Source organism: Variovorax saccharolyticus, from assembly GCF_030316765.1.
GTDB classification, from domain to species: Bacteria; Pseudomonadota; Gammaproteobacteria; order Burkholderiales; family Burkholderiaceae_C; genus Variovorax; species Variovorax saccharolyticus.
The window spans coordinates 220,418-331,911 of sequence record NZ_JASZYT010000004.1; the positions used below are offsets into that span (position 1 = coordinate 220,418).

General features: G+C 68.2%; 113 protein-coding genes, 1 tRNA gene and 1 pseudogene (2 of these 115 running past the window's edge). 65 read left to right on the forward strand and 50 right to left on the reverse strand.

Translation table 11 applies throughout. The annotated features are described in order from the left end of the window. The 4 genes in view from QTI45_RS14860 to QTI45_RS14875 are tightly spaced (at most 5 nt apart) and all read right to left on the reverse strand, a layout consistent with a single transcriptional unit that may run on beyond the window. A protein-coding gene (locus QTI45_RS14860) for an ABC transporter permease (protein ID WP_286654908.1) crosses the window boundary here: on the reverse strand, positions 1-60 show its 5' end (the start). Its footprint begins 1,071 nt before the window's first position; only the first 60 of its 1,131 coding nucleotides appear in the window; the start codon lies at positions 58-60; the stop codon falls past the left edge of the window. Between the two features lie 5 nt (positions 61-65). Beyond that, complete coding sequence (locus tag QTI45_RS14865) at positions 66-1,193, reverse strand: ABC transporter permease (protein WP_286654909.1); 1,128 nt, start codon at positions 1,191-1,193, stop codon at positions 66-68. Continuing rightward, positions 1,190-2,950 carry an ATP-binding cassette domain-containing protein gene (locus QTI45_RS14870; RefSeq protein ID WP_286654910.1) on the reverse strand — a complete coding sequence of 587 codons (1,761 nt, stop codon included), beginning with the start codon at positions 2,948-2,950 and terminating at the stop codon, positions 1,190-1,192. The genes QTI45_RS14865 and QTI45_RS14870 overlap by 4 nt, the downstream gene beginning before the upstream one ends. Further along, positions 2,950-3,975 (reverse strand): HlyD family secretion protein, encoded by a 1,026-nt coding sequence (locus tag QTI45_RS14875; RefSeq protein WP_286654911.1) that lies wholly within the window; start codon positions 3,973-3,975, stop codon positions 2,950-2,952. The genes QTI45_RS14870 and QTI45_RS14875 overlap by 1 nt, the downstream gene beginning before the upstream one ends. A 310-nt stretch (positions 3,976-4,285) precedes the next feature. On the opposite strand from QTI45_RS14875, the gene QTI45_RS14880 reads away from it, so the two are divergent. Together QTI45_RS14880 and QTI45_RS14885 are read left to right on the forward strand one after the other, a co-directional pair. Further along, positions 4,286-4,852, forward strand: coding sequence for a hypothetical protein (locus QTI45_RS14880; protein ID WP_286370785.1), 567 nt, complete (start codon positions 4,286-4,288; stop codon positions 4,850-4,852). Between the two features lie 82 nt (positions 4,853-4,934). Continuing rightward, a complete protein-coding gene (locus QTI45_RS14885; protein ID WP_286370784.1) occupies positions 4,935-5,615 on the forward strand; it encodes a GntR family transcriptional regulator in 681 nt (226 codons plus the stop codon). Between the two features lie 94 nt (positions 5,616-5,709). On the opposite strand, the gene QTI45_RS14890 is transcribed toward QTI45_RS14885, so the two are convergent. From QTI45_RS14890 to QTI45_RS14915, 6 genes are read right to left on the reverse strand one after another with little or no spacing between them, the layout of a single operon-like run. Further along, positions 5,710-6,624 carry an ornithine cyclodeaminase family protein gene (locus QTI45_RS14890; protein ID WP_286654912.1) on the reverse strand — a complete coding sequence of 305 codons (915 nt, stop codon included), beginning with the start codon at positions 6,622-6,624 and terminating at the stop codon, positions 5,710-5,712. A gap of 18 nt (positions 6,625-6,642) precedes the next feature. Beyond that, positions 6,643-7,392, reverse strand: a complete 750-nt coding sequence (locus QTI45_RS14895) for a sulfite exporter TauE/SafE family protein (RefSeq protein ID WP_286654913.1) — start codon at positions 7,390-7,392, stop codon at positions 6,643-6,645. Further along, entirely contained in the window at positions 7,389-7,688 is a 300-nt protein-coding gene (locus QTI45_RS14900) for a 2Fe-2S iron-sulfur cluster-binding protein (protein ID WP_286370781.1), read from the reverse strand. Before QTI45_RS14900 ends, QTI45_RS14895 begins: the two co-directional genes overlap by 4 nt. A 37-nt stretch (positions 7,689-7,725) precedes the next feature. Further along, positions 7,726-8,019, reverse strand: a complete 294-nt coding sequence (locus QTI45_RS14905) for a ferredoxin (protein WP_286370780.1) — start codon at positions 8,017-8,019, stop codon at positions 7,726-7,728. A gap of 13 nt (positions 8,020-8,032) precedes the next feature. After that, on the reverse strand, positions 8,033-8,338 hold the full coding sequence (locus QTI45_RS14910) for a 2Fe-2S iron-sulfur cluster-binding protein (protein ID WP_286370779.1): 306 nt from the start codon (positions 8,336-8,338) through the stop codon (positions 8,033-8,035). Positions 8,339-8,370: 32 nt separating this feature from the next. Further along, positions 8,371-9,111 (reverse strand): iron-containing redox enzyme family protein, encoded by a 741-nt coding sequence (locus QTI45_RS14915; protein ID WP_286654914.1) that lies wholly within the window; start codon positions 9,109-9,111, stop codon positions 8,371-8,373. Between the two features lie 169 nt (positions 9,112-9,280). Here QTI45_RS14915 and QTI45_RS14920 point away from each other — a divergent pair, with 169 nt between their 5' ends. From QTI45_RS14920 to QTI45_RS14935, 4 genes are read left to right on the forward strand one after another with little or no spacing between them, the layout of a single operon-like run. Beyond that, the gene (locus QTI45_RS14920) at positions 9,281-10,741 is read left to right on the forward strand and encodes an aldehyde dehydrogenase family protein (protein ID WP_286654915.1); all 1,461 of its coding nucleotides are present in this window, start codon (positions 9,281-9,283) and stop codon (positions 10,739-10,741) included. 31 nt (positions 10,742-10,772) lie between these two features. Further along, positions 10,773-11,252, forward strand: a complete 480-nt coding sequence (locus QTI45_RS14925; RefSeq protein WP_286654916.1) for a GlcG/HbpS family heme-binding protein — start codon at positions 10,773-10,775, stop codon at positions 11,250-11,252. A 32-nt stretch (positions 11,253-11,284) separates the two neighbouring features. After that, a complete protein-coding gene (locus QTI45_RS14930; protein ID WP_286654917.1) occupies positions 11,285-12,292 on the forward strand; it encodes a 2Fe-2S iron-sulfur cluster-binding protein in 1,008 nt (335 codons plus the stop codon). 23 nt (positions 12,293-12,315) lie between these two features. Then, the gene (locus QTI45_RS14935) at positions 12,316-13,095 is read left to right on the forward strand and encodes an SDR family oxidoreductase (RefSeq protein WP_286654918.1); all 780 of its coding nucleotides are present in this window, start codon (positions 12,316-12,318) and stop codon (positions 13,093-13,095) included. 122 nt (positions 13,096-13,217) lie between these two features. On the opposite strand, the gene QTI45_RS14940 is transcribed toward QTI45_RS14935, so the two are convergent. The 4 genes from QTI45_RS14940 to QTI45_RS14955 are packed head-to-tail and all read right to left on the reverse strand — an operon-like array spanning position 13,218 to position 16,627. Beyond that, complete coding sequence (locus QTI45_RS14940; protein ID WP_286654919.1) at positions 13,218-13,889, reverse strand: cysteine hydrolase family protein; 672 nt, start codon at positions 13,887-13,889, stop codon at positions 13,218-13,220. A gap of 22 nt (positions 13,890-13,911) precedes the next feature. After that, entirely contained in the window at positions 13,912-14,778 is an 867-nt protein-coding gene (locus tag QTI45_RS14945; RefSeq protein WP_286654920.1) for an ABC transporter permease, read from the reverse strand. A gap of 14 nt (positions 14,779-14,792) precedes the next feature. Beyond that, positions 14,793-15,599: an ABC transporter ATP-binding protein gene (locus QTI45_RS14950; RefSeq protein WP_444813157.1), complete on the reverse strand. Its 807-nt coding sequence runs from the start codon at positions 15,597-15,599 to the stop codon at positions 14,793-14,795. Beyond that, complete coding sequence (locus QTI45_RS14955) at positions 15,596-16,627, reverse strand: ABC transporter substrate-binding protein (protein WP_286654921.1); 1,032 nt, start codon at positions 16,625-16,627, stop codon at positions 15,596-15,598. Before QTI45_RS14955 ends, QTI45_RS14950 begins: the two co-directional genes overlap by 4 nt. Positions 16,628-16,919: 292 nt before the next feature. Between QTI45_RS14955 and QTI45_RS14960 the strand changes: the two genes are divergently transcribed. Continuing rightward, positions 16,920-18,455, forward strand: a complete 1,536-nt coding sequence (locus QTI45_RS14960; protein ID WP_286654922.1) for a hypothetical protein — start codon at positions 16,920-16,922, stop codon at positions 18,453-18,455. Between the two features lie 43 nt (positions 18,456-18,498). Here the strand turns inward: QTI45_RS14960 and QTI45_RS14965 are convergent, their stop codons facing one another. Next, positions 18,499-19,197 (reverse strand): phosphatase PAP2 family protein, encoded by a 699-nt coding sequence (locus QTI45_RS14965; RefSeq protein WP_286654923.1) that lies wholly within the window; start codon positions 19,195-19,197, stop codon positions 18,499-18,501. 168 nt (positions 19,198-19,365) lie between these two features. Here QTI45_RS14965 and QTI45_RS14970 point away from each other — a divergent pair, with 168 nt between their 5' ends. Genes QTI45_RS14970 through QTI45_RS15015 form a run of 10 tightly spaced genes read left to right on the forward strand, consistent with a single transcriptional unit; the run spans position 19,366 to position 29,958 of the window. Further along, positions 19,366-19,974 (forward strand): hypothetical protein, encoded by a 609-nt coding sequence (locus QTI45_RS14970; protein ID WP_286654924.1) that lies wholly within the window; start codon positions 19,366-19,368, stop codon positions 19,972-19,974. 57 nt (positions 19,975-20,031) lie between these two features. Then, the gene (locus tag QTI45_RS14975) at positions 20,032-20,739 is read left to right on the forward strand and encodes a hypothetical protein (protein ID WP_286370766.1); all 708 of its coding nucleotides are present in this window, start codon (positions 20,032-20,034) and stop codon (positions 20,737-20,739) included. Positions 20,740-20,742: 3 nt separating this feature from the next. After that, entirely contained in the window at positions 20,743-22,077 is a 1,335-nt protein-coding gene (locus QTI45_RS14980; RefSeq protein WP_286370765.1) for a hypothetical protein, read from the forward strand. Positions 22,078-22,087: 10 nt separating this feature from the next. Continuing rightward, positions 22,088-24,271 (forward strand): hypothetical protein, encoded by a 2,184-nt coding sequence (locus QTI45_RS14985; RefSeq protein WP_286654925.1) that lies wholly within the window; start codon positions 22,088-22,090, stop codon positions 24,269-24,271. Positions 24,272-24,292: 21 nt separating this feature from the next. Then, a complete protein-coding gene (locus tag QTI45_RS14990) occupies positions 24,293-25,399 on the forward strand; it encodes a PLP-dependent aminotransferase family protein (RefSeq protein ID WP_286654926.1) in 1,107 nt (368 codons plus the stop codon). Between the two features lie 9 nt (positions 25,400-25,408). Next, positions 25,409-26,329, forward strand: a complete 921-nt coding sequence (locus QTI45_RS14995) for a GIY-YIG nuclease family protein (protein WP_286654927.1) — start codon at positions 25,409-25,411, stop codon at positions 26,327-26,329. A gap of 41 nt (positions 26,330-26,370) precedes the next feature. Next, positions 26,371-27,087, forward strand: coding sequence for a hypothetical protein (locus QTI45_RS15000; RefSeq protein WP_286654928.1), 717 nt, complete (start codon positions 26,371-26,373; stop codon positions 27,085-27,087). A gap of 22 nt (positions 27,088-27,109) precedes the next feature. After that, positions 27,110-27,841 (forward strand): M15 family metallopeptidase, encoded by a 732-nt coding sequence (locus QTI45_RS15005; RefSeq protein WP_286654929.1) that lies wholly within the window; start codon positions 27,110-27,112, stop codon positions 27,839-27,841. A 24-nt stretch (positions 27,842-27,865) separates the two neighbouring features. After that, the gene (locus tag QTI45_RS15010) at positions 27,866-29,170 is read left to right on the forward strand and encodes an OmpA family protein (RefSeq protein WP_286654930.1); all 1,305 of its coding nucleotides are present in this window, start codon (positions 27,866-27,868) and stop codon (positions 29,168-29,170) included. A gap of 11 nt (positions 29,171-29,181) precedes the next feature. Next, a complete protein-coding gene (locus QTI45_RS15015; RefSeq protein ID WP_286654931.1) occupies positions 29,182-29,958 on the forward strand; it encodes an amidohydrolase family protein in 777 nt (258 codons plus the stop codon). Here the strand turns inward: QTI45_RS15015 and QTI45_RS15020 are convergent. Then, the gene (locus tag QTI45_RS15020; protein ID WP_286654932.1) at positions 29,906-31,282 is read right to left on the reverse strand and encodes a sigma-54-dependent transcriptional regulator; all 1,377 of its coding nucleotides are present in this window, start codon (positions 31,280-31,282) and stop codon (positions 29,906-29,908) included. The two genes, QTI45_RS15015 and QTI45_RS15020, sit on opposite strands and share 53 nt — an antisense overlap. 483 nt (positions 31,283-31,765) lie before the next feature. Here QTI45_RS15020 and QTI45_RS15025 point away from each other — a divergent pair, with 483 nt between their 5' ends. After that, positions 31,766-32,188, forward strand: coding sequence for an FHA domain-containing protein (locus tag QTI45_RS15025; protein ID WP_286370755.1), 423 nt, complete (start codon positions 31,766-31,768; stop codon positions 32,186-32,188). A 7-nt stretch (positions 32,189-32,195) separates the two neighbouring features. Here the strand turns inward: QTI45_RS15025 and rraA are convergent, their stop codons facing one another. The 13 genes from rraA to QTI45_RS15090 all read right to left on the reverse strand — a co-directional run bounded on the left by rraA (position 32,196) and on the right by QTI45_RS15090 (position 46,044). Then, positions 32,196-32,678, reverse strand: a complete 483-nt coding sequence (gene rraA, locus QTI45_RS15030; protein WP_286654933.1) for a ribonuclease E activity regulator RraA — start codon at positions 32,676-32,678, stop codon at positions 32,196-32,198. Between the two features lie 9 nt (positions 32,679-32,687). Then, on the reverse strand, positions 32,688-33,656 hold the full coding sequence (locus QTI45_RS15035) for a tripartite tricarboxylate transporter substrate binding protein (RefSeq protein ID WP_286370752.1): 969 nt from the start codon (positions 33,654-33,656) through the stop codon (positions 32,688-32,690). Positions 33,657-33,682: 26 nt separating this feature from the next. Next, positions 33,683-35,671, reverse strand: coding sequence for an aconitase family protein (locus QTI45_RS15040; protein ID WP_286654934.1), 1,989 nt, complete (start codon positions 35,669-35,671; stop codon positions 33,683-33,685). 79 nt (positions 35,672-35,750) lie between these two features. Further along, positions 35,751-36,635: a LysR family transcriptional regulator gene (locus QTI45_RS15045; RefSeq protein ID WP_286654935.1), complete on the reverse strand. Its 885-nt coding sequence runs from the start codon at positions 36,633-36,635 to the stop codon at positions 35,751-35,753. 19 nt (positions 36,636-36,654) lie between these two features. Continuing rightward, a complete protein-coding gene (locus tag QTI45_RS15050) occupies positions 36,655-38,199 on the reverse strand; it encodes a phospholipase D family protein (RefSeq protein WP_286654936.1) in 1,545 nt (514 codons plus the stop codon). A gap of 79 nt (positions 38,200-38,278) precedes the next feature. Then, positions 38,279-39,202: an SMP-30/gluconolactonase/LRE family protein gene (locus QTI45_RS15055; protein ID WP_286654937.1), complete on the reverse strand. Its 924-nt coding sequence runs from the start codon at positions 39,200-39,202 to the stop codon at positions 38,279-38,281. Between the two features lie 18 nt (positions 39,203-39,220). After that, positions 39,221-40,165 (reverse strand): amidohydrolase family protein, encoded by a 945-nt coding sequence (locus tag QTI45_RS15060; RefSeq protein WP_286654938.1) that lies wholly within the window; start codon positions 40,163-40,165, stop codon positions 39,221-39,223. A 5-nt stretch (positions 40,166-40,170) separates the two neighbouring features. Next, positions 40,171-41,088, reverse strand: a complete 918-nt coding sequence (locus QTI45_RS15065) for a tripartite tricarboxylate transporter substrate binding protein (RefSeq protein WP_286655134.1) — start codon at positions 41,086-41,088, stop codon at positions 40,171-40,173. A 151-nt stretch (positions 41,089-41,239) separates the two neighbouring features. After that, positions 41,240-42,259, reverse strand: coding sequence for an MBL fold metallo-hydrolase (locus tag QTI45_RS15070; RefSeq protein ID WP_286654939.1), 1,020 nt, complete (start codon positions 42,257-42,259; stop codon positions 41,240-41,242). Positions 42,260-42,291: 32 nt separating this feature from the next. Then, positions 42,292-43,206: an NAD(P)-dependent oxidoreductase gene (locus tag QTI45_RS15075; RefSeq protein WP_286654940.1), complete on the reverse strand. Its 915-nt coding sequence runs from the start codon at positions 43,204-43,206 to the stop codon at positions 42,292-42,294. Next, a complete protein-coding gene (locus tag QTI45_RS15080; protein ID WP_286654941.1) occupies positions 43,203-43,895 on the reverse strand; it encodes an RraA family protein in 693 nt (230 codons plus the stop codon). The genes QTI45_RS15075 and QTI45_RS15080 overlap by 4 nt, the downstream gene beginning before the upstream one ends. A gap of 113 nt (positions 43,896-44,008) precedes the next feature. Continuing rightward, a complete protein-coding gene (locus QTI45_RS15085; protein WP_286654942.1) occupies positions 44,009-45,010 on the reverse strand; it encodes a Bug family tripartite tricarboxylate transporter substrate binding protein in 1,002 nt (333 codons plus the stop codon). A 134-nt stretch (positions 45,011-45,144) separates the two neighbouring features. Continuing rightward, positions 45,145-46,044 (reverse strand): LysR family transcriptional regulator, encoded by a 900-nt coding sequence (locus QTI45_RS15090; RefSeq protein ID WP_286370742.1) that lies wholly within the window; start codon positions 46,042-46,044, stop codon positions 45,145-45,147. A 297-nt stretch (positions 46,045-46,341) separates the two neighbouring features. Here QTI45_RS15090 and QTI45_RS15095 point away from each other — a divergent pair, with 297 nt between their 5' ends. After that, on the forward strand, positions 46,342-47,619 hold the full coding sequence (locus QTI45_RS15095) for a porin (RefSeq protein ID WP_286654943.1): 1,278 nt from the start codon (positions 46,342-46,344) through the stop codon (positions 47,617-47,619). 181 nt (positions 47,620-47,800) lie between these two features. Then, on the forward strand, positions 47,801-48,187 hold the full coding sequence (locus QTI45_RS15100) for a LysR family transcriptional regulator (protein WP_286654944.1): 387 nt from the start codon (positions 47,801-47,803) through the stop codon (positions 48,185-48,187). 3 nt (positions 48,188-48,190) lie between these two features. On the opposite strand, the gene QTI45_RS15105 is transcribed toward QTI45_RS15100, so the two are convergent. Further along, positions 48,191-49,234, reverse strand: a complete 1,044-nt coding sequence (locus QTI45_RS15105) for an AraC family transcriptional regulator (protein WP_286370739.1) — start codon at positions 49,232-49,234, stop codon at positions 48,191-48,193. A gap of 170 nt (positions 49,235-49,404) precedes the next feature. Between QTI45_RS15105 and QTI45_RS15110 the strand changes: the two genes are divergently transcribed. Next, on the forward strand, positions 49,405-50,133 hold the full coding sequence (locus QTI45_RS15110) for a TetR/AcrR family transcriptional regulator (protein ID WP_286654945.1): 729 nt from the start codon (positions 49,405-49,407) through the stop codon (positions 50,131-50,133). A gap of 25 nt (positions 50,134-50,158) precedes the next feature. On the opposite strand, the gene QTI45_RS15115 is transcribed toward QTI45_RS15110, so the two are convergent. Further along, positions 50,159-51,109, reverse strand: a complete 951-nt coding sequence (locus QTI45_RS15115) for a LysR family transcriptional regulator (RefSeq protein WP_286654946.1) — start codon at positions 51,107-51,109, stop codon at positions 50,159-50,161. 82 nt (positions 51,110-51,191) lie between these two features. Between QTI45_RS15115 and QTI45_RS15120 the strand changes: the two genes are divergently transcribed. Beyond that, entirely contained in the window at positions 51,192-52,718 is a 1,527-nt protein-coding gene (locus QTI45_RS15120; RefSeq protein ID WP_286654947.1) for a CoA-acylating methylmalonate-semialdehyde dehydrogenase, read from the forward strand. Between the two features lie 18 nt (positions 52,719-52,736). On the opposite strand, the gene QTI45_RS15125 is transcribed toward QTI45_RS15120, so the two are convergent. From QTI45_RS15125 to QTI45_RS15135, 3 genes are read right to left on the reverse strand one after another with little or no spacing between them, the layout of a single operon-like run. Beyond that, a complete protein-coding gene (locus tag QTI45_RS15125; protein WP_286654948.1) occupies positions 52,737-53,540 on the reverse strand; it encodes an ABC transporter permease in 804 nt (267 codons plus the stop codon). Continuing rightward, positions 53,541-54,377, reverse strand: coding sequence for an ABC transporter permease (locus QTI45_RS15130; protein ID WP_286654949.1), 837 nt, complete (start codon positions 54,375-54,377; stop codon positions 53,541-53,543). After that, positions 54,374-55,231, reverse strand: a complete 858-nt coding sequence (locus QTI45_RS15135) for an ABC transporter ATP-binding protein (protein WP_286654950.1) — start codon at positions 55,229-55,231, stop codon at positions 54,374-54,376. Before QTI45_RS15135 ends, QTI45_RS15130 begins: the two co-directional genes overlap by 4 nt. Positions 55,232-55,393: 162 nt before the next feature. On the opposite strand from QTI45_RS15135, the gene QTI45_RS15140 reads away from it, so the two are divergent. The 5 genes from QTI45_RS15140 to QTI45_RS15160 all read left to right on the forward strand — a co-directional run bounded on the left by QTI45_RS15140 (position 55,394) and on the right by QTI45_RS15160 (position 60,563). Continuing rightward, the gene (locus tag QTI45_RS15140) at positions 55,394-56,311 is read left to right on the forward strand and encodes a LysR family transcriptional regulator (protein ID WP_286654951.1); all 918 of its coding nucleotides are present in this window, start codon (positions 55,394-55,396) and stop codon (positions 56,309-56,311) included. Positions 56,312-56,496: 185 nt separating this feature from the next. After that, positions 56,497-57,537 carry a Bug family tripartite tricarboxylate transporter substrate binding protein gene (locus QTI45_RS15145; protein WP_444813156.1) on the forward strand — a complete coding sequence of 347 codons (1,041 nt, stop codon included), beginning with the start codon at positions 56,497-56,499 and terminating at the stop codon, positions 57,535-57,537. Between the two features lie 108 nt (positions 57,538-57,645). Further along, complete coding sequence (locus tag QTI45_RS15150) at positions 57,646-58,167, forward strand: tripartite tricarboxylate transporter TctB family protein (RefSeq protein WP_286654952.1); 522 nt, start codon at positions 57,646-57,648, stop codon at positions 58,165-58,167. A 17-nt stretch (positions 58,168-58,184) separates the two neighbouring features. Next, positions 58,185-59,714, forward strand: coding sequence for a tripartite tricarboxylate transporter permease (locus QTI45_RS15155; protein WP_286370728.1), 1,530 nt, complete (start codon positions 58,185-58,187; stop codon positions 59,712-59,714). A gap of 12 nt (positions 59,715-59,726) precedes the next feature. Next, a complete protein-coding gene (locus QTI45_RS15160; RefSeq protein WP_286654953.1) occupies positions 59,727-60,563 on the forward strand; it encodes a cytidylate kinase family protein in 837 nt (278 codons plus the stop codon). 22 nt (positions 60,564-60,585) lie between these two features. Here QTI45_RS15160 and QTI45_RS15165 read toward each other — a convergent pair whose 3' ends face one another. Next, positions 60,586-61,194, reverse strand: coding sequence for a Crp/Fnr family transcriptional regulator (locus tag QTI45_RS15165; RefSeq protein ID WP_286654954.1), 609 nt, complete (start codon positions 61,192-61,194; stop codon positions 60,586-60,588). A 185-nt stretch (positions 61,195-61,379) separates the two neighbouring features. On the opposite strand from QTI45_RS15165, the gene oxc reads away from it, so the two are divergent. The 10 genes from oxc to QTI45_RS15215 all read left to right on the forward strand — a co-directional run bounded on the left by oxc (position 61,380) and on the right by QTI45_RS15215 (position 71,484). Continuing rightward, the gene (gene oxc / locus QTI45_RS15170) at positions 61,380-63,113 is read left to right on the forward strand and encodes an oxalyl-CoA decarboxylase (protein ID WP_286654955.1); all 1,734 of its coding nucleotides are present in this window, start codon (positions 61,380-61,382) and stop codon (positions 63,111-63,113) included. Between the two features lie 27 nt (positions 63,114-63,140). After that, on the forward strand, positions 63,141-64,397 hold the full coding sequence (gene frc, locus QTI45_RS15175; RefSeq protein ID WP_286370724.1) for a formyl-CoA transferase: 1,257 nt from the start codon (positions 63,141-63,143) through the stop codon (positions 64,395-64,397). Positions 64,398-64,512: 115 nt separating this feature from the next. After that, positions 64,513-64,950 carry a PAS domain-containing protein gene (locus QTI45_RS15180; RefSeq protein ID WP_286370723.1) on the forward strand — a complete coding sequence of 146 codons (438 nt, stop codon included), beginning with the start codon at positions 64,513-64,515 and terminating at the stop codon, positions 64,948-64,950. 34 nt (positions 64,951-64,984) lie between these two features. After that, positions 64,985-66,232, forward strand: a complete 1,248-nt coding sequence (gene frc, locus QTI45_RS15185) for a formyl-CoA transferase (RefSeq protein ID WP_286370722.1) — start codon at positions 64,985-64,987, stop codon at positions 66,230-66,232. 108 nt (positions 66,233-66,340) lie between these two features. Beyond that, on the forward strand, positions 66,341-66,703 hold the full coding sequence (locus QTI45_RS15190; protein WP_286654956.1) for a hypothetical protein: 363 nt from the start codon (positions 66,341-66,343) through the stop codon (positions 66,701-66,703). A 40-nt stretch (positions 66,704-66,743) separates the two neighbouring features. Further along, positions 66,744-67,838, forward strand: coding sequence for an ATP-grasp domain-containing protein (locus QTI45_RS15195; protein ID WP_286654957.1), 1,095 nt, complete (start codon positions 66,744-66,746; stop codon positions 67,836-67,838). A gap of 1 nt (position 67,839) precedes the next feature. Beyond that, complete coding sequence (gene sucD, locus QTI45_RS15200; RefSeq protein ID WP_286370719.1) at positions 67,840-68,700, forward strand: succinate--CoA ligase subunit alpha; 861 nt, start codon at positions 67,840-67,842, stop codon at positions 68,698-68,700. 7 nt (positions 68,701-68,707) lie between these two features. Next, the gene (locus QTI45_RS15205) at positions 68,708-69,475 is read left to right on the forward strand and encodes a fumarylacetoacetate hydrolase family protein (protein WP_286654958.1); all 768 of its coding nucleotides are present in this window, start codon (positions 68,708-68,710) and stop codon (positions 69,473-69,475) included. Between the two features lie 32 nt (positions 69,476-69,507). Continuing rightward, positions 69,508-70,518, forward strand: a complete 1,011-nt coding sequence (locus QTI45_RS15210; protein WP_286654959.1) for a 2-dehydropantoate 2-reductase — start codon at positions 69,508-69,510, stop codon at positions 70,516-70,518. Further along, entirely contained in the window at positions 70,519-71,484 is a 966-nt protein-coding gene (locus QTI45_RS15215) for a LysR family transcriptional regulator (protein ID WP_286370716.1), read from the forward strand. It abuts the gene before it with no gap. Here the strand turns inward: QTI45_RS15215 and QTI45_RS15220 are convergent. After that, positions 71,481-71,945 (reverse strand): hypothetical protein, encoded by a 465-nt coding sequence (locus QTI45_RS15220; RefSeq protein ID WP_286655143.1) that lies wholly within the window; start codon positions 71,943-71,945, stop codon positions 71,481-71,483. The two genes, QTI45_RS15215 and QTI45_RS15220, sit on opposite strands and share 4 nt — an antisense overlap. Here QTI45_RS15220 and QTI45_RS15225 point away from each other — a divergent pair. Then, positions 71,898-72,731 carry a LysR family transcriptional regulator gene (locus tag QTI45_RS15225; protein ID WP_286655135.1) on the forward strand — a complete coding sequence of 278 codons (834 nt, stop codon included), beginning with the start codon at positions 71,898-71,900 and terminating at the stop codon, positions 72,729-72,731. The two genes, QTI45_RS15220 and QTI45_RS15225, sit on opposite strands and share 48 nt — an antisense overlap. 1 nt (position 72,732) lies before the next feature. Here the strand turns inward: QTI45_RS15225 and QTI45_RS15230 are convergent, their stop codons facing one another. The 3 genes from QTI45_RS15230 to QTI45_RS15240 form a co-directional block, all read right to left on the reverse strand. Continuing rightward, complete coding sequence (locus QTI45_RS15230) at positions 72,733-73,032, reverse strand: hypothetical protein (protein WP_286370714.1); 300 nt, start codon at positions 73,030-73,032, stop codon at positions 72,733-72,735. Between the two features lie 114 nt (positions 73,033-73,146). After that, positions 73,147-73,479, reverse strand: a complete 333-nt coding sequence (locus QTI45_RS15235; RefSeq protein ID WP_286654960.1) for an SMR family transporter — start codon at positions 73,477-73,479, stop codon at positions 73,147-73,149. Continuing rightward, positions 73,480-74,013 (reverse strand): TetR/AcrR family transcriptional regulator, encoded by a 534-nt coding sequence (locus QTI45_RS15240; protein ID WP_286654961.1) that lies wholly within the window; start codon positions 74,011-74,013, stop codon positions 73,480-73,482. A gap of 103 nt (positions 74,014-74,116) precedes the next feature. Between QTI45_RS15240 and QTI45_RS15245 the strand changes: the two genes are divergently transcribed. Next, positions 74,117-74,515, forward strand: coding sequence for a hypothetical protein (locus QTI45_RS15245; protein WP_286654962.1), 399 nt, complete (start codon positions 74,117-74,119; stop codon positions 74,513-74,515). On the opposite strand, the gene QTI45_RS15250 is transcribed toward QTI45_RS15245, so the two are convergent. The 4 genes from QTI45_RS15250 to QTI45_RS15265 all read right to left on the reverse strand — a co-directional run bounded on the left by QTI45_RS15250 (position 74,457) and on the right by QTI45_RS15265 (position 79,815). Then, positions 74,457-76,013 (reverse strand): AMP-binding protein, encoded by a 1,557-nt coding sequence (locus QTI45_RS15250; protein ID WP_286654963.1) that lies wholly within the window; start codon positions 76,011-76,013, stop codon positions 74,457-74,459. The two genes, QTI45_RS15245 and QTI45_RS15250, sit on opposite strands and share 59 nt — an antisense overlap. Before the next feature lie 306 nt (positions 76,014-76,319). Continuing rightward, positions 76,320-77,309, reverse strand: a complete 990-nt coding sequence (locus QTI45_RS15255) for a hypothetical protein (RefSeq protein ID WP_286654964.1) — start codon at positions 77,307-77,309, stop codon at positions 76,320-76,322. Further along, the gene (locus tag QTI45_RS15260) at positions 77,306-78,487 is read right to left on the reverse strand and encodes an alpha/beta hydrolase family protein (RefSeq protein WP_286654965.1); all 1,182 of its coding nucleotides are present in this window, start codon (positions 78,485-78,487) and stop codon (positions 77,306-77,308) included. The genes QTI45_RS15255 and QTI45_RS15260 overlap by 4 nt, the downstream gene beginning before the upstream one ends. Positions 78,488-78,567: 80 nt before the next feature. Next, positions 78,568-79,815, reverse strand: a complete 1,248-nt coding sequence (locus QTI45_RS15265; RefSeq protein ID WP_286654966.1) for an Acg family FMN-binding oxidoreductase — start codon at positions 79,813-79,815, stop codon at positions 78,568-78,570. Between the two features lie 2 nt (positions 79,816-79,817). On the opposite strand from QTI45_RS15265, the gene QTI45_RS15270 reads away from it, so the two are divergent. Together QTI45_RS15270 and QTI45_RS15275 are read left to right on the forward strand one after the other, a co-directional pair. Then, positions 79,818-80,720 (forward strand): LysR family transcriptional regulator, encoded by a 903-nt coding sequence (locus QTI45_RS15270; RefSeq protein WP_286654967.1) that lies wholly within the window; start codon positions 79,818-79,820, stop codon positions 80,718-80,720. A gap of 89 nt (positions 80,721-80,809) precedes the next feature. Then, positions 80,810-81,274 (forward strand): hypothetical protein, encoded by a 465-nt coding sequence (locus tag QTI45_RS15275; protein ID WP_286654968.1) that lies wholly within the window; start codon positions 80,810-80,812, stop codon positions 81,272-81,274. On the opposite strand, the gene QTI45_RS15280 is transcribed toward QTI45_RS15275, so the two are convergent. After that, positions 81,271-82,209 (reverse strand): LysR family transcriptional regulator, encoded by a 939-nt coding sequence (locus tag QTI45_RS15280; RefSeq protein ID WP_286654969.1) that lies wholly within the window; start codon positions 82,207-82,209, stop codon positions 81,271-81,273. The genes QTI45_RS15275 and QTI45_RS15280 overlap by 4 nt on opposite strands. Before the next feature lie 121 nt (positions 82,210-82,330). Between QTI45_RS15280 and QTI45_RS15285 the strand changes: the two genes are divergently transcribed. The 10 genes and pseudogenes from QTI45_RS15285 to QTI45_RS35355 all read left to right on the forward strand — a co-directional run. Further along, positions 82,331-83,401, forward strand: coding sequence for an Ldh family oxidoreductase (locus QTI45_RS15285; protein ID WP_286654970.1), 1,071 nt, complete (start codon positions 82,331-82,333; stop codon positions 83,399-83,401). After that, entirely contained in the window at positions 83,398-84,771 is a 1,374-nt protein-coding gene (locus QTI45_RS15290; RefSeq protein ID WP_286654971.1) for an NAD-dependent succinate-semialdehyde dehydrogenase, read from the forward strand. The genes QTI45_RS15285 and QTI45_RS15290 overlap by 4 nt, the downstream gene beginning before the upstream one ends. Before the next feature lie 17 nt (positions 84,772-84,788). Continuing rightward, positions 84,789-85,196 (forward strand): cupin domain-containing protein, encoded by a 408-nt coding sequence (locus QTI45_RS15295; RefSeq protein ID WP_286654972.1) that lies wholly within the window; start codon positions 84,789-84,791, stop codon positions 85,194-85,196. A gap of 39 nt (positions 85,197-85,235) precedes the next feature. Continuing rightward, positions 85,236-85,775, forward strand: a complete 540-nt coding sequence (locus QTI45_RS15300; protein WP_286654973.1) for a VOC family protein — start codon at positions 85,236-85,238, stop codon at positions 85,773-85,775. 26 nt (positions 85,776-85,801) lie between these two features. After that, entirely contained in the window at positions 85,802-86,782 is a 981-nt protein-coding gene (locus QTI45_RS15305) for a quinone oxidoreductase family protein (RefSeq protein WP_286654974.1), read from the forward strand. Positions 86,783-86,798: 16 nt separating this feature from the next. Next, complete coding sequence (locus QTI45_RS15310; protein ID WP_286374103.1) at positions 86,799-87,101, forward strand: DUF1330 domain-containing protein; 303 nt, start codon at positions 86,799-86,801, stop codon at positions 87,099-87,101. A gap of 104 nt (positions 87,102-87,205) precedes the next feature. Continuing rightward, positions 87,206-88,201 (forward strand): Bug family tripartite tricarboxylate transporter substrate binding protein, encoded by a 996-nt coding sequence (locus QTI45_RS15315; RefSeq protein WP_286374102.1) that lies wholly within the window; start codon positions 87,206-87,208, stop codon positions 88,199-88,201. Positions 88,202-88,264: 63 nt separating this feature from the next. After that, a complete protein-coding gene (locus tag QTI45_RS15320; RefSeq protein WP_286654975.1) occupies positions 88,265-88,960 on the forward strand; it encodes a fumarylacetoacetate hydrolase family protein in 696 nt (231 codons plus the stop codon). A gap of 41 nt (positions 88,961-89,001) precedes the next feature. Beyond that, positions 89,002-89,976: a Bug family tripartite tricarboxylate transporter substrate binding protein gene (locus tag QTI45_RS15325; protein WP_286654976.1), complete on the forward strand. Its 975-nt coding sequence runs from the start codon at positions 89,002-89,004 to the stop codon at positions 89,974-89,976. Positions 89,977-90,222: 246 nt separating this feature from the next. After that, a pseudogene (locus tag QTI45_RS35355) lies at positions 90,223-90,324 on the forward strand (thioredoxin domain-containing protein); the annotation flags it as partial. A gap of 410 nt (positions 90,325-90,734) precedes the next feature. On the opposite strand, the gene QTI45_RS15330 reads toward QTI45_RS35355, so the two are convergent. After that, positions 90,735-90,905, reverse strand: coding sequence for a hypothetical protein (locus QTI45_RS15330; protein ID WP_286654977.1), 171 nt, complete (start codon positions 90,903-90,905; stop codon positions 90,735-90,737). Between QTI45_RS15330 and QTI45_RS15335 the strand changes: the two genes are divergently transcribed. Next, positions 90,888-91,727, forward strand: coding sequence for a fumarylacetoacetate hydrolase family protein (locus tag QTI45_RS15335; RefSeq protein WP_286654978.1), 840 nt, complete (start codon positions 90,888-90,890; stop codon positions 91,725-91,727). The two genes, QTI45_RS15330 and QTI45_RS15335, sit on opposite strands and share 18 nt — an antisense overlap. Positions 91,728-91,815: 88 nt before the next feature. Here the strand turns inward: QTI45_RS15335 and pdxR are convergent, their stop codons facing one another. Further along, positions 91,816-93,258 carry a MocR-like pyridoxine biosynthesis transcription factor PdxR gene (gene pdxR / locus QTI45_RS15340; RefSeq protein ID WP_286654979.1) on the reverse strand — a complete coding sequence of 481 codons (1,443 nt, stop codon included), beginning with the start codon at positions 93,256-93,258 and terminating at the stop codon, positions 91,816-91,818. Between the two features lie 207 nt (positions 93,259-93,465). On the opposite strand from pdxR, the gene QTI45_RS15345 reads away from it, so the two are divergent. From QTI45_RS15345 to QTI45_RS15355, 3 genes are all read left to right on the forward strand, one after another. Further along, a complete protein-coding gene (locus QTI45_RS15345) occupies positions 93,466-93,915 on the forward strand; it encodes a VOC family protein (protein ID WP_286654980.1) in 450 nt (149 codons plus the stop codon). Positions 93,916-94,020: 105 nt separating this feature from the next. Further along, positions 94,021-94,105: transfer RNA gene (locus QTI45_RS15350), tRNA-Leu, on the forward strand. A gap of 112 nt (positions 94,106-94,217) precedes the next feature. Then, complete coding sequence (locus tag QTI45_RS15355) at positions 94,218-95,450, forward strand: alpha/beta fold hydrolase (protein ID WP_286654981.1); 1,233 nt, start codon at positions 94,218-94,220, stop codon at positions 95,448-95,450. Positions 95,451-95,666: 216 nt separating this feature from the next. Here the strand turns inward: QTI45_RS15355 and QTI45_RS15360 are convergent, their stop codons facing one another. The 3 genes from QTI45_RS15360 to QTI45_RS15370 form a co-directional block, all read right to left on the reverse strand. Next, entirely contained in the window at positions 95,667-96,998 is a 1,332-nt protein-coding gene (locus tag QTI45_RS15360) for an MFS transporter (RefSeq protein WP_286654982.1), read from the reverse strand. Between the two features lie 63 nt (positions 96,999-97,061). Further along, entirely contained in the window at positions 97,062-98,159 is a 1,098-nt protein-coding gene (locus tag QTI45_RS15365; protein ID WP_444813159.1) for a M14 family metallopeptidase, read from the reverse strand. A 107-nt stretch (positions 98,160-98,266) separates the two neighbouring features. Further along, positions 98,267-99,049: a gamma-glutamyl-gamma-aminobutyrate hydrolase family protein gene (locus QTI45_RS15370; RefSeq protein ID WP_286370680.1), complete on the reverse strand. Its 783-nt coding sequence runs from the start codon at positions 99,047-99,049 to the stop codon at positions 98,267-98,269. A gap of 146 nt (positions 99,050-99,195) precedes the next feature. On the opposite strand from QTI45_RS15370, the gene QTI45_RS15375 reads away from it, so the two are divergent. The 8 genes from QTI45_RS15375 to dctA all read left to right on the forward strand — a co-directional run bounded on the left by QTI45_RS15375 (position 99,196) and on the right by dctA (position 107,944). Next, positions 99,196-100,137 carry a LysR family transcriptional regulator gene (locus QTI45_RS15375; RefSeq protein ID WP_286370679.1) on the forward strand — a complete coding sequence of 314 codons (942 nt, stop codon included), beginning with the start codon at positions 99,196-99,198 and terminating at the stop codon, positions 100,135-100,137. Positions 100,138-100,332: 195 nt separating this feature from the next. After that, positions 100,333-101,583 carry an NAD(P)-binding domain-containing protein gene (locus QTI45_RS15380; protein ID WP_286654984.1) on the forward strand — a complete coding sequence of 417 codons (1,251 nt, stop codon included), beginning with the start codon at positions 100,333-100,335 and terminating at the stop codon, positions 101,581-101,583. A 149-nt stretch (positions 101,584-101,732) separates the two neighbouring features. Further along, entirely contained in the window at positions 101,733-101,978 is a 246-nt protein-coding gene (locus QTI45_RS15385; RefSeq protein WP_286370677.1) for a hypothetical protein, read from the forward strand. Positions 101,979-102,207: 229 nt separating this feature from the next. Continuing rightward, positions 102,208-103,068 (forward strand): HTD2 family dehydratase, encoded by an 861-nt coding sequence (locus QTI45_RS15390; protein ID WP_286655136.1) that lies wholly within the window; start codon positions 102,208-102,210, stop codon positions 103,066-103,068. Positions 103,069-103,096: 28 nt separating this feature from the next. Then, a complete protein-coding gene (locus QTI45_RS15395; RefSeq protein WP_286654985.1) occupies positions 103,097-104,287 on the forward strand; it encodes a CaiB/BaiF CoA transferase family protein in 1,191 nt (396 codons plus the stop codon). An 11-nt stretch (positions 104,288-104,298) separates the two neighbouring features. Further along, positions 104,299-105,129, forward strand: a complete 831-nt coding sequence (locus QTI45_RS15400; protein WP_286654986.1) for an HpcH/HpaI aldolase/citrate lyase family protein — start codon at positions 104,299-104,301, stop codon at positions 105,127-105,129. Positions 105,130-105,175: 46 nt separating this feature from the next. Next, a complete protein-coding gene (locus tag QTI45_RS15405) occupies positions 105,176-106,522 on the forward strand; it encodes a class-II fumarase/aspartase family protein (RefSeq protein ID WP_286370673.1) in 1,347 nt (448 codons plus the stop codon). Between the two features lie 87 nt (positions 106,523-106,609). Continuing rightward, complete coding sequence (gene dctA / locus QTI45_RS15410) at positions 106,610-107,944, forward strand: C4-dicarboxylate transporter DctA (RefSeq protein ID WP_286654987.1); 1,335 nt, start codon at positions 106,610-106,612, stop codon at positions 107,942-107,944. 39 nt (positions 107,945-107,983) lie between these two features. Here dctA and QTI45_RS15415 read toward each other — a convergent pair whose 3' ends face one another. Then, entirely contained in the window at positions 107,984-108,913 is a 930-nt protein-coding gene (locus QTI45_RS15415; protein ID WP_286370671.1) for a LysR family transcriptional regulator, read from the reverse strand. Between the two features lie 157 nt (positions 108,914-109,070). Here QTI45_RS15415 and QTI45_RS15420 point away from each other — a divergent pair, with 157 nt between their 5' ends. Together QTI45_RS15420 and QTI45_RS15425 are read left to right on the forward strand one after the other, a co-directional pair. Beyond that, the gene (locus QTI45_RS15420) at positions 109,071-110,042 is read left to right on the forward strand and encodes a Bug family tripartite tricarboxylate transporter substrate binding protein (RefSeq protein ID WP_444813280.1); all 972 of its coding nucleotides are present in this window, start codon (positions 109,071-109,073) and stop codon (positions 110,040-110,042) included. A gap of 1 nt (position 110,043) precedes the next feature. Beyond that, a protein-coding gene (locus tag QTI45_RS15425; protein ID WP_286654988.1) for a 4-oxalomesaconate tautomerase crosses the window boundary here: on the forward strand, positions 110,044-111,494 show its 5' portion. It continues 574 nt past the right edge of the window; the window shows 1,451 of its 2,025 coding nt (coding positions 1-1,451); the start codon lies at positions 110,044-110,046; its stop codon lies beyond the right edge, outside the window.

Below are 111,494 nucleotides of genomic sequence, written 5' to 3' on the forward strand. Positions count from 1 at the left end.
CAGTTCCTTGCGGCACAGGTGGGCGACGCGCCGCACGAAGTCGATGAATGAACCGTTCATGGTCTTCAATCCAGTTTCTTGCGCGTGACGAAGCGGGCGACGCCGAGCAGCACCACGGCATAGAGCGCCAGGATCGCGCAGTTCCTGAGGATCAGCGACCACACGTTGCCGGCCAGGAACAGGGTGCGGATCAGCTCCATGAAGTAGGTCGCTGGCAGCGCGTGGCCCACGATGCGGATGACGGTCGGCACGTTGCGCAGGTCGAACAGGAAGCCCGACAGCATCAGCGACGGCAGGAAGCTCGAGATCAGCGCCACCTGGCTGGCGAGAAACTGGTTGCGCGTCACCGAGGAGATGACCAGGCCCACGCCCACCGCGACCAGCAGGTAGAGCATCGCGCTCGCGACGATGGCGATGAACGAGCCGTGCATCGGCACCTCGAACAGGAAGCGCGCGGCCGCCAGGCACAGCAGCAGCCCGAGCATGCCGATGCCGAAGTAGGGAATGATCTTCGCCAGCAGGATCTCCACCGGCCGCACCGGCGTGACGAACAGGGCCTCCAGCGTGCCGCGCTCCCATTCGCGCGCCATCACGAGTGCCGTGAGGAAAGCGCCGACCAGCGTCATGATGAGCACGATCAGCCCCGGCACGAGGTACCAGGTGCTGGTGTTGGCGCTGTTGAACCACAGCCGCTGCTCGATGCTGACCGAGCCCACGCCGGTCGCCGCTGCAGCGCCGCGGTCGGCCAGCCGGACCGCGTTCTGCGCCAACGCGCCGCTGGCGTAGCGCAGCACGATGCCCGCCTTGTTGGCGTCGGCGCCGTGCACGATCACCTGGATCACGGCGTCGCCGGACGCGAGCCGGCGCGAGAAGTCGCCGGGCACGCGCACGATGCCGTCGACCCTGCGCTGGTGCATCAGCGCCTCGGCCTCGCGCATCGAGGTCAGCATCACCGGCGAGATGTAGGGCGTGAGCTGCAGGCCCGAGACCGCCTGCACGGCGGTGGGCGAAGTGTCTTCGAGCACCACGGCCATCGGCGCATTCCTGACGTCGAGCGAGAGCCCGTAGCCGAAGATCAGGATCAGGATGATCGGCAGCAGGATGCCGATGGCGATGCTGCTCGGGTCGCGCACCAGCTGCCGCGTCTCCTTGCGCGTGAGCGCGACCAGCCGTTGCCGGAAGCGGCTGGTCATGGGGCACCCTTCGCGGCATCGCGGGCCTGGGTCACGATGCCGATGAAGGCCTCCTCCATGCTGAGCCGGCCGTCCGGCGCGCTGCCGGCCTGCACGCGCACCTGCTGCGGCGTGCCGATGGCCAGCAGGCGGCCGGCGTCCTGGATCACGATGCGGTCGCAGTACTCGGCCTCTTCCATGAAGTGCGTGGTGATGATCACCGTCACGCCGGCCTCGGCCAGCGCCGTGATGCGGCGCCAGAACTCGCGCCGCGCGAGCGGGTCGGTGCCGCTGGTGGGCTCGTCGAGAAACAGGATCTCGGGCTCGTGCAGCAGGCCGGTCGCCATCGCCAGGCGCTGCTTGAAGCCGCCGGGCAGCTGGCCGCTGGTCGCATGCGCCTGGCCGAGCAGGTCGAACTGCTGCAGCACCGTCTGCATGCGTTCGCGCAGCCGCTGCCCGCGCAGGCCGTAGGCGCCGCCGAAGAACTGCAGGTTCTCGGTGACCGTGAGGTTGCCGTAGAGCGCGAACTTCTGCGAGACGTAGCCGATCCGCCCGCGGGCCTGGGCCCGCGCGGTGCGCAGGTTCATGCCGGCCACCTGCAGGAAGCCGCTGCTGGCCGGAAGCAGCCCGCACAGCATGCGGAAGGTGGTGGTCTTGCCCGCGCCGTTGGGGCCGAGCAGGCCGAAGATCTCGCCGCGCCGGACATCGAAGCTGGTGCTCGCGACCGCGGTGAAATCGCCGAACCTGCGCACCAGGTCCTTGACCTCGATGACGACTTCCTTCGCGTCGACGGCTGCGGGCGGCGCCTGCGCGGGCGCCGCGGCCGCCGACATCTGCCGCGCGCGCAGCAGCACCATGAAGCCGTCTTCCAGGCGTGCGGGCACCGGTTCCGCCGCCGCGCCATCGAGCAGGGCGTCCAGGGCTGCGGCATCGGCGTCGGGCCGGCGGATGAAGCGCACCTCTCCGCCTTGCGGCACGGCATCGATGATCGACGCGGAGGCATCGAGGAGACGCGCCTGCAGCGTGCGCGGCGCGGTGCCGGCGCGCGCCGTGGCGACGAAGCACAGGCCCTTGGCGTTGTCGCGCAGCTGCGCCGGCTCGCCCTGCGCGATCAGCTGGCCGCCGTGCATCACGAAGACCTGCGCGCAGCGCTCGGCTTCGTCGAGGTAGGCGGTGCTGACGATCACGCTCAGCCGTTCTTCGTCGACCAGCTGCTGCACGATCTCCCACAGCTCGCGCCGCGACAGCGGATCGACGCCCACCGTCGGCTCGTCGAGCAGCAGAAGCTCGGGCGAGCGCACCAGCGTGCAGGCCAGCCCCAGCTTCTGCTTCATGCCGCCCGACAGCTTGCCGGCCGGCCGTGCCGTGAAGCGGCCGAGGTCGGTCATGGCCATCAGCCGCGCATAGCGCTGGCGCCGGGTTTCCGGGTCGACGCCATGCAGGTCGGCGTAGAGGTCGAGGTTCTCCTGCACGCTGAGGTCCTCGTAGAGGCCGAAGCGCTGCGGCATGTAGCTGATGCGGTCCTGCACCGCCTGCGGGTCTTTCGCGACATCGATGCCGAGCACCTCGAGCCGGCCCTGGTCGGCGCGCATCAGACCGGCCGCGAGCCGCAGCAGCGTGGTCTTGCCGGACCCGTCCGGGCCGACCAGCGCCGCCAGCGTGCCTGCGGGAATCTCGAGCGAGACGTCGTCGAGGGCCCGCGTGGCTTCGGCGGCGCCCTTCACGGCGAAGCGCTTGTGCAGGCCCTGCCCGGCCAGGGCGGGCGCCGCGGAGGCCATCAGCGAGCGCTCCCGGCGATGCGGGCGTCGCCGTCGAGCGCCAGCCGCACCGTCACCGGCATGCCCAGCCGCAGGCGGTCCGCAGGGTCGTCGGCCAGCACGCGGATCTCGTACACCAGGCTGCTGCGCAGCTGCTCGGTCTGCACGGTCTTGGGCGTGAATTCGGCCACCGAGGAGATGTAGCCGACCTTGCCCGCGAGCGGCTCGCCGGGGTGGCTGTCGGTCGACAGCGTGGCCGCCATGCCGGGCCGGATGCGTCCGAGGTCGGACTCGGTGACGTAGGCCCGCACCCACTTGGGGTCGGTGATCGCGAGCGTGAACACCGGGCGCTGCGGCGAGGCCATGTCGCCGGGCTCGAGCAGGCGCGCCCGCACCACCGCATCGATCGGCGCCACGAGGCGGGCTTCCTGCAGCTGGTGCCGCAGAACCGCCAGCGCCGCGGTGGCGACGTCGAGCTGCGCCTGCGCCTGGGCGATGTCTTCCTTGCGCGGGCCGGCGACCACGAGCTGCTGCGCCTTGCGCGTGTTCTCCAGCTGGGCCTCGGCCACCTTGCGGCGCGCCTGCGCAGCGTCCAGGTCCTGCTGGCTCACGGCACGGCCGGCAGTGGTCTGGCGGATTCCCTGCAGCCGCTCGAGCTGCTGGCGGGCCAGTTCGGCATCGGCCTGCGCGGCCGCGACCTGGGCCCGCGACTGCGCCACCTCCTCGGGCCGGCTGCCGGCCTTGAGCCGCTGCAGCGCCTGCGCCTGGCCGGCGATCTGGGCTTCGGCCTGGGCCGCCTGCAGCTCGAGGCTGCGGGTGTCGAGCTGGCCCAGCACCTGGCCGGCCTTCACGCGGTCGCCTTCCTGGACCTCGAGCCGGGCGATGCGCTCGCTGCCGTTGAAGGCCAGCGACACCTGGCGCAGGTCGACATTGCCGTAGAGCACCAGCTGGCTCGCATCGGCGGGCTGGCGGTGCAGGTACCAGGCGGCGAAGGCGGCGGCCGCGACCAGCACGAGGGCGCCGGCAATGAGGGGCTTCTTGTTCATGGTTGCTCTCGCGCGCCGGAGAAAGGCGCAGGGTCCTGTTCGGGTGAGTGCCGCTATCGTATCAAATTCAAATTCAAATTCAAACTCTAATTTCAAGGATGACCGGAACGACCACCAGGGCTTGGGAGCTGCCGCCGGGGAGAGTCGCCCCGATTGCCGGCGGATTGCGTGAACTATGTCGATTTGGGCCGGATAAGTTCGGCGGCCCGCCCGGGGCCGGTCTGCTGGCGCTCTTAAAGTCGGAATGAAAGGCAACAGCGTGCGGAACGCGCCGGGGAATGGGCCTCGGCCGAGCCCGGCGAAGTCCTTCATGACATTCAAGAAACTCCGGATCACCGGGCCCGGGGCTGCTCCCTACCAGCTCGGTGAGCCCATGCTCGTCCACGACGCCAACGTTCTGCTCGGGACGCTGGACCCCGTGCCGGTCTCCAGCGACGGCACGGAGATCCACATCGAGCATTTCGAGCCGACGCGGGTCGTGCGCGAGGAGCAGCGGCACCTCGGTCGCCTGGTGTTCCTGGAGATCTGCGCCTTCATCTCGGAGAACTTCCACCAGGTGCAGGCGATCAGCTTCGCCTTCACCCGCGAGGTGAGCGTGCTGGGCGGCGGGGTCCAGCAGGCCGCGGCGCGGGTGGAAACCATGGACCGCATCGGCGCGGTCAACCTCCAGATCCGGCCCAAGGCGGACGCGCTGCCCGGGCAGTTCGTGGTCTCCGGGCTGTGGGTCTACAGCGAATCGAGCATGGCCGCGCTGCGGGTGGTGCTCGAGGAGCAGCGGGCGCTCTATCGCGCGCGGCCGATCGCCATCGGCGTGGCCGACCGGCCCGGCGTGCGGGCGGCGCTGCGCCGGCTGATCTCGCGGCGAAGGGACGGCTAGCGACCGCCCGGCGCGCCGCATGCGCGCCGTGGCGCTCCAGCGGGCACAATATGGATTTCGTATACCGCGTACCGCTGGAGCAATGGAAGCACTGAACACCGATGGCAAACTGGGCGAGCGCCATGCGCCGCTGACGAAGCTTGTCCTGACGGCGCTGCGCGAGCGCATCCTGAGCGGCGAACTGGCACCGGGGGAGCGGCTCGTCGAGGGCCGCCTTTCCGAAGAGCTGGGCGTGTCGCGCATGCCGGTGCGCGAGGCGCTGCGCGCCCTGGCCTCCGAGGGCATCGTCGCGATCGAACCGCGGCGCGGCGCGACCGTCACCACCTTCACCAAGGAGCAGATCAAGGAGATGGTGGAGGTGCGCGCGACGCTGGAGGCGCTCAACGCCAAGCTGGCGGCGCGGCGCCATGACCCGGTGCAGATCGCCAAGCTCGAGCGCATCCTGGCGGAAGGATCGCAGCTCACCAGCGACGACGACCTGGCGCGCATCTCGGCGCTGAACCTCGAGTTCCATGAAGCCCTGGGCAACGTCGCCGCCAACTCGGTGCTGCAGGACATCATGCGTTCGCTGCGCGAGCGCACCGCGCTGTTCTTCACGGTGAACAACCGCGAGCGCATGCACGCGAACTGGCAGGAGCACGCCGCCATCCTGCGCGCGGTGGTGGCCGGCGACGCCGAACTGGCGTCGCTGCTGGCCGCGCGCCATGTCTACAGCGCGGCCGAGCTGCCGGTCTCGCTGCCTCCGGCGCTGCCGAAGGACTGAGCCCCCACGCTCGTCACTTCGTGTACTCGCTGCCCCCCGAGGGGGTGCAGCCCGCCTTGGGGCGGCCCGGCGGCGGACTGAGCCGGGCGCCCGCTCAGCGTTGGCCGAGGCGGCGCCAGGCGAGTCCGGCCAGCGCCACGTCCTCCAGGCCGACGCCGACCGACTTGTAGATCGTGATGTCGTCGCCGGCTTGGCGACCGGCCACCCGGCCGCCCACGAGTTCCGCCAGTTCGACGATCTTCTCCTCGGGCAGCACGCCGGCCCCGGCCTGCACCAGTTCGCCGGCCTCGCGCAGCGACTGCGGCCGCCATTCGACCGCCACCAGTGCCGCGCGCGACAGCGCCGCATCGTCGAGTTCGCGGGTGTGGGGCAGGCTCGATCCGATGGCCGCGACGAAGCAGCCCGGCGGCAGGCGTTCGCCCGCGAACAGCGGCGTGGTCGCGCGCGACGCCGTGACGACCAGGTCGGCGCCATCGAGGGCCTCGTCGGGCCCGCACAGCCGCACCGGCACGCCGCTCTCGGCGGCCAGGCTTTCGGCCAGGCCGGCGCTGGGGCGGGGCGTGCAGACGCGGATGCACCCGAGGCCGAAAGCCGCCGCCAATTGCACGGCATGGGCCCGGCCCTGGGTGCCGGCGCCGAACAGCGCCAGGGTCCGCGACTCCGGACGCGCCAGGTGGCGGGCCGCGATCACCGAGCAGGCGGCGGTGCGCAGCCGGGTGATCGCGCCGGCGTCGAACGAGGCCAGCGGCCGGCCGTCCTCGGCCGAGAACAGCAGGATGACGAAGGAGAACTTGCCTTCGATCGTGGTGTAGACCTTGGCGCCGGCCACGCCCTGGCCCGGAATGACCGCGCCCAGCGTCGAGAGCTTGACGCCGCCTGCTTCGGTGCGCACGCGCTCCTGCATGGCGGCCGTGCCCGCGCCGAAGCGCAGGAAGGCGTCGCGCAGCACCTGCTGCGCATCGGCCGGCGAGACCAGTGCCTCGACCATCGAATCGGTGATGTGTTGCATGGGGAATCCGCGTCCGGGTCAGAAGGCGATGGCTTCGCGCAACAGCAGCGCGATGGCGCCGAAAGCCGACAGGGCCAGCAGCAGGCCGCGCACCGCTGCGCGCGACACGCGGCGGTTGAGCGGCCCCGAGATCGCGAAGCCGGCGATCATCAGCGGCAGCAGCCAGGCGCTGAGCCACATCTCGTGCCGCCCGAAGCGGCCGATGCTCGCGAGCATCACCAGCGAAAAGGCGGCACCGGCGAAGAACACGCAGCCCAGCGTGGCGCGCAGCCGCGGCGGCGGCAGGTACTGCATCACCAGCGCGAACGGCGGCGCACCCGCGGAGGTGATCGTGCCCATGAGCCCCGAGGCGATGCCGGCGCCGACCATGTTGCCGCGCGAGGCGTCGATGCGGCGGCCGCTCAGGCTCAAGACGACGCCGGCCAGGATGAACAGCGCGAACATCACGGTCAGCAGTTCGGCGGGCAGGAGCAGCAGGCAGACCGCCGCGCCCAGCGTGCCGACGACGCGACCGACCAGCGCCATCCCCGCGGCACCCCAGTCGACCTGATCGAACTCGCGCAACGCCGACATCAGCGCCAGCGGCCCGCCGAGCGCGAGCAGCGGGCCCGGCGCCAGCTCCGGGTAGAACAGGGCGGCGATCGGCGCCGAGAACATCGCGAAGCCGACGCCGCCGATGCCCTGCAGGCAGGCACCCACAAGCACCATCGCGGCCATGCCGGCGTAGTGGCCCAGGCTCATGCCCTCGGGCAGCAGGGAAGCGATCATTTGCGGATGTCGCGCGGCTGCCAGGAGACGGCGACATCGCCGGTCACGAAGGTCTGGCAGGCCATGCGCCAACCTTGCTTCATCTCGTCCTCGGAAAGGTGCCTGCGCTCCTTCGCCTTGATGGCATCGGTGTGGTGCAGGCCGGACTCGATGCGGCACTTGCAGGTGCCGCACAGGCCGCCGCCGCACTTGAACGGGATGCCGCCCTGTTCGCGCAGCGAGATGCGCAGCAGATTGCCGCCTTCGGGCGCGGTCACGACCTTGGCGTTGTTGCTGATGAATGTGATCTGGATCATGGAGGGAAAGGAGGCAGCGCGGGGGAAGGGCGTGGATTCAGGTCGGCACCAGACGCACGTCGGCATCGTCCTCGTGCACCAGCTGCCGCAAGGCGGCGCGCGCCAGCTCGACGGTCTCGAACTTCTCGAAGAACTTGACCGGCACGTGGTTCACGACCTCGGGCGGCGTCTCGTCGATCACGGCGACGCGGCAGTCCGATGCCACCTCCGCGATCACGAAGCGCGCCTTGCAGCGGCCGAAGAACAGGTAGTCGCAGGACTCGATGCGGCGCAGCCCCTCGACGAGCTCGGTGCGGAACTGGCCTGGCCTGCTGGTCAGTATCAGGTACATGGTCGGTGGGGCCTCAGGCCGCGAGGGCGTCTTCCTGCGCCAGCTCGATGTCTTGCTGGACCCAGAGCTGGCAGGCCAGGCGCCAGCCGGCGTCGAGCCGCTCGCCGAGCTGCTTCTTCTCCTTCCAGTTCGGCGGCGGCAGGTGTTCGGCGCCGGCCAGCACGCGGCAGGCGCACTTCGAGCACTTGCCCATGCCGCACTCGTAGCGCAGGTGCGGATAGGGAAACTGCTTGATGCCGGCGCGCACCACCAAGTTGGTGTTGTCCTTGACCTCGTCGCGATAGATCTGGCCGCCTTTGTGGAAGGTGATGATGGGCATGCGCGCGGCGGATGGGTGGGATCGGGGGTGGCTCAGGCGGCTTCGAGTACGGGCTGCGCGGCGTTCTCGGGCGCTTCGACCGCCACGTAGTCGTGGTAGAGCGCCGTGGTGTAGAGCAGCCGCATCTGGGCGCCGATCTCGCAGATCTTCAGGCAGCGCTGCTGCAGTTCGACCGTGGTCGCATGCTCGAGCACGATCTGGTAGCCGCGCTCGCCATGGATCTCGTCCGAGACGATGTGCAGGTCGAAGAACTCCACCTCCTCGTCCGTGAAGCCGTACTTCTCGCGCAAGGTGGGCGTCTGCTTGCGATAGATCGACGGCACCTGGGATTCGAGCCCCACCACCAGACCGGCGACCGCCACGATCGGGTCTTCGCGCATCGCGACCGCATAGCACCAGCTTTGCAGCCCGCGGGTGGTCGGCGACATGTTGTCGGGGTCGGTCACGCGTTCGCGCGTGGTGCCGCAGGCCTCGGCGAAGCGGATCAGCAGGTCAGTGTGGCGATCGCCGCCGATCTCCTCCTCGTACATGTTGGCCAGCAGGAAATCCTTGGCTTCGGTGTAGCGGTCGGGCATGCGGGCATAGAGATAACCCAGGTAGTCGGCGAAGGGACCGACGTAGTGGTAGTGGTTCTCGGCCCAGCGCGCGAGGTGCGCGCGGCTCAGGGTGCCGCCGGCCCAGGCCAGGCTGAAGGGCGAGGTGTTGGCGCTCTTGCCCTTGATGGCGTTTTCGAGGGCGGTTCGGAATTCGTCGCGGTTCATGAGGGCAGGCATGGTGAGGCTCCGGGTCGAGGTTGGCGGGAATGAAGGATTGGATGCGTTTAGGGATACTGTATACCAATATAACGCGATTCGCAACTGCACCCTGCAGTGAAGAGATGAATCTTGCAACTCGTGTTGGTATACAGTATTCTCACTTCATCCATTCCACCCCTGTTCCGACATGACCCAAGCTTCACCGCCCGCCTTCCAGAACCACATCGACGGCGCCTGGGTGTCCAGTTGCACCGACCGCACCTTCGACAACATCGATCCGGCCGATGAGCGAGAGGTGGTGGGCCGCTTCCAGGCTTCGTCCGCCGCCGACGCCAGGGCCGCGGTGGCAGCGGCGGCGGCGGCCTTCGACGGCTGGAAGAAGACGCCCGTATCCCGGCGCGCCGCCATCCTCAATGCCGCCGCGCAGTACCTGGAGACCCATGCCGGCGCATTCGCGGAAGAACTGACGCGCGAGGAGGGCAAGCCGCTGGCCCTGGCCCGGGACGAGTTCCTGCGCTCGGCCCAGACGCTGCGCTTCTATGCGGCGGAAGGCCAGTCCTTCGCGGGCGAGACCTACCCGCAGGACGACCCGGACATGGTGGTCTACAGCCAGCGCGAACCGCTCGGCGTGGTGACGGTCATCAGCCCCTGGAACTTCCCGGTGTCGATTCCGGCCCGCAAGATCGCGCCGGCGCTGGTCACCGGCAACACGGTGGTGTTCAAGCCCTCGTCGGACGCGCCGCTGTCGGGCCTGCGGCTGGCCGAGGCCTTCATCCAGGCCGGCCTGCCCAAGGGCGTGCTGAACTTCATCACCGGACGCGCCTCGGAGGTCGGGCCGGTGATCACCGAATCGCCCGCGGTGCGCGCCATTTCCTTCACCGGCTCGACGGCCGCGGGCGAGCAGATCCACCGCGCCGCCGCGATGACCACGCGCACGCAGATGGAACTCGGCGGCAAGAACCCGTTGATCGTGATGGCCGATGCCGACCTCGACCGCGCAGTCGACCTGGTCATCAAGGGCGGCCTGTCGCTGAGCGGCCAGGCATGCACCGGCACCAGCCGGGTGCTGGTGATGAAAGGCGTGAAGGCGGACTTCACCGGCAAGCTGGTCGCCAGGGTGCGAAGCCTGAAGATCGGCAGCGGCATGACGCCGGGCATGGACATCGGCCCCCTGGCCACCCGCAAGCAACTGGAGATTGTGCTCGGCTACATCGAGATCGGCAAGTCGGAGGCCACGCTGCTGTGCGGCGGCGAGCGGCTCGGCGGCGGCGAGTTCGCCCACGGCTTCTACGTGACGCCGGCCATCTTCACCGACGTGACGCAGCAGATGCGCATCGCGCGCGAGGAGATCTTCGGGCCGGTGATCGCGCTGATCGAGGTCGACGGCTACGAGGACGCGATCGCCAAGGCCAACGACACCGAGTACGGACTGTCGGCCGCCATCGCCACCACCAGCCCGGTGCATGCGCACCGCTTCGCGCAGGACATCCAGTCGGGCACCGTGAAGATCAACCGCACCACCACCGGCAACCTGATCAACGCGCCTTTCGGCGGCCTGAAGCGCTCGAGCACCTCGACCTTCCGCGAGTCGGGCCGCACCGGCCTCGAGTTCTACACGCAGATCAAGACCGTCTACCGCGGCTGCTGATCCATCTTTTTCCCTTTCGCAGAGACACCTCATGAAAACCGCACTCAAGCTCGAACTCGAAGAAGCCCGACTGATGATCGCCGCCGCCATCCGCAAGGCGGGCGAAATCGGCGTGCTCGAAACCATCTGCATCGTCGACGACGGCGGCTATCCGATCGCCATGGACCGGATGGACGGCGCCCGCATCACGGGCCCGCAGATCGCCTGGAACAAGGCCTTCACGGCCGCCGGCCACAAGCGCTCGACCCATCTCTTCAACACCGCGCCGAACGGCCCCGCGCTGCCGGGCAACGAGGCCTTCGGCATCCAGTGGAGCTTCGAGGGCCGCTTCGCGGTGTTCGTCGGCGGCTTCCCGATCGTGGTCGACGGCAACGTGATCGGCGGCGTCGGACTCTCGGGCGGCAATGGCGAGCAGGACACGCAATGCGGCGTCGCTGCGTTGCAGGCCCTGCACGAGTTCCTCGAAGCCAGCGGGCACGCCGTGCTGGTCGCGGCCGACATCAAGAAGTAGGGCGGCAGCGCCGGACCCACCAAGGACCAAGCATGGCCTTCCGAATCCAGGTGATCGATTCCGCGCAGAGCTTCGAGGCGGAGCCCGGCGAATCGGTGCTCGACGCCGCGCTGCGCCACGACCTGCGGCTGCCGCACGAATGCCGCTTCGGCGGCTGCGCGACCTGCCGCATCAAGCTCGTCGAAGGCGCGGTGCGCTATGACGAATTCCCGCCCGGACTTACGCCCGAGGAGGCCGAGGAGGGCTATGCGCTGGCCTGCCAGGCTCGGCCCGCCAGCGACCTCGTGATCAGTGCCGCGCGGCGGCTGCCGCCGTGCTCCGAGCCGGCACGGCACCTGGCCACGGTGCTGGCGGTGCAGCCGCTCTGCGACGACGTGCTGCACCTGTCGCTCGAAGTGCCGCCCGAGGCCGAGTTGCTGTACCGCCCCGGCCAGTACATCAACATCCTGCTGCCCGATGGCGGCCATCGCAGCTTCTCGATGGCGTCGCGGCCGCATCCGCAGGCGCTCGACTTCCACATCCGGCGCATTCCCGAAGGCCGCTTCACCAGCGGCCACGCCGCGCGGCTGCGGCCCGGCGACCGGCTATCGGTCGATTTGCCGCACGGCAACTTCTGCTTTCACGCGGAAGACTACCGGCCGCTGCTGATGGTGGCCACCGGCACCGGGCTGGCGCCGATCAAGAGCATCCTCGAATCGCTGATGGACGACGAAGACTGTCCGCCCGTGAGCCTCTACTGGGGCATGCGTACCGAAGCGGATCTGTACCTGCAGGACGAGATCCGGTCCTGGGCCGATCGCTTCGACGACTTCCGCTATGTGCCCGTGCTGTCGCGCGCCGATGCCGGCTGGAGCGGGCGCCGCGGCCACGTGCAGCAGGCGGTGCTGGAGGATTTCGAGGATCTGTCGGAGCACGCGATCTACCTGTGCGGCTCGCCGGCGATGATCGGCGATGCGAAGCGGGCCTTTCTGGCGCGCAACGCCAGCATCGACCACCTGTACAGCGACAGCTTCACCTTTCAATCCACCGCCGCGGCCTGAGCCGCGGCAGCGAAGGAATCACGATGGATCTCGGCATCTCGCAGCGCAAGGCGCTGGTCTTCGGCGGCAGCCGCGGCATGGGGCGCGCCTGCGCGCGGCAGCTCGCTCTGGAAGGCGTGCAGGTGGTGATCGCGGCGCGCACCGAGGCCACGCTGCGCGAGGCGGCGGCCGCGCTGTCGGCCGAGACCGGCAGGCCGCTGGGCTTCGTGGTCGCCGACATCACGACCGCTGCGGGGCGCGATGCCGCGCTGGCGGCCTGTCCGTCGCCCGACATCCTGGTCAACAACGCCGACGGCCGGCCGCCCGGGGATTTTCGCGACTGGTCCACGGCCGACTGGCATGCCGCGCTCGACGCCATGATGCTGGGTCCGATCGAGATGATCCGCCGCACGGTCGACCCGATGATCGAGCGCGGTTTCGGCCGCATCGTCAACATCGTCTCGCGCAGCGTGAAGACGCCGCAGGCCGAGCTGGGCCTGTCGAACGGCGCCCGCTCGGGGCTGGTCGGCTTCGTCGCCGGCCTCGCGCGCCAGACCGTGCGCCACGGCGTGACCATCAACAACATCCTGCCGGGCGTGTTCGCCACCGATGCGCAGCGCCATCACGTCGAGGCGCTCGTGAAGCGCGAGGGCCGCAGCTTCGAACAGCTGTGGGAGGAGCGCGGCCGCGACAACCCCGCCGGCCGCTTCGGCCGCGCCGAGGAGGTCGGCGCGCTGTGCGGATTCATCTGCTCCGCGCAGGCCGGCTACATCACCGGCCAGAGCTTGCTGATCGACGGTGGGGCGTATCCGGGGACTTACTGAGACCTTGCGGGACAGACCAAGAAACTGCGAAGCAGTTTTTGCTCTGTCCTCAACTGATCAGTAGGAACGGACCAACAAACCGCAAGCAGTTCCCGCCCTGTCCCCATCTGACCAGGCGCCCCTCACCCCACCCGCAGCCGCGCGCCAACCTCCTCCACACTCAGCACATCCCCAAAGAACAGCATCCAGTTGTGCAGCGAGTGCAGATGCTCCTCGGGCGTGACGGCCGAGAGCGCGTCCTCGACCATCACGGTGGCGTAGTTCATCATCATCGCGTCGCGCGCGGTCGACTCGCAGCAGACGTTGGTGACCGTGCCGCCGATCAGCACGGTCTCGATGCCGCGCGCCTTCAGCACTTCGTCGAGCGACGACGATCCGGGCACCAGCGCGCTGTAGCAGCGCTTGACCACGCGCGGGTCCTCGGGCCGGGCATCGAGGCCGGGCGCCAGCTTGAAGCCGGGGTGCGAGGGGTCCAGTTCGACCAGGCGGCGGGCGCTGCGCTCGGGCGTCAGCATGTAGGCGTGGTGGTGCGACCAGAAGCGGTCGGCGCCGTCGGAGCTTGTCTGCACCCAGACCACGGTGCCGCCGGCCTCGCGCAGTGCCGCGGCGAGCTCATTGACCTTGCCGAAGGTGTCGCGCGCCGGTGCGCATTCGCCCATGTAGCCGGCCTGCGTGTAGTAGTTCTGCAGGTCGACCACGACGAAGGCGGTGCGGCTCGCGTCGAAGCGGGGGTAGGGATGCAGGGTGCCTTGCCGCGCAAGCACGCGATCGACGATCCAGGCGGGGAATTCCATTCGTGTTCCTGATCTCCGGCGCTCAGCCGTAGCGGCGGGCGAGTGCGCTCTCGACGCGCGCGATCACCAGATACATCAGCGCCGACATCAGTGCCAGCACCACGATCGCGGTCATCACGATGTTGAGCTTGAAGATCTGGCTGCCGTTGACGATCAGGAAGCCCAGGCCTTCGCTGGCCGACTGGAACTCGCCGACGATCACGCCGACCAGCGACAGCCCGATGTTCATCTTGAGCGCCGCGATCAGGGTCGGCACGCTGCCGGGCAGCACCACCATGCGCAGCACCTGCCAGCGGCTCGCGCCCAGCGTGGTCGCCAGCTTGATCTTGTTCGGATCGGTGGCCTGGAAGCCGTCGTAGGCCACCATGATGGTGACGAAGATCGCGATCGCGACCGCCATGCCGTAGACCGAGTATTCGGAACCGAGCCAGATGTAGAAGATCGGCACGAAGGCGATCTTCGGCATCGCGTTGGCGACCACCAGGAAGGGGTCGAGCACCTTGTTCGCGAAGCGCGACCACCACAGGCCGGCCGCGATCGCGATCCCGAAGACCATGCTGAGCACGAATCCGACCAGGGTCGCCTTGAAGGTGGCCCAGGTATGCATCAGCAGGTTGCCGTTCTGCAGCAGGTCGACGAAGGTCGGCCACAGCGCGCTCGGGTAGCTCGTGAGCATCGGGTTGACCAACTTGGTCTTCGCCAGGAACTCCCAGAGGCCGAAGAAGGCCACCAGCAGCAGCAGCCGGCTGGCCAGCACCAGCGTCTTCTCGCGGCGCTGGCGGGCCAGCCACCTGGCGTAGGCGGCGCTGGGGTTCTTGTTGTCGGCTGTCGACGCGGGCTGCGCGGGCACGGCTGCGGCGGGTATCGTCATCGAGGGGACTGCGTTCATTTGTGCGCTCACGATCATCCTTCGACGTGCACGTCCAGCTCGTCCCAGAGCGTGCTGAAGTAGGTGTTGAATTCGGGCAGTGCGCGGGCCTCGAAGGGCGTCGGGCGCTTGCCATGGCTGGGGAAGCTCATCAGGTGCTCCGACTTGATGCGGCCCGGGCGGCGCGACAGCACCACCACGCGGTCGGTCATCGCGATGGCCTCGCCGATGTCGTGCGTCACCAGCACCACCGACTTGCCTTCGCTGCGCAGCACCTCGACCACCTCGTCGGCGATCGCAAGACGGGTCTGCGAGTCGAGTGCGGAAAAGGGTTCGTCGAGCAGCACGACGTCGGGATTGGTGACCAGTGTGCGGGCCAGCGCCACGCGCTGGCGCATGCCGCCCGACAGCTGGCGCGGATAGTGGTGCAGGAAGTCCCCCATGCCGCACTTGTGCAGCAGGTGGATGGCGCGCTCGCGGGCCTCGCGCATGTTGCGCTTCTGGATCTGGGCCCCGAGCAGCGCGTTGTCCAGGATGCTGCGCCACTCGTAGAGGTAGTCCTGCTGCAGCATGTAGCCGATGCTCGGCGACGGGCCGGTGACGGACTTGCCGTCGACGGTCACGCTGCCGGCCGAGGGCTCGAGGATGCCGGCGATGATCGACAGCAGCGTGCTCTTGCCGCAGCCCGACTGGCCGATGATGCTGACGAACTCGCCGGGCGCGACCGCCAGCGAGATGTTGTCGAGCGCCTGGGTCTCGCCCTGCAGCGTGAAGTAGCGCAGCGAGACCTGGCGCACGTCGATGCGCGGCCGCCCGGCCGCCGGAGTGCTCGCGGTCATCATTTCGCCTTGGCCGCGAAGTCGGTGACCACGACCTGCTCGTACTTCACGCGCTTGCCGCTGTCGAGCACGCCGCTGGCCGTGAGCATGTCCTGCAGCTGCTCGATGGCCGCCTTCTCGACCAGCGGCGTGGTCTTCCAGAGCTTGTAGCCGCGGTAGCGCTCGATGGCCTTGACCAGCTCGGGCTGCGACATGCCGGGGAAGAACTCGGCGACCTGCTTGGCGAGGTCGGCGGCCGGCGCGGTCTGCACATGCTGCTGGGCCCTTGCCACGGCCCGGGTCCAGGCCTGCAGCACCTCGGGGTTCTTCTGCATGAAGACGTCGGTGGTGGTGAACACCGTGTAGTCGACCGGGCCGACCTCGCTGCCGATCGATGCCATCACGTGGCCGTTGCCGTCCTTCTCGAGGTTGCCGGCTTCGGGTTCCAGGAAGATCGCATAGTCGTTCTGGCCCGCCATCCAGGCGCCGGTGCGTGCAGCGGGGCCGATGTTGTTGACCAGTTTCAGGTCCTTCTTCGGATCGAGGCCGTGCTTGCGCAGGGCAGCTTCGAGGAAGACGTCGGGGTTCGAACCGGGCCGGAAGGCCATCACCGACTTGCCCTTGAGCTGGTTCCAGTCGAAGGCGCCGCTGACCGGCTTGCGGCCCATCAGCAGGAAGCCGTCGGTCGCAGTAAGGCCGGCGAAGATCTTCGGCTTGGCCGGCGACTCGCTGTTGGCGACATAGATCGAGGCCTCGGGGCCGATCAGCACGATGTCGGCGCTGCCGGACAGCAGTGCCGCCATGCCCTTGTCGGTGCCCTGCGAGGTCTTCATCCCGACGTCGAGGCCGGCGTCCTTGAAGTAGCCCTGGTTCAGGGCGACGTACATCGGCACGTACAGCACCGAACGGATGACTTCTTCGTAGCGCACCTTGGTCAGCGGCTTGGCCGGCTGAGCGGCGGCCTGACCGGCAAGGGACACGAGGCCCGCCGCCATGGCGAGCGCCGGTGCGAGTCGGGCGAGGGCCGGCAGACGGCGCGAAAACAAGGACATGTTGAGCTCCGGTGTGAAGGAATTAATACAGTATGCAAAACCTGGGCCAGAAAGCAATCCTGCATTGCAGCAATGCCGGAGCCCTGGCCGACCTGCCGGGCGATGCCCAGATTGGCGCCTCGCTCTCCCGAGAATGCTCGTTTTCGGAGCGCCATCGCACCATGCGGGCGCGTGCGAATCGGTCTTAGAGCGTTTACCCGCATGGCCTGAACTTTGCATCGTTGGAATACTGTATACCGAAATCGCATCACATCTTCTACAGAACAACCCCAACTCCACGAGAGGTTCCAGAATGGATTCCGTCCCTGTCACCGCCGCCCACTGGGTCTACCTGCTGGGCGTAGGCGCCATCGTCCTGACGATGATCTTCCGCGCCAATGTCGTCGTGCCTTCGATCATCGCCACCTTCTGCGTCGCGCTGGCCTGGACGCACAGTCCGGTGGCCGCCCTGGGCAGCATCTTCAATGCGAGCTTCGTGGCTGCCAAGGAGCTGTTCAACATCTTCCTCGTCATCGCGCTGATGACGGCGCTGCTCAATGCCCTGAAGGCACTGCAGTCCGACATCCGGATGGTCGAGCCCTTCCGGGCAGTCATGAAGAACGGGCACGTGGCCTATCTCGTGCTGGCCGGCATCACCTACCTGATCTCGCTGTTCTTCTGGCCGACGCCAGCGATTCCGCTGGTCTCGGCGGTGCTGCTGCCGGCGGCGATCGCGGCCGGGCTGCCGCCGCTCGCCGGCGCCGTGGCGATCGCGATCGCCGGCCAGGGCATGGCCCTGTCGTCGGACTACGTGATCGGCGTTGCGCCCGGCATCAGCGCGCGGGCCGCGGGCGCGTCGGTGGCGGTCGTGGCCGATCGCGCGCTCGTGCTGTCGCTGATCACGGGTCTGATCGCGCTGGTGGTCGCCTACCTGTCGCTGCGGCACCGGATCCTGCCGGCGAGCAATAGCCTCCTGGTCGAATGGCAGGCGCAATCCGGCAATGGCCGGAGTGCCGCGCTGGCGGCCGCCGGGACCTTCGACAAGGCCGAGATCGCCCGCGGCACCAGCCGCGACGCGCCCTTTCTGAGCGAGGCGCAGATCGAGCACACGCTGGCGGCGCCGAGCGCGCGGCGCATCGTGTGGTCCAAGGTCTTCGCCATCGTCACGCCGCTGGCCTTCATGGCCGTCATCGCGACCATGGTGCTGCCCAAGGCCATGCCCTCCCTGCCCGAACTCAAGGGCGGCGCCGCGGCCACGCTGGTGGGCGGGATGGCGGCGATGCTGATGATCCTGGCGACGCTGGCCGCGGAAGGCCCGCGCAAGATGCTCGACGCCAGCGCCGAGCACATCACCGACGGCTTCGTCTTCGCCTTCAAGGCCATGGGTTCGGTGCTGCCGATCGCCGGCTTCTTCTTCATCGGCGCCGGCGAGACCGCGGGCCCGATCCTCGGCATGGCGGCGGACGCCAAGCCGCCGCACCTGCTGTTCGAGCTGATCCAGAGCGCCCAGCACCTGATCCCGCCCAGTCACACCTTCGTCGCCTTCGGGGTGCTGCTGGTCGGAATGATCACCGGCATCGACGGCTCCGGCTTCGCGGGACTGCCGCTCACCGGTACCTTGTCCGGGGCGTTGGCGCCGGCGGCCGGCATGGACCCGGCGACCCTGGCCGCGATCGGCCAGATGGGCGCCGTGTGGACCGGCGGCGGCACGCTGATCGCATGGTCGTCCCTGATTGCGGTGGCCGGCTTCGCGCGGGTGCCGGTGCTGGCCGCGGTGCGAGCCTTGCTGTTTCCGGTCCTCACCGGCCTGGTCGTGTCCACTCTCTGCGCCGTGATGCTGTGGCCCTGACCGGCGCCGCTGGCGCGCAGGCCGTGCGGACCCCTTGCCCGCGTCAGCGCCGCCGCAGCAGCCAGAAGGACACCATCGACCAGCCCAGCGCCCAGGCCGTGCCGAGCGCCCAGCCGCCGAGCACGTCGCTGGCCCAGTGGACCCCGAGCGCGACCCGGCTGAGTCCCACCAGCACGGCCGCGGCGGCCGCAATCGCCAGGATGTAGAGGCGCTCCGCCAGCCGGGTCCGCGTGCTGGCCGAGATCACGCCGAGCGTCAGGAAGACCGCGGCCGACATGCTTGCGTGGCCGCTCGGGAAGCTCAGGCCGTAGGCCGTGTAGTCGGCCAGCGCGACGTCCGGGCGCAGCCGGCCGAAGGCCGGCTTCAGCAGGCTGACCAGCAGGGCGCCGCTGAGCGAGGCCATCACCACGACCAGCGCGTGGGTGCGCGCCGACACCAGCAGCAGGTAGCCGGCGGTGGCGACCGTGAAGAAGGTCAGCACCGTGGTGCTGCCGAGGCCGCTCAGGTCGCGCATCACGTGCGCGAACAGCGGGTGGGCATCGCGGAAATCCTTGGCCGCGCGCAGCAGGGCCATGTCGATGGCGTGGGTCTCGCCTTCGATGACCTCGCTGGCCACCAGCACGAAGGCGAACAGCAGCAGGAGGACCGCGAGGCCGCCGGCCAGCGGCAGCGCGAGACTGCGCAGCGTGTCGACGCGCGCAGGCGACAGCTTGAGCGGATTGAGCGGGAATGACCGGGGCATGCGCGATCTTGACACGGCGCGCGAAGCGGATTTCGCCCCGCGCGCGGCCGGCGCGGCCGAAGGCGAAGCGCGCTTCGCCCGGACCGCCGCCGGACCCCCTGAAAACGGCACTTTCCGGCTGGCACGGCCTATGCGGAAGCAAGTCCAGTTCTGCCAGAAAGGCCGACCATGAACCGGATGCTGCTGGGCTACAGCCCCGACTTCGATCTCTTCGAGGACACCGACGCCGCCGGACCCGCGACGGGCCGCGCGAGCCGCAAGGCCGTGGTGTTCGACACCGAGTCCGCGGGCCTCGCCGCGGAGCTGCTCAACGCCGCCGACGGGCCGCACCTGGCGGCGACGCTCCGGCGCCTGGTGCGTGTCCATGCGGCGCCCGGCGCGGTCGGGCCGGCCGCCGCCGAACTGGTGGCGCTGCTGCGCGGCGCGGCCCGGCAGGCGCTGCCGCTGGTGACCGCCGCGACCGCCCGGCAGGCCGGCACGACCTACAAGCGCATGGGCCGCTTCTTCGGCATCGAGCTCGAAGGACTGACGCCCGAGGACCAGGAATTCGAGCTGGCCCGCCGCTTCGCGCAGCTGGTCCGCGAAGCTGCGCGGCAGCTCGCCAGGGCCCCCGCCGGGCTGCCGCCGGCCGCCGCCGCGCGCTGGGCCGCCGGGCGCGCCGCGCGCCGCCTCGCGCCGGGCTGGACCCAGGTCCGCGACGCCGCCGGTGCGGCCACTTCCACATCCGCCGGCCGCTGGGTCCGCCACGGCGCGGGCGTGACCGTGCTGAACCCCTGATCCGCAGGGATCACCGCCGAGGCTCGCGCCTCTTTCGCTTCATCCAAGGAGACCGCCATGCATGACATTGATCGCACCCAGCTCGAGTACAACCCCGAGTCCAGCTACGAATCCGGCGCCTACGAGTTCGGCCAGCAGGAATGGTCGGGCGAGAGCTACGGCGAAAGCTACGGCGAGAGTTTCGAGAGCTACGGCGAGACCGTGCTCAACGAGGCGGAGGAGACCGAGCTGGCGAGCGAGCTGCTCGAGGTCACGAACGAGGCCGAACTCGACCGCTTCCTCGGCAACCTGCTCGGGCGCGCCGCGCGCGCGGTCGGCTCGGCGGTGCGTTCGCCGATCGGGCAGGCGGTGGGCGGCGTGCTCAAGGGCGTGGCCAAGAAGGCGCTGCCGCTGGCCGGCGGCGCGGTCGGCGCGTATCTGGGCGGACCGCTGGGCGCCAAGATCGGCAGCGGCCTGGCTTCAGCGGCGGGCAGCGCGCTGGGCCTGGAGGCCGAGTCGCTCGAGCAGGAAGACCGCGAGTTCGAGGGTGCCAAGCAATTCGTGCGGCTGGCCGCCGACACCGTGAAGCAGGCGGCCTCGGCGCCAGCGGGCGCGGACCCGCGCGCGGTGGCGCAGAGCGCCGCGATCTCGGCGGCCCAGAAGCTGGCGCCCGGCCTGCTCAACGCAGCCCGCGGTGCCGCCGGCGGATCGTCCGCGGGCTCGGGCGGCGGGCGCAGCGGCCGCTGGATGCGGCGCGGCAACAAGATCGTGCTCTACGGGGTGTGAGCGATGACCATCAGCCCCTTCGCCGCATGGATGCTCGCCCAGGAGGCGCGCGCCCTGCTCACGCGCCTGGCCCGGGTCAAGCCCTTCGCGCTGCTCGAACCGATGCTGCCGGCCGCCGCGCTGCAGCCCGGCGCGCAGGCCGCGACCGAGCGCTACCTGGTCGCCGGCCGGCGCGAGATGCGCGCGATGGTGCTGGGCTTCCTGGCCTGGCTGCACGGCGCGCAGGCGCAGCAGGCGAGCGCGGCCGAGGCGCAGCGCCGCTTCACGATCCTGCGGCTCAAGTTCAATGCCGTGCTGACGCAGTTCGATCTCTTCAACGACGTCATCTCGCAGCGCAGCGAGCACGACACCGGCGTCTGGCTCTGCGGCCTCGACATCGTCGCCGCCGACGCGCTGGCCCTGCCGGGCTACTACGAGGTGCCGCCGCTCATGTGCTACCTGGACCGCGGCGTCGGCGCCGCGATCCGGCGCGCCCGCACCCGCCTGCCGGGCGGCGGCGAGAGTCCGGTGGCGGTGATCCGCGTGCCGCGCGAGCGCATGGTGGGCAGCGGCATCGCCTCGTCGCTGATCCACGAGGTCGGCCACCAGGCCTCGGCGCTGCTCGACCTCGCGAATTCGCTGCGGCCGCTGCTGCAGGGCATGCAGCGCGGCGGCGGCAACGCCTGGCGGCTGTTCGAGCGCTGGATCGGCGAGATCCTCAGCGACTTCTGGTCCTGCGCCCGGCTGGGCATCGCGGCCACGATGGGGCTGATGGGCGTCGTGAGCCTGCCGCGCGCCTTCATGTTCCGGCTCAACCTGGACGATCCGCATCCGGTGCCGTGGATCCGCGTGCGGCTGTCCTGCGCGATGGGGCAGGCGATGTACCCGCATCCCCAGTGGGCCCGGCTGGCCGCGCTGTGGGATGCGTACTACCCGCTCGACGGCCTGGACAGCGGCACCCGCCGCCTGTTCGACGAACTGCTGGCGGCGATGCCGGGCTTCGTCGGCCTGCTGGTCGACCACCGGCCGCGCAGCCTGCGCGGGCGTTCGCTGAAAGAGGCGCTGGGCGTGGCCGATCGCCAGCCGGCGCAGCTCGCGGCGACCTTCAGGACCTGGCGCGGCGCGCCGGCGGCACTCTATCGCGCGCCGCCGACGCTGGTGTTCGCGGTGCTGGGCCAGGCCCGCGCCAACGGGCAGATCACGCCCGAAGAAGAAAGCCACCTGTTCGCGAAGCTGCTGACGCACTGGGCGTTGCGCGGCGCGCTGCGGGGTGCCACGACCTGCGCCGGCGCCACAGCGGACGCCGCAAGGATGTTTGCCGTGCATTCACGGCAGGAACCCGGCCTGACGGTTGTTTAAGGAGACTCACATGGCTACCCAATCCCCTGCCGCCGGCGAACTGCGGCCCGGAAGCGTCCGCTTCCATGTTCAAGACGAGGGCCGGCCGGTGTCCGGCGCCAGCGTCAGCCTCTATCGGCTGCTGCCCGACGAGCCCGAGCCTGGCGGCACCCCGGGCACGCCTGGCACCACGACCACCACGGGCCGGCGCCGCGGCGGCTCGCCGCCGCCGCCGTCCACTTCCTGGTCCGAGCAGTACATCGCCACCCAGACCACCGGTGTCGACGGCCGCGGCGCCTTCCACCGGCAGCCGCCGGGCCGCTATGTGCTGCGCTGCCACAACCAGCTGCCGGTGGAGCCGGTCTACCTCGACGTCGAGCCGGGCTGCGACCAGGAGGCCTGCATCGAACTCGGACTGCACATCAGCGCCACCACCACGCTGCTGCGCGACGACTGCCCGCCGAACAGCCTGGGGATGGGCCTCGGCCGCGAAGGCGACGTGATCGAGTTCCGCATCGACTACACCAACTCGTCCACCCGGCTGCTGCAGGTGCAGCATCCCCCGCGTGCGCGGGTCGACCCGGGCAACCCGCTGGTCTCGCACTGGACCATTCCCACCGCGGGCCTGCAGGAGCTGCGCTATGCGGTCTACGCACCGCTGATCGCCGACCCGGACCTGGGCGGCCCGATCCCCGGCGGCGACGCGCGCATCGGCGGGATCAGCACCATCGATGCCGGCGAGCGGCCGACGCAGGCGGTCAGCGGCGATCTCGGCGTGGCGCTGCTGCGCACCGGCACCGCGTCGACCGCCGACCTGTCGTTCTGGCAGGGCATCCTGAACAGCACCGAGCAGATGTCCTTCAACAGCTACCTGCGCTTCATGAACATGCTGTTCTGCGGCGACGACGACCTCACGGACCTGCCCGATTTCGAGCGCGAGCGCTTTGGCCAGAAGCGCGCGCTGCGCGAGCAGCTTCGCTTCCGCCGGCTGCTGCCCTTCACCGATTCGGACGCCTACCGCGCGGTGAAGGCCGCGACCGAGGCCTTCGTGATGGTGAACTGCGGCGTGCTGGCGCCGCGCCGGCCCTTCGACGAGGCGCGCGACCAGGCCTACCTGAAGCGGCGCGACCTGCCGTTGCCGATCGGGCCGCTGGAGGATGTCTTCACCGAGGACTACCTGGTGCAGATCCTCGGCGGCCAGCCGGGCGACAAGACCCTGCCCTACCTGGCCGTGATCCGTTCGAAGCTGCCCGACATCGCGATCAAGCTGAATCCGCTCGACGTCGATCCCGAGCGCCTGGGCCAGTGCACCGGCATCCTGCAGGACAAGCTGGCCAACCCCTGCATGCTGGAGCTGATCTGGTCCTACTGGCACGAGGAGGGGATGCTGGTGCAGACCATGAACAGCATCGCGCGCCGTTTCCAGAACGTGCGCTCGGGCGAGCGCGACCCGCTCGCCAACCTCGAGATCGACCCGCTGCGCCCGCTCAACAACGTGCTGTGGGGCTACGTGCAGGACGAGCAGCACCGCCTGAGCATCGTGCGCCGCAACTACGAATACGACCACCACTACGGGCTGCGGCTCGAGGGCAAGGCGGTGCAGCGCATGCAGGCGGCCGACAGCCGCTCGCGCTTCCTCGAGGCCTTCCACAACCTGCTGCGCTATTGCACCAGCTTCTTCAAGCAGGACGACGACACGACGGTCAAGGCCGACGCCTTCCCGGTGCTCAATGCGCTGAAGGAGGTGCACCTGATCCTGTCGCAGGGCGCGCACAACCAGTTCGGCGACCTGCCGTCGACCGCCCGCATCGAGATGCTGATGCAGCAATGGATGCTGGCGCGGCCGGAGTTCCGGGAGTTCCTGCCGACCCGCATCATGACCGCCTACCCCGAGCCCTGGATGGACCGCGTCGATGCGATGAAGAAGGTGCAGGGCTGGACCGACACCAGCGTGCTGCACTTCCGCAACCTGGCGATCTTCGGCGAGCAGGTCCTGCTGTCGATCCGCTGGGGCCACTGGAGCGATGTGCAGGACCCGCTGCAGGCCTTCAACTGGGCGCGCTTCTTCCGGCCCCAGATCCAGGGCTACAGCCACGCCTACCGTTCGGTCACCGGGGTCGAGCTGGCGCTGGAGTCGCCCGATGCGAAGGTCGACGCGACCCTGCCCTCGGTGCTGCTGCAGCGGCGGCTGGCGACGCAGCAGCGCGCCGCCTGAGGCGCCCGCCGGAGCCATGCCATGGCCGACTTCACGAGCGCGCTCTACCTCGGGCTGCGGCATGCGAGCGCCGGGCTGCCGCCCTGGGCCGCGCTGACGCGGGGCCAGCCGGCGGCGCTCGCGGAGCCCGCGGGTGCCGAGGCCGCCGCCGCGGCGCTGGCCCGGCTGCAGGGGCTGGCCGCGGCGACGCTGCTGCCGTCGACGCTGCACCTGTTCTGGGACCTGCTGCGGCAGCTGGCGCGCGAGACCCGATCGGCGCTGCTGCTCGACGCCGGCGCCTATCCGATCCTGCACTGGAGCGCCGAAGGTGCGGCCGCTGCCGGGGCCGTGGTGCGCCGCTTCCCGCATCACGACAGCGCGGCGCTGGAGCAGCTGGCCCGCGGCGCGCTGCGCGAGGGCCTGCGGCCGGTGGTGGTCTGCGACGGCTTCTGTCCGGGCTGCAACCGGCCGGCACCGCTGGCGGCCTATGCGCGCATCGCGGGCGAGGGCGGCGGCACGCTGGTGCTCGACGACACGCAGGCGCTCGGCATCCTGGGCCGCGCGCCCACGGCGGACTGTCCCTTCGGCCATGGCGGCGGCGGATCGCCGGGCTGGCAGGGCGTGGCCGGCGCGCACATCGCGGTCGGCGCTTCGTTGGCCAAGGGCTTCGGCGCGCCGCTGGCGGCCCTGTCGGGCAGCCAGGCGCTGGTCGAGCGCTTCCTGGGCGGCAGCGAGACCCGGCTGCACTGCAGCCCGCCGTCGAGCGCCGCGCTGGCTGCCGCGCGCCAGGCCCTGGCGCTCGGCGCGCGCTTCGGTGAGCTCTGGCGGGCCCGGCTGCTGCGGCTGGTGCTGCGCCTGCGCGAGACGATGGCGCAGGCCGGGCTGGAGGCGGTCGGCCGGCTGCCGTTCCCGGTGCAGTCCTTCGTCTCGCGCCAGGGCCCGGAGCTGGCGCCGCTGCTGTGGCGCCGGCTGCACGCCGGGGGCGTGCGCGCCCTGCTGACCCGCGGCTGCCAGGGGCTGGCGCCGCGCCTGACCTTCATCGTCACCGCCCGGCACCGCCAGCCGCAGATCGACCGCATCGCGCAACTGCTGGCCCGTGCCGGCCATGCCGCGGCGCCCTTCGCATCGCTGACCCACGCCATCCATTGAGGAGCCGTCATGGACCACCCCGCCATCTTTGCCGAGCAGCCTTTCACCGGCATGCTCGCGGCCGGACCATCGCAGGAAGCCTTCGAGATCCTCGACGAAGCCTTCGCCGGCGAAGTCGGCCGCAGCCGCATGCAGCCTCGGCGCGCTTCCCCGCGCCGCGCCGCGCCGCGCCGGCCGCCGAGGCCCGCGCCCCGCGCGTCGTCGCAGCGCCGGCCGCCACCGCAGCGCCCGCCGCCGCGTCCCCGTCCGCGGCCGCCGTCGGCCTGGCCGCCGGTCGCCGGCGGCGGCTACCCGCTGCCCTTCGTGGCCGAGCCCTTCGGCATGCAGCCGGGCTCCGACACCTGGCGCTGCGTCCAGGCCTGCCTGCAGCGGGGGCCGGAGGGCGCTGTGCCTCCGGCTCCGGCGGCGGCCGCGCCCGAGGGCCTGCCGCCGGATGCGCCGCCCGAGGCTCCGGCCGCTCCGACGGATGCAGCGGCGGATGCAGCGGCCGATGCGGCCCCGGACACGCCGGCCGACGCGCCGGCCGAGGAGTTCGAGTTCCAGCCGCTCGGCCGCGGCGGCCGGCCGTGGGGCGACGCGTCCGAAGGCGAGCTGGCGCCCGGAACGATGAGCCTGGCGGCGGCGATCGCCGATCCGCGCTCGGCCGGCGCCGGCATCTACACGATCTACAAGAACGGCGAGCGGCTCTACGTCGGCCGTGCCAACGCGTTGCGGCGCCGGCTGCAGCAGCACCTGTGGTGCCTCACGCACCTGAAGCTCGGCGTCGGCCGCTTCAGCGTCAAGCTGACGCCGATGCGCGGCGCCACGCCGGCCCAGCTGGGCCGCGTCGAGGCCGCGGTCATCGACCGCTTCGGGCGCCGCTCGCTGGGCGGCCAGCTGGCCAATGTCAAGTCGCGCGAGTTCGAGCAGGCTTTCGAAGCCTGGTCCTGAGGCCGCTCGCGCAGCCATGAACCGAACCCAAGGAGACCACCATGCACACCCCTTCCTGCCCCTGCCACAACTGCCAGTCGCGCCGCCGGCGCGGCCTTGCGGCCCCGGCGCCGCTCAGCGAATCCGAGGAGGTCGAGCTCGCGATGGAGCTGCTCGGCGTCACGAACGAAGCCGAGTGGGAGCAGTTCCTCGGCAAGCTCTTCAAGGGCATCGGCCGCGGCCTCAAGAAAGTCGGCTCCTTCGTCGGCAGCAAGGTGCTCAAGCCGCTCGGCGGTGCCCTCAAGGGCCTGGCGAAGAAGGCCCTGCCGCTGGTCGGCGGCGCGCTCGGCTCCTTCATTCCGATCCCGGGGGTCGGCACCGCGATCGGCAGCGCGCTCGGCAGCGCGGTCAGCAAGGCGCTCGAGATGGAATTCGGCGAGCTGGAGAGCGAGGAGGCCGAGTTCGAGATCGCGCGGCGCTTCGTGCGGGTGGCCGCCAGCGCGGCGCAGCAGGCCGGCGCCGCGGCACCCGGCACCCCGCCCGAAGCGGCGGTGCGTGAAGCGCTGCTCGCCGCCGCCCGGGCCCACGTGCCGGCCTTCGCTGCCAACGAGGCCGAGCTCATGGGCGAGGCGGAGGCGGAGTCCGGCGACGAAGCCGGGTACGAGGCCGAGGCCCAGGGGGAGGGCCAGTTCGAATTCGAAGCCGAAGCCGGCGTTGCCCGCCCGCTGTCCGGACGCTGGCAGCGCCAGGGCCGCCACATCGTGCTGCTCGGCACCTGAGACCGCGGGACCGGAGACCGCCATGTACCGCCCGTTCACGATGCCCGCCGGTCGATCGGCCGAGTTCGAGGAGGAGTTCAGCTTCGTCGGCTTTCCGAAGCCGGCGATGGATGCGCTGCAGGCTCGCAACGAATCGCTGGCGATCCAGCGCGCCGCCAGCGCCGGTTTTCGCGACGAGAACACCTTGACCGACCTGGTGTTCTTCGCCCGCCATCCCGAGCGCAACGGGGCGCCGCTGCGCAGCGGCGAAGCCGGCCTCGCAGCGCTGGGCGCCGAATGGGTGGCGATCCGCGACCGCCTGGTGCGCGCCACGCCGCGGCCCTCGGCACCGGCCGCGCCGGCGCCGCCGCAGCCGGGCGCTCCCGACATCGTCGAGGTGCGCGGCATCCGGGTGGCGCGCCAGATCGCGGCCCAGGTCGACGCCCTGCTGGCGGCCGCCCAGGCCGACGGCGTGCCGCTCGCCGGCAGCGGCTACCGCTCGCCGGCCGAGCAGATCGCGGTGCGCCGGAAGAACTGCGGCCCCAGCGCCTACGACATCTACGACAAGTCGCCGAGCCAATGCACGCCGCCCACCGCCAGGCCGGGCAGCTCGATGCACGAGCGCGGGCTGGCGATCGACTTCAAGTACGGGACCCAGATGGCCGGCCAGTTCAAGGACACGCCGGGCTTCGGCTGGCTGCAGCGCAACGCGGCGCGTTTCGGCTTGAAGAACTACGCGAAGGAACCGTGGCACTGGTCCACGACCGGCACCTGAGCAACGGGTGCGAGGAGACACACCATGAACGACGAAGCCATGTTCGAGATGCTCGCACCCGCGGGCGAGGCGGAATTCGAGTTCGCGTTCGAGTTCGAGTCCGGGAAGTCGGCGAAGAAGAAGCCGGCACCGCCGGTGGTGCTGCCGGCGCTGACGATCCGCGACCGGCCCTTCGTGGTGCTCGACCGCTTCGTCTTCGACGGCCCGGCCGTGCCCGCGGGCCACGACGCGGTCATCGACCGCATCGCGCGGCTGATCGTCGCGAGCCGGGTGTCGGGCGATCCGATCGAGACCGTGCGGCTGGTCGGCCACACCGACCCGGCCGGCAAGGCGCCCTACAACCTCGGCCTCGCCGAACGCCGCGCGAAGGCGGTCGAGACCAAGCTGCGCGTGGCCCTCGCGGCGCTCGGCCCGGTGCCCGCGGGCAAGCTCGACATCCTGCCGCAGACGCTCGGCGAGACCCGGCCCGTGGCGTCCAACGCGACGGCCGACGGCCGGGCCATGAACCGGCGCGTCGAGGTCTTCCTCGGTACCGGCTGCAATGCCTTCTTCGCCCAGTACGACCTGCGTTTCCTGCCGGGCGATCCGAAGTTCGGGATCCCGGCCTACCCGAACCTCAACGCGACGCAGAAGGCGCAGCGCAGCGCCGACGTCGGCGCGCTGGTGCCCGAGCTGCTGGCACGCCGCAACCTGCGCGCCAGCGAGGCCCTGGCCGGGCGCGTGCCGCCGGCCAGGGCGCTGCCTGCGGGAGCGCTGCGCAACAGCGCCCTGCGCCTGTCGGCGGGGCAACTGGCGCTGTTCCGCGAGTACTTCGAGGACGGCCGCGGCGGCATCGAGTTCGGCGCCTTCCAGACCTGCTTCGAGCGCTTCGCCAACGGCCAGCTGCGCAGCCCGATCGCGGCCGACCGCAGTGCCGGCGTCGGCGAGCCGAACGGCGACTTCTTCTTCCTGTTCGCGGAGTTCGCCTTCCTGTGCATCGACTCGGCCATCGAACCGGCGCTGTGGACCCGCGCCCTGCGCACCTTCGTCAAGGCGCAGGAGATCTTCATGCATGTCTATCGGCCGAATCCGGTGTCGCCGCCGCCCGCGGTCGGCGCGGCCGTGCCGGCCTGCGGGCGGGATCCCCAGGGCAGGCCGCGGGCGCGGCGCCGGCTCGACAGCTTCCGCAACGGCAATTTCAAGGCCACCGGCGGCTCGCCCACGGTCGGCGCCGGCCAGTCCTCGCCGACGCGCCGCCGGGCGCTGGGCGCCAGGTACGCGGTCAAGGACCTGGCGGCGCTGCGGCGCGAGGCGCAGGCCAACCTGCAGCGTGCGCAGTGCATGCCCTGAGTGCCGCGTCCATGGTCCGCATCGACTGCCACTGCCATGCCGGCCAGGGCGACGGACTGACCGGCCCCTGGGACACCGACGCGCCGCTCGACGCCTACCTGCGGCGCGCGGCCCGCGCCGGCATCGCGCGCAGCGTGCTGCTGCCGGCCTTCCATTCGGACTATGCGCAGGCCAACCTCGCGCTGTCGCGGATCGTTGCCGCCCGGCCGGGGCGCTTCATCGGCTTCGCCATGGTCCATGCGCAGCGCGACCGCGGCCGCGTGCTGCCGATGCTGACCACCGCCGTCGAGCGCTACGGCTTCGCCGGCATCAAGGTGCACCGGCACGACGCCGCCATCAGCCGCGAGATCTGCGATGCCGCGCGCCGGCTGCGGCTGCCGGTGCTCTACGACCTGGCGGGCGAGACCTGGGTGGTCGAGCTGCTGGCCGGTCAATACCCCGACGTGGTCTTCATCATCCCGCACCTGGGCAGCTTCGCGGACGACTGGCGGGCGCAGCTGGCGCTGATCGATCACCTGGAGCGCCATCCGAACATCCATGCCGACACCTCGGGCGTGCGGCGCTTCGACCTGCTCGTGCAGGCGGTGCGGCGCGCCGGCGCGCGCAAGATCCTGTTCGGCTCCGACGGCCCGTGGCTGCACCCTGGCCTGGAACTCGAGAAGATCCGCCTGCTGCAGCTGCCGCCGGAGGACGAGGCGCAGGTGCTGGGCGGCAACCTGGCGCGGCTGCTCGGCCTCAGTGGAGCGGCCGCTGCTGCGCCCGACGCAGCTGCAGCGCGCGGTCCGTGACGCCGAGCCGCAGCGCGGCCCGGTGCAGGTTGCCCTGCTCGCGCTCGATGGCCAGCCGGATCGCGCAGTCGGTCGCGGTCTGGCCGATCTCCTTCAGACCCAGGCCGAGATCGATCGCATCCCGCGCCGCCCGCTCGAAGCACAGCTGGAGGGCGTCGCGCGAGGACTCGGTGCCGGCCGGCCGCTCGTCCTCGGGCACGTCGCCGATGGTGACCGGCCCGCCGCCCGCATGCCGATGGCACAGCCACGAGACCACGCGGCGCAGCTCGCGCACGTTGCCCGGGTAGTCGCGTGCCTTCAGGTACTGGCGGACCGGCTCGTCGAAGCCCTCGCCGCCGTCGCCGTCGTCGAAGCCGGCCTGGAAATGCGCCGCCAGTTCGAGCACGTCCTCCTTGCGCTCGGCCAGCCGCGGCGTGCGGCAGATCGAGCCGGCGATGCGGTAGTAGAGGTCGGCCCGGAAGCTGCCGTCGGCCACGCCCGCATCGAGATCGCGGTGGGTCGCCGACACCAGCCGGAACTCGGTCTGCTGCCAGGCATTGCTGCCGACGCGCTTGTACTTGCCTTCCTGCACCACCCGCAGCAGCTGCGCCTGCAGCGGCGGCGGCAGTTCGCCGATCTCGTCGAGGAACAGCGTGCCGCGATGGGCCAGCGCGAAGGCCCCCTCGCGCGGGTTCATCGCGCCCGTGAAGGCGCCGCGCTCGTGGCCGAAGAACTCGCTGCCGGAGAGCTCGGGCGTGATCGTGGTGCAGTCGACGATCACCATCGACCCCTTGTCGGCGCGGCGGTCGAGGTCGTGGATCAGGCGTGCGATCAGCTCCTTGCCGGTGCCGCTCTCGCCGGTGATCAGCACCGGCCCGCGCGAGAACACGGCGAGCTCCACCACCTGCCGCACCAGCGCCCGCCAGGCCGGGCTGTCGCCGACCAGCACGTCGCGCACGCGCGGGCTGTCGACCAGCGCCTGCACCGTGCGCAGGCGCGACAGCCGGGCGCCCACCTGCGCGGCGTCTGCCGGCAGGGGGGCCCAGCGCATCACGTCGGCCGCGCCGGCGCGCAGCAGGGACCAGGCCTCGGTGGCCGACAGCCGGCAGGGCGCCACCACCAGCACCAGCACCACCGCGCGGCGGCAGGCCAGCCGGATCTGCTCCAGCACCCGGTCGTCGACCGCCCGCAGCACCATCAGTCCGTAGCCCTGCGCATCGGCCGGCATCGGCGAGGTCCGCAATCCCGATCGGTGGAGGATGGCCAGCACCGCCTCCCGCACGGTCGCCGGAATCGCATCGAGGAAATGGATCCAGGCATTCGGCGACTCGTCGACTCGATGCATCGGCTCCTCCTGTCGAGCGGGGAGCCAGTGTGAGCATTCGCTGCGCTCGGCGGAATACGACGGAAGCCTGTGATGCGTTGCCGACGCCGATCGCAAGAAGCGTGAGCGCTTGTTACGCTGCGCCTCATGGTGGCGTCGGGCGTTAGTCCAAAGTTTTCATTTCACGCGGCTGCGGCTTTGTGAAGCTCGGGCTCCGGGCCACTTCCTAAGCCTCTGCGGCGCCGGAATCAAGCCCCGCAGCAGGGAGGGCCTCCGCGTGCGGGCTGCGCGATGCGACCCGGCGTTCGGCCTACGCCGTATGTTCGCGGGCGGCGCTCCTCTTCGGCGTATTGACGCTCCGCGGCGAGCCCTGACACACGCCGGACGCGGCCGCTCTTCAACAATGGTGCGCGGCGCCGATAATCGAAGGCCGACACTGACACTCATGAACATCTTTTCGAAATTGCGCAATCGCCTTCCAGGCCTGCGGTCGAGGAACACGCGATGCCGATGCTCCTCATGATGACCGCCACCGGGGAGACCCGGCAGGTCCCACTCAACCCGCACGACAACAAGGTGGGCCGCGGCGCGACCAACGACGTCATCATCGATTCGGTGCAGGCCAGCCGCGACCATGCGGTGATCGATGTCGAACAGGCCTTCGTCACGATCACCGACCTCGGCAGCCGCAACGGCACCTTCGTCAACGACGTCCGCATCGAGAGCCAGGTGCTCGCGCACGGAGACGCCATTCGACTGGGCAGCTACGAAATGCGCTTCGTCGCCACCGACCAGGAGTTCACGCAGGTCGAGGCGCTGCAGATGCTGACCATGCACGGGCTGCTGGTGAACGTCGGCCACGGCGCTTCGCGCGCCGATGCGCCCACGGCGCCCGGCGTGCCGGTGAGCCGCCGCGACAAGCTCTGAGCCCGTTTCAGCCGGGCGGCTGCGGCAGCACGATGACGCCGTCGCCGTCGAGGCAGACGAAGGCGCCCGGCACGAAGACGGCACCCCCGAAGCCGAGTTCGACGCCGGCCTCGCCCAGTCCCGCGTTGCCGCCTCGCACCGGAACGCTGCCCAGCGCGAGGACGACGAAATCCATGGCCGCCAGTCTGTCGACATCGCGCACCGCGCCGTTGACCACGACGCCGCGCCAGCCGTTATCCATGCCGATGCGCGCCATGTGGTCGCCGAGAACCGCGACCCGCTGCGAGGCGCCCGCGTCGACCACCAGCAGGCGGCCATCGCCGGGCTGACCGAGCTGGGTTCGCAGCAGGGCGGCATCCTCGAACGTCCGGACGCAGGCGATCGCGGCCGACGCCGCGTGCCGTCCGCCATAGGACTTCAGGGCCGCACGGCACAGCTGCACGCGGTCGCCGAAGCGATCGCACAGATCGGAAGTGGCGTGCGTCGTCATGCCCGGCGTTCAGTCGAGCGTGGCACCGGATTGCTTCACCAGCTTCTGGTGCTTGGCCAGTTCCGACTGGAAGAAGGCCGGCGCCAGCTCCGGCCCCTTGTCGAGGATCGTGAGGCCCTGCGCCGCCATGGCGGTCTGCGCCTCGGGCGAGGCGAGCGCGGCCTTGACCGCTGCGTAGTCGCTGTCGACGATCGCCTTCGGCAGGCCGGCCGGGCCGATCAGCGCGATCCAGGCGTCGAAGCCGTACTGGGGCACGCCCGCCTGCGCCACCGTCGGCACATCGGGCAGTGCCGCGGAGCGCGCGGGCGTCGACACCGCCAGCGCCCGCAGCGCGCCGGCCTTCACCTGCGGCCCGACCTGCGAGATCGAGACGAATCCCAGCTGCACCTGGCCGCCGATCAGGTCGGTGATGAGCGGCCCCGTGCCGCGGTAGGGCACATGCTTCATGTCGATGCCGGTCTCGCTGATCAGCAGCTCGCCCGCCAGGTGCAGGGTGCTGCCGTTGCCGGCCGAGCCGTAGTTGAGCTTGCCCGGGTTGGCCTTGGCGTAGGCCAGGAGCTCCTTGAGGTTCGCGACCGGCAGCGCCGGGTTGACCACCAGCACCAGCGGCACCGTGGCGAGCACCGCGATCGGCGTGATGTCCTTCAGGCTGTCGTAGGGCACGGTCTTGTAGATGCCCGGGTTGATCACGTGGTTCGACGAGATCATGCCCAGGGTCAGGCCGTCCTTGGGCGCCTTCACGACCTGGGTCGTGCCCGGGATGCCGCCGGCGCCGACGATGTTCTCGACCACGATCGGGTGGCCGGTCGCCTTGCCGAAGCCCGGCGCGATGGCGCGCGCGACCGCGTCGACCGTGGAGCCGGCCGCCAGCGGGACGATCAGGCGCAGCGGCTTGTCGGACTGCGCATGGGCCGTGGCGAGGCTGCCGAGGGCCAGCAGCAGGGCCAGCGCCGCGCGGCGGGAGGGGGTGGGGTTCATGGCTTTGTCTCCTTGTTCTGGGGAATTCAGGCGTGCCGCTGCTGCAGCGTCTCGAAGGACACGAGTTCGCCGGCGATCGCGCTGGCCGCCACGGTCGGAGGGCTCGCGAGCCAGACCTGGCCCGGACCGCCGCGGCCCGGAAAATTGCGGTTGATGGCGCTCACCGTGACCTGGCCGGCGGCGATGGAGCCGCCCGGTCCGCAGTTGCCGCAGGCGCCGCACGAAGGCTGGAGCAGGCGGGCGCCGACCGCTTCGAAGGCCGCCATGTAGCCCTGCGCGATGCAGTGGTCGCGCACGGCAGTGGTGCCGAACTGCAGGTAGAGCTGCACATCGGGCCCCACCTTCAGGCCGCGGTCGGCGGCCCAGCGCAGCACCGCGTGGTAGTGGTCGAAATCCTCGCGCTTGCCGGCGGTGCACGATCCGCCGTAGGCGATGTCGATGCGCACCGGTGCCTCGACCTGTGCCAAGGGCAGGCCGTTGCCGGGGTCGCCCGGGCGGGCCACCATCGGCGGCACGGCAGCGCAATCGACGCGGAGGGTCCGCACGTACTCGGCGCCCTCGTCGCTGCGCATCCAGGGCTCGAGCGCGAAGTCGATGCCGCGCCGCTCGCGCAGGAAGCGCACCGTCTCGCCGTCGGGCGCGACGATGCCCGTGAAGCCGCCGAGCTCGGCCGTCATGTTGGTGAGGGTGGCCCGCTCGTCGGTGGAAAGCGCTGCCACCGCCTCGCCGCAGAACTCGAACACGCGGCCCACGCCGCCGCCGCTGCGGATGAAGGGCAGCGCCAGCAGGTGCAGCACGATGTCCTTGGCCGTCACGCCGGCCGGCACGCGGCCGTCGAGCACGATGCGCAGCGACTGCGGCACGGTGAGGCGCACCGCGCCGGTCACGAAGGCGTTGGCCATGTCGGTGGTGCCGACGCCGAATGCCAGGCAGCCCAGCGCGCCGCTGTGCGGCGTGTGCGAGTCGGTGCCGACCACCAGCTGCCCCGGCAGCGCGTAGTGCTCGGCCACCATCGCGTGCGAGATGCCGGCGACGTTGCTGCCGTCGTCCGACGCCGCCTCGGCCTCGTTCAACGTGCGGTGCATGCGCAGCGCGTAGGCCGCCGCGAAGTCGCGCTGCGCCTCGACCATGCGATGCACGTTGGGCACCAGGCCGCCGCGCACGTGGGCCGGGCTTTCCTCGACGTAGGAGGTGTGGTCCTCGAAGACGATGATCGAGCCGGGCTCGTGCAGCCGCAGCGGGCGGCCGAAGGCGGCGTGCAGCATGTGCGCCGCCATGCCGGTGTAGTACTCGTGGATGAAGCGCCAGTCGGCCCGCACGAAGGCGCCGTCGCCGGCGGCGGGGTGCGCCTCGGTCAGCGCGGTGGCCAGTGCGTGGCGGGCGACGATCTTCTCGAACAAGGTGCGTGGACGCGGGCTTTCCACCGCCGGCGCGGCGCTGATGTCCTGCATGAAGCGCTGGCCGAAGCGCAGCAGCCCGCCGCTGCGCAGGATGGCCGCCGCGAGGGCGTCGCGGCCGGCCACGAGTTCGTCGAGCGCGATCGCCTCGCCGGCCTGGATGCGGTCGATCAGGCCGAAGTCGGTCGAGGTGAAGAGTCCGATGTTGTCCGCGTTCTGGCGGTAGATGCGCTCGAAGCTCTCGGCGATCACGAGCCGTACGCCGGCGAGCTTTTCCGCCGCCGGGCTGTGCTCGCGCGAGGAACCCTTGCCGTAGCGCTTGCCGGCCACCACGACCTCGACGCCCCGGTTGCGGATCGCGTCGGCGCCGATCGGCGTCGCCGCGCCGGCCCTGAAGCCGGTGTAGGGATGGCGGCCCAGCTTGTCGTCGTAGTGCGTGAGGATCGGCAGCGGCGTGATCTCGTCGGTCGAGACGTCGTCGCGCAGCGGGCGGGCGGCGTCGAGCGACAGTCTTTCGCCTTGCAGGCTGCGGGCCACGGCATCGGCCGACTGGCTCAGGAAGAGGATGGCTGGCGCGAACCGGAGGGTGAGCGTGCTGGCTGGCGAACTGGCGGGCATGCGGGATCTTCGCCAAGGCGCCGGCGCCCGCAAAGCGCCGATGCGGCAGACCGGCTCTCGCGAAACGCGAGATCCGCAATTACCCTTGGAGGCTGCCGATCAAGGCCGCGACCGCGCGCGCTCGCGGCGACTTGCGCAGTGCATACATGCGCAGCTCGCGCGCCGCCCAGGCTTCGTCGAGCGGGCGCCGCACGAAGCGCGGATTGCCGGCGTAGGCCGCGGCCGCGCTCTGCGGAATCACCGCGATGCCGAGCCCGGCCTCGACCATCCGGCAGACCGCGTCGAAGCTGCTGACCGACACGGTCGGCGCAAAGGGCCGGTGCAGGCCGGCGGCGCGTTCGTGCAGCGAGCGGTCGAGGGCGCCGCCCTGGTGCACACCGATCAGCGGCTGCTCCAGCACCTGCGCGAAGCCGAGGGCCTTGCGCCTGGCCAGCGCATGGCCGGCCGGCAGCACCACCTGCAGCGGGTCGCTTGCGAAGGGCCAGGACTCCAGTCCCGCGGGCACCGGCGTGTCGACGCCGATGCCGACGTCGGCGCGGTCGTCGAGGCAGGCCTGGATGACGTCGCGCGTGTCGTTCTCCTGCAGCAGCACCTCGACCTCGGGGCAGGCGGCCATGAAGGCCTTGAGCCGCTCCGGGAGGAAGCCGATCACGGCCGACATGTTGGCGTACAGCCGCACCGTCCCGCGCACGGCATCGCCGGCGGCCTGCACTTCGCGCAACAGCGCCTGCAGCTCGTCGTCGATCTTCTCGCCGCGCGCCAGCACCATGCGGCCGGCGTCGGTCGGCGCGATGCCGCGCGGCGAACGGATCAGCAGCGGCGTGCCGAAGGCATGCTCGAGGTCGGCGATCCGGCGGCTCAGCGCGGAAGGGGCGATGTGCTCCTGCGTCGCGGCGCGCACGATCGACCCGGCGCGCGCGGCAGAGACGAACAGGCGGACGCTGTAGGGATCGACGCGGCGCATCAGGCGGGTCCGGATTTCTTCACAGCAGCTCTTCGCGCACGAACGGCGACAGCACCCAGTTCTTGAAGGCGACGAACCAGCTGGCGTCGGGCTCGTCGTCGTGCACGGTCTGGCGGCCCTGGTCGTCCTGCTGCACCCACTCGACCTTGCCGGTCGGGCCGAGCCGCAGCAGGTAGGCGCTGGTGAAGCGGTCGGTGCTGAGCTGGTCGAAGTCGGCCTTGAGCGCGGCGCCGTCGATCAGCAGGCCGATCTCGGTGTTGAGGCTGGCCGAGCGGCCGTCCAGGTTCATCGAGCCGATGAACATCCAGCGGCCGTCGATCACCGCCATCTTGGCGTGCAGCCGGCTGGTCGAGCTGCCGAAGCTGCCGTACTGGCGGCTCGCCTTCGACAGCGTCGGCCCGAACTCGTGGATGATGACGCCCTGCTCCAGCATCGCCTTGCGGTAGCGCGCATAGCCGGCGTAGACCAGCGGCTCGTCGGTGGCGCCGAGCGAGTTGGTCAGCACGACGGTGACCACGCCCTTGTCGCCGGAAGCCTTGATCACCCCCATGCCGATCTCGCCCGGAATGAAGTAGGGCGAGATGATCACCACCCGCGACTGCGCCGAGCCGATCACCTCGAGCGTGCGCTGCGTGACGCTGCCGGCGAAGCGGGTCTCGAATTCGGTGCGCCCGATCTTCGCCGGATCGTCGGCGAAGACGCGGGCCTGGGTCCAGATCAGGTCCATCCGGCCCTCGGCCAGCTGGCGCGACACCGATGTGCGGTTCAGCACGTCGCGCTCGCGCGGCAGCGGATCGGGCGCGGACTGGCCGGCGAGCTGTGCAAAAGGTTCGGCAGCGGCGGCCCGTGCCACCTGGGCGATCGGATAGACCTGCTCGCTGTTCCAGTAGCGATCGAAGCTGGCCGACTGCTCGCGCACCGCGGCGCCGGTGGCCAGCACGTCCATGTCGATGAAGTTGGCATCGGCGGCGCGCATGAAGTATTCCTGCGCGATATTGCGTCCGCCCGAGACCGAGACGCTGTTGTCGGCGATGAACAGCTTGTTGTGCATGCGATGGTTGATGCGGCTGAACTCGTGCAGCGAGAACGCCAGCCGGGTCAGCAGGCCGCCGTCGCGGGCCGGCAGCGGGTTGAAGACCCGCACCTCGACATTCGGATGGGCCGCGAAGGCCATGAAGAGCGCATCCTCTCCGCCGTTGTAGAGGTCGTCCACGAGCAGCCGCACCCGCACCCCGCGCTCGGCGGCGCCGCGCAACTCGCGCAGCAGCAGCAGGCCGACCTCGTCGCGCGCCAGCAGGTAGTACTGGACGTCGAGCGACTTCTGCGCGCTGCGCGCGAGCGCGATGCGGGCATCGAGCGAGAAAGGGGCCTCGGGCAGCAGGCGGATGCCGGTCAGCGCCGGGCCGGCATCGGCCGGGGTGCTGGCCGCCACGGTGCGCGCGATCCGGGTGTCCCCGACCTCCGTGAGGGCGTGGCTGGGTGCCGGCGGCTGGCGCGCGGGCAGGGCGGCGCAGCCGGCCAGCCATGCGACCGAAAGCCCTGCCAGGATGCGAGCCAAGTTCACCGGGTGCCCTCTGCGAAGTCGACCGCGATGGCGCGGCACCCGGGTTGTACCAGCATCCGCGGGCGGCGGGAATTTCCGGTCAGCCTTCGCGGGCCCGGTGCAGCGGCAAACCGGGCGCATCGAGGCGCGCGACCAGGATGTTGCCGTGGGTCGAGTCGGTGACATGGAGCGTGCAGCGATCCGCGCCGCCGAAGGCGACGTTGGTCGTCGACGCCCCGGCCGGCCCGCGCAGCACCACGACCGGCTCGGCGCGCGCGTTGAGCACCCAGACCAGGCCCAGCCCCGGATTGGCCACGATCACGCGGCCCTGGGCATCGACCGCCAGGCCGTCCGGGCCGCTGGGGCCGTAGGACGTGAAGAACTGGCTCACCTTGGCCACGCTGCCGTCGGCCAGCAGCGGCACCCGCCAGACGCAGTTGCCGCGCGTCACGGCCAGGTACAGCACCTTCTCGTCGGCCGACAAGGCCACGCCGTTGGGGCTGGGGATGTTGCCCAGCAGCAGGTCCAGCCGGCCGTCGCGCGTCAGGCGGTACAGGCGGCCGGTCGGGTCGTGCAGGCCGGTCTGGCCCTGGTCGGTGAAGTAGAGATTGCCGGCGCGGTCGAACACCAGGTCGTTCACGCCCTTGAAGCGCTCGCTGTTGCGTCGCGCCAGAAATGGCGTCGCGCGGCCACTGGCCACGTCCAGCTGCATCAGGCCGTTCTTGTAGTCGGTGATGAGCAGCGTGTTCGCGTCGAGGAACTTCATGCCGTTGGGCTCGCCGTCGTACTCGGCGACCAGCGTCCAGGCCCCCTGTGCATCGATGCGGAAGATGCGGCCCCACGGAATGTCGGACACGTAGAGATTGCCGGCGTCGTCGAACACCGGGCCCTCGAGGAATGAATCGGTGGCCGTGCGACCGCGGTTGGCGTCCGCCCAGTCGCTGCGGCGAGGCCTGCGGAATTCATCGGGCATGGTGCTGAACAGGGTGAGTTCGCACACAGAAGGCGGTTGAAGGAGAAACATGCGGGCAGCTCCGGGAACTCAGGAAGTGAGGGTCGTGCCGGCCGGCGTTTCGAAGCCGTACAGCCGCTCGGGGTTGTCGACCAGGATACGGTGCAGGGCCAAGGCATCGCCTGCACACCATCGGCTCAGCAACTCCACCAGTGCGGCATCGTCGACGGTGCCCGGTGTCTCGGTGGTGTGTGGCCAGTCGCTGCCCCAGAGCATGCGGGCCGGCGCATGTGCAACCAGCGCCTGCCCCAGCGCCACGGTGTCGGCGTAGCTGGGGCCGCCGACGGCGGAGCGCATGTACGCGCCCGAGAGCTTGATCCAGGTGCGGCCGTCGTCCAGCAAGTGTCGCAGCAGCGCGAAGGCTTCCGAGGTCACGCCGCGCGCGGGGTCCAGTCGCGCCATGTGGTCCACCACCAGCGGCGCCGGCAGACTCTTCAGCAGCGCCGCCATGTCCAGCAGCTGCTCCGGGTGCGCGAAGACCTGGATGTGCCAGCCCAGCCCGGCGACCTTGCCGGCCAGCGTGGCCAGCATGCGCGGCGTCGTCACGCCCCAGGACTGCGGCGTCACGAAATTCACGCGCAGGCCACGCACGCCGTGCGCGTCCAGCCGCTGCAGTTCGGCATCGGTGACATCTTCTCCCACCACGGCCACGCCGCGCGCGCTGCCACCCATCTGCGCCAGCGCATCGAGCGTGCAGCGGTTGTCGGTGCCGTAGGTTGACGGCGTGACGACCACCGCGCGCTGCGTGCCCAGACGGGCCTGCAGCTGGCGGTAAGCCTGCACCGGCGCCGAAGGTGGCTGGCGCTGCCAGTGCGGCGAGGACGCGAAGCGCGTGTCGAAGATGTGCATGTGGCTGTCGCAGGCCAGCGGCGACAGGGCGAAGCCCGGCCTGCCGAGGCCGGCCGAATGCGGCACCGGCAGCAGGATCGACGGCACCGGCGATGAGCTCGGCGACGGCGCGACAGCGATGTTCACGGTGATCAGTCCAGCTTGATGTCGCCCTTTCGGACGACCTCGCCCCACTTGGCGTTTTCCTTCTTGAGGAACTCGGTGAACTCCGCAGCGCTGGAGCCCACCGGCTGGGCACCGAGCTCCTTCATGCGCTGCAGCACTTCATCGTCCTTCAGCACTTCGGCCAGCGCCTTCTGAAGCTTCTCGGTGATGTCCTTCGGCGTCTTGGCCGGCAGCAGCATGCCATTCCACTCGGAGGCCTCGTAGCCGGGCACCACCGTCTCGGCCACGGTGGGCACGTCGGGCAGGCGAGGCGAGCGTTTCGGCGACGTGGCCGCCAGCGCGCGCAGCTTGCTGGAGGACACCAGCGGGTAGCTGGCGGCGACGGTGGCGAACATGAAGTCCACCTGACCGGCCATCACGTCGGTGATGGCGGGGCCGCCGCTCTTGTAGGCCACGTGCACCATGTCCAGGCCGAGCTTCTGGCGAAAGAGTTCGGCTGCCAGGCGCTGCACGGTGCCGCTGCCGCCGGAGGCGAAATTGATCTTGCCCGGATGCGCCTTGGCGGCGGCCACCAGGTCGGGGACTGACTTGTAGGGCGAGTCGGCCTTGGTGATCAGCATGTTGGGCATGGTCAGCACGAGCGACAGCGGCTGCAGCGCATCGGCCGCATAGGGCATGCGCGGGAACAGATGCGGGTTGATGGCGTAGGGCGTTGCGTCATACAGCACCGTGTAGCCGTCCGGCGCGGCCTTGGTGGCATAGGCGGCGCCGATGGTGCCGCTGGCGCCGGCGCGGTTGTCCACCACCACGCTGGTGCCCAGCTTCGGGCCCAGCTTGGCGGCCAGCACGCGGGCCATCGCGTCCGCGGCCCCACCCGGAGCGTAGGGCACGACGAGGGTGATGGGCCGCTCAGGGTATGCGGCATGCGCGGCAACGGCGGCCATCGCCAGCGTGGCGACGAGGGCTCGGCGGATCGACGAAAGTCTGGAAGAGTCCACTGAAATCTCCTGGATGGTATGGAAAAGAGACAGCTCGGAACGGCTGGCGAGGCCGAGCGCCGCCTGCGGGCTCGCTCGGGAAAGGGGCGGCGACCGCTCAGGGCATCAGCGCAAAGCGGTCCCGCTGCGCCAGCGCGCATTCGTTCATCACCGTCAGCGTGCGCTCGACCGTGGGCAAGCCCACCACGAAGGGATTGGCCGGCGCGCGTGCGTCCTGGCGCAGCTTCGCCAGCTTGGCCTGCGAGCCATCCACGCGAGAGTGGTTGGACAGCATCACGTCGATGCCCTGGCTGCGGGCGATGCCGGCCATGCGCTGCGCGGAGTCGCTGTAGGCCTCCAGGCGCGGAATGTCCTTGCCGAAATTGAAGCCCGTGCCGCCCCACAGCAGAACGCGATGCTTCTGGCCCTGCCAGGCCACGTCGAACACCGGCGACAGCGTGCCCCAGCTGTGACCGGGCGTCAGGTACAGCGTGACGGTGGTGCCGCCCAGCGTGATGCGGTCGCCGTCCTTGACGGAGATGTCCCGCTTGGGCGGCGCACCCCAGATGGGCGTGGCCAACTCCAGCCGGGTTTCGGTCATCGTCCAGTCCACGTCGCTCATCACCACGCGGGCGCCGTACTTCTGGGCCAGGTAGGGCGCGCCGCCGTAGTGGTCGCCATGCCCGTGCGAGACGATGATGTAGCGGATGCGCGCCGGATCCAGCCCCTGCTTGCGCAGCCCGCCTTCGATGAGCGCGGCCGCTTCCGCCGGGTTGTTCAGCGCATCGATGAGGATGATGCCCTCGGACGTGTCGATGGCCCAGGCACTGGCCCAGTCGCCGCCGACGAAGTACAGCTTGTCGAAGGCCTGGCCGGGCGGCGGTGCCGGCTTGTTGATCAGCGCGAGCAGCCCCCTGTCCATGTCCTCTTGCCCCGCACGCGTGGCCGGGGCCGCCTTGCAGAGGGTGAGCACCTCGCCCAGGTCGGTGCCAGCCGCCTTCGTGGCCGCCTGCACGTGCGCGGCGACGGTGGCCTCGGAAGGCGCGGCCGCCGGGTTCGGCGTGCCGGCGCAGCCCCACAGGCCGGCAACACTGGCCAGGAGGCACAGTCCGAAGCTGCGTTGCGTAGGGGAAGTCATGAGCTTGTCTCCATTCCTGCCTGATGGCTGCGTCAGGCGCGCGCCAGCACGTCGAGCACGTTGCGGGCGGCGGCGACGCCCATGTTGACGTAGGCATCGCTGGTGACGCCGCCGATGTGTGGACTCAGCACGAAGCCTTTTTCGCCCTGGAAAGGATGGCCGGCCGCCATCGGCTCGACCGCGAAGCTGTCCAGGCCCGCGCTCGCCACCTGCCCCGAGCGCACCGCCGACAGCAGCGCCTGCTCGTCGACCAGGCCACCGCGCGCGGTGTTCACGAGGATCAGGCCGCGCTTGCATCGCGCGAGCGTCGCGGCGTCGACCAGCCGGGCGTTGGCCTCGGTCAGCGGGCAATGCAGCGAGATCGCATCCGACTCGCGCCAGATCGTCTCCAGATCGACGCTGGCGATGTAGTCCGGCAGGTTCTGCGCATAGGGATCGAAGCCGATCACGCGCATGCCCAGCGCGTCGGCCATCCGCGCGAAGCGCAGGCCGATGGCACCCAGCCCGATCAGCCCGATCGTGCGGCCGGCCAGCTCGACGCTCTTGTGCGTGGCCTTGTCCCAGTGGCCGGCGTGCATGCGCGCGTCGAGCGCGACCACCGACTTCGCGCAGGCCAGCAGCAGCGCCAGGGCCTGCTCGGCCACCGCCGCGGCATTGGCGCCGACGGCGGCCACGACATCGATGCCGCGCGCCCGGGCGGCGGTCTTGTCGATCGTGTCGGTGCCGCTGCCGTGCTTGGAGACCACCTTCAGCGCCGGCGCGGCATCCATCGCGGCCGCGCCCACCTTGCTGTAGCGCACGATGATGGCGACGGGGTTGTGCTTGCCGCTCAGCGCCACGATGTCGTCCTCGGTCGGCGTCTTGCCGGCGAAGATCACCTCGTGGTCCTTCAGCAGTGCGAGGGCTTGCGGCGCGAGGTCGGCGCCGGTGACGAGGACCGCGCTCACAGCGTCTCTCCTTCCTTCAGCACGCCGGCGCTGCGCAGGGCGGCATCGAGCCACTTGGCCGCCGTGTCGCCGGTCTTGATGGCGGCGATGCGCGCCGCCTCGTCCCTGACCTTCTTCGCGGCCAGCGGCAGCAGCGCCTCGATCTTCTCGCGCTCGACCACCACCACGCCGTCGCCGTCGCCGATCACGAAATCGCCGGGGTGCACCGTGACGCCGCCGATCGACACCGGGTGGCCGATGCGCCCGCCGATGTTCTTGGTCGGCCCGTTCGGGTTGGTGCCGACCGAGAACACCGGGTAGTCCATCTCGTCGATCTCGAGGCTGTCGCGGCAGGCCCCGTCCATCACGACACCGGCGATGCCCAGCTGCTTGCACGCGGTCATCATGATGGTGCCCATCAAGGCCGAGGTCTGGTCGCCCTTGCCGTCGATCACCAGCACATCGCCGGGCTTCGCCATGGCGATGGCGGCATGGATCATCAGGTTGTCGCCGGGCCGCACCTCGACCGTGAGCGCCGTGCCCGCCAGCTTCATGCGCGGCCTCAGCGCCTTGATGCGGCCGTCGAGCGCGCCGCGTCGGCCGGCCACGTCGGCCAGGATCGCCGGCTGCAGCTCGGCGGCCTGGGCCACGATATGCGAGGGGACGCGTTCGAAATCGCGAATGATGTCGGGCAGAGCGGAGGAGGACATGGGCTTCTTTCGTTGAGTGGAGGCGGGAGGCGGGCATGGCTGCGCCGGGCCGAGGCCGGTGCGGTCACCGGCCTGGCCTTCAGCGTTTCGTCAGGCTTGGGGGAATTGGAGAGTCAGTCGACCTTGGCGCCGGATTCCTTGACGACCTGGCCCCATCGGACGATGTCGCTCCGGATCAGTGCACCGAACTGCTCCGGCGTGCCGCCGAGCACGTCGGCGCCCTGGCTCGCGAGCTTCTTCTTCACCTCGGGATCCTGGAGCGCCTTGTTGAACGCCGCGTTGAGCTTGGCGATCACATCCTTGGGCATGCCGTCCGGGCCGGCGATGCCGAACCAGGTCACGGCCTCGAAGCCCTTGTAGCCGGACTCGGCGACGGTGGGCACCGACGGCAGGTCGGCCGTGCGCTTGGGCGAGGTGACGGCGATGGCGCGCATCTTGCCGTTCTTGATGTAGCCGATCAGCGTCGGCACCGACGACATGTACATCTGGATCTGGCCGCCGATCAGGTCGGTCGAGCCCTGCGCGGCGCCCTTGTAGGGCACGTGCGTGAACCTGACGCCGGAGGTCTTCTGGAACAGCTCGGTCGCCAGGTGCGCCACCGTGCCGCTCCCCGAGCTCGCGTAGTTGAGCGTCTCGGGCTTGGCCTTGGCGGCGGCCACCACGTCGGCGAGCGACTTGTAGGGCGAGTCGGCGGCGACCACCAGCGCCAGCGGGGCGCTGGCCACCAGCACCACCGGCGCCAGGTCCTTCTCGGGGCTGTAGGGCAGCTTGGCGTAGAGCGTCGGGTTGATCGCCAGGTTGCTGGTCTGCCCCAGCACCAGCGTGTAGCCGTCGGGCGTTGCCTTGGCCGCCGCGTCGACGCCCAGATTGCCGCCCGAGCCGGGCTTGTTGTCGATGATGATCGACCAGCCGTTCGAGGTGGCGACCTTGTTGGCCACTTCACGCGCGATGAGGTCGGTGCCGCCGCCCGCGGGGAAAGGCACGATCAGCTTGATCGGCCGCCACGGGTAGGCCTGCGCAAGGGCGGAGCCGGCCATGAGGCTGGCGCCGGCGGCGACGAGGGTGGCGGCGATGGCGAGGCGGCGCGAGGCGCCGCCGGCGTGGAAGAGGTTCATTCGGCTTGTCTCCAGTGTGGGGAACTGCCCGCTCCGAAAAGGAGACGGTGCGTTCACTGGGGTCAAGTATTCGCGGCCGGGGACCTGGCGTCCAATCGATTATTTATTGCAATTCATAGATTCGACTTGGGGTATCAGGCGATCGATGCCTTGGCGTAGCGGGCCAGCAATTCGATCAGCCGCTCGGCGGCAGGCGATACGTAGCCGTTCTCGCGGTAGGTCACCACCATCCGCCGGCGCATCGTGGTGCCTTTCACCTTGACCTCTCGCAGCGAGGCGCCGGAGCGTCCGGCCTGCAGGTGGAGCCTGGAGATGAAGCTGAGCAATCCGGTCTCGCCGATCAAGGCGGGCAGCATCAGCAGCATCGTGCTCTCGACCTGCACGACCGGCCGCGGCAGGTGCTGTCGATCGAAAGTCTGGTCGAGCCAGTCGCGCGTCGGGGCGCCGGGCGGTTGCAGCACCCATCGGTACGCCGCCAGGTCCTTGAGGGTGGGCCTGGGCTTGCCGAAGATCTCGTGCGTCTCGGCCGCGGCGACCACGATCTGGTCTTCCGCCAGCGGGTGAGAGGTGAACCCGGCTTCGCCGGTGCCTTCGGTTCCGACCATCAGGTCGATGGCGCCGGCGCGCAGCATGGGTTTCAGCACGTCGACCAGCGCGACCGTGGTCTGCAGCGTGATGCCGGGCGCTTCGCGGATCAGGTCGCGCGCCGCGGGCGGCAGCAGGAACTGCGCCGCGGTGGGCACGATGCCGACCTTGACGTGACCGCTCAGGCCGCGGCCGATGTCGCCGATCTCGCGCCGTGCGCTCTCCACGTCGAAGCGTGTGCGCTGCGCCCACTTGAGCAGGGCGTGACCCGCGGCGGTCAGGCGAATGCCTCGGCCGCTGCGTTCGAACAACGACGCGCCGCACGCCTCCTCGAGCCGGTGGATGCAACTCGTCAGCGCCGGCTGGGTGCGATGCAGCCGCTCCGACGCACGCCCCATGTGCTCGAGTTCGGCGATGACTTCGAAATACTGCAGGTCGCGCAGATCCAAGATTTTTCTCCGTGATGGGAGGCAGGTGGCGCGGCCCGGGCTCCAGGAAGGTTGGCGGAAAGTATCACAAGCCATCTCCTTGTAGCGAGCTGACAACGAATGCGGCGCACAGCAGGCGATCTTGCATAGGTTTGGCTCGATGTTGCATACCCACTTTGAAGGCGGCCTGAGCGCTCGAATGCAATAGCGACAGCTTCCCGAAAGGAGGTTGGCCCGGGGTCCGGTGGGAGCACGAAGTGCCCGTCACGGTGAGTCCGTCGCACCGGTGCCCTATGTTTAACCTTGGAGAAACTTGCAATGAAAAAATCTCTAGTCGCCCTGGCTGCCCTGGCTGTTGCCGGCATGGCTTCGGCCCAATCGTCGGTCACCCTGTTCGGTATCGTCGATGCGACCATCAGCGGCTTTTCGAACAAGAGCGAAGGCGCTCTGGGCCAGAACGTCACGACCAGCCAGACGGTTCTGCGCAACTCGGGCTACAACTCCAGCCGTCTGGGCTTCCGTGGCACGGAAGACCTCGGTGGTGGCCTGGCAGCCAGCTTCTGGCTCGAAGGTGCCCTGAACAACGACGACGGCACCGGTGCAGCTACCGGCGGCGGCCAGAACTGGCAGCGTCGTTCGACCGTGAGCCTGTCCGGCGCATTCGGCGAGGTGCGCCTGGGTCGCGACTTCACGCCGACCTTCTGGAACGACACCGTGTTCGATCCGTTCGGCACCAACGGCGTCGGCACCAACATCATCTCGACCGCCAACGGCTACAACAACCCGGGCAGCACGATCTCGCAAGGTGGCTTCACCGCCAACACGACCTACTTCCGCGCCAGCAACTCGATCGGCTTCTTCCTGCCGCCGAACCTGGGCGGCTTCTATGGCCAGGTCATGTACGCGTTCAACGAGAAGACCAGCTACGACCCGGGCACGCTGACGCCTCCCGGCGCTTCGGCCTTCATCGCCAACCCGACGCAAGCCGGCCGCAATGAACGTGCCGGCCGCTATGCCGGCGGTCGCATCGGCTACGCCAAGGGCCCGCTGGACGTCGCCCTGGCCTACGGCCAGAGCACCATCGCCTCGAACTACTTCGCCGGCACCACGAACAACCTGAACACGTGGAACCTCGGCGCTTCGTACGACTTCGGCGTGGTCAAGCTCTTCGGTGAATACTCGGACGCCAAGCTGAAGCAGGACACCTCGTCGAACTTCGTCGCCGGCGCGACCAATCCGTTCGGCTTCCGTGAACCCGGCGCCGAAGGCTGGCTGATCGGTGCCACCGTTCCGGTCGGTCCTGGCCTGATCCGTGTTTCGTACTCGGCAGTTGACTACAAGAACACCGGCGCGTACATCAACCAGGTGTTCGGCTTCCAGCCCGATCCGAAGGCTGACAAGTTCGCGCTGGGCTATGTCCACAACCTGTCGAAGCGCACGGCCCTGTACGCCACGGTGGCTCGCGTGAGCAACAAGAACGGCGCCGACCTGACCGTTGGCGGCCCGGCCTTCTACACGACGACCAGTGCCCTGACCGGCACGCTGACCCCGAAGAACTCGACCGGCTACGACCTCGGCATCCGCCACTCGTTCTGATCCGAGCGATGCAGGTCGCATCGACTGAGTAGGCGCAGGCTGCCCGACCGAGGTCGGGCGGCCTGCTTCATTTCTTGCGTCAACCCATTCACGCACAGGTCGTTCAGAGTCAAAGGCCAGGATCGGCAAGAGAGAGAATCGAATGCAGCAGAGGATCCCAAGCAGCCAGGCGGCAGAGAAGATGATCGACCTCAACGATCTGCGAATCTTCGCCTACGTCGCTGCGCTCACCAGCTTCTCCTTGGCAGCCGATGCTTTGCAGATCCACAAGTCGAGCGTGAGCAGGAGCATCGCGAGGCTCGAAGCCATGCTCCACACCCCCTTGATCCTGCGCACCACCCGCAAGGTCCTGCTGACGCAGAGCGGCATCGACCTGAGCGAGCGCTGTGCCGAGTTGCTCTCGCGCGTCAACGAGACGATCGGCTATGCCGGAAGCGTCGGCGCGATGCCGCGTGCTGCCGCCGCCAAGAGGACGCTGCTGCGCAGCCCTGCGAGTCTTCCCGCCCGAGTGGATGCAACGCGTGCCAGCCGCCGCCACGACGCCGGCCAGTTCGGCGCCGTCGCCTAGCGCCTATCGGCTGTCTGCCTGGCCAGCGCCGCTCCTGAGGGCCTTTCGCATCTGGCTCGGAGGAACCTGGTACCAGTTCTTGAACTTCCGGCTGAAGTTCGTCGGGTCGTTGAATCCGAGTTGCGAAGCGATGGCTTCCATGGTCAGCTCGGTGTGCTGCAGATACCAGGCCGCATGGGTCTTGCGGATGTCGTCCTTGACGTCCGAGTAGTTCAGGCCCGCTTCGGCCAGCCTTCGAACCAGCGTGCGCGAAGAGATCCCCAGGTCCGGGGCCAGCTCCGCCAGTTCCGGATTGCTGGTCAGCCTCTCGGCAAGCACCTGCCGGACCTGATGAATGAAGTCGGCGTGGCCGAGCTCGGCTTCCATCTTCCGGCAATCTTCCGATGCAGCCAGGAAAGTCTTCTCATCGGCCAATGCCGAGGGCGTGGAGAGCAGGGGCGCGGGCAATGTGAACCACAGGCAGCTCTGGTCGAACTCCACCCTGCGGACATAGCTCAGGCTGGGCTCGTCCTGGCCCGACGGGCGCGGATAGGGCAGGCCGACCCGCAGTTCGTCGGCCGGTCGTCCCAGCATGGCCTCCAGCAGGCGGCAGTAGGCGACGACGATGGACTGCATGACGAACAGATGCGTCTCGCACAGCGGGCGCGAGGGGCTGACCCTGAGCGTGCTCCATCCGGCTTCGGTGGCTATCTGGAAGTCCAGGGTCCGGAAGATCAGGCGCGCATGCCGGTTCGCGAACTGGAGGCCATCGCCCAGGCGGTCGCTGGTCACTGCCGCGATCCCCATGGGGCTGTGATAGGGCAGCAGCATGGAGCCAGCCAGCAGGCCCAGCGCGGGCTCGCCGCTCAGGCGGATGGCGTGGGCGGCGAAGCGACGGAAGACCGAGAAGTCGACCCAGCGCTGGCCGTCGAACAGGTTCTTCCAGGTCAGTCCGGCACTGGCCAGTACGGCCGATGGGCGCACGCCGCGGCTGTTGAGGCAGTCGAGGACGCTTCGCACATAGATCGGGTGCACGAACGGGATGGTCGCCTCGGCGGTGCCGCTCATGGTTCAGGCCTCGGCCGGCCGCGAAGGGCGGGAGCGCGTCGGTGTCGGTCGAGCATGAAACTGGAACTGCATTCGGATATTGATTATGACGCAAGCATGACATCCGACTAGGGAAAACCCGTTATCGCGGACGCTGTCTTCGGCCTCTCCCGCCGTGGCCATAATCCCGGATGGTCCATTCCTCGCGCAAGGTCCTTTCGCCCCCGGTCGACGACCGCAGGCCGAAGGCGCGCCGCGCGAGGCTGCATGATCTCGCCGTCGTGGGGCGCATCGACCGGGTCACTGCGCCCAAGCAGGCGCGCAGCGAGCGCAGTCTGCAGCGTGTGCTGGCCGCACTGGAAGCCCTGCTCAAGACCAGGCCCTTCGACGAGATCTCCATCCCCGAGATCGCGGCCCGCTCCGAATGCAGCGTTGCCACGATCTACGGCAGGTTCAAGGACAAGCACAGCATCCTGGCGGCCCTGCACGAGTCGCTGCGCGAGCGCATGTTCGTGGACCTCGACCTGCTGCTCGACCCCGCCCGATGGCGCCACCGGCCGCTCGACGAGCTGATCGACGCGTTCTGCACCCAGCTGGCGGACTGCTACCGCCTCGAGCGGCACCTGCTCACGGCGGTGCTGGTGCTGGGCGACAGGGAGGTCTATGAGCGGGCGGCCCAGAACATGGAGCATGCGTCCAGGTGCTTCGTCGCCGCCATGCACGCCACCAGCGCAGGCCGCCGCGGCGCAGAGGCCGAGTCGCGCGCCAGCATCGGGATCAGGGCCGCCTTCGGACTGCTGCAGCAGCGCCTGCTCTTCCATCCTTCGGCGCGCGGACGCACCGAGGGACCGTCGGACGCGGTCTTCCGCTGCGAACTGGCGACCTTAATGCGCATGTGCCTGCGGGGCGCGGCCCGGTAGTCTTGCGAAGGCGGCCGGTCGGCTGTCATTCGTCGCCATCGAACTGCTGGAAGCCGTCCTTGAACGCGTCGCGCAGGAACTGCACGAACGCGGTGACGGCCAGCGGCACATGGCTGGCATAGGGGCGGATCGCGTAGAGATGCTCGGCGAAGGTCCCGACCGGCGTCCATCGCGGCAGCACCCTGACCAGGCGCCTCGACTTCAGGGCCGACTGGGCGCTGAAGTCGGGCAGCAGCGCGATCCCCAGCCCGGTCATCGCGGCGTCGCGCAGCGCCTCGCTGTTGTTGGCCGCCAGGGGCCCGGCGACCGGCACCGTGACGCGCTCCGAAGCGCCGCGCCGTTCGGACTGGAAGGTCCAGGTCGGGACGTCGTGGGCACGCGGGTAGTAGAGGCAGTCGTGCGCGCCCAGGTCGCCCGGCTCGGCCGGCGCGGTGCGGTGCCGCAGGTAGGCCCGGCTGGCGACCAGCACCGATCGGGTCTCGCAGAGCTTCCAGGCGACATGGGTGTCGGGCACCGCCGCGGCATGGCGGATCGCGAGGTCGAAGCCTTCCATGGCCAGCGAGCTGAGCCGGTCGGAGAGGTCGAGCTCCAGCCGCACTTGCGGATTCGCTCGCAGGAATCCCGCGATGCGCGGCACGAGTTGCTGGCGCGCCAGCGCGACCGGCGCCGTCACCCGCAGCAGCCCGCGCGGCGACCCCGCCAGGTCGCGCACGCTGGCGAAGGTGTGCGCGATGCGCTCGTAGGGCTCGCGGGCCTCGTCGGCGAGCCGCTGCCCGGCCTCGGTGAGTCGCACGCTGCGCGTGGTGCGGCGCACCAGCGCGACCCCGGCGGAGCGCTCGAGTTCGGCGATGTTCTGGCTCACGGAGGCCTTGCTGACGCCCAGGCGAGCCGCGGCGGCGGTGTAGCTGCCTTGCTGGCCGAGCACGACCAGCCAGTGCACGTGGGTCCAGAGCGATTCGACATTTCGGTCTTCCATGCATCCATTGTTCATCAAATTGAACAATGAATTCAGGCGGCGAGCCTTGGCAGACGCATCCGGCGTTCCTAGACTGTGGACCATGACAGCTCAAACCCACGCTCCCGCCGCCATCGCCCACTTCATCGCAGGCCGTCCTGCCGCTGGCGCTTCCGCCCGCTCGCAGGAGGTCTTCAATCCCGCGACGGGGCGGGTCAGCGGCAAGGTGGCACTGGCCGGCCGCGCCGACGTCGACGCCGCCGTGGCGGCGGCGCAGGCCGCCTTCCCGGCCTGGGCCGACACGCCGCCGATCCGGCGCGCCCGCGTGATGTTCAAGTTCCTCGAGTTGCTGAACCAGCACAAGGACGAACTGGCCCACCTGATCACGGCCGAGCACGGCAAGGTCTTCACCGACGCCCAGGGCGAGGTCACGCGCGGCATCGACATCGTCGAGTTCGCCTGCGGCATCCCGCAGCTGCTCAAGGGCGACTTCACCGACCAGGTGTCGACCGGCATCGACAACTGGACCCTGCGCCAGCCGCTCGGCGTGGTGGCCGGCATCACGCCCTTCAACTTCCCCGTGATGGTTCCGATGTGGATGTTCCCGGTCGCCATCGCGGCCGGCAACACCTTCGTGCTCAAGCCGAGCCCGACCGACCCGAGCCCGTCGCTGCGCCTGGCCGAACTGCTCAAGGAGGCGGGCCTTCCCGACGGCGTCTTCAACGTCGTGCAGGGCGACAAGGAGGCGGTCGACGCGCTGATCGAGCACCCCGACGTCAAGGCGATCAGCTTCGTCGGCTCGACGCCGATCGCCAACTACATCTACGAGACCGGCGCCCGCCACGGCAAGCGCGTGCAGGCGCTGGGCGGCGCCAAGAACCACATGGTGGTGATGCCCGACGCCGACATCGAGCAGACGGTCGACGCCCTCATCGGCTCGGGCTACGGCTCGGCCGGCGAGCGCTGCATGGCGATCTCGGTGGCGGTGCTGGTGGGCGACGTGGCCGACCGCGTGATGCCGCTGCTGACCGAGCGCGCCCGCACGCTCAAGGTGCTCAACGGCACCAACCTGGCTGCCGAGATGGGCCCGATCGTCACGCGTGCGGCGCACGAGCGCATCACGGGCTACATCGCCCAGGGCGAAAAGGAAGGCGCCAAGCTGGTGGTCGACGGCCGCAACTTCGACGGCACTGCCGCCGGCGAAGGTTGCGGCGACGGCTTCTGGATGGGCGGCACGCTGTTCGACCACGTGACGCCCGAGATGCGCATCTACAAGGAAGAGATCTTCGGGCCGGTGCTGTCCTGCGTGCGGGTGAACGACCTCAAGGAAGCGGTGGACCTGATCAACGCCCACGAGTTCGGCAACGGCGTCAGCTGCTTCACGCGCGACGGCAACGTGGCGCGCGAGTTCTCGCGCCGCATCCAGGTAGGCATGGTGGGCATCAACGTGCCGATCCCGGTGCCGATGGCCTGGCACGGCTTCGGCGGCTGGAAGAAGAGCCTGTTCGGCGACATGCACGCCTATGGCGAGGAAGGCGTGCGCTTCTACACCAAGCAGAAGTCCATCATGCAGCGCTGGCCCGAGAGCACGCCCAAGGGCGCCGAGTTCGTGATGCCGACGGCCAAGTAGCGAGCGTCAGCGCTCGGCCTAGCTCCCGGTCGAGGCGTAGTGCCGCACGCCGAGGCGCCAGGCGCCGAACGACAGCGCGAGGAACGCGAAGCCGGCGAGCGGCGACAGCCAGCCGACCCAGGCCGGCGCACCGAGCGGGTCGGCCCGCCCGAGGATCGCGAGACCGGGGTAGTAGGCCACGCAGGCCAGCGGCACGACGAAGGTCAGCAGGCGGCGGAACCAGCGCGCGTACAGTGCCATCGGGTACTGGCCCGCCTCCACGCCGCCGTAGGTGAAGACATTGGCGAGCTCCAGGCTCTCGACGGTCCAGAAGGCCAGCGTGCCCTGCAGCACCAGGATGCCGAGGAACAGCGCCACGCCGCCCGCGATCGCGAACAGCGCCAGCGCCAGGTGCGCCGGCGTCCAGGCGATCGGCGCCTGCGCACTCGCGAACAGCAGCACGATCCCGCCCTGCAGCAGCCGGCCGAGGCGGCTGATGCGCAGGTCGTGCCCCATCAACTGCAGCGCCAGCGAACGCGGCCGCAGCAGCAGGCGATCGAAGGCGCCGGTGCGCAGGAACTCGGTGCCGAGCACGTCGAAGCCGCGGCCTAGCGCATCCGCCAGCGCGAACATCACGTTGACCAGGCCATAGAACAGCGCCACCTCGCCGATGCGCCAGCCCTGCACGTCGCCGAAGCGATCGAACAGCGCCCAGATCGCGACCACCTCGATGCCCGTGGCGAGGAACTGCGACAGCGTGAGCAGCATGGCCGACGCCGGGTAGCGGGCCTGCCCTCGCAGCGACGCGGCCACGAGCCGGAGGAACAGGGAGATGCCGTTCATCTAGCCGCCCTGGACTTCGAGACGGCGCATCGTCCGGCGCATGGCGAGTCGGCCCAGCACGATCAGCACGGCGATCCAGAAGGCCTGGAGCGCGATGCCGCCCAGCGCCTGCCAACCCGTGAACTTCGCCATGTAGAGCCGCATCGGGATGTCCATGAGCCCGGCCAGCGGCTGCAGCAGCAGCGCCGTCTGCCAGCCGTCGGGCAGCAGTGCCAGCGGCAGCAGGTTGCCCGACAGCACCACCACCAGCGGCACCGCGATCGCGTTGATGCCGCGCTCGTTGAGTGCGGCGGCCGCCGCCACGTTGAGCAGCATCACCATCGAGACCGACAGCAGCAGCGCCATCAGCGCGGAGAGCCCGAAGCCTGCGGCCGCCGCGATGCCGGCGGGCGGCTGCCAGCCCCATTCGCCCCAGCCCAGCAGCGGCAGTGCGACACCGGCGAACGCCAGCATCAGCGCCAGCCGGGGCAGCACCCGCGCCGCGATCCAGCCGGCGCTGCGCACGAACCACAGCCCATAGGCGTCCACCGGCCGCAGGCGGTCGTAGGCCACGGAGCCGCTGCGCACCGCCTGCGCCACTTCGGGATCGCCGGCCCAGGGAAGCAGCGCGAGCAGGCCCTGGGCGAGCCAGGTGTAGGTGATGGCGTGGGCCAGCGTCATGGGCAGCTCGGCCGCCGCCGCGTTGCCGTAGAAGGCCGCCAGCACCATCACCTTGATGCCACCCCACCAGCATTGCGTGCCGAAGCCCGCAAGGGCGGCGGTGCGGTACTGCAGCATCTGCAGGAAGCGCGAGGCGAAGGCCGCGCGGTACGGCCGGAGCAGCTCCTGCAGCGTCACGCCTCGTGCGCTCCGTGCATCGCGTAGAAGCGCGAGATCACTTCCTCGATGGCCAGGTCTTCGCGCTCGTCCTCGTCGATCGCCGCGTCGGCCGCGATGCCCGCGGCCGCGACCTGGGCGCGCAGCGCCTCGACCGGGCTGTCCGCCAGCACCCGGCCGTGGCCGATGACGATGACCCGCTCGGCCAGCGCCTCGATGTCGTGCATGTCGTGCGTGGTCAGCAGCACGGTGGTGCCGCGTTCGCGGTTGGCACGCCGCACGAATTCGCGCACCGCGAGCTTGGATGGCGCGTCCAGGCCGATGGTCGGTTCGTCGAGGAACAGCAGTTCCGGCTCGTGCAGCAGCGCGGCGGCGATCTCCGCGCGCATGCGCTGGCCCAGGGACAGCTGTCGCACCGGCTGGTCGAGCACGCGCTCGAGCTTCAGCAGCGACACCAGTTCGTCGCGCGTGCGCCGGTATCGCGCCGCGTCGACGCGGTAGATGTCGCGCAGCAGGTCGAAGCCTTCGCCGACCGGCAGGTCCCACCACAGCTGCGTGCGCTGCCCGAACACGACGCCGATGCGGCCCACGTGGCGCTCGCGATCCTCGAAGGGATCGCGGCCGTCGACCTCGACCCGGCCGCCGTCGGGGCGCAGGATGCCGGCCAGGATCTTGATGGTGGTCGACTTGCCGGCGCCGTTCGGACCGATGAAGCCGAGCAGCTCGCCACGCTCGAGCGCGAAGGAGACGCCCGCGAGCGCCTCGACCGTGCGCTGGCGCCGCCGCAGCAGGCCGCGCACGGCGCCGGCCAGGCCGGGGTCGCGTTCGGAGATGCGGTAGGTCTTGACGAGGCGGTCGACGAGGATGTGGGGCATGGTGCGAGTCGCCCGGCGTGCGTGGCAGGAAGGCGGAGGCGGATTCTAGGTGTCGCGCGCGGCCGTCTTTGGCGCGGCAGAACGAATTGCTGCCGACGGGGCCGGCTTGCGGGCATGATCACGCCGTTTCGAAGTGCCTCCGCCCCCGGGCGATTCCAGACGATGAACATCACTCTCCAGCAGCTCAGGATATTCAGGGAAGTCGCCAGGAGGCAGAGTTTCAGTCTCGCGGGACATCGCATCGGCCTGACCCAGCCTGCGGTCAGCCGCGCGGTGGTCGAGCTCGAGGCGCTGCTGGCCGTCAAGCTGCTGAGCCGCACCACGCGCGAAGTGAAGCTCACGGATGCGGGCGAGAAACTGGTGGCGCAGCTCGATCGCATTCTCGACGACCTCGACGAGACGCTGCGCCGCGTGTCCGAAGCTTCGTCGGTTCGCAGCGGCAAGGTGCGCATCGGAGGCTGCCCGGTCCTGTCGGCGGCCTTGCTTCCCCTGTGCGTGGCCACCTGTGCCGTCGACTCCCCCGACATCCGCATCTCGTTCCGCGAAAGAGGCCAGGACGAAGCGATGGAAAGCGTCGTTCGCGGAGAGGTCGACTTCGGCATCGCCATCAATCCCGGCCTTCGCGACGACCTGGAGTCGGAGGTCGTCGGCAGCGACCCGTTTCTGCTGGTGACCCAGCGCCACCGGCAGCGACCGCATCGCAGTGCGCATTGGTCGAGTCTCGACGGAGAAGCACTGGTGCTCCTCGACGACACGGCCGGCAGCTCCGAGGCCATTGCCCGGACCTTGCTGCAGCACGGCGTGAAGGCCCATGTCCGGCAGGTGCTCCCACATGCGGCGACCCTTCTCAAGCTGCTCGGGAACGGCAATCTCGCCGGCGTCACGACCGCGCTCGCCCAGCTGCCCTACAACACGGACGGCTTCCTCATGCAAGCCCTCTCGCCGCCGGTGGAGCGGTCGATCGCACTCGTGCGCAGTCGCGGGCGCGCGCTGTCTCCCGCCGCCGATCATGTCTGGGAGACCCTGCGCGGCGTCGCGGAAAAGCTCCATGAAGTAAGCGCGCCCTCACATGCGAGCTGACACGCATCTCGCGTGCGTGCGTGGCCGCTGCGTCGGTACGGGGTAACCCCGATAGGGAATTAAAAAAAAATTGACCGTGGTCAAGCCGCTTCTCTCATGCGGAGTCGCAGCATTCAGCCCACCGGAAATCTGCCCGCAGAGTTCCAGAAGAAATCAGAGCCAAGCGACGATTTACAGGAGACAACATGATCAAGAATTTGCTTTTGCGTTCGCGCCTCGGTGCGGCGAGATTCGCTGGTCCCGCAATGGTTGCCGCCACGGCCCTCGCGGCGGTGTCGACTCCTGTGCTGGCCTGGGAACCCGTCAAGCCGGTGGAGTTCGTCGTTCCGGCCGGAACGGGCGGAGGCGCCGACCAGATGGCCCGCCTGATCCAGGGCATCGTCGTCAAGCACAAGCTCATGAAAGAGCCGCTGGTGGTCGTCAACAAGTCGGGTGGGGCCGGCGCGGAAGGCTTCCTCTCGGTGAAGGAGGCCAAGGGCGACCCGCACAAGATCATCATCTCGCTGTCGAACCTGTTCACCACGCCGATGGCGACGGGCGTCCCCTTCAACTGGAAGGACATGAGCCCGGTGGCAATGATGGCGCTCGACCAGTTCGTGCTGTGGACGAATGCCGGCGAGCCCTACAAGAACGCGGGCGAGTACATCGCCGCCGTGAAGGCCGGGGGGCCGAACAAGTTCAAGATGGGCGGCACCGGCTCCAAGCAGGAAGACCAGATCATCACGGTGGCGATCGAGAAGGCCACCGGCACCAAGTTCATCTATGTCCCGTTCAAGGGCGGCGGCGAGGTCGCGGTCCAGCTGGTGGGCAACCACGTGAACTCGACCGTGAACAACCCGATCGAGGCCGTGGCCCAGTGGCGCGCCGGCTCGCTGCGCGCGCTGTGCGTGTTCGACGCCGAACGCATGCCCTTCAAGGCCAAGGTGACCGACACCCAGTCCTGGAACGACATCCCGACCTGCAAGGAAGCCGGCATCCCCACCGACTACACGATGCTGCGCGGCATCTTCATGCCCGCGGGCGTGACGCCCGAGCAGCGCGCCTTCTATGTGGACCTCCTGACGAAGATCGCCGCCACGCCCGAGTGGAAGGAATACATGGAAAAGGGCGCCTTCAATCCGAAGTTCATGACCGGCGAGGCATTCACGAAGTGGCTCGGCGAGGCCGAGGCCGCGCATCGGACCCTGATGACCGAAGCCGGCTTCATGGCCGGTTCCAGCAAGTAGCACGCACCGGCTGGCGCCAGGCGGTGCCGGAGGTGGTCACTGCCGACGCGGCCGGTGGCGATGGCGCTCGCCTTTGCCCTTGTTTGATTCAACACGATTGGGGACTCGATGCAGGACAACGAAGACTCCACTGGCGCGCCACGCACGGGCGTCGCCACCAATATCGTCGACGCGGCGGTCGCCCTGGTGCTGCTCGCGGTGGGCATCGTGGTGATCGTCGAGAGCCGCCGCCTGGGAGCAGGCTGGACCAGCGACGGTCCGGGATCGGGCTACTTCCCGTTCTGGATCGGCTTGATCCTGTCGATCTCCGCCGCCGGCATCCTGTATGAGGCGCTGCTGGGCAAGAACAGGAACACCCAGGTCTTCGTCGACGCCGTCCAGCTGAGGCGGGTGATGTCGGTGCTGCTGCCGGCGACGCTCTACGTGGCCGTGGTCTCGCTCCTGGGGCTGTACCTGGCTTCGGCGATCTACATCGCGCTGTTCATGATCGTGCTGGGCAAGTACTCGCGCATCAAGAGCGTGATCGTCGCGCTGGCCGTCAACGCGACCTTCTTCTTCATGTTCGAAGTGTGGTTCAAGGTGCCGCTGTTCAAAGGCGCACTCGACCCCCTTCGCTTTCTCGGCTACTGAGCACGGAGCAACACGCGATGGACGAAATCAGTGCCTTGATGCAAGGCTTCTCAGTGATCCTGACGCCGATGAACATCCTGCTGATGTTCGTCGGGATCATCCTCGGGGTTCTCATTGGCGTGCTGCCCGGCCTGGGCGGCGCCAACGGCGTGGCGATCCTGCTGCCGCTCACCTTCACGATGTCGCCGACCTCGGCCATCATCATGCTGTCCTGCATCTACTGGGGGGCGCTGTTCGGCGGGGCGATCACCTCGATCCTGTTCAACATCCCGGGCGAACCGTGGTCCGTGGCGACCACCTTCGACGGCTATCCGATGGCCCAGCGCGGACGTGCCGGCGAGGCCTTGACGACCGCCTTCACCTCGTCCTTCGTCGGCGCCTTCTTCGCGGTGGTCATGATCACCTTCCTGGCACCGCTGGTGGCCAAGTTCGCGCTCAAGTTCGGCTCGCCCGAGTTCTTCGCCGTCTATCTGCTCACCTTCTGCAGCTTCGTCGGCATGGGCAAGGGTTCGCCCTTCAAGATCCTGGCGTCGATGGCGCTCGGCTTCGCACTGGCGAGCGTCGGCATGGACACGGTCACGGGCCAACTGCGACTGACCTTCGGCCAGACCGAACTCATGCGCGGCTTCGACTTCCTGATCGCGGTCATCGGCCTGTTCGGCATCGGCGAGATCCTGCTGTCGATGGAAGAGGGCCTGAAGTTCTCCGGCAAGACCGCCAAGATCAGCCCCAAGGTGGTGCTCGAGACCTGGAAGCAGCTGCCGCAGTTCTGGGTGACCTCGCTGCGCAGTTCGCTGGTGGGCATCTGGATGGGCATCACGCCGGGCGGCGCCACGCCGGCCTCGTTCATGAGCTATGGGCTGGCGAAGAAGATGTCGCGCAAGGGCTCCAAGTTCGGGACCGGCGAAATGGAAGGCGTGGTGGCGCCGGAGACCGCGGCCCATGCGGCCGGCACCAGCGCGCTGCTGCCGATGCTGGCCCTGGGCATCCCCGGCTCGCCGACGGCGGCGGTGCTGCTGGGCGGACTGCTGATCTGGGGGCTGCAGCCGGGCCCGCTGCTGTTCGTCGAGCAGAAGGACTTCGTGTGGGGCCTGATCGCCAGCATGTACCTGGGCAACGTGGTCGGCCTCATCGTGGTCTTGAGCACCGTGCCGCTGTTCGCGTCGATCCTGCGGATTCCCTTCTCGATCATCGCGCCGGTCATCATCGTCATCTGCGCCATCGGCGCCTACACGGTGCACAACGCGATGCTCGACATCTGGTTCATGCTCGGATTCGGCATCGTCGGCTACCTGTTCAAGAAGCTCGACTTTCCTCTGGCGCCGCTGGTGCTCGCCCTGGTGCTCGGCGACAAGGCCGAGGATTCGTTCCGGCAGGCGATGCTGATGTCGCAGGGCGACGTCATGATCATGTTCTCGAATCCGCTGGTCGGCTCCATCACGGCACTGGCCCTGACGCTGTTGTTCTGGCCGCTGATCTCGAAGGTGCTGGCGCTGATCAAGCCCAAGAAGATGGACGAGTTCGCCGCAGACCGGCCGCTGGATTGATCGGGGACACACATGCCAGTCATCGCAATGACCCAGGAAATGGGCTCGCTCGCCAAGGACGTCGCCGTCAAGCTGGCGCAGACGCTCGAGCTCAACGTCATGCGCCACGAGATCGTGGAGCATGTGGCCGACAAGATGCAGATACCCCAGAGCCTGATCGGGCGACTGCGCGAGGGCAAGGCAGGACTGATCGAGCGGCTGAAGACCGACCAGCGCAGCGTCGCGCTGTACACGGCCGAAGAACTGTTCGCCCTGGCCGACCGCGGCAATGTCGTGCTGCGGGGATGGGGCGCTACCTGCCTGCTGAGGCCGGTCCCGCACGTGGTGTGCGTGCGCGTGACGCGCTCGATGCGAAAGCGCGTGGAATGGCTGATGGGGGACCTCGAGACCGATGACGCCGATTTCGCCGAAGCCGAGATCCGCCGCAGCGACCAGGCCCACTCGTCGCGCATGAACGAGCAGTTCGGCGTGACCTGGGGCGACCCGCTTCTCTACGACCTGGTGCTCAACACGGACCGGGTGTCGGTGGACAGCTGCGTGGAGCAGATCGCCCAGCTGGTGCGCCGCCCGGAGTTCGCCGAAACCGCGGAGTCGCGGGCGCTGCTGGCCAACATGGCGCTCGAGGCGCGGGTGCGGGTCGCCTTGAAGGACTGGCCCGAGACGCAGGCGATCAACGTCACGGTCGAGGCCAAGCAGGGCCGCATCGTCCTGCGCGGCATCGTGCTCAATGCCGAGGAGCGCATGCAGACCGAAACCGTCGCGGCCGCGGTCGGCGGCGTGAAGAGCGTGGACAACCAGTTGAGGCTGATGGCCACTTCGAGGCGATTCGCTTCGTCGAAACAGACTTGAGCGGCGGGGCGGGCGGGGGGCTTCAGATTTTCCCGCGCTTCTTCAGGCGGCTCAGTGTCTCGGCCGAGAGGTTGAGGTAGGAGGCCAGTTCCTTGCTCGGTATTCGGTCGACCAGCTCGGCATGCTTGCGCATGAACCGGTGCACGCGCCCGGGCGCGTCCAGCAGGTGGAGGGTGATGGTGTGCGCCATGATCTCGCCCATGCCGCGCATCACGCTGAGCTCGAACAGTTCCTTGGTCGCCGGGCGCTTGTCGAGGAAGGCGATCCATTCCTGCAGCGGCATGCTGGCGACGCGCGCCTTGGTCACGCACACGATCCCGTAAGGCGTGGGCGTGCCCAGCCGCAGGGCGGCGTAGCTGGTCTCCATGTCGTGCCGGTCGGCGAAGCGCAGGATCATTTCCTTGCCCTCCGGATTGCTCACGACCCGCTTGAGGATGCCGTCGAGGATGAAGTACTGCTCCATTTCGCGCACACCCTGGTTCAACAGCACGTCGCCCTTGTTGCCGTCGGCGATCACGAGATGCGCCTCCAGTTCGCTGCGGTCGCCGTCGCTCAGATCCTTGAGCAGGGTGTTGTGCCGGAGCTCGACGCGAATGATGTTTTTCTCGGGGTGATTCGAAAGGGGTGTCACTGCAGTCTCATGGGGGTTTTCCCGCGACTTGATTTTCCGAAAATTGACCGAGGTCAACGGGCGGAACGGGAACCCCGAATGATAGTCCTCACACGACTTCTGGAATCTTTCCAGGCCATGGACCGAACTGCGGGGCAGAGGCACGTGCGCAAGTCGTCGGTACGCATTCGCAACAAGGAGAAAAGATGTCCGCTGTCCTGGCCACACCGCCGGCAACCTCGAAGTCACAAGAAGAGCCGACCATCGACGGATTCCACCTCGTGATCGACGCGCTCAAGCTGAATGACATCGACACGATCTTCGGCCTGCCAGGCATCCCGATCACCGACCTCACGCGGATGGCGCAGGCCGAGGGCATCCGGGTGATCTCGTTCCGCCACGAGCAGCATGCGGGCAACGCCGCGGCGGCCGCGGGCTTCCTGACCCAGAAGCCCGGCATCTGCCTGACCGTGTCCGCGCCCGGCTTCCTGAACGGCCTAACCGCCCTCGCGAACGCCACCACCAACTGCTTTCCGATGATCCTGATCAGCGGATCGAGCGAGCGCGAGATCGTCGACCTGCAGCAGGGCGACTACGAGGAGATGGACCAGCTTGCGATCGCCAAGCCGCTGTGCAAGGCGGCGTTCCGCGTGCTGCACGCGCAGGACATCGGCGTCGGCATCGCGCGGGCGATCCGATCGGCCGTGTCGGGCCGCCCGGGCGGCGTATATCTCGACCTGCCGGCCAAACTGTTCTCCCAGACCATGGACGCGGCGGCCGGCCGGAAGTCGCTGATCCGCGTGGTCGATCCGGCGCCGCGGCAGATCCCCGCGCCCGACGCCGTGAACCGCGCGCTCGATCTGCTGCGGGGCGCCAAGAAGCCCTTGATCCTGCTGGGCAAGGGCGCCGCCTATGCGCAGGCCGACGCCGACATCCGTGCGCTGGTCGAAAAGACCGGGATCCCCTACCTTCCGATGTCCATGGCCAAGGGCCTGTTGCCCGACACCCATGCGCAATCAGCCGCCGCGGCGCGTTCCTTCGTGCTGCAGGAGGCCGACGTCGTGATGCTGGTCGGCGCCAGGCTCAACTGGCTGCTCTCGCACGGCAAGGGCAAGACCTGGGGCGGGCCGAAGCAGTTCATCCAGGTCGACATCGCACCCACCGAGATCGACAGCAACGTGGCCATCGCCGCACCGGTGATCGGCGACATCGGGTCCTGCGTCTCGGCGCTGCTGGCGGGCCTCGGCAGCGGCTGGGCCAAGCCGCCCGCCGAATGGACGGGAGCGATCGCCGAGCGCAAGGACAAGAACCAGTCGAAGATGGTCGCCACGCTCGCCGCGCGGCCCTCGCCGATGAACTTCCACAGCGCGCTCAGCGTGATCCGCGATGCGGTCAAGGCGCGCCCCGATGCCATCGTCGTCAATGAAGGCGCCAACACGCTGGACTTCGCGCGCAGCATCGTCGACATGTACGAGCCGCGCAAGCGCCTCGACGTCGGCACGTGGGGGATCATGGGCATCGGCATGGGCTTCGCGGTCGCCGCCGCAGTGGTCACGGGCAAGCCGGTGATCGCCATCGAGGGCGACAGCGCCTTCGGCTTCAGCGGCATGGAGGTCGAGACCATCTGCCGCTACAACCTGCCGGTCTGCGTCATCGTCTTCAACAACAACGGCGTGTATGGCGGCACCGACGTGAACGCCAGCGGCACCTCGGACGTGGCGCCCACCGTGTTCGTCAAGAACGCCCGCTACGACAAGCTGATGGAAGCATTCGGCGGCGTGGGCGTCCACGCCACGACCGCGGAGGAACTGCAGGCGGCCCTCGGCGAGGCGGTCGCTTCCGGCAGGCCGACGCTGATCAACGCCGTGATCGACGAATCCGCGGGCACCGAAAGTGGCCGCATCACCAGCCTGAACCCCAGTCTGGCGAAGAAGAAGTAATTGAACGCAACCCAGGAGATCCATCAAATGAGCAGCAACAAACCTCTCAGCGGCATCAAGATCATCGACTTCACCCACGTGCAGGCGGGTCCGGCCTGCACCCAGATGCTGGCCTGGTTCGGCGCCGACGTGATCAAGGTCGAGCGCCCGGGTGCGGGCGACGTCACCCGCACGCAACTGCGCGACATCCCCGATGTGGATGCGCTCTACTTCACGATGCTCAACAGCAACAAGCGTTCGCTCACCCTGGACACGAAGCAGCCCGAAGGCAAGCTGGTGCTGGAAAAGCTGATCAAGGAATCGGACGTGCTGGTCGAGAACTTCGGCCCCGGTGCCCTGGACCGCATGGGCTTCACCTGGGAGCGCATCCAGGAACTGAACCCGAAGATGATCGTCGCCTCGGTCAAGGGCTTCAGCGACGGCCATCACTACGACGACCTGAAGGTCTACGAGAACGTCGCGCAGTGCGCGGGTGGCGCCGCATCGACCACCGGCTTCTGGGACGGCCCGCCGACCGTGAGCGCCGCGGCCCTGGGCGACAGCAACACCGGCATGCACCTGGCGATCGGCATCCTGACCGCGATCATCGGCCGCCAGCAGACCGGCAGGGGCCAGCGCGTGGCCTGCGCCATGCAGGACGCGGTGCTGAACCTGTGCCGGGTCAAGATGCGGGACCAGCTTCGGCTGGACAAGCTCGGCTACCTCGAGGAATACCCGCAATACCCGCACGGCACCTTCAGCGACGTCGTGCCGCGCGGCGGCAACGCAGGCGGCGGCGGCCAGCCGGGCTGGGTCCTGAAGTGCAAGGGCTGGGAGACCGACCCGAACGCGTACATCTACTTCACCGTCCAGGGCCACGCCTGGGCGCCGATCTGCGACGCCATCGGCAAGCCCGAGTGGAAGACCGATCCCGACTACATGACGCCGAAGGCGCGCCAGCCGCACATCACGGCGATCTTCGCCACCATCGAGTCCTGGCTGGCCGACAAGACCAAGTTCGAAGCCGTCGACATCCTGCGCAAGTTCGACATCCCCTGCGCGCCGGTGCTGACCATGAAGGAACTGCTGCACGATCCGTCGCTGCGCGCCAGCGGCTCGATCGTCGAGGTGCCGCACAAGGAGCGCGGCAGCTACTTCACCGTCGGCAGCCCGATCAAGTTCTCGGACCTGAAGCCCGAGATCACCGGCTCGCCGCTGCTGGGCGAGCACACCGACGAAGTGCTGGCCGAGCTCGGCTACAGCAAGGGGCAGATCGCCGAGCTGCACGCGGCGAAGGCGGTCTGAGCCTGGGCTCCGGTTCGGTCCGGCAACCGGATGGACGGCGCCCGACGGGTGCCGTTTTTCTTGGCGCCAGCGAGAAGGAAAATGGCTTGAACACAGCCAATCAAGGAGATGCGCGATGAACTCGGATGTCGACTGTCAGGCCATCGTTGCGGCGGTGGGCGACGCGATCATCGCCTCGGATGCCGCGGGTGCCATCACGTTGTGGAACCCGGGCGCCGAGCGGATGTTCGGCTACACCGAGGCGGAGGCACTGGGGCGCTCTCTGGACCTCATCACGCCGGAACGCCTGCGCCAGCGCCACTGGGACGGCTATCACAAATCCATGGATACTGGCACCACGAAATACGGCAACGACTTGCTGCGCGTGCCGGCCGTGCACAAGGACGGCCGCGCCATGTCCATCGCATTCACGGTGGCCATGCTCTTCACGCCCGAGCGGAAGGTGAGCGCGGTCGTGGCCGTGATTCGTGACGAGACCCAACGCTTCCAGGACGAGCGCGAGCTTCGCAAACGCGTGGCCGAGCTCGAAGCCCTGGCGGCGGCGGGTCGATGAACCAACGCTGCACAGACAGAGACCGGAGACCCCCATGAGCAAAGCCCTGGAAGGCTATCGAATCCTTGACTTCACCCACGTCCAGTCGGGCCCCACCTGCACGCAACTGCTGGCCTGGTTCGGCGCCGATGTGATCAAGGTCGAGCGGGCAGGCGAGGGCGACGCCACGCGGACGCAACTGCGCGACATCCCCGACGTCGACAGCCTTTACTTCACGATGCTCAACCACAACAAGCGGTCGATCACGATCGACACCAAGAAGCCCAAGGGCAGGGAGGTGCTCGAGACATTGATCAAGCAATGCGATGTGCTGGTGGAGAACTTCGCGCCCGGCGCGCTGGACCGCATGGGCTTCAGCTGGGAGCGCATCAACGAACTCAATCCGAGGATGGTGGTGGCTTCGGTCAAGGGCTTCGGCCCCGGCAAGTACGAGGACTGCAAGGTCTACGAGAACGTCGCGCAGTGCGCGGGCGGCTCGGCCTCGACCTCGGGTTTCGACGACGGCCCGCCGATGGTCACGGGCGCCCAGATCGGCGACAGCGGCACCGGCCTGCATCTGGCGCTCGGCATCCTCGCGGCGCTGCTGCAGCGGCACAACACCGGGCGCGGCCAGAAGGTGCTGGCGCCGATGCAGGATGCGGTGCTGAACCTGTGCCGGGTCAAGCTGCGCGACCAGCAGCGGCTCGATCGGACGGGCACCATGCACGAGTACCCGCAGTACCCGGACGGCGAGTTCGGCGAAGCCGTGCCGCGGGCCGGCAACGCGTCGGGCGGCGGCCAGCCGGGTTCGATCCTCAAGTGCAAGGGCTGGGAGACCGATCCCAATGCCTACATCTACTTCATCACGCAGGCCGCCGTGTGGCCCGCGGTGTGCAAGGTCATCGGCGAGGAGGGCTGGATCTCCGACGCGGCATACGCAACGCCGGCGGCACGGCTGCTGCACCTGAAGCCGATCTTCGCGCGCATCGAGAAATGGACGATGACCAAGGACAAGTTCGAGGCCATGGACATCCTCAATGCCTACGACATCCCGTGCGGGCCGATCCTGTCGATGAAGGAGATCGCGGAGGACGCCTCGCTGCGCGAGAGCGGGACCATCGTCGAGGTCGACCATCCGACCCGCGGGCGCTACCTGACCGTGGGCAACCCGATCAAGATGTCCGACAGCCCGACCCACGTGAAGCGCTCGCCGCTCTTGGGGGAACACACGCTGGAAGTGCTCGCGCAGCTGGGCTACAGCGAGGCGCAGATTGCCGCCTTGCGCGAAGAGCGTGTGATCTGAGTGCCGAGTCGAGTCCCATAACGCATGACTAATGCATCGAATAAATTAGTTTAATTATCATTTATCGATCGTAATTCTTACATTGTGACCAGGGCGAATCAATCCGATATGCCGCAGCGTTTTCATTTCGAAGGAGATGCAATGGTCACTCTGTCTGAAGTCAATTATTGCGACGACGATATCGAGCGCAATGCCTACAACGCCGCCTTCTACGACCTGGGGCTGAGGTTTCATTGGGATGCCGGGACCCATGAGCAATTGCTTGCCCACAGCCCGGACGCCGCCGAGCGGATCTGCCACTACCTGAAGGCGTACCAGCCGCACCTGCTGCGCGCCTACGCGGGCGAGTCCCTGGTCGCGCTCATCCTGCAGAAGAAGGACGACCATCGGCGGCGCTCTGCGCCAGCCGGCCCTGCAACCGCGAGACATTTCAATTGGGCCGAAGCGACCGGCCGCGAAGTCGGGGCCTGAATCCCGGAGTCATCCGATTCAATTCATTCTCTCGAATGCAATGAATATTCACGAATACCAGGGAAAGGACTTGCTGCGCAGATACGGCGTCGCGACTCCCAGCGGCTTTGCCTGTGCTTCGGCGGATGAGGCCGCATCGGCAGCGACGCGGCTCGGCGGAAGGGCCTGGGTGGTCAAGGCACAGAGCCATGCAGCCCGCCGCGACCCTCGCCGTGGCGTGAGAAGAGCCTGGTCGATCGACGAAGTGCGTCGGCATGCGGCCGCCCTGCTCGGCGATAGCGGTGGGGACGGGCGGCCGGCGGACCGGCTGCTGGTCGAGGAAGACATCGAGATCGACCAGCTGTTCCATCTGGACATGTCGCTCGACAGCGGCTTGCGGCGCGTCGCGCTGGTGGCGTCGTCCCCGTCGGCGCGCGCACCGGAGCGGCACCGCAAGGTGGTGATCGATCCGGTGACGGGTCTGAAGCGCAGCGAGGCAGAGGGCATTGCGCGCGGCATCGGGCTGGTCGGGAAGACGATTCCGCAGGCGCGCGCCCTGATGTCGAATCTGTACGAGGCCTTCGATGCCAGCGACGCGTCGCGGGCGGAGATCGATCCGCTCGTGCTCACGCGCGACGGCCGCCTGATGGCCCTCGACGTTCGCTTCAGCTTCGACTCGAACGCGTTGTTTCGGCAGCCGGACATCGCTTCGATGTGCGGCAACGACGCAGACCGCTGCGGCACGCCGACCGGCGGCAGCATCGGCGGCCTGGCCAACGACGCCGGCCTGGCGATGGCGACGATGGACATGGTCAGGCTGTACGGAGGATCGCCGGCCGGCTTCATCGACGTGGGCGGCGGCGCCACCATCGAGAAGGTCTCGGAGGCTTTCAAGCAACTCTTGCGCACGTCGTCGCTGCAGGCCGTGCTGGTCAATGTCTTCGGCGGCATCCTGCGCTGCGACATCGTGGCGGCGGGCGTGGTCGCGGCGGTGCGCGAGGTCGGCCTCGGCATTCCGCTGGTGGTGCGCCTGCGAGGCGCCAACGAAGACCTTGGCCGGGCGATCCTCGCGCGCTCGGGCATTGCGCACATCGGCGCGTCCGAGATGTCCGAGGCCGCCGGACTCGTGGTCTCGGCCGCCCGTGGGAGGCCCTGAGATGTCGATCCTGGTCAACAAGAACACCCGCGTGATGACGCAAGGCATCACCGGCAAGGCGGGGCAGGTGCACACCGCGATCTGCCGCGGCTATGGCAATGGCCGCAAGTGCTTCGTCGCCGGCGTGAACCCGAACAAGCCGGGTCAGTTCATGGATGGCATCCCGGTCTTCGGCACGGTCAGGGAAGCCAGTGCCGCGACCGGCGCGACCGTGTCCGTGATCTACGTGCCGCCGCCGTTCGCCGCGGCGGCCATCGACGAAGCGGTCGATGCCGGGCTCGATCTGGTGGTCTGCGTGACCCGGGGCATTCCGGTGCGCGACATGATCCGAACGCGCAGTCGCATGGAGGGCAGCCGGACGCTGCTGCTGGGCCCCAACTGCCCCGGCCTGATCACGCCCGACGAGATCCAGGTCGGCATCATGCCGGGCGAGATCTATCAGCGAGGCCGCATCGGGATGGTGTCGCGATCGGGCACGCTGACCTATGAGGTCGCCCACCAGCTGCGGCGCTTCGGCATCGGGCAGTCGAGCGTGGTGGGCATCGGCGGCGACCCGGTCGGGGGGCTCCAGTACATCGAGCTCCTGAAGATGTTCAACGACGACCCGCACACCGACGCCGTGATCATGATCGGCGAGATCGGCGGCGATGCCGAAGCGCAATGCGCCCGCTGGATCCGGGAACACATGCACAAGCCGGTGGTCGGCTTCGTGGCCGGCAGCACCGTCGCGGGCGAGCATGGCGAGGCCGACGGCAAGCTCGGCGTGATGAAGGAATGCGGCATTCACGTGACCCACAACCCGGCCGAGATCGGAGAGCTTCTGGCGTCTCTGATCATGCCGGACTACCTCCCCTTCGACTAGGCGCGACATGGAACAACGATGGCTTCGCTTCGACTTCGCAGGCAAGGTGGGCTTCGGCACGCTGGAGGGCGACCAGGTCCACGAGCACCGGGGCGACATGTATGGAGACTCCGAAGCCACGGGCCGCGTCTTCGGCCCCGCCGACCTCAAGCTGCTGACACCGTCCGAGCCGAGCAAGGTGATCGCGTTGTGGAACAACTTCCACGCGCTGGGCGCGAAGCTGGGCCTGCCGGTCCCTGCGGAACCGCTGTACCTGCTGAAATCGCCGAACTCCTACCTGGCCCACGACCAGGCGGTCCGCAAGCCGCGCTGCGACGGCAAGGTGGTGTTCGAGGGTGAACTCGGCATCGTCATCGGCAAGACCGCCACCGCGGTCGCCGAAGCCGACGCGCTCGACCACGTGTTCGGCTACACCTGCGCCAACGACGTGACGGTGGCCGACATACTCCAGCGCGACGCATCGTTCACGCAGTGGGTCCGGGCCAAGGGCTTCGACACCTTCTGCCCGATGGGCCCGGTGGTGGCCACCGGTCTCGATCCGGCAACGCTGCGCGTGAAGACGCTGCTGGACGGCGAGACGCGCCAGGACTACCCGATCAGCGACATGCGCTTCTCGGTCGGCGAGCTGGTCAGCCTGATCTCCCAGGACATGACCCTGAATCCCGGCGACGTCATCCTGTGCGGCACCTCGCTCGGGGTCGGCTCGATGAAACCGGGGAGCCTGGTCGAGGTCGAGATCGCGGGCATCGGCAAGCTCAGCAATCGCTTCGGCTGACAGCGCCCAGAATTCAACTACCGGGGATCGACATGAAGATTGCAGTGATCGGCGCGGGCGCCATCGGAGGACTGGTGGGCGCGAAGCTCGCGCTGGCCGGCGAGGACGTCAGCTTCATCGTGCGGGGCGCGAACCTCCACGCCATCCGCGAGCGGGGCTTCAAGCTCATCGGCGCCGGCGGCGATGAGGAGATAGCGCGCGACGTCAAGGCCACCGACAGCTACGAGCAGGCCGGTCCCCAGGACATCGTCATTCTGGCGATGAAGGCGCATCAGGTCGAAGCGGTGGCCGAGCAGGTGCCCCGGCTGTTCGGCCCCGAGACCCTGGTGGTGACCATGCAGAACGGCATCCCGTTCTGGTACTTCCAGAAGCACGGCGGCCGGCTGGAAGGCACGCCGGTGCACAGCGTCGACCCGACCGGTCTGGTCGGCCGCAGCATCCCGGCCGAGCGCATCATCGGCTGCGTGGTCTATCCGGCTTCGGAGCTGGTCGAACCCGGCGTCGTGCGGCACATCGAGGGCGATCGCTTCCCGGTCGGCGAACTCGACGGGACTGCGAGCGAACGCGTGCATCGCGTGTCGGCCTGCCTCGTCGGCGCCGGCTTCAAGGCGCCGGTTCTGGACAACATCCGCGCCGAGATCTGGCTCAAGCTGTGGGGCAACCTGACCTTCAACCCGATCAGCAGCCTGTCGCATGCCACGCTGGTCGACATCTGCCAGTACCCGCCTTCCAGGGAGCTCGCGACAGCGATGATGCAGGAGGCCCAGGCCGTGGCCGGCCAGCTGGGCATCGAGTTCCGGGTGTCCCTCGAGAAGCGCATCGCCGGGGCCGAGAAGGTGGGCCGGCACAAGACCTCCATGCTGCAGGACGTGGAGGCGGGCCGCGCGCCGGAGATCGACGCGCTGGTGGGCGCGGTGGTCGAACTGGCCAGGCTCACCGGAACCCCGACGCCGCACATCGACACGGTGCTGTCGCTGGTCAAGCTCCTGGCCCGATCGATGGCGGACCAGCGTGGCCACGTCCAGCTCAGGGAGCTGGCGTGAATGAAGCACGCCACCCTGCGGCAGCTGAAGGTGTTCGAGGCGGTGGCGCGGCTTTCGAGTTTCTCTCGCGCGGCCGAGGCGCTCCATCTGACGCAGCCGGCGGTCTCGATCCAGGTGCGCAAGCTCGAGGAGCACGCGGGGAATGCGCTGTTCGAGCAGTTCGGCAAGAAGATCTACCTGACGCCGGCCGGCGCCGAGCTGCTGCAGATCAGCCGCGCCATCATCCAGCAGTTCGAAGCGGCCGAGCATGCGATGACGCAGTTCAGGGGCATCTGCGCAGGCAAGCTCAACGTCGGCGTGATCAGTGCGGGTGACTACTTCTTTCCTCGACTGCTGGTGGAGTTCGCGGGGCGCCATCCCGGCGTCACCTTGAACTTCACGGTCCACAACCGCGAAGGGCTGCTGACGCACATCGCCGACAACCTGACGGACCTCGCCATCATGGTGAGGCCGCCGACGGATCTGGACACGGTGCATCAGGCTTTCGCGCCGCACCCGTATGTCATCGTCGCGGCGCCGGGCCATCCGCTGGTGGGCGCGAAGCGCATCTCACTGGACCGGCTGATGCGCGAGCCCTTCATCGTGCGCGAGAAGGGCTCCGACACCCGGACCTCCATGGAGGAGGGCCTGGCGGGCAAGCAGGCGGACATCAACATCGCGATGGAGATCCGCAGCACCGAGACCATCAAGCAGGCGGTGATCGCGGGCATGGGCATCAGCTTCGTGTCGGCCCACACCGTGAGCCAGGAGGTCAGGGCCGGCAGCCTGAGCGTGCTCGACGTCTGCAACTTTCCGCTGATGCTCAACTGGTACGTCGTGCACCGGCGAACCAAGCGGCTGCCGCCGGTCGCGCAGGCCTTCAAGGACTTCCTGATGAGCGACGGCCCCTCGCTGATCTCGCAGATCGTGCCCTTCGAGACCTTCGCGCCCCTGGGGGTGGCGGCGGTCGATGGCCTCGAGGTCTAGGGCCAGGCCCGGTTTCCCGACTGCACCGACAGCAGGCCGACCCGCGAGGCGTGCCAGCGCAGGACGGCGGCGCGCGCCGGGTCCGTCGCCTCGATACCGTCCGCCCGGGTCTGCAGGGCCCGCACCTCCTGGACTTCCTGGATGATCGAAGAAGGACTCAGCAAGGCCTGAATCAGCACGCTGGCTTCGACTGCCAAGGCGTTCAATGCACCGGCGAGGCCGCCTGATGCATGGGCTCTGGTTGGATGATCAAAGGCCGACACTGGAACTCCCTTCTTGCAGTTGCTTCGAAAAAACTCTATCTTCGCCCCGGCTTGCTCGTAAGTAAAACGAGATTTATTGCCATTTGATTGCAAGAATGCTGCATTCAAAAAGAGAGCGGCGTGGACATCAACCTGGCTCGAACCTTTCTGGTGATCGCCGAAACGCGCAGTTTCCAGCGCGCCGCGTCCAGGCTGCACGTCTCGCAAACCTCCGTGAGTGCCCGGGTCCGTACCCTGGAGCAACTTCTGGACCGGAGGCTGTTCGTGCGCAACAAGGGTGGCGCCTCCCTGACTCTGGCCGGTGAGCAGTTTCTACCGCACGCCACGAGCCTGGTGCAAGTCTGGCAACGCGCCTGCCAGCAGGTCGCAGTGCCCAAGGGCAGCCGGGCGGTGCTGGCGGTGGGCTGTGAAATCAGCCTCTGGGATCCCCTGCTCCTGCGTTGGCTGCTGGGCATGCGCGAGGCCGACCTGTCGCTGGCCATCCGGACCGAGGTCGGCGTCTCGCAGCTGCTGCTCGACAAGGTCGCGGCGGGCGTGCTCGACATTGCCATCGTCTATGCGCCGCAGCAGCGGCCCGGCCTGCGCGTGGAATTGCTGATCGAGGAGAAGCTCGTCATGGTGACCACGCAGAAGGTCCCCCGGCTGCCCGAGCCGGCCGACTATGTCTACGTGGACTGGGGCCCCGAGTTCGCGACGCAGCACGGGCTCGCGTACCCGGACCTTTCCAACGCCGCCGTGATCGCCGGCCTGGGGCCGCTGGGCCGCGAATACCTGCTGGCCGCCGGCGGCACCGGCTACTTCAGGCTGGACGTGGTGCGGACCCATCTGGACTCGGGCCTCCTGCGGCGGGTGCCGAACACGCCCGAGTTCCTGTATCCGGCCTTCGCGGTGTACGCCGCGGGCGCCGACCCGGACATCGTGGCGCCCGCGCTCGACGTCCTGCGAAAGGTGGCGACGCTCAGGGACCCGGCCAGGGCCCCGTAGATCAGTCGAAGGCGGAAGCGCTCGCGTCCTGGAGCCTGGCGGTATGGGCCTGCAGCGACAGTTCGTACAGGACACAGAGCGGCATCGCCACGAACACCATCCCGGCCACGTAGATGACCAGGCTGGCCACCGGAAAACCGGATCCGTCCCACGAGGGGTACGAGGCCGCGGCAGCCGCCGCGACGATCGCGGCGATGACCAGGAGCATCGTGTAGCCCAGGCCGGTGGTGCGCACATAGCCCCCGGGATCGCAGGTCTTCCGGAATTGGGGCGAGAACCGGTACTGCTCTTCCGATTTCATTTTTTGTCTCCTCGGGTTTGCCGGGCATGACTTGGACCCACGCCGCCATGTTGGGGCCAAGTTCGAGGAGTGGTTGCTGGGGAAAACTCTTGCTAGGCCCCGAATGCCGGCCCGTCAGTGGCCGCTGCTCCTGGAAAAAACCTGGATGACCAGCACGCCCGAGACGATCAGGCCCATGCCGAGCATGGCTGGCAGGTCGAGGGCTTGCCTGTGGACGATCCACCCCAGCAATGCGATGAGGACGATGCCTGCGCCGGCCCAGATGGCGTAGGCGATGCCGGTCGGGATGGTCTTGAGCGTCAATGACAGGAAGTAGAACGCGATCGCGTAGCCGACAACGACCGCAATGCTCGGCCACAGCCGTGTGAAGCCCTCCGACGACTTCATCGCGGTGGTGGCGACGACCTCGGCAACGATGGCGACCGACAGCAGCAGATACGGAGACATTCAAGCTCCTTCCGCGAGTCGGTGGATGGACCGCGCAAGCGCTTCGCGCTCGGTCGGCGACAGGTCGTAGACGCCGAGCACGTCCGAAAGCCACAGGCCATCCGCGGCCAGCCGGGCCAGCAGCTTGTTCGTGTCCTGGCCGTCCTGCGCGCGATCCTTGCGCACCCACTCGGCCCATCTCGAGGTCACGCCGCGCTCGATGACACAGGCGGCCAGCAGGGCCTTGCCGTGGTCGGAAGCCTCGCCGCTCGGCGGATCGAGCACCGGGCGCGCATAGCGCCAGGCGGCCGAGGCGCCAGAACCATCGTCGGCGACCGCGGCCTGGAACTCCTCGGCCAGATGCTCGTAGAGCGCGAGCACCAGCGCTTCGCGCGTCGGGAAGTGGTGCTGCACCGCGCCCTTGGTGACGCCGGCCAGATCTGCGACAGCTCCGATCGAGACCTGAGCACCGCTGACCAGCAGCTCCGCGCCGGCTTCGAGCAGCAGCGCCTTGACGAGTTCGGGCCGCTTGGGCCGATGCACACCTTTCAACATGGCTGGAGTCTAACATTACGATCGTAATGTTGATGGATTGGCCCGCCATGGAACCTGGGGCACGCCCGAATGTCGAAGGGAAGCAGGTTCACCGGGAGTTTCGATGCCGAATGCCAATCACCGCCCGCTGCTCATTCTTTGGCTGCTCGCAGCGTCGGCCTTTGCCGGCCCGGTCATCGATCTGGACACGCCCGGCGCCATGGCGTCGCTGCGGCGATCGAACGCCGATCACTTCGAGCGCGTTCAAGGTGTTGTCGCGGGATTGTCGAGTTCAAGCGCCGACACCGCACCCATCTGGCTGCGAACCCGGTACCGCGCGGACGACCTGGTCGTGGGTTCGATGACGCTGACCAGCTATCCGCCTCAACGAAAGCTGGCGCTGACCTTGGACGACACCCGCTACCGCCTGACCTGGACCCTTCGCGACGCGAAGCCGCAGGTGCTCAAGGTCCCGTCGCCTGGAAGCCGCCGACCCGGAGAGACATCAGGTACTGCTCCTTGAGTCGTCGCTTGAAGATCTTGCCGGTGTCCTCGCGTGGCAGGTCGGCGACGAACAGCACCGAGCGCGGAACCTTGTAGTTGGCCAGACGATGCCGCAGGAACGCCTGCACGTCGCCCGCCTGGAGATCGGCGCCGACGGCCGGCTGGATGGCGGCGACGAGCGACTCGCCGAATTCGTCGTCCGGAACACCGAACACCGCGCAGTCGGCCACGCCGGCCAGCGTCGCAAGGGTCGCCTCGATCTCCGCCGGATAGATGTTGACCCCACCCGAGATGACCATGTCGCTCTGGCGATCGACGACATGGAGGTAGCCATCCTCGTCGAGGTAGCCGACGTCGCGAAGGGTCCAAAGACCATCGCGTTCGACCTGGCGTCGGGCTTCGCTGTTGTTGGCATAGGTGAAGTCGGGAACTGCGGAACTGCGAGCGTGAATCAAGCCCACCTTTCCGACCGGCAGTTCCACGCCGGCGTCGGAGTAGATCCTGATCACTGTCCCGGGGATTGCCCTGCCCACGGAGCCGGGCTTTCGCAGCGCTTCGTGGCTGTCGATGTGCGTGATCCAGCCCAGTTCGCTGGCAGCGTAGCTCTCGTGGATGACCGGGCCCCACCAATCGATCATCCGGGCCTTCGTACCGGCTGGAAGGGGCGCGCCCGTGCAGGCCACGAAGCGGAGCGAGTCGACACGGTATTGGCTCCGGATGCCGGCGTCCAGGCGCAGCAGTCGGTTGAACATCGTCGGGACCAGATAGGCGTGGGTGATCCCTTCGGATTCGATGATCTTCAACGTGGTCTGCGCATCGAATCGCGGCTCTATCCAGATGTGCGCATCCTTGAGCGCAGCCTGCATCACGTAGTTGGCGGGCGCGGAGTGGTACAGCGGCGCGCTGACCAACGCACGCATGTCGGTTGCGATGCCCAGGGCAACACGGCTGGCCTCGGCGAGGCTCTGAACCTGCTCCGGGGTAGGCGCGGAGCGCCGAACGCCCTTTGGCAAGCCGGTCGTGCCCGACGTGTACGCCATCATGGTGCCGGGAGGTGTCGGGGCGAGGGGCGTATCGATCGGAACTTCGACCGCGTCCCGCACCGACTCCCACGCTTCCTGTCCCACGCGGTGCGCCGAGGCCCGCTCCTGGATGGCGAAGGACTCGCGCGTGCGTGCGCGCGGCTCCGCCACCAGAACCCGTACGGAGCCCGGGATGCCTTCGGCGATCTGATCGACGAGGTCGCCGTGAATGATTAGCACGCTCGCGCCACTGTCTCTCAGGACATGGCCCACTTCATCGGCCTTGAAGTGCCAGTTGATCGGACAGAAATGCGCGCCAACTGCCCGGGCCGCGAGCATCAGCTCCAGCACGACAGGCTCGTTGTGGAGCATCAGGGCAATCACTTTTCCGGGTCCGAGGGCCATCTGGTGCAGCGCGCGGATCGAACGCTCGAGTCGTCGCTGAAAGCCGCTGTCGGCCTCGTCGAGGCGGTCGAAGTAAATGGCTGGGGCCATGGAAACGCACCTTTCTCGCTGCAAGAGTCGCGATTGGATGGTGGGGCGCATCAGTCGTCTACAGACGCGTCGAGGGGCCTCAGCCAATCGATGGCAGCCCGGGCTGGAGCCATGGCGCGCAGTCGCTCGTCGCACCACAGATCGGCCGCCACCTCGTCCAGTTGGTCAGGGTCCACCGTCCGCCATTGGCGCTGCAGCTGGTGGGCGCATACAGCAATCCAGTCGTCGCGTTCCATGGCGCCAGCATAGCAAAAAGCTGTATATTTATCCAGTATCAAATGTTTCGAAGTCGCTACCTGGTGAGAGTCAAGCCCAGGCGATCTTGTAGTCGAGGGAATGCCCGATGCGTTCCGAGAAGCGAGTGACCGACTTGGCCATCATCCGCTCGCCCACACTCGCCGGTATCAATGTGGTGAGCCAGGCGCTCACGCCCTGGACCTCGCCCTCCAACTTTCGAGGGTGTGGCGTTGCCGCGTAGTCCACGATGGCCTCTCGCTTGCCGGCCTGCCCGAGCAAGTCGTGCAGGTCGCGGAACAGGATGAACAAGGGGTCGTTCTGATACACCGACCAGTTCGCCACCGGGAGGAAGTCCAGCAGGTGGATGAGCTGGTAGTTCAGCGCGACCCAGAAGTCCTCGCCGCTCAGCGTGATCGGCTCGTTGTCGATCACCCGGTGAAACGTGATGGAGGCGATGGCATCCGCGCGGTGCAGGTTCTTGCGAAGGTCCTGGCGTAGCGAGCCGGCGTACAGCAATCGCAGCACGGACGGAAACGCCTCGATCTGCACCCAATCCGCGGGGGCTATCAGCTTGCGCAGCGCCGGAATCTTGTCGGCGCGCATCGCGAAGGTGTTCGTGCCGGTGCCGAGAATCGAATGCAGCAACATCACCAGGGGAGAGCGCCCGGGGTAGTGCTGCACGCTGTATTCGAAGCAGAAGTACAGGTGGTCGAGGAAGGAGCCGTCGGCGTGCTCCACATCGAAGTCGCACTCCCGTACCAGGAACTGCAGCAACTCGGCGCTCACCTCGGGCAGCGGGTGCGCGGAACGGGCAGCCTCGTACTCGGCCTGCACCAGCTGGGCCGAGGCGGCGTCCCAGTGGACCTCCTTGGCCACCCGCTTGGTCACGACGAAGCGGGCGGCCTTGCCCTCGAGGGTCTTGAAAATGGTGCGATCGAGATCGAAGCTCGGGATCGATTCGACCTGGACCCTGCCGGTGTGCGCAAGGGCGGCGCCATGCGCGATGGCCGCCTTTCGCTGGGGCGTGGGATCAGGACGCTCGGCGGCTGACTGCTTCATGGATTTCCTGCGCGACGGGTTGAGGGCACGATAGTGTCCAGCCAGTCGAATGCCGCTGTCCAGAACACGATGGGTGCCATGCCCTCGCAATGCCCTTCGGCGCCCTCGGCGCGGGTGAACCTGCGAAATGCCTTCGGGCAGGTCATGGCGTCATGGAGGCGCCGACCCTGTCCGGTCGAAACGGCGTCGGTCTCGTTGTCGGTGACGAAGCTCGGGCACCGGATCGAAGGCGCCAGTCCGGCGCTGGTGTAGCGGCGCATGTCCTGGAAATAGGCCTGCGGGTCGGTGACGCCGTTGGTCACCATCCGTGGTCCGAGCAGCGTTCGCAGGGCCGGGATATCGAGCAGCGCGTCGAATTGCGGCTTGGCGGCGGGGTCGTCGACGCGCTGCCAGAGCTCGCCCAGGCGAGCGGCCACCCCAGCCGCCATGTCGTACTGGCCCGGGTCGACGATCAGCGCTGCAAGTTGCGGCGCTCCGGCCGCGCCGCGCGGGGCGAGCAGGCCGCCGAACGAGCGGCCGACGAGCACGATCCGGCGGGCGTCGACCTCGGGCAGGCCTGCGACCAGGTCGACCATGCCGGGCACGACATGCTCCCAGTCGGGGCGCTGCGGCACGCGGCGGTCGTAGAGCACGCTGCCCTGGCCCGGGCCGTCGAGGCCCACGAACGCCCAGCCCCGGTCGAGGGCCGGGTACACCGATGCGTACAGCTCCTCGGCTGTGTTGTCATAGCCGCCGATGTGCAGGATCGTGGGGAACGGGCCGCTGCCCGACGGCGCGAACAGGTAGCCCGGCGTGTCGCCCTCGACCCGGCGCCCCGGGCGCGGCAGGTCGGGAAGGGCGCTGCGGAAGGCGTCGACGCTGGCCCGGTAGGCGGCCGTCAGCTCTTTGCCGTCCAGGTCATCCCGATGCCAGAAGAACGCCTGGCGATAGTACTCGGCCGCCCGCAGCCGCAGGGTCGCTGCACTCGTGGTGTGGCCGGCTTTCTCGGCGGCAGCCGCCTGGGCCGCCAGGCCGTCCGCGAATGTCGACCACCCGGCGTACCAGCTGTCGCGGTCGCCGTTGATGATGCGCGACGCGATGTACAGGCACTCGCCGACGTTGGCCATGCCGGAGTCGCATTTGCCGACCGTGCGCTGCAATTGGCCGTCGAAGCCCTCGTCGTCGAAATACAGCTTCATCGGCATCGCTCCTTCGTTGGCGTGCCCGCGAAGATACCGGCGTTGCGCCCGACCGGCAAGTCGGGGCGCGAAGGGAAGGCCTATGCGTGGAGCAGGTGGGCTTGCACGCCGCGGCGCGGGGCAGGGCCCACGGTGGGCCCGTGGCCCAGCCGCGCCCACATCTGGATCGTGTGGCCCGCCTGCTGCGCGCCCAGCGCCTGGTGAATCTGCGCGCGCATCCTCTCTTGCTCCGGATACTCTTGCAGCGCCTGCTGCAAAGGGTGCATCGCCAGGCCGTGCGCCGTGGCGGCCAGCTGCGCGCGCACGTAGGCGCGGCCCGCGAGCAACTGCGTGACGCGTTCGTTGTCGGCCGTCACCATCCAGAAGAACGCCGGCGTCGAATCGATCGCCGCGTTGAAGCGCTTGATCTGGCCTTGGATGGCCTGACTGTCAGGCGCCGAGGCGCGTGTGCGATCGAACAAGCCCACGGCAGTGAAGAAGCGCACCATCGGGTCGTTCAGCGAAAGCCCGTCACGATGCTGCGCGATTTCCTTCGGGCCCACGCGCAGCACCTTGTACGACTCCAGCAGCGTGCGCGGCGTGCTCAGCTCGATGCGCCACGCCTGCTTGGCAATCTCGCGCTGGACCTGGAGCGCGGCGGCCTGCGCGGGATCCGTGAACCCGGCCGTCACCGGAAAGCCCTCCATCGCCTCGCGGATGGCCTGCAGCGCCTGTGCGCCGGGTGCACGCATCTCGTAGGGCGAACGATTCGTGCGGCGCCTGAACACCTGGGCGAACAGCGGATCGGGCCTCACGCGCGGGTCTTCCACCAGTCGGATGCGCGCGGTAGGCCGTTGATCAGGGCCCTTGCGATCGAAAGCTCCTAGAGGGAAGAGCTGCATCTCGGCGCGGTAGCCGCGCTGCCGTGCCGCCTGGTCCAGCAGTTCCAGAAACGTGCCCTGGCTCATGACCATCTGGCGCGAGAACGGGTCGGTTTCGGGCAGAAGCTGCTGCAAGTCCATGTAGAGCGTGATCACGCCGGGTTCACCCAGGTCCACGAGCCACGACTGCAGGTTGTGCGAATGCGGTGCCAGGATCGCGTGCGCCAGGACCCAGCGGCGCAGGTCGGTTTCGGCGCCCGGCCCTTGCCAGGCGGCCACCGCTTCCGCCGGCAGCTCGCTGCTGCAGCCGGCCAGGCCGGCGGCGGCCGCCGCGATCACCCCGCCGCCGATTGCCCGCAAGGCGTTGCGCCGATCGGTCTGCATGAAGCGCTCCTGTAGTGAAGGTCTGCATTGTGGAAGCGGTTCCGCAGCAGCACAATTGCATAAATGTTGACAGCAGATATGCATCTATGAATATCTCAAGTTTCGATTGGGCGCTGGTGCGATCGTTCCTGGCAGCCATCGACCACGGCAGCCTGCTGGCCGCCGCGCGCGCCATCGGCGCCAGCCAGCCCACGCTGGGACGCCACATCGCGGAGCTGGAGCGCCAGCTCGCCGTGGTGCTGTTCGAGCGCACCGGCCGCGGCCTGGTGCCGACCGAACAGGCGTTGCGGCTGGTCGACACGGCACGCGCGATGGAGGGCAGCGCCAGCAGGCTGTTGCGGCTCGCCCAAGGGGCCGAGGAAGGCGCCCACGGCACCGTGCGCCTCAGCGCCAGCCAGCCGGTGGCCTGTGTGCTGCTGCCGCCGCTGCTGGCGCGCATGCGCGAGGCACTGCCCGAGGTGACGGTGGAGCTGGTCGTCAGCAACGCGGTGAGCAACCTGCTGCGGCGCGAGGCCGACATCGCCTTGCGCATGGTGGCTCCCCGGCAGGCCTCGCTGATCACGCGGCGCATCGCGCTGGTGACCCTTCGAGCCTGCGCGCACCGCGACTATCTGCGACGCAACGGCAAGCCGCTGCGGCCGGACGACCTCCGCGCACACCTGTTGGTGGGTGGCGACCAGGAAAACGACCTGCGTCGCCACGCCGCGGCGATGGGCATCGCGTCGGACTCGCTGCGCTTCGGCCTGCGCAGCGACGACCTGATGGCGCAATGGGCCGCTGTGCGCGCGGGCCTGGGCGTGGGCTTCATCAACGAGTACGTGATGCGCACCGACCCCAAGGTGCAGCCGCTGCTGCCGACGCTGAAGCTGCCGAGTTTCCCCATCTGGCTGACCGTGCACCGCGAGATCCGGACCAGTCCACGCATTCGGGCGGTGTACGACTTCCTGGCCGAGCAGGTGCCTGCGGCCTTGTCTGCGGAGGGTTCGTGAGCGCGGATCAGGCGCATGCACGCGTATGGACAGGGCGGATGACAGTTGACACAATCGAGCGCTGCAGTGTCGCCAGTCACCAGACTCGAATGGAGTTCCAGATGAATTGGGCAAGGCCTGTTCTTGGGATCGCAATGATCGCTGCCTTGGCATGGACCACCCATGTCCAAGCGCAAATCGCTTTCATCGCCCGGCACGTGATCGGTCGCGTGGAGCAGATGTCGCAGCAGCAAGGCAACGGCGGCGTTGCGTACGACACCGCCGCCGTGGTGGTTGAAGTCCCTGCAGAGAAAGTCTACGCCGTCGCACTGCGCAACCTCAGCGCCCAGCCTCAGTTGCGGATCACTGGCCAAGACCAGCAAGGGCGCGTCATCCAGTTCACGAACAACGTTCAGATCGCGGGGCTGCAGGTCAACGCGCTATCGGACAAACTTTCTCAGATCCTGATCACGTCTGCCCACACGGGCGACCAGAACGTCTCGTCGCTCATCCTCGAACGCATTCTCTTGTTCTGCTCGGAGATGAAAGTGAAGTGTTCGAAGGGCGCGAACTAGTCGGTCGACCCGCCCGGCGACGGACTCGCGCCGAAGCTGAAGAATCCTGCGCGCGACAGGCGTGCGAACTCCGCGTCGATCAGGTCCTGCATCGTGGCCAAGGCCGCGTTGCGATGACTGTCCAGACGGCTCGCAAGCACGAGCTGCCGGTGCAGCTGCACGCCCGAGACTTCCGACATGACGATGCGCGGCGACGGCTGTCCGCTCTCCTTGAACACCGAGATCGGCATGATGGTCGCCCACTTGCCACGCAGCACCAGCTCGCGAATGGAATCGACCGAATCGATCTCGGCATGCACATTGAGCGACTTGCCGACCGACATCAGCTGGCGCTCGACGATGCCGCGGTGAAGGCTGGTCATCAGCAGCGGGATGCGCGACAGCTGCGCGGGCTGCAGCAAGGGATTCACACGCATGCTCTCATGCGAGACGACGGCGAAGGGTTCGGTCAGCAAGGGTTGAAGCGACAAGGGCCGGCCCAGCTCCGGATTTGTCACGATCGCCATGTCGACGATGCCCCGCTCCAGCCAGTCGAGCAGCGCGGGCGTGAAGGCTTCGCGTGACCGCAGCGTCACCGTGTCCGCCAGCGTTGCCATGCAGCTTTCGAACAGGCCGGGCAGCAGCAGGCGCGCGAGCGTCGGCGAAGCGCCGAGCACGACGGTGGTCTTCTGCACGGACTGTCCGCGCGCGAGCTTCTGCGTCAGCTGCGCAGCCTCGCCCAGCATGCGCTGGGCGCTTTCGTAGACGCTGACGCCGGCTTGCGTCAGGCGAACGCCGCGCGGCAGGCGATGCAGCAGTTGCACGCCAAGTTCGGTCTCCAGGTCGCGCATCTGCCGCGTGAGGGCGGGTTGTGCAATCGGTATGGCAGCGGCCGCGGCGGTCAGGCTGCCGGCATCGGCCACCGTCACGAAGTAGCGCAGGGTGCGAAGGTGCATGGCGAGTCTTGGGGCAAACCCGTGGATCAATATCAAGATGATATGGCACGGAGAAAATTCGGTATTGGACGGCTGAGCGCTCCCCCCCTAATCTGCGGGCCGGAATGAGACTCCTCCACGAATGAAACACCATCGCGTTCACTTCGAAGACCTGCGCCGCTTCATCGAAGCCGCGTTCCTTGCGCATGACCTGCCCGCCGCAGACGCCGCACGCGTCGCGGCACTGATGGCCGAAGCGGACCTTCAGGGAAGCGACGGCCACGGCGTGATCCGCCTGCCGCAGTACAGCAAGCGCCTGCGGGCGGGCGGCATCAACCGACGTCCCGACATCCGCGTCGTGCAGGAGCGCGCTGCGATGGCCGTGGTGGACGGCGACAACGGCATGGGCCACCTCGTGGTTTCGCGTGCGGTGGACATCGCCATCGAGAAGGCGCGCAGCGCCGGTGTGGCCTGGGTCGGGACACGCATGAGCAACCACGCAGGCCCGGCCTCGCTCTACGCACGCCGGCCGCTCGAGCACGACATGCTGGGTCTTTATTTCGCTGTCGGCAACGCGAACCACTTGCCGCCTTGGGGCGGCATGGAGATGCTGCTGTCGACCAACCCGATCTCAGTCGGCATCCCGGCCGACGAGGAGCCGCCCGTGGTGCTGGACATGGCGACCACCGTGGCGGCCTACGGCAAGGTCAAGGCAAAGGCCAAGCGCGGCGAACTGATGCCTCCGGGCTGGATGATCGATCGCCAGGGCCAGCCGCTGCTGGACCCGCGCCGCGCCTCCGAAGGCTTCCTGCTCCCGATCGGCGATCACAAGGGCTACGGCCTGGCACTGGTGGTCGGCCTCCTGGCCGGCACGCTGGGCGGCGCTGCGATGGGGCGCGATGTGATCGACTTCAACACCGATCACCAGACCGTGACGAACACCGGGCAGGCGATCCTGGTCATCGACTTGCGCGCCTTCGGCGATCCAGCTCATTTCAAGCACCAGGTCGACCGCCTGGTGCGCGACATGCGCGGCAGCGAGCGCCTGCCTGGCGTCGAGCGCATCTGGCTGCCCGGTGAGCAGAGCTTCGAGAAGCGCCGCCGCCACGCGCAGGAGGGCATCCCGATCTCGGCCGCGCTGCTCGACGAACTCGCGGGCCTGGCGGCCGAGTTGGGCGTCGAACCGATGGCAACCAACGGGGTGCAGACATGATCTTCTCGTTCAACCCGGCCACCGAGGAGACTCTGGCGAGTTTCGAGCCGCACGAAGGATCGGCCATCGAGTCGCGCCTCGCGGCTGCGCACCGCGCGCAGCGCGCCTGGGCCGCGACCGCGCTGCCGGATCGTCTCGCGCTGCTGCGGCGGGTGGCGGCGCGGCTGCGGGACCAGAAGGCGTCGCTGGGCCTGACCATCGCGCTGGAGATGGGCAAGCCGCTGGTCGAAGCGGTGGGCGAGGTCGAGAAGTGCGCCTGGAACTTCGACTACTACGCCGAGGCGGCGCCGGCGATGCTGGCGGATGAGGTGGTGGCCAGCAGCGCCAGCGACAGCCGGATCGTTCGAGACCCGCTGGGCCTGGTGCTTGCCGTGATGCCTTGGAACTATCCGCTGTGGCAGGTCATGCGCGCGGCAGCGCCGGTGCTGGCCGCGGGCAATGGCCTGGTGCTCAAGCATGCGAGCAATGTGCCGCAGTGCGCGCTGGCGATCGAAGCCGTGTTCCGGGATGCCGACGCACCGGATGGCTTGGTCACCACGCTGCTGGTGGGTGCGGCACAGGTGCCGGCGCTGATCGCCGACGAGCGCATTGCCGCCGTCACCTTCACCGGGTCGACGCCGGCAGGGCGCAGCATTGCCGCAGCGGCAGGGCAGGCGTTGAAGAAGCAAGTGCTGGAGCTGGGCGGCTCCGACCCCTTCATCGTGCTGGCGGATGCGGATCTGGAGACCGCTGCCGCCGTCGGCGTGAAGGCGCGATTCCAGAACACCGGGCAAAGCTGCATCGCTGCCAAGCGCTTCATCGTCGAGCAGTCCGTTGCCGACCGCTTCGTCGAGGCCTTCTGCGAACAGGCGCGCAGGCTGGTCGTCGGCGACCCGCTGGCCGCTGGCACCACGCAAGGGGCGATGGCACGCGCCAATCTGCGCGATGAGCTGCATGCGCAGGTGCAGGCCTCCTTGAATGAAGGGGCCACGCTTTGCCTGGGCGGACGCCCGGTGCCTGGCCGCGGGATCTTCTACGAGCCCACGGTGCTGGACCATGTGAAGCCGGCGATGACCGCGGCGCGAGAGGAGACCTTCGGCCCGGCCGCCGCCATCGTGCGGGTGCGCGATGCCGGCGAGGCAGTCGCCGTCGCGAACGGCACGCCCTTCGGCCTGGGGGCGGCGCTGTGGACGCGCGATCTCGATCGCGCACGCTCGCTGGCACGGCAGGTGGAGGCTGGCGCGGTGTTCGTGAATGGCCTCGTCGCATCCGACCCTCGATTGCCCTTTGGCGGCATCAAGGCCTCCGGCTACGGCCGCGAGCTCGGTCGCCTGGGGCTGCACGAATTCACCAATGCCAAAACCGTGTGGACCGGCCCGGCTCGCACCTGACCCAAGGATTCATCGCCATGACCACTGCCACCCATGCCGTGCTGAGGCCCGACCAGATCCAGAGCCATGACCGCGGCGGCGGCGCACGCACCACGCCGCTGGTGCTGCCGTCGGTGGGCGCGACCACCTTCATCAACGGCATCACCGAGTTCGGCCCCGGCGCTGCGATCCCGTTCCACAGCCACAACTGCGAGGAAAGCGTGATGCTGCTCGAAGGCCATGCCTGGCTCGACATCGCCGGCGAGGTTCACGAGATCGAGCCGATGGACACCACCTTCATACCGCCCAACGTGCCGCATCGCTTCCGCAACCGTTCAACGACCGAGGGCATGAAGATCCTCTGGATCTACGCCTCGATCCATGCGACCCGCACGCTGGCGGACACGGGCGAGACGCGGCCCGTCGCGGCAGAGCACGCACGCTGATCCGCCCCCCCAAAAAAGAAACACACAAGGAGACCCACCATGGGCTTGCGCTTCCTGGAGCATCTGCTCATCCTGACTCACGACCCCGAGGGAACGCGGGACTGGTTCGTGACCAACCTCGGCTTTCGCAACGGCTATCACCCCGAGTTCGGGTTCCCGGTCTACTGGCTGTACATCGGCGAGCAGGACGTCATCCACATCGGCAAGGCCCGCCATTCCGGGCACCAGGACACCTACCTGAAGGCGCCGAACGACGGCGACCGCGACTTTGGCGCCGCCGGCGCGCTGGGCTCGGGCCGCATCGACCATCTGTGCTTGAACTGCGACGGCATCGAGGAGTTCATCGAGCGGCTCGGGCGCAATGGCGTCGAGTTCAGCGAGCGCAAGGCGCACAACTCGAACCTGTACCAGCTCTTCATGCGCGAACCCATCAACGGCATCAAGGTGGAGCTGAACTTCGCCTGGGAGGAGGCGGCGCGCATCGGCCGCGTGCCCGCCTGGACGGATGCCGGCGAGAACGAAAAAGGCGCCGCCGCCGTGATGAGCGACAAGCCCGCCGTGCCGACTTCCTCTTTCTGATCACACTTTTTTCTGACGACAGCCTCATGAAGATCACTGCAGTCCGCATCCACGCCGCCGGCGACCCCGAAGTCCTGAAGCTCGAAGAACTCGAGCTGCCATCGCCCGCCACTGGCGAGGTGCGAATCCGCCACACCGCGATCGGCCTGAACTTCCAGGACATCTACACGCGCTCGGGCCAGTACCCTGCACCGATGCCCAGCGGGCTGGGTACCGAGGCGGTGGGCATCGTCGAGGCGGTGGGCGAAGGGGTCTCGGGCTTCAAGGTGGGAGACCGGGTCTGCTATGCCAGCGGACCCGTGCTGGGCGCTTGCGCGACGCACCGCAACTACCCGGCCGCCCGCTTGCTGCATGCCCCGGCGCACATGGACGACGCCACGATCGCGGCCTCGCTGCTCAAGGGCATGACGGTCGAGTATCTGCTGCAGCGTTGCTACCCCGTCCAGCGCGGCCAGATCGTGTTGATGCACGCGGCTGCGGGTGGCGTCGGGCTGCTCGCCGGCCAATGGGGCAAGGCGCTCGGCGCAAGAATGATCGGCGTTGCGGCCGGTCCCGAGAAAGTGGCGTTGGCACTGGCCAATGGCTACGAGTTCTGCATCGACCGGCTCGGCGAAGACATCCCCGCGCGCGTCAAGGAGATCACGGGCGGCGTTGGCGTTCCGGTGGTCTACGACTCGGTCGGCAAGAACAGCTTCGATGCGTCGCTGAACAGCCTCGCGCCGCGCGGCTACTTCGTCAGCTTCGGCACGACCACCGGCGCGCCGCCGCCGGTGCCGGCATCGACGCTGCAGAAGATGGGTTCGCTCTACTTCACGCGGCCGACGCTCGTCACCTACACCGCTTCGACCGAAGACCTGCGCGCTTCCGCCGCGGCGGTGTTCGCGATGTTCGAGCGCGGCGCCGTGCGGGTCTCGGTGAACCAGCGCTACACGATGAAGGACATTGCGCGCGCCCATGCCGATCTGGAAAGCGGGCGCACCACCGGATCGAGCGTGATCCTGCCCTGACCAGGGACAACCGCAGATGCCTGCCTATTGGGTTGCACGTGCCGCGGTCAAGGACGCGGCGCAATACAAGCGCTACACCGACCGCGTGCCGGCCATCGTCGCCGCGCATGGAGGCCGTGTTCTCGCGCGGGGCGGGCGCTTCCAGATCATGGAGGGTCCCGCCGACTTCCATCGCTTCGTGGTCATCGAGTTCCCGAGCCTGGAGGCCGGCGTGGCTTGCTTCGAGTCCGCCGACTATGCGGACGCGGCCCGTGCGCGCCGCGGCGGCGCGGGCATCGTCGAGATCGTCGTCGTCGAAGGAGGTGACGCGACCCTCTGAGCGATGAACGCAGGCACAGGGAGAGCTTTGAGTATTCCGACATAGAGCCATCAATGGCGGCGAGGCATGGCGCCCGCCATGCCAACCAACAAAGGAGACATTCAATGGAATCGAGCAAGCTGGTGCGACGCAGGCCCTTCATCGTGGGGATGTGCATGTCCGCGATGGCGGCCTCCCGGGGTGTTCTTGCCTCGGACGTCTACCCCAACCGGGCCGTCAGAGTGGTCATGCCTTTTCCGCCGGGGGCCAACGTCGACGTCGTCGCCAGGATCTTCTCCGACAAGCTCGCAAAGGACCTGGGACAACCCTTCGTCATCGACAACCGTCCGGGCGCCGGAGGTTCGGTCGGGTGGGATGCGACGATGCAGCGCCCAGCGGACGGGTACACCCTGTTCTATTCGGTACGGTCCATCATGGGCATCACGCCGCATGTCTATCCGAAGACCAGGCTCGATCCGGTCAAGGATTTCACTGCGGTCTCCCAGATCCTCACGCAGCCACACGTCCTCATCGCGACCCCCAACGCACCCTTCTCGAACATGAGCGAGTTGGTGGAATACGCCCGCAAGAACCCGGGAAAGCTGGACTACGCATCCCTGGGTGTCGGCTCGCATCCTCACGTGGCCGTCGAGTACTGGGCGCGCCAACTGGACATCCAGATCAATCACATCCCCTACACCGGCAATCCCGCGGTCGACGTCATGGCGGGCACCGTCAGCCTCTTCCTCGAGGGCGCCGGAACCGCAGTCCCCCGCGTGCAATCCGGTGGGGTCAAGGCGATCGCGGTCACCGGGGGGCGCCGTATCGATCCGCTTCCGTCCGTGGCGACCGTCAACGACTACAAGCCTGGGCTGGACGAAGACGGAGTCATCGGAAGTACATGGCATGGATTCTTCGCCCGGCGAGGAACCCCTGACCAGATCGTCACTGCGCTCAACAAGCAGTTGGTCAAGATCGCGCAGGACCCTGACATCGTCAAGCGACTGGCCGAGTTCGGCGCCGTCGGCACCGGCACCAGTTCCGAAGCGCTCAACGTCTCGATGGCGAAGGACTATGAGTTCTTCGGCAACGTCGTGCGAGGGCTGAAGATCGCCGCTTGAAACCTCGGCGCGCGCCGTGCGACGGACTGAATCCTCAACACAACTCATCGTTTCCCACGCCCCATGGACTACCCGTTCACCCCGGTCCCCGCTCCAACGCTTCCGATCGTCGGCAGCTCGCAGCGCTTCTCTGTGCATCGCGTCTACTGCGTCGGCCGCAACTACGAGGATCACGCCAAGGAGATGGGATTCACCGGGCGTGAGCCGCCGTTCTTCTTTCTCAAGCCCGCAGACGCGTTGCTCGCCGTGCCGGAGGGCGAGACCGGCCGGATGCCGTTTCCCACGCTGACGAAGAACTTGCATCACGAGATCGAGCTCGTCGTGGCCATCGGCTCCGGCGGCCGCGGCATCAAGGCCGCGGACGCGATGAAGCACGTGTGGGGCTACGCCGTCGGTCTCGACATGACGCGCCGCGATCTGCAGAACGACATGAAGAAGCAGGGCCGACCCTGGTGCATTGGCAAGGCCTTCGAGCACTCGGCGCCGATCGGTCCGGTCGTGCCGGCGGTGCAGGCCGGCGACGTGCTTCGCGACGAGATCTGGTTGCAGGTCAATGGCGCGGACCGCCAACGCAGTGATGTCGGCAAGTTGATCTGGAACGTGGCCGAGACCATAGAGCACTTGTCCGCAGCATGGGACCTGGCGCCAGGCGACCTGATCTTCACCGGCACACCCGAAGGCGTGGGCGCCGTTGTCGCGGGAGACCTGATGGTCGGTGCTGTCGGGAAGTTGCCGACCTTGCGGGTCCAGGTCGTCTGACCCACGGCTTGCTGTCACAGAGTCTTGATGGAGATAAGCCGTTGAATGCTCGCTTCCTCACCCGTCTGCTGACCCTGGCCTGCATGGCCGGCGCCGCACTGTCCGCGGTCGCGCAGGGCGACTACCCGAACAAGCCCATTCGCACCATCATCCCGCTCGCCGCCGGCAGCGCGGTCGACAACGGCGCGCGCGTGCTTCTGCAGCGCATGGGCACCGACCTGGGCCAGAGCTTCGTGCTGGAGAACATTCCCGGCTCGGCCGGCCTGATCGGCGCGGAGCGCGTGGCCAAGGCCGCGCCCGACGGGTACACGGTGGGGGGCTTCAATGACAGCGTGCTCACCATGGTGCCCAACATCTACAAGGCCAACTGGGACCCATTGACCGACTTCGCGCCGATTTCGCTGGTGGGCACCATTGAATGGGGCCTGGTGGTCAAGCCAGACTCGCCCTACCAGACGGTGGCGGACTTCATCAAGGACGCCAAGGCGAACCCAGGCAAGCTCAACTACGGCTCGGGCGGCAGCGGCAGCCCGCAGCACCTGGCCATGGCGATCTTCGCGCAGCGCACCGGAATCAACCTGACCCATGTGCCCTACAAGGGCGCGACGCCTGCCGCAGTGGCCACAGCCGCGGGCGAAGTGGATGCTGCGTTCCAGGGGCTCGGTACGGTCACTTCGCTGATTGCGGCTGGCAAGCTGCGGCTGCTGGCGGTATCGACTCCGCAGCGGCTGCCGCAATACCCCAACGTTCCCACGGTGAGTGAATCGGGCTTGTCGGACTTCTTCTTCAATTCCTGGCTCGCACTGGTCGCGCCCAAGGGCACTCCCGCGCCCATCATCGATCGGCTCTACAGTTCGATGCGCAGGTCGCTCGACGACGCAGAGACGCGCAGGCAGCTCGTCGGGCTGGGCATCACGATCCGCGGCAGCACGCCCTCGGAATTCGGCAGCGCGCTGAAGGACCAGTACGCGCTGTATCGCAAGGTGATCCAGGACAACAACATCAAGGCCGACTAGTCGCGAGAGTTCGGGACGAACCCTTCCGACATCAAAGCACTGGGATGATCATGGGTCAGGTGCGAAGTCGTAAGGTCGCACAGTCTCCTGTTCCACGGCTCTGCGCCCGCTGGTCGTGAGGACGCCGTGAAATGTTGCGGCGCACCCGCGCGGGACGCGCGTCGGCAGGCTCAGCATGAACGGCACGCGCGATCGGCGCCGCATCTGGTTCTGCATCATTTTCCCGGTGCCTGTTCGCAGGTGTGCGTGTTCGCGCTGGAGCATGCGGGGCTGCCCTACGAACTCCGGCTGGTCGACCTGCAGTCGAGCGAGCAGACTGGCGATGCCTACGTGGCGGTCTCGCCGCTCGACAAGGTTCCGACCCTCGTCATCGATGGCGTGGTGCTGACCGAGAACGCGGCGATCCAGACCATGTCGCCGAGCTTCGGCCGCAAGCCGGGCTCTTTCCCCGCGATGCTTCGCCGCTCACGGCGGGGCGGCGGCAAGCGGGCCTCTCGCTATGCGGCGGCACGCTGCATCCCATCGTTCGCGGCCTGGCCAATCCAGCTCGCATCACCGAAGGCGATCCGGAAGGCGTCCGGCGCAGGTCGAGCGCGCTGGCCATCAAGTCCTTCGGCTTCGCAGAGGCCCGCATTGCCGAGACCGGCTGGTGGTTCGACCAATGGTCGCTGGTGGATGTGTACCTCAACTGGGCCGTGTCCGTGGCGGCATCCGCCGGCTTCGACTTCTCACCCTTCCCGACCTTGGCCGGGCTTCGCTCACGGCTTGCCGAGCTCCCCGCATTCCGGCGGATGCTCGAGATCGAAGCGCAGGCCAATGCCACGCTGGCGCTGCGGCGCCTGGCCCCCTGACGGCAGCCGCGAGCTGCCGAACCAGGACATTCCTTCAACTTCGCGAAAGAGAAACCAGATATGAAACTGCTGCGCCATGGCCCCATCGGGGCAGAAAAACCTGGAGCGCTGGATGCGGACGGCCGCGCGCGCGACCTGTCGCTGCTGGTGCCCGACTTCACGCCCGAGTGGCTGTCGCCCGAGAAGCTCGTTGCGCTGGCCGCGATCGACCTGTCGAAGATGCCGCGGGTGCCTGAGGGCACGCGCCTGGGCGCTCCGGTCGCCGGCGTGCGCCAGTTCGTCGCCATCGGCCTCAACTACCGCAAGCACGCCGCCGAAGCCGGGCTTGAAGTGCCGCAGGAACCGGTCGTCTTCACGAAGGCGCTGACCTCGCTGGCCGGCCCGGACGACGACGTCCAATTGCCCGAAGGCTCGGAAGCCGGCGACTGGGAGATCGAACTCGGCTTCGTCATCGGCACGCAGGCGAAGAAGGTGTCCGTGGCCGATGCGCTCGGGCACGTGGCCGGCTACTGCCTGGCCAACGATGTCTCCGAGCGCGACTGGCAGATCAAGCGCGGCGGCCAGTGGGGCAAGGGCAAGAGCTTCGACGGCTTCGGCCCGATCGGCCCCTGGCTGGTCACGCGAGACGAACTGCCCGATCCGCAATCGATCCCGCTCGAACTCGCAGTCAACGGCGAGACGCGGCAGAAGAGCAACACGGCCGACATGATCTTTCCGGTGGCCGAGATCGTTTCCTACCTGAGCCAGTTCATGACCCTGTTGCCGGGCGACGTCGTGATCACGGGCACGCCTGAAGGAGTCGGCCTCGGCATGAAGCCGAATCCGGTCTTCCTGCGTCGCGGCGACGTCATGACCTTGAGCGCGGGTCCGCTGGGCACGCAGCGCCAGCAGGTTCGCTGAGACCGATCGGCTGCGGCGGGAACGCTGCGGCCTTCCGCGAGGCCGCGGCTGATCTCGGGCCCTCCGGTCTCGACCACCCCGAGCGCCGCTATGCTGTTTGGTCCGCAATCTTGCCCAGGCACTCCCCCAGCAGAGCCGTCGCTGCGCGCAACTGTTTGGCGGACAGTGCGGCGTACCCCAGGAGCAGGCCCTGCGGTGCGGGTTGACGCCGATAGTGTGGTGCGATCGGATGCAGCCCCAAACCGCGCTCCGCTGCGTGTGCGGCCAGCGCTTCGAGCTGGCGCGAAGTCCAGCCCGGCAGCCAACCCACCACATGCATGCCGGCGCGTGAGTCGTTGACCACCAGATGCTTGCTGCAATGCTCGCGCAGACCATCCAGCAAGGTCGCGCGGCGGCGGCGCAATTCCGCCGAAGCATGCCGCAAATGACGATCGAAGGCGCCGCTTTGCATCAGCTCGGCCAGTGCTTCCTGCTCGATGCTGCCGCAACCCAAGTCGTCGTGCAGCTTGGCGGCGACGAGATCATCGCGCACGCCTCTTGGGCAGACCACATAGCCAAGGCGCAGCCCCGGGAAAAGCACCTTCGAGAAGCTGCCGACGTAGATCACCCGGTCGTGGACATCGATCGATCGAAGTGCAGGGATGGCGACACCGTCATGACGGAACTCGCTGTCGTAGTCGTCTTCGACCACCCAGCAGCCGCGTTGAGCAGCGTATTCGAGCAAGGCTGTTCGCCGCGCCAGTGACATCACGGCGCCGGATGGGAATTGGTGCGACGGCGTCACCAGGACCATGCGGACGCTGCTTCCCCGCGGCAGGACCTCCACCCGCAAGCCTTCGGCGTCGACCTTGACCGGCAGCAGGCGCGCGCCATGAGCCTGCAACGCGCGCGATGCGAGTTCGTACCCGGGATCCTCGATCGCGACGACCGACCCTTCGTCGATCAACACCCGGGCGAGCAGAGAGACTGCCTGCTGCGTGCCGCTGACAATCACCACGTCGTCGGCGTCGCACACGACACCGCGCCGCCGTGCGAGATACTCGCTGATGGCCTGACGCAGCACCCGCAGGCCAATGCTTGGCGGGTAACCCCAATCCCTTGCGCCCACCGCCTGCGACAGCTCGCGCCGCCATGCGGTGACCAGTGGCGGGTCGATCAAGGGCTCGCCGTAGTGCAGGTCATAGCGCAGGCGATGAGCGACGCGGCGAATCGTCAGCGGCGGCAAGGCCCGCAAGCGGGCGGCGTAGCGTGTCTGGGCCGGAACCTGCGCCTCGATCGACGGCCTGTCACCCAAGACCGCCGGGGTCGCCACAAAGGTGCCGGACCCGACCCTGGCCACCGTCAACTGCTCAGCACACAGCATCTCGTAGGCTGTGAGCACGGTATTGCGCGACAGCCCCAACTCCGCGGCCAGCACGCGCGTCGCCGGCAGTGCTGCACCCGCCTTCAGCTGGCCATGAAGGATTGCACGCTTGAGTGCCCGCGCCAGCTGCGCGTAGAGCACGCCATTGCCATCGAACTGCAAGAACATGGTTCCGAGACGCTTTTCGAACTGGTGCTGCCCAGCATACCAATGTGGCAGGCCGATGGGGCCACTTCAGCGCCAGCTTGACCCGGCCGTTCGCCCCCATCAATTGGCACCGAAGCGTCGGCGTGGATTGGTACTTGATTCGTCGGCCCGAACGCGTAATCTTGGTGCCATTCGACGGGCCATGTCGGCCCACCCCGGGAGCACACCATGTCCACGACCCTGACCCCCTACTTGAGCTTTGACGGCAACACCCGCGAGGTCTTCGCCTTTTACGAGAAGGCGCTCGGCGCCAAGATCGAAGCGATGATGAGCTACGACGACATGCCCGCATCACCCGCGGGCGCCGACGGCTGCGGCGACGGCCCGCGCCCCACCGGCACCAGCATCATGCACGCCTGCCTGGCGCTGCCCGGTGGCGCGAAGCTGTTCGCCGGAGACGTGCCGCCCGGCATGCCGTACGACGGCGTGAAGGGCGCAATGCTGGCCCTCCAGTACGACACCGTCGACCAGGCGCACGGTGCCTTCCACGCGCTGTCGCAGGGCGGTCAGGTGACGATGCCACTGGCGCCGGCGTTCTGGGCCAAGACCTTCGGCATGCTCACTGATCGCTTCGGCGTGTGCTGGGGTGTCAATGGGGAGTCCATTGCATTCGAATGAGCACAAGACGTTCGAGGCGTGCATCACCAACATTCGGGTTTCGACGCCGCGGAAGCCATAAAGACGCGCTTGCTGGTCGATATAGAATCCACCGCTTCCTGAAATGCCCAGGTGGCGGAATTGGTAGACGCACTAGTTTCAGGTACTAGCGAGTAACATCGTGGGGGTTCGAGTCCCTTCCTGGGCACCAGAGCACTGATGAAGCCGATCAACATCGCGTTGGCCGGCTTTGTTTTTTGCAGCTGGCAGATGAAGAGCGCATGGCTGAGAAGCGGGCGTACGTTCGGGTTCTAATGCGAGCCATGAGTACGACCTACCGCATGCCCGGGGCAGTTTTGACCGAGCGCGAGCACTCGGTTCCGTTGGTTCACGGCGACCCGCTGCGTGGCACGATCAGCGTGTTCACGCGCGAGCTTGCTGCCCCAGACGGTCTTGATCGCCCCTATCTCGTGTTCCTGCAGGGCGGTCCAGGTTTCGAGGCCGCCCGCCCGACGAGCCCGCCCTCAGGGTGGATGGCGCGTGCCCTTGCGGACTTCCGGGTCCTGCTGCTTGACCAGCGGGGCACAGGGCGCTCCACGCCCGTCGGGCCAGTCATTCCAGGCGCGGCGCCTGCCGATCAGGCCGAGTACCTCACGCATTTCCGCGCCGACTCGATCGTGCGCGACCTCGAACTGATCCGTGCTGAACTCGGCGTCGAGCGCTGGAGTCTGCTCGGTCAGAGCTTCGGGGGATTCACCTCGCTCACCTATCTGTCGCTGGCGCCCGAGGGCCTGCGGGAGGTATTGATCACCGGCGGCCTCGCGCCGATCACGAATCGGCCGGTCGACGAGGTCTACGCGGCGACGTGGGCGCGCGTGCGCGAAGCGAACCAGCGCTATCACGCGCGATACCCAGGAGACCTCGATCGTTTGCGGACGATCCTGCGCCGGCTCGACGAGGCAGATGTCCGCTTGCCCAACGGCGACCGCCTCACATCGCGTCGGTTTCGCCAGACCGGCATGTGGCTCGGCGACAGCGCCGGGTTCGAACGGCTGCACCACCTGCTCGAGCTGCCCTTCGGCTCGGCCGCATTCATGGTCGACGCGCAGATGGCGTCATCCTGGGAGCGCAATCCGATCTACGCGACGCTCCATGAGTCCTCGTACGCCGACGGGGGTGCCACTCGCTGGTCGGCACACCGGCTCGCGCCCGAGGAGGCGATGACCGGCGACCTTCTCGGCGCAGAGCACGTCTTCCCTTGGATGTGGGACGACTACGCGGGCTTGCGCGGGCACCGCGAGGTGGCGCAGCTTCTGGCCCAGCATCCATGGCCGCGCCTGTACGACGCTGACCGCCTCGCCCGCAATGAGGTCCCAGTGGCAGCGACCGTGTACGTCGACGATGTCTACGTGGAGCGATCATTTGCCGAGGAGACGGCCCGTGGCGTTCGTGGGCTGCGGGCCTGGGTTACCAACGAGTACGCCCACAACGGCCTGCGGGCCGATGGCGAGCGCATCGTGGGTTGTCTGCTCGACATGGTCCGCGGCCGGGCGTGAACCGATGAACGTGGCCTTCTCGGACATCGATCGTCGAGATGGTCGAGCGACGCTGGCGCTCGTGGCCCGCCATGATCTCTCTGACCTCGTTTGGGGGTGGACGTCTGCTGCGCTGCCTACCGGTCCGTCGTGAACCCGTGGCGCTCGAGCAAATGCGCGAAGCCAACTCTCTCTTCCCCCCGAAGACCGCCGGCTGCAAGCCGCCGGCGCGTCGCATCACTTCGTCACGTCGACGTCGCGCGTCTCGGGCAGCATCGCCATCGCGATCAGGCTGATCACGCTGGTGGCGACGATGTACCAGGCCGGCGAGACCGGGTCTCCGGTGACCGCCATCAGCCAGGTGACGACCAGTTGCGTCGTGCCGCCGAACACCGTGGCCGCGATCGCGTAGACCAGCGACAGCGTCGTGCTGCGGATGGCGATCGGGATCAGTTCCGGCACGACGACCAGGCTGGCGGCACCGCTCATCGCGGTCAGCAGGGCCAGAATGCCGACGACCACGAACAGCGTGCCGGCGGTGGGCGCGCTATGCAGCCAGACGAGCATCGGCACGATCGCCAGCGCCAGCGCCACGCGCGGCAGCAGCATCAGCGCCTTGCGGCCATGGCGGTCGCACAGCCAGCCGGCGAACAGCGCGCCGCCGAAGGTCAGCAGGCCGGCCAGCAGCACCGAGCTCTGCGCGACCGCTGGCGGCAGCTTCAGCGCCTTGATCGCATAGGTGGCCATGAAGTTGCCGAACTGGCTGGACACCACGGTGGCCATCATCATCAGCACGCCCAGCACGACCCAGCGCCGCTGCTGGCCGAAGACCTTGCCCACGATCTGCGCGGTGGACGCGCCTTCGTTGTGGCCCAGCGTCTCGGGCAGGCTGCGGCGGATGTAGACCGCGATCGGGACCAGCACCAGGCTGAACAGGAACGGCAGCCGCCAGCCCCATGAGGCGAGATCCTGCGGCGACAGCGAGCTGGAGACGATCACGCCGAACAGCCCGCCGACCGCGACCGCCAAGCCCTGGCTGGCGAGCTGCCAGCTGGTGTAGAAGGCGCGCTTTCCGGGCGGCGCCATCTCCAGCAGCAGCGCGGTCGCGGGGCCGACCTCGCCGCCCAGGGCCAGCCCCTGCAGCAGGCGGCAGACGACGACGATGATCGGCGCGGCGATGCCGATCGTCGCGTAGCCGGGCGTTGCCGCGATGCCCAGCGTGCCCAGCGTGATCAGCACCACGGTCAGGATCAGCGCCGGCTTGCGCCCGACGCGGTCGGCGAAGGCGCCGATCAGCACGCTGCCCAGCGGGCGGGTGAAGAAGCCGACGCCGAAGGTGGCCACCGATGCCAGCAGCGAGCCGAACTCGCCGGCGACCGGGAAGAAGGTCTGGCCGATGTAGATCGCGAAATACGCGTAGAGCACGAAGTCGTAGAACTCCAGTGCGTTGCCGGCGATCGCGGCGGCGACCGCCTTGCGCGAGATCGTGGGCTGCATCGGCGTAGTGTCGGCGCGCGGCGGCGCCGGGGGAACGAAACTGACGGCCGAGCCGGCGGTCGAGGTGGTCATGGCGGGGGCTCCGGTAAGTGAGTGGTCGGGTCGAGAGGACAAAAGGGACGCCGTGCGGTGGCGTCAGACCGGCACGCGCTGCAGGCCGATCAGCGCCTGGACGAAGGCCTCGCGGCCCTGGCGCCAGATGGCTGCCTTCCAGTCGGCGGCATCGGGATAGAACGCGGCCTTCAGCGCGGCGCGCGCGGCGGCGGTGCGGTTGGCGTCGGCTCCGCGCCGCCAGCTCCAATGCTCGGCGCGCAGCGCCTGCTGTACCTGCTCGGCCGGCCAGGTGCCGAACTCCAGGCAGATGTTGGTGTGCTGGGCCTGCGGGCATTCGTCGAACTGCGCGAACTGCACCGGCCCGGTCATCGGCACGCTGGACGAAGTGCCGGTGTGCACCGAGGTCAGTTCGCCCCACCAGCGCTGCGCGCGCTCGAGGATGTTCGCGTCCTGATCGGGCGACGCGAAGATGCGCTCGCCGTGCCCGTACGGGCCCAGTCCGGTGTGGATGTCGATCGAGCCGATCTGCCGGCACTCGCGGCCGTGGCGGCGCAGGATCGCGCGCAGCGCGCGGTTGCTCCAGGTCGGCGCCTGGCCGCCGAAGAACATGCCGTCGGCGTACGTGTACTGGCCCAGCGACACCGCGCGCTGCATGCCCTTGGGCCCGACGCGCTCGGCGTACGCCGCCAGCGCCGCCGCGTCGGCCGGGGTCGGCGGCCAGGTCTCGGGCAGCAGCAGGTCGTGAATCTCGCCATACGCGGCGTTGACGGGCAGCGGCGCGTCGAAGTCGATGCAGTTGCGGTTCAGATCCACGTTCTCCTGGGTCACGCGGCGCGAGTGCGAGAAGCCCCAGGGGTTGACCGCGTGGATGTACAGCACCGCTGTGTCGCGCACCCGCTTGCCGGCGGCGCTCTCGGGCGGGCCCAGTTCCAGCAGGCCGGTCTGCACCGCGGAGCCGCAGTAGCCCTCCACGCCGTGCACGCCGCTGATCACGATCAGCAGCCGCGCCGCATCGGCAGGGCCGTCGCGCACGACATCGATCGCGAGTTCCTCTCCGTCGGCGCCGGCCAGGTCCAGCACGGTCGATTCGACGACCAGGTCGCGCCGGCAGGCGGCATCGCGGAATCGCTGCCGCGCCTGCGCGTAGCTGGAGGAGAACAGGGCGGCTGCATCGGCGATGTCGGCCGGCGCTTGGGACTCGGGGGGAGGGCCGCTGGGCGTCAGCGTGGCGAATGCGTTCATGGGGTGAAGAGGTGAATGGGAGTCGGTGGATCAGGATTCAGGTATCAGGCGGCCAGACGCCGTGCACGGCGCGCGCGGCAGGCCTCGCCGAAGGCGGCGAAGATCGCGTGCGCCAACGGGCTGTTGCCGACGCGCATCTCCGGGTGCCACTGCACCGCGAGCGTGAAGCCGGGGGCGTCGGCGACCGTGAAGGCCTCGACCAGGCCGTCCGGCGCCACTGCCTCGACGCGCAGGCCCGGTGCCAGCCGGTCGACGCCCTGGTGATGCAGCGAGTTCACCGTCGCGTGCGTCGCACCGGCCAGCTTCGCCAGCAGGCCGCCGGACGTGAGCGCGACCTCGTGCGCATCGTCGTACCAGCGTTCGACCGGGCGGGCGTGGTCGCCTTCGCGATGGTCCAGCCGGCCTGCTTGCGCATGCACCGCGCGCTCCAGCGTGCCGCCGAACGCGACGTTGAATTCCTGGAAGCCGCGGCACACCGCAAGCACCGGCACGCCGGCGGCCACCAGCGCCGGCAAGAGCGGCAGCACGGTGTCGTCGCGGTCGGGGTCGGTCAGCGTGGTCGGCGGCAGCGGTTCGGCGCCGTAGCGCTGGGCCTGCACGTTGGTCGGCCCGCCGGTCAGCACCACGCCGTCGACCGCGGCGATCAGCGAGGCGGCGTCGATCGCCGCGCCGGCGGCCGGCAGCAGCAGCGGCAGGGCGCCGGCGGCCTGGTGCACCGCGCGCAGGTAGCTGTCGAACGCCTGGTGGATCGCGTGGCCGTGGAATTCACCCCGGTCGGAAGTGATCGCGACGACGGGGCGGACGGCGGTGGGTACGTGCAAGTTCATCGAGCGGCCTTGTTGGGTTCAGGCATCTCCGCGATGCCGATGCCGCGAATGTAGGGAGCGGGGTTAAATGCGTAAAGTGCATTTAAGTTGTCTCTATCCTGCAGTTATTGCATGATGTCGGACCCTTCACCCTCCAGCCACACGCGATGAACACCCGCCAGTTGCGCCATCTGCTCGCAGTCATCGAGACGGGCTCGGTCAGCGCGGCCGCGGACCGGGTCCACCTGAGCCAGCCGGCGCTGTCGCGCAGCCTGCGGGCATTGGAGGACGAGTTGCGCGCGCCTTTGTTCGACCGCCTCGAGCGCCGCCTGGTGCCTACGCCGTTCGCGCAGGCCTACCTCGCCCGCGCGCGCCGCATCGTGTTCGAGGAGGCCGAAGGCGCGCGCGAGCTGTCACTGATGCACTCCGGCCGCGCCGGTTCGCTGGCGCTGGGCATGGGCTCGGCGCTGGCGCGGGGCCTGCTCGGGCGGCTGCTGGTCGAGCTGATGGCGGGTGCACCGGGGCTGAGGCTGCGCACGCTGATCGAGACCACCGACCGCCTGCTCGACGCGCTGCGCAACGAGACGCTGGACTTCTTCGTCGGCGACGTGCGTGCCGCCGACACCGACAGCGAGCTGCAGGTCGAGCCGCTGTACACCTGCCGCTTCGGCTGGTTCGCACGCCAGGGCCACCCGCTGGAGGGACGGCGCGCACTGACGATCGACGACGTGCTGCGCCATCCGCTGATCGCACCCGGCTTCATCGGGCCGGAGGACGAGCGCCGCTTCCTGCGCCGCTACGGCCTGACCGGCTCGATGCTGGACCGATTCACGCTGCAGTGCGCCGACGGCGGCACGGTGAGCCAGGTCATGTTGGCGACCGACGCCGTGATGCCGGCGATCGAGCTGACGATGCTGGAGGAACTGCGCGCCGGCAGCGTGATTGCGCTGGATGTACAGCCGGTGCTGGATGCCGAACTGGTGCTGGGCATCGTGCAGCGCGCCGGCCGCACGCTGGCGCCGGCGGCGGCGCGGGCCTTCGATTTCGTGCGGCAGTATCTGGTCGGGCTGGAGGCCGAGGCGGCGTCGGCTGGCGGGGCTGCCCGCTGAACAAGCGTGGCGCCGCGCGGGGTCCGAAGTTCATTCCGGCCTCTATTGGATAGCTGCCATTCGAATCTTCCGGCTCGCGCAGGAGGAAATCGCGATGTACAGTGTTTCGTTCGGTGCAGAGGCGCTCTTGTGCTCCCGTGAGGCAGCCGCTCGGGAGTACCTTCCTTTGGTCGAACCAAGTCCGCGGAGCACGGCATGTCTACTGAGCGCATCGAAACCATCGTGATTGGCGGCGGTCAGGCGGGATTGGCCATGAGCTACCACCTGGGGCGCCTGGGCGGTGAGCACGTCGTGCTCGAGCGTGGAGAACTTGCAGAGCGTTGGCGCAGCGAGCGCTGGGATTCATTGCACTTCCAGTCTCCCAACTGGAACATGAACCTTCCGGGTTGGCCCCGGATGACAGCCGATCCACAAGCCGATCCTGATGCCTTTTCGCCTCTGTGCGAGGTAACCGGCTACATCGAACGCTATGCAGCCAACATTCGCGCCCCCGTGCGCACCCGGTGCGCGGCGCTCTCGCTCACACGCAGGCCAGGGTCGAGCGAGCTGCAAGTGCAGACCGACGGCACCCTCTATGTGGCGCGCAATGTCATCGTGGCTACGGGCCCCTATCAGGTGCCGCGTGCGACACCTCCGCTTGGCGGGGGCGTGTTCGAGCTTCATTCAACCCAGTACCGCAATCCCATGCAGCTGCCTGCCGGCGCTGTACTCGTGGTCGGCAGCGGGAACTCCGGCGTTCAGATTGCCGAGGAACTGTGCTGCGCCGGACGGCGTGTGTTCCTGTCCGTCAGCTCGCATGAGCGGATCCGGCGTCGCTATCGCGGGAAGGATTGCATATGGTGGCTGATCGCAACGGGCTCCGCCGATGCAACGCTCGGCGAGTGGAAGGGCGCTCGCCTGTCTCGTTTGATGACCGGTGTGAATGGCGGGTATGACATCGACCTGCGCCGGCTCGCGGCCGAAGGGATCGTGCTGATCGGCCGCGTACAGGCCGCCGAGAATGGCAGGATCGCCATCGCCGACGATCTGGCCTCCAGCATGGCTCACGGCGACGAATCGCTGACTGCATTTACGCGTCGATGCGACGACGCGGCTCGCGTGCAGCAACTGGATCTGCCTCCGCCGGATCCGTCCCCTGAACCGAAGCCGGAGCCACCGGAGCTTCAGAAGCCCATCCGTACCGTCGATCTCGTCCGCGAGGGCATCAGGTCGGTGATCTGGGCCGTTGGCGCGCAGACGGAGTTCAGTTGGATCGACCTTCCCGTCTTCGGCCAGTCACCCGGATCGAAGAGGACACATGTGCACGAGCGCGGAGTGACCCCCGAAGCCGGTCTGTACTTCCTGGGCCTTCCTTGGCTGCACAAATGGAAGTCGGCCTTCCTTTTCGGTGCGGACGAGGACGCGGCCTACCTGGCAGCGCATATCGTTTCACGAAGGAGGAACTGATCGAGCTGGCATGGAGGCGCGATGTGCCTGGCTCTGTCGCAAAAGTGCGGGCACAGGTCGTCTGATATGGTGAAATTCGCGGATTCTGAACCTATGCATACCAGACGTCTATCGCGAGACTATCGGTCACACGCAAAGCGGTCGAAACAATGGAATGGGTACCTATAGTCTTCGTTACGTTCAAGGTTCTCGTGTTCGGCACGTGCATGTTCCTGGCCATCAAGTGGCATTACGAACGAGGAAAGAAGGAGAAGGGAAAGCAGAAGGAGGAACGCGGCGCGGTGCTACGCGCGGGCGGCAAGGTGGCCGCAGTCTTCGCGCTGTCGATCCTGGGCCTCCTGCTCCTGACCATCGGGCTTGGCAGGATGCTCGGTTTGGACTTGCCCTTCCCATGACGGCGAAGAATGGGCCGCAGATATCCGATTCTTTGAGAGAGTGAGGCCCGCTTCCGCTGCATAGGAGTACGACGGAGCACAGGACTCCTCTCAGCGCACTCTCGAGACTTCAGAATAATGCGTTCCGTGCATCAATAGCACGAAACGTTGCAATTCCCTTTGCCTAGGCTGCGTCGCAAACTTGCTCCCAGAACTGCTGCCAGTTGGTGCAGCAGCCAAGGAGACAACAGTGAGCGCACAGCCAGATCAGCTGCAATCCTGGATCGGACGCAGCGAGACCGTCGACGACGCCATCAATTCCACACCGGTGGTGGCACTGACGGCAACCCTCGACCATCCCGCAACGCCCGTCGACGCCGGGACTCTTCTTCCCCCTCTGTGGCACTGGCTCTACTTCCTGCCGATGCATCGCCAGAGCGAGATCGGTGCGGACGGTCATGCCAGGCGGGGCGGCTTTCTCCCCCCCGTGCCGCTGCCCCGACGCATGTGGGCCGGCAGCCAGTTCGAGTTCCGCAGCCCGATCCGCGTCGGCGACCGCGTGGCGCGAACCTCGACCATCGACGACGTCGCGATCAAGGAGGGTCGCACCGGAAAGCTGGTCTTCGTGAAGGTGCGTCATGAGCTGCGGTGCAACGGCGCGGCCGAGTCGGCGCTGGTGGAGTTTCACGACATCGTCTATCGCGAAGCGCAGCGCCCGGACGACGTCGTGCCGCCGCCGCAGGCCGCACCCGCCGAAGCCGCCTGGCGGCGCCAGATCGTGCCGGACGATGTGCTGCTTTTTCGGTATTCGGCGCTGACCTTCAACGGCCACCGCATCCACTACGACCGTCAGTACGTCACCCAGGTCGAGGGCTATCCGGGCTTGATCGTGCACGGCCCCTTGATTGCAACCCTGCTGATGGACCTTCTGCGTCGCCAGATGCCCGATGCCGACGTGGCGAGCTTCCGCTTCAAGGCCGTGCGCCCGACCTTCGACCTGAACGCGTTTCATGTCAGCGGCCAGCCCCAGGGGGACGGCAAGACGATCCGGCTCTGGGCGTCGGACCACGAAGGCTGGCTGACGATGGACGCCACCGCCGTGCTGCGCTGAATTCACCACACATCGAGAGACCACCCCCATGCAGCCACTCAAGGGCATCACCGTCGTCACCCTGGAGCATGCGATCGCCGCTCCCTTCGCCACCCGCCAGCTGGCCGACCTCGGCGCCCGGGTCATCAAGATCGAGCGCCCCGGTTCCGGTGACTTCGCTCGGGGCTACGACGAACGCGTTCGCGGACTGGCGTCCCACTTCGTCTGGACCAACCGCTCGAAGGAAAGCCTGACGCTCGACGTCAAGCATCCCGACGCTGCGCGGATCCTCGAGCGGCTGGTCATGGAGAAGGCCGATGTTGTCGTGCAGAACCTGGCCCCAGGCGCCGCGACGCGACTCGGCCTCGGATACGAGACGCTGTCGAGCCGGAAGCCGGGCCTGATCGTCTGCGACATATCGGGCTATGGCGACGACCCGCAGCACCCCGGTCCTTACCGCGACAAGAAGGCCTACGACCTGTTGATCCAGAGCGAGGCAGGCTTCGTTTCCGTCACTGGAACCCCAGACGAGCCCTGCAAGGCCGGGCCCTCGATCGCCGACATCGCTGCCGGCATGTACGCCTACAGCAGCATCCTCGCGGCACTGTTGCAGCGCGCCCAGACCGGCAAGGGCCAGCGCATCGACATCTCGATGCTGGAGTCGCTCGCCGAATGGACCAGCTATCCGCTGTACTACGCCTTCGAAGACGCGGCGCCGCCGCCGCGCACCGGCGCCAGCCACGCGACCATCTACCCCTACGGACCGTTCCCGGCCGGCGACGGCACGACCGTGATGCTGGGGCTGCAGAACGAGCGGGAATGGGTCAGCTTCTGCGAGAAGGTGCTCCAGCAGCCCGAGCTGGCCACGGACCCGCGCTTCACCGCGAACTTCAAGCGCGTCGAGGAGCGGGCGGCCCTGCGCCAGATCATCGTGGACGCCTTCAATCCGTTGACCGGCACGCAGGTCGTCGAACGCCTTGAACTCGCGCAGATCGCCAATGCGCAGGTCAACACGATGAAGGATGTCTGGGCGCATCCGCAACTCGAAGCGCGAGGCCGCTGGACCGAAGTCGGCACCGCCGCGGGCCCCGTGCCCGCCATGCTGCCGCCGGGCACCTGGGACACCGGCCCCCGCATGGACCCGGTGCCCGCGCTGGGCGAGCACACCGACACGATCCTGGCCGAGCTGGGCTACAGCGCGGCCGAGATCGCAGGCCTGCACACATCCAAAGCCGTCTGAGATTGCCTGTCATGCACGCCGATCCGTTGCCTCCTGCCCGCACCTACCTCTTCGTGCCCGGAACCCGCCCGGAGCGCTTCGCCAAGGCCTTGGCCAGCGGCGCCGACAGGGTGGTGCTCGATCTCGAAGACGCCGTCGCCCTCGAGGACAAGGCAACGGCACGCAACGCCGTTGCCGCGTGGTTGCAGCAAGCCACGCCCGCGGAGCGGGCGCGCACCGTCATCCGCATCAACGACGCCGGCTCGCCCTGGTACGCCGCCGATCTGGCAGCGGTGCGCGATGTGCCCGGGGCCAGTGTGTTGCTGCCCAAGGCCGAGTCGGCCGCGCAAATTGCGCAGACGAGGGCCGTGTTGCCGGATGCGGCCGTGCTGGCGCTCATCGAAAGTGCGCGCGGCGTCGCCGACGTCGATCGCATCGCTGCCGCCGGCGTGCAGCGCCTGGTGTTCGGAACGCTCGATTTCGCACTCGACCTGGACATCGACATCGCGACCGATGCCAGCGGCCTCGCCTATGCCGCGAGCCGGATCGCGATCACCTCCCGCCTGGCCGGCCTGGCGCCGCCAGTGGCGGGCGTCACGCCGCAACTCGACGACGAAGCCCGCCTGCTGGCCGATCTTGCCGACGCGCGAAAACTGGGCTTCGGTGCCAAGCTCTGCATCCATCCGCGCCAGGTGCAGCCCATCCATGCGGCTCTGCATCCCAGCGTCGAGGCGCTGGAATGGGCCAGGCGCGTCCTGGTTGCCGACAAGGCTTCACCCGGCGCCGCCCGCCTCGACGGACGCATGGTCGACCGGCCCGTGGTGCTGCAGGCGCAGCGCACGCTCGACATGGCCCGCAGCTGACCGACTCCCTCCAACTACACATCCACGCAGAAAGAGACATCACATCATGGCCTCCACCATCATCGACTCCCGCATCTTCGGCGACATGTTCAGCGATGCGCGCATGCGCGACGTCTGGTCCGACGAGAACCGCACCGCGAAGTACCTCGACATCGAGCGCGCGCTTGCAAAAGTGCAGGGCGAGCTCGGCATCATCCCCAGGGAAGCGGCCGACGAGATCGTCAAGAACTGCAAGCTGTCGCAGATCGACTGGGCCAAGCTGAAGGCCAAGACAGAACAGATCGGCTACCCGATCATCGCGGTGGTCAACCAGATCAACGCGAATTGCCGTGACAAGCTCGGTGAGTACTGCCACTGGGGCGCCACCACGCAGGACATCACCGACACCGCTGCCGTCCTGCAGATGCGCGAAGGCCTCGCACTGGTCGAACAGGACCTCGACGAGATCGGCGATGCGCTGGCGGCCCTCGCGAAGAAGTACCGCGATACGCCGGTGATCGGTCGCTCCAACCTGCAGCAGGCCACGCCGATCACCTTCGGCTACAAGATGGCGAGCATCCTCGCCGGCATCGACCGCCACCGCGAGCGGCTGCAGCAGCTCAAGCCGCGCGTGCTGATGGGCGAATTCGGCGGTGCGTCGGGCACCCTGTCTTCGATCGAGAAGGGCGCGATGGAAACCCAGGCCGGATTGATGAAGGAACTCGGCCTGGCGCAGCCGCTGATCTCGTGGCATACGGTACGCGACACCATTGCCGAGGTCGGCGCCTTCCTCGGCCTGGTCGGCGGCTCGCTCGGCAAGATCGCCATGGACGTGAAGCTGATGATGCAGACGGAGGTCGCCGAGGTGTTCGAGCCTTTCGCGCCCGGACGGGGCTCGTCCTCGACCATGCCCCAGAAGCGCAACCCGATCTCCTGCCTTTACATCCACGCCAACATCTCGGTGGCGCGCCAACATGCCGCCGCGCTGATGGACGCGATGGTGGCCGACCACGAACGCTCGACCGGCCCTTGGGAGATCGAGTGGGTGTCGCTGCCCGAGATCTTCTGCCTGATGTCGGGCGCGCTCAAGCAGACGAAGTTCATCCTCAAGGGCCTCGAGGTCGACGCGACGCGCATGCGCGCCAACATCGACATCACGAACGGCCTCGTGATGTCCGAAGCCGTGATGATGGGCCTCGGCCCGTACATCGGCCGCGAGTACGCGCACGATCTGGTCTACGACCTGTGCCGCCAGGCGCTGGCCGACAACCGGCCGCTGGTCGAGATCCTCGTCGACCATCCGGAGATCAACAAGCATGTGACCCGGGCACAGCTCGACGCGATGTGCGATCCGGCCAACAACCTGGGGCAGGCCGGCGTCATGGTGGACCGCGTGCTGGACGCCCGACGCTGAGTCCGGCCGGGCCTCGCCCCTCTCGTCATCGACCGAACCGGCGCAGACCGGTACGCACCTGTGCGCCTCTCAACCGGAGACAACGTCGTGAACATCCGCAAGTTACTCAAGCTGCTCTATGTGCAGGTCCTGATCGGCCTGACCCTCGGCATCACCGTCGGCCACTACTGGCCCGAGTTCGGTGCCGCGCTCAAGCCGCTCGGAGACGGCTTCGTCAAGCTGGTCAAGATGATGATCGCACCGGTGGTGTTCTGCACCATCGTGAGCGGCATCACGTCGCTTGGCGATTCGAAGGAGATCGGCAAGACGCTGCTCAAGGCGATGGGCCTCTTCTACGCCCTGACGATTCTCGCTCTCCTCACCGGGCTGGCGACCGTCTTCCTCATGCAGCCGGGCGTCGGCATGCACATCGATCCGAAGAACCTCGATGCCTCCGTCGCGACGAGCTTCGCGAATCAGGTGCACATCCACGGATTCACCGACTTCGTGATGCACATCATCCCGAACGCCTTCGTCGGGGCTTTCGCCGAGGGCGAGGTCTTGCCCGTGCTGCTGCTCGCGGTGCTCTGCGGATTCGGCCTGACGAAGATCGGCGCTGCCGCCAGGCCGGTGCTCGAGGGCATCGAGGGCTTTTCGCACATGCTCTTCGCGGCCTTCGGCATCATCATGCGGCTCGCGCCGATCGGTGCCTTCGGCGCGATGGCCTTCACCGTGGGGCGCTACGGCATCAAGTCGATCGGCTCGCTGGGCCTGCTGATCGGGACCTTCTATGTCGCCTGCATCTTCTTCGTGGCCGTCGTGCTCGGAGTCCTGTGCCGGCTGCATGGGTTCAAGCTGTGGCAGCTCATGCGCTACATCAAGGAAGAACTCCTCGTCGTGTTGGGAACCTCCTCGAGCGAGCCGGTGCTGCCCCGCCTGTTGCTCAAGCTCGAGCGTCTCGGATGCAAGAAGGGCGTGGTCGGTCACGTGCTTCCGACGGGCTACTCGTTCAATCTCGACGGCACGGCCATCTATCTCACGCTGGCCTCCATGTTCATTGCGCAGGCCTGCGACATCCATCTGTCGTGGCTTCAGATCGCGTCGATGCTGGGCATCATGCTGCTGACATCCAAGGGCGCAGCCGGGGTGACGGGCAGCGGCTTCGTCGCCCTGGTCGCCACGCTCACGGTGATGCCGGAGCTGCCCGTGGCCGGCGTCGCGCTGATCGTCGGCATCGATCGCTTCATGTCCGAGGCGCGGGCGCTCACGAGCACCATCAGCAACGCGACTGCCTGCATCGTGGTTTCGATCTGGGAGAACGCCTGCGACCGCGATGTGCTGCAGCGCGAACTGGCGGCGAACTACGCCAACAGCGAACACGAACTCGAAGAGGGCTCGGGAGACCCGCAACTGCCGCTCGGACACACGGGCGCAGCGCACTGAGGTCAAGACCTGGCCGGGCAAGGCCGGCCCCGGGGTATTTCAGTTCACCGCGCGGCGGCCATCCGGCTTGCCGCGCTTGGCCTTCATCTCGGAGAAGAACGCATAGAGCTGCTGGGCAGCCGGCGACAGGGTCCGACCCTTGCGCCGTATGAGGCCAATCTTGCGGGTGATCACCGGATCGTGAAGCGGAACGCTCACGAGCAGCGGATGGTCTGAGTCCGGCATGGCGATCGAGGGCACAGCGGCCACGCCCAGGCCTGCTTCCACCAGGCCGAGCATCGTCGTGACGTGCTGCGTCTCGTAGATGCTCTGCGGCCGACCGGGCAGGCCTGAGAGCGCCTGGTCCAGCAGCAACCGGTTGCCCGATGCCTTGCTGACCGAGATGTAGTCGTACTGCCCCAGCTCGGTCCAGCTCACTCGGCGCTTGCGCGCAAGGGGATGGTCACGCCTGCAAGCCGCGACGAAGCGTTCTTCCAGCAAGGGCTTGAACTCGATGTCGGGTTCCTTGCCTCCGACGAAGTTGAGTCCGAAGTCGGCCTCGCCGCGCGACACGGCCGACAGCACCTCGTTCGCGCTGGCATCAAACACCTTCACCCGGATCTTCGGGTACCGCTCGTGATAGCGCGAGATCACCTGCGACAGGAAGTAGTAGACGGTCGAGGGCACGCACGCGATCGTCACTTCGCCCATGCGCGTGGCCGCCACGCCGCGGATGCCCAGGAGCGTGTGGTCCAGGTCGTCGAGCAGCTGCTGTACCTTGCGATCGAAATCGCGTCCCACCGAGGTCAGGCTCACCCTGCGGGTCGTGCGGTCGAGGAGGCGCACGCCGAGGGCTTCCTCGAGCTTCTCGATGCGTCGACTGAAGGCCGGTTGCGACACATGCAGCGATTCTGCAGCCTTGCGAAAGCTGTTCAGCTCGGCCACCGCGCGGAATGCCTGCAGGTCGTTGAGATTGAAGTTGATGGCCATGGCGAGCGCCCCTCGGGCTGTTTCAGTGATCCACAGTGTGCATCAATCAATCCTAAACATGCAATTCACAGAAGTCCTTGGAAGGCGGACCATTCACCCAAGGCCCAAACGACAAGAAGCCCCGATCAAGTTCCTGACATCCACCGGAGTAGACAAATTGAAGATCCAGAAGATTCGCCTCCTCGGCGCCGTTGCGCTGGCTGCATCCCTGGCTTGCGCCAGTGCAGTGGCCGCCTATCCTGAAAAATCCATCAGCCTCGTCGTCCCCACCGCTGCGGGGGGTGCCAACGACGCCATGGCCCGCGTGATCGGGCAGGCAATGTCGGCCATCCTCAAGCAGCCCGTCATCGTCGACAACAAGGCGGGTGCCAACGGCGCCATCGCCAGCGAGTTCGTGATGCGTGCGGCGCCGGACGGCTACACACTCATGTTGGGCTACATCGCCACGCATGCCATGAACCCGGCATTGCAGAAGCTGCGCTACGACCCGGTGAAGGACTTCGAGCCGGTCGCCATGGTCGGCTCTTCCGCGACGGTGATGGTGGTCCATCCGTCCGTCAAGGCCAGCAACGCCAAGGAGGTGGTGGCGATCCTCAAGGCGGCGCCGGACAAGACCAGCTATGCCTCTGCAGGCAATGGCACCGCGCCCCACTTCGCCGCCGAGATGTTCAAGCTGTCGACCGGGACCAGCATGCTGCATGTGCCCTACAAGGGATCGGCACCCGCGATCAACGACACGCTCGGGGGCCAGACGCAGGTCATGTTCCCGAGCTTGTTCACGGCCATGCCGTACGTCAAGGCCGGCAAGCTGAAGGCGGTCGGCGTCGCAGGCGCGAAGCGTTCGGCGCTCATGCCGGACGTGCCGACGCTCCAGGAGCAGGGGATCGCCGATGTCGACGTTTCGCAGTGGTACGGCATCTTCGCGCCAGCCAAGACGCCCAAGCCGGTCATCGAGCAGCTCAACAAGGTTCTCAACGAAGTGCTGGCCGACAAGAGCGTGGTGAAGCGGCTCGAGGACCACGGTGCCGAAGTCTCGATCATGTCCACGGACCAGATGCGCGCCTACGTTGCGCAGGAGCAGGTCAAGTGGAAGAAGGTGGTCCAGGCCGCCAAGATCACCGCGGACTGAGATGAACCGATCGATCCCCTGCGTGCTGATGCGCGCCGGTACTTCGCGTGGCCCCTTCTTCTTGCGCGAATGGCTGCCCGATGGCGACGAGGCGAGAGACCAGGCGCTCATCGGCGCCATCGGAGCCTCCGACCCGCTGCAGCTCGACGGCTTGGGGGGCGGCAGCACCCTGAACAGCAAGGTGGCCATCGTGTCGCGTTCATCGCAGCCGGACTGCGACATCGACTACCTCTTCGCGCAGGTCGGCGTCGGCCACCGGTCGGTGGACACGCGGCCGAACTGCGGGAACATGCTCTCGGGCGTCGCTCCTTTCGCGATCGAGCAGGGCCTGGTCGCCGCGCAGAACGGCACGACGAGCGTGCGGGTCTACAACGTCAACACCAGGTCCCGCATCGATGTGGTCGTGCGGACGCCGGGCAACCGGGTGACATACGAAGGCGACGCCCGCATCGACGGCGTGGCCGGCACGGCGGCACCCATCCTGCTCAACTTCCTCGACGCCTGGGGCGCGGTCACGGGTCAGGTCTTTCCGACTGGCAAACGGATCGACCTCATCGACGGCATCGAGGTCACCTGCATCGATGCGGCGATGCCGCTGATGATCGTGCGCGCGGCCGATCTGGGCGTGACGGGCGCCGAGAAGCCGGCCGCCTTGGACGCGAATGCCGCATTGCTCGAGCGACTCGAAAGTCTTCGGCTGGAGGCCGGCCGCAGGATGGGGCTCGGCGACGTGTCCCACAGCGTGATCCCGAAGCCGGTGCTCGTGAGTGCGGGCACGTCGAGAGACAGCATCAGCTCTCGCTACTTCACGCCGCGCAAGTGCCACGCATCGCACGCGGTGACGGGCGCCATTGGTGTCGCCAGCGCGTTTGCCCTGCCGGGGACGGTGGCGAGTGGGATCGCGCGCGAGCCAGGGCAGCATGGCCTGATCGTGCTGCATCCCGCCGGCCAGATCGACGTCCAGGTCGAATTGGCGGGCCGTGCAGAAGCTGCGACGGTCGAGCGTGCCGCCCTGGTTCGGACGGCTCGAAAAATCATGCAGGGTGAACTGCATCTGCCCGACTATGTGTTCCCACGATCGGAAGAGCAGGGTGCCTCGTCGTCAGGATTCGCGCGCAAGAGCTTGACGATCATCGTGCCGACGCGCGCCGGTGGCGGCAATGACACCATGGCCCGGATCATTGCGTCCAGGTTGGGCCCGGTGCTGGGCCAGGAAGTGGTCGTCGACAACAGGGCCGGGGCGAACGGCGCCATTGCCAGCGAGTACGTGGCAGGTGCTTCGCCGGACGGCCACACCCTGATGTTCGGCTACGTCGGCACGCATGCAATGAACCCGGCGCTGCAAACGGTGGGATACGACCCGGTGCGCGACTTCGAGCCGGTGGGGTTGGTCGGCTCTTCGTCGACCTTGATGGTCTCGCACCCGGAGAGTGGCGCTTCTGACCTGCAAAC

Coding starts and splice junctions, on each gene's coding strand:
- QTI45_RS15015 (WP_286654931.1), top strand. CDS start 29,182: ATGGTCCGCATCGACTGCCACTGCCATGCCGGCCAGGGCGACGGACTG.
- QTI45_RS15270 (WP_286654967.1), top strand. CDS start 79,818: ATGAATATCTCAAGTTTCGATTGGGCGCTGGTGCGATCGTTCCTGGCA.
- QTI45_RS14985 (WP_286654925.1), top strand. CDS start 22,088: ATGGCTACCCAATCCCCTGCCGCCGGCGAACTGCGGCCCGGAAGCGTC.
- QTI45_RS15020 (WP_286654932.1), bottom strand. CDS start 31,282: ATGCATCGAGTCGACGAGTCGCCGAATGCCTGGATCCATTTCCTCGAT.
- QTI45_RS15110 (WP_286654945.1), top strand. CDS start 49,405: ATGGTCCATTCCTCGCGCAAGGTCCTTTCGCCCCCGGTCGACGACCGC.
- QTI45_RS15250 (WP_286654963.1), bottom strand. CDS start 76,013: ATGGCCCCAGCCATTTACTTCGACCGCCTCGACGAGGCCGACAGCGGC.
- QTI45_RS15190 (WP_286654956.1), top strand. CDS start 66,341: ATGCCGCAGCGTTTTCATTTCGAAGGAGATGCAATGGTCACTCTGTCT.
- QTI45_RS15240 (WP_286654961.1), bottom strand. CDS start 74,013: ATGTTGAAAGGTGTGCATCGGCCCAAGCGGCCCGAACTCGTCAAGGCG.
- QTI45_RS15385 (WP_286370677.1), top strand. CDS start 101,733: ATGGAATGGGTACCTATAGTCTTCGTTACGTTCAAGGTTCTCGTGTTC.
- QTI45_RS15125 (WP_286654948.1), bottom strand. CDS start 53,540: ATGAACGGCATCTCCCTGTTCCTCCGGCTCGTGGCCGCGTCGCTGCGA.
- QTI45_RS15085 (WP_286654942.1), bottom strand. CDS start 45,010: ATGAACCTCTTCCACGCCGGCGGCGCCTCGCGCCGCCTCGCCATCGCC.
- QTI45_RS15285 (WP_286654970.1), top strand. CDS start 82,331: ATGAAACACCATCGCGTTCACTTCGAAGACCTGCGCCGCTTCATCGAA.
- QTI45_RS14900 (WP_286370781.1), bottom strand. CDS start 7,688: ATGATCCAGATCACATTCATCAGCAACAACGCCAAGGTCGTGACCGCG.
- QTI45_RS15335 (WP_286654978.1), top strand. CDS start 90,888: ATGAAACTGCTGCGCCATGGCCCCATCGGGGCAGAAAAACCTGGAGCG.
- QTI45_RS14970 (WP_286654924.1), top strand. CDS start 19,366: ATGAACCGGATGCTGCTGGGCTACAGCCCCGACTTCGATCTCTTCGAG.
- QTI45_RS15155 (WP_286370728.1), top strand. CDS start 58,185: ATGGACGAAATCAGTGCCTTGATGCAAGGCTTCTCAGTGATCCTGACG.
- QTI45_RS15215 (WP_286370716.1), top strand. CDS start 70,519: ATGAAGCACGCCACCCTGCGGCAGCTGAAGGTGTTCGAGGCGGTGGCG.
- QTI45_RS14945 (WP_286654920.1), bottom strand. CDS start 14,778: ATGAACGCAGTCCCCTCGATGACGATACCCGCCGCAGCCGTGCCCGCG.
- QTI45_RS15055 (WP_286654937.1), bottom strand. CDS start 39,202: ATGTTTCTCCTTCAACCGCCTTCTGTGTGCGAACTCACCCTGTTCAGC.
- QTI45_RS15105 (WP_286370739.1), bottom strand. CDS start 49,234: ATGAGCGGCACCGCCGAGGCGACCATCCCGTTCGTGCACCCGATCTAT.
- QTI45_RS15040 (WP_286654934.1), bottom strand. CDS start 35,671: ATGCCCGCCAGTTCGCCAGCCAGCACGCTCACCCTCCGGTTCGCGCCA.
- QTI45_RS15330 (WP_286654977.1), bottom strand. CDS start 90,905: ATGGCGCAGCAGTTTCATATCTGGTTTCTCTTTCGCGAAGTTGAAGGA.
- QTI45_RS15195 (WP_286654957.1), top strand. CDS start 66,744: ATGAATATTCACGAATACCAGGGAAAGGACTTGCTGCGCAGATACGGC.
- QTI45_RS15245 (WP_286654962.1), top strand. CDS start 74,117: ATGCCGAATGCCAATCACCGCCCGCTGCTCATTCTTTGGCTGCTCGCA.
- frc (WP_286370722.1), top strand. CDS start 64,985: ATGAGCAAAGCCCTGGAAGGCTATCGAATCCTTGACTTCACCCACGTC.
- QTI45_RS15000 (WP_286654928.1), top strand. CDS start 26,371: ATGCACACCCCTTCCTGCCCCTGCCACAACTGCCAGTCGCGCCGCCGG.
- QTI45_RS15275 (WP_286654968.1), top strand. CDS start 80,810: ATGGAGTTCCAGATGAATTGGGCAAGGCCTGTTCTTGGGATCGCAATG.
- QTI45_RS15145 (WP_444813156.1), top strand. CDS start 56,497: ATGATCAAGAATTTGCTTTTGCGTTCGCGCCTCGGTGCGGCGAGATTC.
- QTI45_RS15095 (WP_286654943.1), top strand. CDS start 46,342: ATGAAAAAATCTCTAGTCGCCCTGGCTGCCCTGGCTGTTGCCGGCATG.
- pdxR (WP_286654979.1), bottom strand. CDS start 93,258: ATGTTCTTGCAGTTCGATGGCAATGGCGTGCTCTACGCGCAGCTGGCG.
- QTI45_RS14960 (WP_286654922.1), top strand. CDS start 16,920: ATGGATTCCGTCCCTGTCACCGCCGCCCACTGGGTCTACCTGCTGGGC.
- QTI45_RS14965 (WP_286654923.1), bottom strand. CDS start 19,197: ATGCCCCGGTCATTCCCGCTCAATCCGCTCAAGCTGTCGCCTGCGCGC.
- QTI45_RS15235 (WP_286654960.1), bottom strand. CDS start 73,479: ATGTCTCCGTATCTGCTGCTGTCGGTCGCCATCGTTGCCGAGGTCGTC.
- QTI45_RS15210 (WP_286654959.1), top strand. CDS start 69,508: ATGAAGATTGCAGTGATCGGCGCGGGCGCCATCGGAGGACTGGTGGGC.
- QTI45_RS15080 (WP_286654941.1), bottom strand. CDS start 43,895: ATGTCCTCCTCCGCTCTGCCCGACATCATTCGCGATTTCGAACGCGTC.
- QTI45_RS15300 (WP_286654973.1), top strand. CDS start 85,236: ATGGGCTTGCGCTTCCTGGAGCATCTGCTCATCCTGACTCACGACCCC.
- QTI45_RS14930 (WP_286654917.1), top strand. CDS start 11,285: ATGGCCTTCCGAATCCAGGTGATCGATTCCGCGCAGAGCTTCGAGGCG.
- QTI45_RS15265 (WP_286654966.1), bottom strand. CDS start 79,815: ATGCATATCTGCTGTCAACATTTATGCAATTGTGCTGCTGCGGAACCG.
- QTI45_RS15010 (WP_286654930.1), top strand. CDS start 27,866: ATGAACGACGAAGCCATGTTCGAGATGCTCGCACCCGCGGGCGAGGCG.
- QTI45_RS14935 (WP_286654918.1), top strand. CDS start 12,316: ATGGATCTCGGCATCTCGCAGCGCAAGGCGCTGGTCTTCGGCGGCAGC.
- QTI45_RS15355 (WP_286654981.1), top strand. CDS start 94,218: ATGAGTACGACCTACCGCATGCCCGGGGCAGTTTTGACCGAGCGCGAG.
- QTI45_RS15375 (WP_286370679.1), top strand. CDS start 99,196: ATGAACACCCGCCAGTTGCGCCATCTGCTCGCAGTCATCGAGACGGGC.
- QTI45_RS15255 (WP_286654964.1), bottom strand. CDS start 77,309: ATGAAGCAGTCAGCCGCCGAGCGTCCTGATCCCACGCCCCAGCGAAAG.
- QTI45_RS15070 (WP_286654939.1), bottom strand. CDS start 42,259: ATGACTTCCCCTACGCAACGCAGCTTCGGACTGTGCCTCCTGGCCAGT.
- QTI45_RS15065 (WP_286655134.1), bottom strand. CDS start 41,088: ATGGCCGCCGTTGCCGCGCATGCCGCATACCCTGAGCGGCCCATCACC.
- QTI45_RS15415 (WP_286370671.1), bottom strand. CDS start 108,913: ATGGCCATCAACTTCAATCTCAACGACCTGCAGGCATTCCGCGCGGTG.
- QTI45_RS14950 (WP_444813157.1), bottom strand. CDS start 15,599: ATGATGACCGCGAGCACTCCGGCGGCCGGGCGGCCGCGCATCGACGTG.
- QTI45_RS15345 (WP_286654980.1), top strand. CDS start 93,466: ATGTCCACGACCCTGACCCCCTACTTGAGCTTTGACGGCAACACCCGC.
- QTI45_RS15035 (WP_286370752.1), bottom strand. CDS start 33,656: ATGAACCCCACCCCCTCCCGCCGCGCGGCGCTGGCCCTGCTGCTGGCC.
- QTI45_RS15205 (WP_286654958.1), top strand. CDS start 68,708: ATGGAACAACGATGGCTTCGCTTCGACTTCGCAGGCAAGGTGGGCTTC.
- QTI45_RS14925 (WP_286654916.1), top strand. CDS start 10,773: ATGAAAACCGCACTCAAGCTCGAACTCGAAGAAGCCCGACTGATGATC.
- QTI45_RS15045 (WP_286654935.1), bottom strand. CDS start 36,635: ATGCGCCGCGTCGATCCCTACAGCGTCCGCCTGTTCGTCTCTGCCGCG.
- QTI45_RS14995 (WP_286654927.1), top strand. CDS start 25,409: ATGGACCACCCCGCCATCTTTGCCGAGCAGCCTTTCACCGGCATGCTC.
- QTI45_RS15115 (WP_286654946.1), bottom strand. CDS start 51,109: ATGGAAGACCGAAATGTCGAATCGCTCTGGACCCACGTGCACTGGCTG.
- QTI45_RS15310 (WP_286374103.1), top strand. CDS start 86,799: ATGCCTGCCTATTGGGTTGCACGTGCCGCGGTCAAGGACGCGGCGCAA.
- QTI45_RS14870 (WP_286654910.1), bottom strand. CDS start 2,950: ATGGCCTCCGCGGCGCCCGCCCTGGCCGGGCAGGGCCTGCACAAGCGC.
- QTI45_RS14890 (WP_286654912.1), bottom strand. CDS start 6,624: ATGCAACACATCACCGATTCGATGGTCGAGGCACTGGTCTCGCCGGCC.
- QTI45_RS15315 (WP_286374102.1), top strand. CDS start 87,206: ATGGAATCGAGCAAGCTGGTGCGACGCAGGCCCTTCATCGTGGGGATG.
- QTI45_RS14865 (WP_286654909.1), bottom strand. CDS start 1,193: ATGACCAGCCGCTTCCGGCAACGGCTGGTCGCGCTCACGCGCAAGGAG.
- QTI45_RS15380 (WP_286654984.1), top strand. CDS start 100,333: ATGTCTACTGAGCGCATCGAAACCATCGTGATTGGCGGCGGTCAGGCG.
- QTI45_RS14980 (WP_286370765.1), top strand. CDS start 20,743: ATGACCATCAGCCCCTTCGCCGCATGGATGCTCGCCCAGGAGGCGCGC.
- QTI45_RS14975 (WP_286370766.1), top strand. CDS start 20,032: ATGCATGACATTGATCGCACCCAGCTCGAGTACAACCCCGAGTCCAGC.
- QTI45_RS15180 (WP_286370723.1), top strand. CDS start 64,513: ATGAACTCGGATGTCGACTGTCAGGCCATCGTTGCGGCGGTGGGCGAC.
- QTI45_RS14940 (WP_286654919.1), bottom strand. CDS start 13,889: ATGGAATTCCCCGCCTGGATCGTCGATCGCGTGCTTGCGCGGCAAGGC.
- QTI45_RS15150 (WP_286654952.1), top strand. CDS start 57,646: ATGCAGGACAACGAAGACTCCACTGGCGCGCCACGCACGGGCGTCGCC.
- QTI45_RS14905 (WP_286370780.1), bottom strand. CDS start 8,019: ATGTACCTGATACTGACCAGCAGGCCAGGCCAGTTCCGCACCGAGCTC.
- QTI45_RS15370 (WP_286370680.1), bottom strand. CDS start 99,049: ATGAACTTGCACGTACCCACCGCCGTCCGCCCCGTCGTCGCGATCACT.
- QTI45_RS15260 (WP_286654965.1), bottom strand. CDS start 78,487: ATGAAGCTGTATTTCGACGACGAGGGCTTCGACGGCCAATTGCAGCGC.
- QTI45_RS15140 (WP_286654951.1), top strand. CDS start 55,394: ATGAACATCACTCTCCAGCAGCTCAGGATATTCAGGGAAGTCGCCAGG.
- QTI45_RS14915 (WP_286654914.1), bottom strand. CDS start 9,111: ATGCCTGCCCTCATGAACCGCGACGAATTCCGAACCGCCCTCGAAAAC.
- QTI45_RS15100 (WP_286654944.1), top strand. CDS start 47,801: ATGATCGACCTCAACGATCTGCGAATCTTCGCCTACGTCGCTGCGCTC.
- QTI45_RS15135 (WP_286654950.1), bottom strand. CDS start 55,231: ATGCCCCACATCCTCGTCGACCGCCTCGTCAAGACCTACCGCATCTCC.
- QTI45_RS15400 (WP_286654986.1), top strand. CDS start 104,299: ATGCACGCCGATCCGTTGCCTCCTGCCCGCACCTACCTCTTCGTGCCC.
- QTI45_RS14885 (WP_286370784.1), top strand. CDS start 4,935: ATGGAAGCACTGAACACCGATGGCAAACTGGGCGAGCGCCATGCGCCG.
- rraA (WP_286654933.1), bottom strand. CDS start 32,678: ATGACGACGCACGCCACTTCCGATCTGTGCGATCGCTTCGGCGACCGC.
- QTI45_RS14990 (WP_286654926.1), top strand. CDS start 24,293: ATGGCCGACTTCACGAGCGCGCTCTACCTCGGGCTGCGGCATGCGAGC.
- QTI45_RS14910 (WP_286370779.1), bottom strand. CDS start 8,338: ATGCCCATCATCACCTTCCACAAAGGCGGCCAGATCTATCGCGACGAG.
- QTI45_RS14955 (WP_286654921.1), bottom strand. CDS start 16,627: ATGTCCTTGTTTTCGCGCCGTCTGCCGGCCCTCGCCCGACTCGCACCG.
- QTI45_RS15120 (WP_286654947.1), top strand. CDS start 51,192: ATGACAGCTCAAACCCACGCTCCCGCCGCCATCGCCCACTTCATCGCA.
- QTI45_RS15305 (WP_286654974.1), top strand. CDS start 85,802: ATGAAGATCACTGCAGTCCGCATCCACGCCGCCGGCGACCCCGAAGTC.
- frc (WP_286370724.1), top strand. CDS start 63,141: ATGAGCAGCAACAAACCTCTCAGCGGCATCAAGATCATCGACTTCACC.
- QTI45_RS15320 (WP_286654975.1), top strand. CDS start 88,265: ATGGACTACCCGTTCACCCCGGTCCCCGCTCCAACGCTTCCGATCGTC.
- QTI45_RS15295 (WP_286654972.1), top strand. CDS start 84,789: ATGACCACTGCCACCCATGCCGTGCTGAGGCCCGACCAGATCCAGAGC.
- QTI45_RS15405 (WP_286370673.1), top strand. CDS start 105,176: ATGGCCTCCACCATCATCGACTCCCGCATCTTCGGCGACATGTTCAGC.
- QTI45_RS15160 (WP_286654953.1), top strand. CDS start 59,727: ATGCCAGTCATCGCAATGACCCAGGAAATGGGCTCGCTCGCCAAGGAC.
- QTI45_RS15290 (WP_286654971.1), top strand. CDS start 83,398: ATGATCTTCTCGTTCAACCCGGCCACCGAGGAGACTCTGGCGAGTTTC.
- QTI45_RS14875 (WP_286654911.1), bottom strand. CDS start 3,975: ATGAACAAGAAGCCCCTCATTGCCGGCGCCCTCGTGCTGGTCGCGGCC.
- QTI45_RS15360 (WP_286654982.1), bottom strand. CDS start 96,998: ATGACCACCTCGACCGCCGGCTCGGCCGTCAGTTTCGTTCCCCCGGCG.
- QTI45_RS14895 (WP_286654913.1), bottom strand. CDS start 7,392: ATGATCGCTTCCCTGCTGCCCGAGGGCATGAGCCTGGGCCACTACGCC.
- oxc (WP_286654955.1), top strand. CDS start 61,380: ATGTCCGCTGTCCTGGCCACACCGCCGGCAACCTCGAAGTCACAAGAA.
- QTI45_RS15025 (WP_286370755.1), top strand. CDS start 31,766: ATGCCGATGCTCCTCATGATGACCGCCACCGGGGAGACCCGGCAGGTC.
- QTI45_RS14920 (WP_286654915.1), top strand. CDS start 9,281: ATGACCCAAGCTTCACCGCCCGCCTTCCAGAACCACATCGACGGCGCC.
- QTI45_RS15395 (WP_286654985.1), top strand. CDS start 103,097: ATGCAGCCACTCAAGGGCATCACCGTCGTCACCCTGGAGCATGCGATC.
- QTI45_RS15280 (WP_286654969.1), bottom strand. CDS start 82,209: ATGCACCTTCGCACCCTGCGCTACTTCGTGACGGTGGCCGATGCCGGC.
- sucD (WP_286370719.1), top strand. CDS start 67,840: ATGTCGATCCTGGTCAACAAGAACACCCGCGTGATGACGCAAGGCATC.
- QTI45_RS15230 (WP_286370714.1), bottom strand. CDS start 73,032: ATGAAATCGGAAGAGCAGTACCGGTTCTCGCCCCAATTCCGGAAGACC.
- QTI45_RS14880 (WP_286370785.1), top strand. CDS start 4,286: ATGACATTCAAGAAACTCCGGATCACCGGGCCCGGGGCTGCTCCCTAC.
- QTI45_RS15005 (WP_286654929.1), top strand. CDS start 27,110: ATGTACCGCCCGTTCACGATGCCCGCCGGTCGATCGGCCGAGTTCGAG.